This is a genomic window from Pseudomonas sp. RA_105y_Pfl2_P56 (assembly GCF_963970845.1).
GTDB lineage: Bacteria > Pseudomonadota > Gammaproteobacteria > Pseudomonadales > Pseudomonadaceae > Aquipseudomonas > Aquipseudomonas baetica_A.
This window is the reverse complement of record NZ_CAXAPL010000001.1, coordinates 1-115,343: the sequence shown is the minus strand read 5'-3', so window position 1 is coordinate 115,343 and position 115,343 is coordinate 1. Positions and strand designations below refer to the sequence as shown.

The window sequence follows — 115,343 nt, the reverse complement described above, 5'->3', positions numbered from 1 at the left end:
GCCGCCGGTATCGAGGTGCTGTTGACCCGTGAGCCCGGCGGTACTGCGCTGGCCGAACGGATTCGCGACGTGCTGCTGGCGCCGGCCGACGAAGTCATGAATCCGGATGCCGAGCTGTTGCTGGTTTTCGCCGCGCGTGCCCAGCATCTGGCTGAAGTGATCCGTCCGGCTCTGGCCCGTGGTGCAGTGGTGTTGTGTGACCGGTTCACTGATTCGACATATGCCTATCAGGGCGCTGGTCGCGGTTTGTCGCTGGAACGTATCGCGACGCTGGAAACCTTCGTACAGGGTGATCTGCGCCCGGATCTGACGCTGATTTTCGATCTGCCGGTGGAAATCGGCCTGGCCCGTGCCAGTGCGCGGGGGCGTCTGGATCGTTTCGAGCTTGAAGGACGGGCATTTTTCGAAGCGGTGCGCGGCGCGTTTCTCAAGCGTGCTGAAGCCGATCCTTCGCGTTACGTGCGGATCGATGCCGGTCAGCCGTTGGCACAAGTCCAGCAATCGCTGGATACATTGCTGCCGCGTTTGCTGGAGCTGAGCCGTGGCTGAGGCCTATCCGTGGCAAGACAGCCTCTGGCAGCATCTGGCCGGACGTAGCCAGCACGCCCACGCCTATCTGCTACATGGCCCGGCCGGTATCGGTAAGCGGGCCTTGGCGGAGCGGCTAATGGCCAGCCTGTTGTGCCAGCGTCCGACGCCTGAAGCCTGCGGTGAGTGCAAATCCTGCTTGCTGCTCAAGGCTGGCAGCCACCCGGACAATTACATCCTCGAACCGGAAGAAGCCGACAAGGCAATCAAGGTCGATCAGGTGCGTGATCTGGTCAGCTTCGTGGTGCAGACCGCGCAACTGGGCGGACGCAAGGTGGTGTTGGTCGAGCCGGTGGAGTCGATGAACATCAACGCCGCAAACGCCTTGCTCAAAAGTCTTGAAGAGCCTTCCGGCGACACGGTATTGCTGTTGGTCAGTCACCAGCCGAGCCGTTTGTTGCCAACGATCAAGAGTCGCTGCGTGCAGCAGGCCTGTCCGTTGCCGAGTGAGGCGATGAGCCTGCAATGGCTGGCTCAGGCGCTGCCGGAATGTTCCGCAGAGGAGCGTGTCGAGCTGTTGACGTTGGCGGCGGGCTCGCCATTGGCGGCGGTCAGCCTTCAGTCTCAAGGTGTGCGCGATCAGCGCGCGCAAGTGGTCGAAGGTGTGAAGAAGCTGCTCAAGCAGCAGCAATCGCCGACGCAACTGGCCGAAGAATGGAAAAGCATTCCAATGCTGCGTCTGTTCGATTGGTTTTGCGATTGGTCGAGCCTGATCTTGCGTTATCAACTGACGCAGGACGAAGCCGGTCTTGGCCTGACCGATATGCGTAAGGTTGTGCAGTACCTCGCGCAGAAAAGTGCGCAGGGCAAAGTCCTCGATATTCAGGACTGGATTCTCGCCCAGCGGCAGAAAGTCCTGAGCAAGGCCAACCTCAACCCGACACTGTTGCTGGAGGCGTTGTTGGTGCAATGGGCGGGATTGCCTGGCCAAAGATAAGAATGTGTACCTAGACTCTGAGCATCAGCAGTGGAGGTCAACATGAACGAACCTGTCAGCCCCGGGCCGCGCAACGGCATTTTGTCCCTGACCATCAAGGACAAATCCGTGCTTTATGCCGCTTATATGCCGTTCATCAAGAACGGTGGTCTGTTCATCCCGACCAACAAGAGCTACAAGTTGGGCGATGAGGTGTTCATGCTGCTGAACCTGATGGATGAAGCGGAAAAGATTCCGGTCGCCGGCAAGGTCGCCTGGATCACCCCCAAAGGTGCGCAAGGCAACCGCGCCGCCGGTGTCGGCGTTCAGTTCAACGAGGGCGACAACACGGCCCGTAGTCGCATCGAAACCCATCTGGCCGGAGCGCTGAAATCCGACCGTCCCACTCATACGATGTAAGTAGCTGCCTTTTTATGCTCGTAGATTCCCATTGTCACCTTGATCGCCTTGACCTCGCTGCCCATGACGGCTCGCTGGATGCTGCACTGGATGCCGCTCGCGAGCGCGGGGTCGGGCACTTTCTGTGCATCGGCGTGAGTGCCGATAACGCTGCCGACGTCAAAGCCCTTGCTGAGCGTTATGACGACATTGATTGCTCGGTTGGCGTGCATCCGCTGGACGTACAGCCTGGCGCGGCGCCAGCGCTGGACTGGCTGTTGCACGAACTCAATCATCCGAAAGTGGTGGCGATTGGTGAAACCGGTCTGGATTACCACTACGAACCGGAAGCCGCCGAGCTGCAGCAAGAGTCGTTCCGTCTGCACTTGCAGGCCGCGCAGCAGACCGGCAAACCGGTGATCATCCACACCCGCGGTGCCCGCGCCGATACCCTTGCGCTGCTGCGCGAGGCGGCGCTGCCCCAAGCAGGGGTGCTGCATTGCTTTACCGAAGATTGGGACATGGCGAAAGCTGCGTTGGACATGGGTTATTACATTTCCTTGTCCGGCATCGTCACGTTCCGCAATGCTGACGCGTTGCGCGATGTGGCGAGCAAAGTCCCGGCCGATCGCCTGCTGGTCGAAACCGACTCGCCGTACCTGGCGCCTGTCCCTTATCGCGGCAAACCGAACCTGCCGCAGTACGTGCGCGAAGTGGCAGAGTTTCTGGCGATGCTGCGTGGCGAAAACTACGAGCGTTTTGCCGAGCAGACCACCGAAAACTTCAAGCGTCTGTTCCCGCAGGCCCATGTAAAAGCCTGAATCGCAGGCAAAAAAAACCCGGGTTCTGGGGGGTGAATCCGGGTTAAGACCATTAGGAGTAAAACAAAGGCACGCGGTCCTTTGGTACCTTTATCGGCCCGGCACTTGGGGGAGATGCCGCCCGACAGTTCAAGTATTGATCAGTCTGGCGTGCAGTCCAGTTAGCCGGTCGGGGTTTTTAAACAAATTTGGAATACGTTTGCTTCAGTTGAGTTCTCATTACCCCCCAAACGTTCGCAAAATGAACAAGAAACACAGATATGGTCGGATGATCCGTGCATTTTTGTGCAAGTTAGGCATAATACGCGGCTTCGAATTTTGACCCCAACAGACCTTTTCTTATGCACAAAGAACCTCGTAAGGTCCGTGAGTTTCGTCGCCGCGAGCAAGAAATTCTCGATACCGCGCTCAAGCTGTTCCTCGAACAAGGTGAAGACAGTGTCACCGTCGAGATGATTGCTGATGCCGTGGGTATCGGCAAAGGCACGATCTACAAGCATTTCAAGTCCAAGGCCGAGATTTATCTGCGCCTGATGCTCGATTACGAGCGCGATTTGAATGAGCTGCTGCATTCGGCCGACGTCGACAAGGACAAAGAAGCGCTGTCCCGTGCCTACTTCGAATTCCGCATGCGCGACCCGCAGCGCTATCGTCTGTTCGATCGCCTCGAAGAGAAGGTGGTCAAGGGCAATCAGGTGCCGGAGATGGTCGAGGAGCTGCACAAGATCCGTGCCTCGAACTTCGAGCGCCTGACCTTGCTGATCAAGGGGCGTATCAGCGAAGGCAAGCTCGAAGACGTGCCGCCGTACTTCCACTACTGCGCGTCCTGGGCGCTGGTGCATGGCGCAGTCGCGCTGTATCACTCGCCGTTCTGGAGCAATGTGCTGGAAGATCAGGAAGGTTTCTTCCAGTTCCTGATGGACATCGGCGTGCGCATGGGTAACAAGCGCAAGCGCGATCCGGAAATCCCTCCAGGCAGTTGAGCCATTCAGTTGCCTTATTGCGTCATGTTTTCGCTACATGACGCAGTACCGCAGGAATATACTCAGGCATAGGGCTTGCTAAAACTTGATTTGTGAGTCAAGTTTTAGCGGCTCGATTTTCTATTGCCGGAGTGATCATGATCGTTGACCGTCAAGGCAGGCGTTTTCGCAATTTGCGGATCAGTCTGACTTCAGCCTGCAATTACGCTTGTACCTACTGCGTGCCTGACGGCAAGCGGTTGGTGGCTGCGCAGGATGAACTGTCGGCCGAAGCCATGGCGCGCGGCGTGGCGTATCTGATCGAGGCCGCGGGTATCGAGCGGCTGCGCATCACCGGTGGCGAACCGCTGGTCAGCCCCAAACTTGAATCGTTCATGACGGCTGTCGGCAAGATGGGCCTGGACGACATCAGCCTGACGACCAACGGTCAACTCCTCGCGAAAAAACTCCCTTTGTTGGTAGATGCCGGTCTGCGGCGCATCAACGTGTCCCTTGATACCCTCGACGCCAGTGCGTTCCGTAGCATCGCTCGTGGCGGCGATCTCGCTACCGTGCTTGATGGGATGAATCAGGCTGCAGCGGCGGGAATGAAGATCAAGGTCAACATGGTGCCGTTGCGGGGGCAGAACCTCGATCAGGTGATGCCGTTGCTTGATTACTGCCTGGAACGCGGATTTGAGCTGCGTTTTATCGAGCTGATGCGAATGGGCCACCTGGCCAAAGATTCCAATGCCTTCCTGCAACAGTTCGTCAGCCTGCAGCAACTGCTGAGCCTGATTGGCGAGCGCTACGAATACGCGCAAACCGACGCGCCTGTGGATGCCACGGCCGTGCGTTACGCGATTCCCGGGGCGGGCAACTTCGGTGTGATCGCCAACGAAAGCGTACCGTTCTGCCGTACCTGTTCGCGTCTGCGTTTGTCGTCGACTGGCTGGCTGCATGGCTGCCTGTCGTCGAGCAACCGCCACTATGTCGGTGATTTACTCGACAAACCGCGGCACCAGGCATTGCCGGCGTTGCAGCGCTTACTGGTCAAGGCGTTGGGCGACAAGCAGGAAGTCGCGTTTTCTGGCGGCGCGACTGTCATGAAGATTATCGGCGGCTGACATACCGCATTGGCGAGCAAGCCCGCTCCCGCATTTGGAATGCCTTCCACTTGTGGGAGCGGGCTTGCTCGCCAATGCGTTGTATAACTCGATAAAGTTCGTGATCTGGCGCAAAAGCTGCATCCAACGGCCATTCGCCGGTTTTCCGTCACCGGCTTCTGGAGGATGAGGATGCGTAGCCTGGTTTTGCTGCTGGCCGTTTTGGCGCTTGGCGGCTGTATGACTGTCAGCGATATGGCCGAGGGCACTCGCTATCAGATGAGCGACGCGGGGCTGCTGGATCACAGTGACAGTCGCCGTGTGAACAACTTCCGCATTCAGCCGGACTCGTTCATCTACATCGCTCAGGGCGCGTTTGCGCCGCCGGGCGGTTCCTATCCGCGGCCAAACGTGGTGGCTGAAGAAGCCTTCAAGGGCTTTGTCGAATACTTTCCGATGGTACGCCGCGCGCGTGCGCCGGAAGGCCTCGATCAGGCGATGGGCGAAGCCCGCGATGCCGGCGCTCACTACTTGCTGTACACGCGTTTCGCCAAGTCTGATGACCGTATCGGCAACTCTGATGAGTGGCTCGATCAGGAGGCGGTGGATCGCCTCGGCATCGACGGTGGCGTGATTCAGATCATGTTGATCGAGACCAGCACCCAGTATTTGATTGATACTGCACGGATCAAGAGTCGTGGCGGTTTACTGACGTTCCACGACAACAAACCTGAAGACCTGATCGGCCCGCCACTGGCGCAGTATGCGCGCAGCCTGCTGGGGATCGGCGACCAATAAACCAAGGAGTACGCCATGAGTGGCCCGCAAAAAGCCAATGACCTGTTGGGACAGATTCCCAAAACCAAAGGCCTGCCGCCGGTGCATTTGTGGAACCCGGAGTTTTGCGGCGACATCGACATGCGCATCGCCCGGGACGGCACCTGGTACTACCTGGGCACGCCGATCGGGCGAAAGCCAATGGTCAAACTGTTCTCCACGATCATCCGCCGCGATGGCGATGATTACTTCCTGATTACTCCGGTTGAGAAGGTCGGGATCAAGGTCGACGATGCACCGTTCGTGGCGATTGCCGTGGAGGTTGAAGGTGAGGGCGAGGCGCAGGTGCTTCGCTTTATCACCAATGTCGACGAGACCGCCGAGGCGGGGCCGGAACATGCGATCCGCGTCGAGATCGACCCCCTCACGCAAGAACCTGCGCCGTATGTGCATGTACGAACCAACCTTGAGGCGTTGATCCACCGCAATGTGTTTTATCAATTGGTAGAACTGGCGGTCAGCCGCGAAATTGACGGCCAGCGCTGGCTCGGGGTTTGGAGCGGCGGCGAGTTCTTTCGCATTGGTCTTGAGCCTTAACAAAAATCCAAATGTGGGAGCGAGCAAGCCCGCTCCCACACTGGTTTTCGTGTTAGCTGACAAAATCTGATTTGACACCCAATCGTATGATGATTAGCGTAGGCACCCATCGCGAACCGCTTTGAGGTGTCCATGTCCAGCAGCTTTCATGCGTCCACGGTTGACTGGCTGGGCAGTTGGATCGCCGCCGGCCAGGTAAAGCCGGGGCAGTCCATCAAGGTCGAGGCTGATCTCGGCGAGCAACTCGGCGTCAGTCGTACGGTCATCCGCGAAGCCATCAAAACCCTCGTCGCCAAAGGCATGCTCGAAGTCGGGCCAAAGGTCGGCACGCGGGTATTGCCGGTGCGGCGCTGGAACCTGTTCGATCCGCAAGTCGTCGGTTGGCTGTCACGCAACGGGCTGCCGGAAAACTTCGTCGATGACTTGCTCGACCTGCGCCGCACCATTGAGCCCATGGCCGTGCGCTGGGCTTGCGAGCGGGCGACCCTTGATCAGATCCAGGCCGTGCAACTGGCCTATAACGCTCTCGAGCGTGCGGTCGACAGTGGCACGGATTACAACCGCGCCGACCAGTCCTTCCACGAATGCATTCTTGCCGCCAGCCATAACCAGTTCATCGAACAAATGGTGCCGGCCCTCGGCGCATTGCTGGCGGTATCGTTTGAAGTGTCCGCCGCCGACCCCGATGAACTGCGCCGCACCTTGCCGATCCACAAAGACATGGCCGACGCCATCGCCGCTCGCGATTGCGCACGCGGTGTGTGGGCCTGCATGACCCTGATCGATAACGCGGATCTGGCGATCAAGCGCTTTTACCCGCAAGTCATGGCCGACAAAAAAGCCAGCTGAAACCCACACATTCCTCTGTGGGGGCCAGCCCACTCCCACATTGAAAACAAGAATGACCAAAGGAATTGCCATGACGTGGACTGCCGTTACCCAACACCGCGCCCAACTCGGTGAAGGCCCTTTCTGGGATGCCCCGACCCAGGCGCTGTACTGGGTTGATATTGCCGGCAAGCAAGCCCTGCGCCTGATCGGCCAGAATGTGCAGATCTGGCAGATGCCAGAACACATTTCCGCGTTCATCCCGTGCAACAGCGGCGATGCCCTGGTGACCCTCAGCAGTGGCGTCTATCGACTCGATCTCGACTCCCCCGGCCTTGAACCGCGACTGACCCTGTTCTGCATCGCCGACCCGCAACCCGGCAACCGCCCCAACGAAGCGCGCTGTGATGCTCAGGGCTGCTTGTGGCTCGGCACCATGCAGAACAACATCGGCGAACAGGGCGAAGATCTGCCGATTATCCGCCGCTCCGGTGGCCTGTTCCGTATCGATCCGGATAAACGCGTCACGCCGTTGTTGCGCGGATTGGGCATTCCCAACACGTTGCTGTGGAGCGACGACGGCACAACGCTGCTGTTCGGCGACAGCCTCGACAGCACCCTCTATCGCTATTTCATCCACACCGACGGCAACCTCGACACCGCTTACATCTGGTACGGCCCCGATCAACAGGGCGGCCCGGACGGTTCGGCAATGGACGCAGAAGGTTATGTATGGAATGCGCGTTGGGACGGCAGCTGCCTCTTGCGACTGACGCCTGAAGGCAAGGTTGATCGCAAAATCGATCTGCCGGTCAGCCGCCCGACCAGTTGCGTATTCGGTGGTGAAGACCTGAAAACCCTTTACATCACCAGCGCCAAGAGCCCGCGCAACCACCCGCTGGACGGTGCTGTGCTATCGATGCGGGTTGATGTTGCAGGAAAACGCTGTACGCGATTTGCAGGCTAGATCCCAAAATATGGGATGAGAAATTATATATTGAGATTATTTGGCGGTCGGGTTTATAGTCGGCTCCAGCAGTAACACGCACTCACACTTAAAAAGAACAAAACAGGTGAAGTGATGCAGCGAATGTCTATTGCACTCCCATGTGGAGTCCGCGTCTCGCAACGGCCCGATACCGTTGCCCGCGCCTGCCTGTTTTGTTCCAAACGCCTTCCAGACCGGACATCGTCAGATGCCCGGTTTTTTTGCGCTTGCGAACAGGAGTCCTGATCCATGGCTGAACCACTTACCCTGCCGCCGGTGCCCGCGCCGCCGAAGGGCGAGCGTCTGAAAAACAAAGTTGTGCTGCTCACCGGTGCCGCCCAAGGCATTGGCGAAGCCATCGTCGCGACCTTCGCTGCGCAGCAAGCGAAACTGCTGATCAGCGATATTCAGGGTGAGAAGGTCGAGCAGGTTGCAGCCCATTGGCGCCAACAGGGCTACGACGTTCAGGCGATCAGGGCTGATGTGTCGCGCCAGCAGGACCTGCACACCATGGCCAGACGCGCGGTCGAGTTGCACGGCCGCATCGACGTGCTGGTCAATTGCGCCGGGGTCAACGTGTTCCGGGATCCGCTGGAAATGACTGAAGAGGACTGGCGCCGTTGTTTTGCCATCGACCTCGACGGCGCCTGGTATGGCTGCAAAGCGGTACTGCCGCAGATGATCGAGCAGGGCATCGGCAGCATCATCAACATCGCCTCGACCCATTCGAGCCACATCATTCCCGGCTGTTTCCCGTACCCGGTGGCCAAGCACGGCCTGCTCGGGCTGACGCGTGCGCTGGGCATCGAGTACGCGGCGCAGGGTATTCGCGTCAACGCCATTGCGCCGGGCTACATCGAGACTCAATTGAACGTCGATTACTGGAACGGTTTCGCCGATCCGCACGCCGAGCGTCAACGCGCTTTCGATCTGCACCCGCCCAAACGCATCGGTCAGCCGATTGAAGTGGCAATGACGGCGGTGTTTCTGGCAAGCGATGAAGCACCCTTTATCAATGCCTCGTGCATCACCGTCGATGGTGGTCGCTCGGTGATGTACCACGACTGACTGATTGGGTTTTCGCGCGGATAAGTCCGTCTGAAATCCAATCATCATACGATATGACTATTTTCTACAGGCTTTGCAGGAACCCGCTTCAACCGCTTTAACGCTTTTCAAATATTGCTCAAAAAAAATAACAAGGAGTCAGCTTATGAAACGTCGTTTCGGGATTCGTACCCTGTGCAGTGCCGCCCTGGCGGTCACCGCGTTCAGTCTGAGCAGTTCGCTGCTCGCTGCCGATACCGTGAAGATCGGCTTTTTGGTCAAACAGGCCGAAGAGCCGTGGTTCCAGACCGAATGGGCCTTCGCCGAGAAAGCCGCCAAGGACAAAGGGTTTGAACTGATCAAGATTGCCGTGCCGGATGGCGAAAAAACCCTGTCGGCCATCGACAGCCTCGCGGCCAACGGTGCCAAGGGCTTCGTGATCTGCCCGCCGGACGTGTCCCTGGGCCCGGCGATCATGGCCAAAGCCAAAAGGAATGACCTCAAAGTAATTGCCGTGGACGACCGCTTCGTCGACGCCAACGGCAAGTTCATGGAAGACGTGCCGTACCTGGGCATGGCCGCGTTCGAAGTCGGCCAGAAGCAAGGCGCCGCCATGGCCGCCGAAGCCAAGAAACGTAACTGGGACTGGAAAGATACGTACGCGGTGGTCAACACCTACAACGAACTCGACACCGGCAAGAAGCGCACCGACGGCTCGGTCAAATCCCTCGAAGAGGCGGGCATGCCCAAAGACCATATTCTGTTCGCAGCCCTGAAGACCCTCGACGTACCGGGCAGCATGGACGCCACCAACTCGGCGCTGGTGAAACTGCCGAGCGCGGCGAAGAACCTGATCATCGGCGGCATGAACGACAACACCGTGCTCGGCGGCGTACGCGCCACCGAAGCCGCCGGTTTTGCTGCGGCTAACGTGATCGGCATCGGCATCAACGGCACCGACGCGATCGGCGAGCTGAAAAAGCCCAACAGTGGCTTCTACGGTTCGATGCTGCCGAGCCCGCACATCGAAGGCTACAAGACCGCCGAGATGATGTACGAGTGGGTCACCACCGGCAAAGAGCCGCCGAAGTACACCGCCATGGACGACGTCACCCTGATCACCCGCGAGAACTTCAAGCAAGAGCTGGAAAAAATCGGTTTGTGGAACTGACGCAGCAACGGCCCGGGTAGCCGGGCCGTTTGATCGGTGTGATGAGGTGGCTTTATGCACGCGCAAGTACAGACACAAGAACACAGCATGGGCGCCAGCCTGCGCTTCAACGGGATCGGCAAAACCTTTCCCGGCGTCAAAGCGCTGGATGGCATCAGTTTCGTCGCGCATCCGGGGCAGGTTCATGCCTTGATGGGCGAGAACGGCGCCGGCAAATCGACCTTGCTGAAAATCCTCGGTGGCGCTTACATCCCGAGCAGCGGTGAGTTGCAGATCGGCGACCGGACGATGGCTTTCAAATCGACTGCCGACAGTATCGGCAACGGTGTCGCGGTGATTCACCAGGAGCTGCATCTGGTGCCGGAAATGACCGTCGCCGAGAACCTGTTTCTCGGGCATCTGCCGGCCAGTTTCGGTTTGATCAATCGCGGTGCGCTGCGCCAGCAAGCCTTGAGTTGCCTCAAAGGTCTGGCTGACGAAATCGATCCGCAGACCAAGGTCGGTCGCTTGTCACTCGGTCAGCGGCAACTGGTGGAAATCGCCAAGGCGTTGTCGCGCGGCGCCCATGTGATCGCGTTCGACGAACCCACCAGCAGCCTCTCGGCCCGTGAGATCGACCGCTTGATGGCGATCATCGGCCGTCTGCGCGACGAAGGCAAAGTCGTGCTTTACGTTTCCCATCGCATGGAGGAGGTGTTCCGCCTCTGCGATGCGGTAACGGTGTTCAAGGACGGCCGCTACGTGCGCACTTTCGACGACATGAGCCAGTTGACCCACGATCAACTGGTGACCTGCATGGTCGGGCGCGACATTCAGGACATCTACGATTACCGCAATCGTCCACGCGGTGCCGTGGCGCTGAAGGTCGACGGTTTGCTCGGCCCGGGCCTGCGTGAGCCGATCAGTTTCGAGGCGCACAAGGGCGAGATTCTTGGCTTGTTCGGGCTGGTCGGGGCAGGGCGCACCGAGTTATTTCGTTTGCTCAGTGGACTTGAGCGCCACACCGCCGGACGCCTCGAACTGCGCGGCCATGAACTGAAACTGCGCTCACCGCGCGACGCGATTGCCGCCGGGATCCTGTTGTGTCCAGAGGACCGCAAAAAGGAGGGCATCATCCCGCTGGCCAGCGTTGCCGAGAACATCAACATCAGCGCGCGCGGCGCCCATTCGGGTCTCGGTTGCCTGTTGCGCGGGATGTGGGAGAAGGGCAACGCCGACAAGCAGATCAAGGCGTTGAAAGTCAAAACGCCCCACGCCGGCCAGCAGATCAAATTCCTCTCCGGCGGCAATCAGCAGAAGGCCATTCTCGGCCGCTGGTTGTCGATGCCGATGAAGGTTTTGCTGCTCGATGAACCGACTCGCGGCATCGACATCGGTGCCAAAGCGGAGATCTACCAGATCATCCATAACCTTGCCGCCGACGGTATTTCGGTGATCGTGGTGTCCAGCGACCTGATGGAAGTGATGGGGATTTCCGACCGCATTCTGGTGCTCTGCGAAGGCGCCCTGCGCGGCGAAGTCAGCCGCGAACAGGCCAATGAATCCAACCTGCTGCAACTGGCTTTGCCGCGCCACCGCGCTGACGGCGTGGCGAACTGAGAGGTGACTATGATGACAACCCAAAACGAAACCCTGCCCACCGAGCGCAAACCTTTGGACATGCGGCGCTTCCTCGATGACTGGGTCATGTTGCTGGCAGCGGTGGCCATCTTCGTCGCCTGCGCCTTGCTGATCGACAACTTCCTTTCGCCGCTGAATATGCGAGGGCTGGGCCTGGCAATTTCCACGACCGGCATCGCCGCCTGCACCATGCTCTATTGCCTGGCGTCGGGGCATTTCGACTTGTCGGTGGGGTCGGTGATTGCTTGCGCCGGGGTGGTGGCGGCGGTGGTCATGCGGGACACCGACAGCGTGCTCCTCGGGGTCAGTGCGGCGCTGTTGATGGGCCTGATTGTCGGCCTGATCAACGGGATCGTGATTGCCAAGTTGCGGGTCAACGCGTTGATCACCACGCTGGCGACCATGCAGATCGTGCGGGGGCTGGCGTACATTTTTGCCAACGGCAAAGCGGTGGGCGTGTCGCAGGAATCGTTCTTTGTTTTCGGTAACGGCCAGTTGTTCGGCGTGCCTGTGCCGATCGTGATCACCGTCGTTTGTTTTGTGTTTTTCGGCTGGCTGCTCAATTACACCACCTACGGTCGCAACACCATGGCCATCGGTGGCAACCAGGAAGCGGCATTGCTGGCCGGGGTGAACGTTGATCGCACCAAGATCATCATCTTTGCCGTGCACGGTTTGATCGGTGCGTTGGCCGGGGTGATTCTGGCGTCGCGCATGACCTCCGGGCAGCCGATGATTGGTCAGGGTTTCGAGCTGACCGTGATCTCGGCGTGTGTGCTGGGCGGGGTCTCGCTGAGCGGCGGGATCGGCATGATTCGGCATGTGATTGCCGGGGTGTTGATTCTGGCGATCATCGAGAATGCGATGAACCTGAAGAACATCGATACGTTCTACCAGTACGTGATCCGTGGATCGATTCTGCTCTTGGCTGTCGTAATCGACCGCCTCAAGCAACGCTGACCCCCCTCATCCTTGTGGGCGAGAGCCTGCTCGCGAAAGCGCTGAATCAGTCGCCGGAAATATTGACTGACCCGACGTCTTCGCGAGCAGGCTCGCACACAATGGACCGCAGCTTTCCCGCCTTCTGTCCAATCTCCAAAATTCCCCTTGCTTGGTCATGCCCGTTTCGGGTATCAATTTGTACATGATTAGACAGGTACGATTTGACAAGAAACAACGGGTGGTCGACGAACTCGTCCGGCGCATCGAAAGCGGCCTCATGGAGGACGGCGTTCTGTTGCCCGGCGAACATCAGTTGGCTCAAGAATTCAAAGTCAGCCGTGGCACATTGCGCGAAGCGCTCGCCGAACTGAAGCGGCGCAAGTACATCGCCACGCAAAGCGGTGTCGGCTCCATCGTCACATTTGACGGTGTGGCGCTTGACCAGCGCAGCGGCTGGGCGCAGGCACTGGCCGACAGCGGGGCGCTGATCAACACCCAAGTGTTGCGTCTGGAAGCCGTGACCCGGCCCGACTTGCTGGCGCGTTTCGGTACCGACCAGTTCATCACCCTCGACCGCCGTCGTCGCTCCAACGATGGCACGCTGGTGTCCCTCGAACGCTCATTGATGCCGGCCACCGGCGGCCTGGAAAGCCTGCCGCGCGTCGGTCTGATCGACAACTCCCTGACCATCACTCTGGCCGCCTATGGCTATATCGGCGAGCGCGGTGATCAGTGGATCGGTGCCGAACCGTTGAATGCCGAAGATGCCGAGTTGCTTGGCCGCCCGGTGGGCACGGTATTTCTCAAGGCCCTGCGCACCACCTACGACCGGCAGAACCGTTTCATGGAGCAGGTCGAAAGCCTGCTCGATCCGGTGCATTTCCGTCTTCACCTGCAGTTTGGAGAGTCGAAATGACCACGCTCAACCGTGCCCTCGGTGCTTTTTATGGCCTGGCCCTCGGTGATGCGCTGGGCATGCCGACGCAATCGCTGAACCGCGAAACGATCAAGGCCCGCTTCGGCCAGATCACTGATCTGCAGGATGCCGGCCCGCTGCAACCGATTGCCGCGAACATGCCCAAGGGGTCAATCACCGACGACACCGAACAGGCGATTCTGGTCGGCCAGTTGCTGGTCGAAGGCAACGGTCGCATCGAGCCTGGGCTACTGGCGCAACGACTGATCGAGTGGGAAGCCGAGATGCAGGCCAAAGGCTCTCAGGACCTGCTCGGCCCATCGACCAAGCGCGCCATCGAAATGATCCTCGCCGGCCATTCGCCGGAAGAAGCTGGGCGTTACGGCACGACCAATGGCGCGGCGATGCGCATTACCCCGGTGGGGATCGCGGCGAATGTCGCCGACCCTGAGCGCTTTATCGCGGCGGTGGTGCAGGCCTGTCAGGTTACCCACAACACCACGCTGGGCATCTCCAGTGCGGCGGCGGTGGCCGCGGTGGTGTCAGCCGGGATCAATGGCATGGATCTGGGCGAGGCGTTGAACCTCGGCCAGCAGATCGCTCAGCAAGCGCAATCTCACGGTCACTGGGTGGCCGGTGGGCGCATGGCTTCGCGTATCAGTTGGGCGCGCACCATCAGCGTCGACAGCGACAAGGCGCTGCTGGCCGATCTGCTCTACGACGTGATCGGCACTTCGGTGGCCTCGCAAGAGTCGGTGGTGGTGTCGTTTGCGCTGGCGCAGCAAGTGGCCGTCGGCGAGATGAGCGCGTTTGATGCGCTGTGCATGGCGGCCAGTCTGGGCGGCGACACTGACACCATCGCAGCGATGCTCGGGGCGATGCTCGGGGCCTGCCTGGGTCTTGAGAGTTGGCCTGCGCCGATGATTGCAACGGTCAAAGCCGTCAACGATCTGGAGCTTGAGCCTTTGGTGCAAGGGCTGTTGGCCCTGCGCTGATTGAACTGACGCCATCGCGGGCTTGCTCGCGAATGGATCACCGCATTCTTGAATTTTCAACCCGTAATGGATCGCACGGACAGGCCCAGGACGGCCGGGGATGTCTAGTTGTTTCGCGTCATTGCCACAACCACAAAAAAGGCAAACAGGAGCACTTTCATGAGTTCATCAAACGTCGGGCAAAGCGCCGGGCAACTGGAAACACGCGGCATCGAACCGGTCCCGGAAGCCGAGTGCAACGGCCACCCGCTGCAATTGTTCTGGGTCTGGTTCGCGGCCAACATTTCCATTCTCGGCTTGCCGCTGGGCGCGACGCTGGTGGCATTTCGCGGGTTGGCGATCTGGCAGGCGATCATCGTCGCGATCATCGGTGCCGCCGGTTCGTTTGCGGTGGTCGGGATCATCTCCATTGCCGGTCGTCGTGGCCGCGCGCCGAGCCTGACCTTGTCGCGGGCGATCTTCGGTGTGCGCGGCAACATCGGCCCGACCCTGGTCTCGCTGATGTCGCGTCTGGGTTGGGAAACCGTCAACACCACCACCGCCGCATTCGTGCTGCTGTCGCTGTGTTCGATCCTGTTCGGCTCGCCGGTCGAGGCAAAAAGTGCCCCGCTGCTGACGTTGATCTTCATCGCGATTTTCGTGCTGCTGACTCTGTCGGTTTCCGGTCTTGGCCACGCCACCTTGCTGGTCATCCAGAAGTGGGCGACCTACGTGTTCGGCGCGCTGAATATTCTGGTCGGCGGTTTCCTTTGCGCCACCATCGACTGGAGCGCGGTGTTCAACGCCACGCCAGCGCCGATGAGCGCCATGATGATCGGTATCGGTACCATGGCCGCCGGCACCGGGATCGGCTGGGCCAATGCCGGCGCCGACATGTCGCGCTATCAGCATCGCAGCGTCAACGCCGTGCGTCTTGTGGCGTCGGCGGCGTTCGGTGCGGGGATTCCGCTGGTGTTGCTGATCACCCTCGGCGGGCTGTTGTCGGTGGGCAATAACGACCTGGCATCGGCGACTGACCCGATCGTGGCGATCCGCGACATGCTGCCGACCTGGATGGCGGTGCCGTACCTGATCACCGCATTCGGTGGCCTGCTGCTGTCGAACAACCTGTCGGTGTACTCCGCCGGATTGACCACGCTGACCCTGGGCCTGAAGGTCAAACGCGTCTACGCAGTGGTGGTCGACATCGTCGCAATCTTCGCCGGTTCGATTTACTTCATGCTGATCGCTGACAGTTTCTACGGCCCGTTCATCACCTTCATTTCCCTGCTGGCGGTGCCGATCACCGCGTGGGTCGGGATCTTTGTGGTCGACCTGATCCATCGTCATTACTACAGCCCCCAAGACCTGCTCGACGTCAGCCCGAGCAGCGCCTACTGGTATCAAGGTGGGATCGAGTGGCGCGCATTCGGGGCGTGGGCGATGGCCATCGTGCTGGGTTTCAGTTTCACCACCATTGGCACCACCGCCGAAAACGTCTGGTTCAAGGGCTTCCTGTCCGATTCGTGGCTGGGCCACAACGGTCTCGGCTGGATCGTGACGTTCGTGGTGGCCGGTGGCATTTACTTCCTGCTCGGCGGGGCGAAAGATCGCCGCGCCGCGCTAGTCGAGAATGCTCATGCCTAAGATGTTGCACACCGGCCAGGTCATCATCGACCTGGTCATGGCCGTGGAAAAACTGCCGCAAGTCGGCGGTGACGTGCTGGCCCAGTCTGCCGGTTTCGAGGCCGGCGGCGGCTTCAATGTGATGGCGGCGGCTGTGCGTAATGGTCTGCCGGTTGTCTATCTCGGTCGTCACGGCACCGGGCGTTTCGGCGATCTGGCGCGTGATGCGATGAACGCTGAAGGCATTCACATCGGCATCAGCGCACCGGCGCAACGCGACACCGGTTTGTGTGTGGCGCTGACTGATGCTTCGGCCGAGCGCAGTTTCATTTCCTACATCGGTGCTGAGGGTGAGGTGACCGAGGCCGATTTGAACAGCGTGGCGGCCGAGACGGGCGATTACGTCTATCTCAGCGGCTACAGCCTGCTGCACGAAGGCAAGGCCCAAGCCTTGCTCGACTGGACGCTGGCATTGCCGGCGTCGATCAGTGTGGTGTTCGATCCGGGGCCGCTCGTCGAATCGCCGGACTCGCCGCTGATGCAGGCGTTGTTGCCGCGCATCGACGTGTGGACCAGCAACAGCCTCGAAGCGCGGCGCTTTACCGGGGCTGAAGAGATTTCTGTTGCGCTTGATCGCCTCGCAGAATTCCTGCCCAGCGAGGTGCTGATGGTGGTGCGCGACGGGCCGCAAGGGTGCTGGTTTCAGCAGGCTGGCGAGCGTCGTCATGTCCCTGGGTTTGCCGTGAATGCGGTGGACAGCAATGGTGCCGGGGATGCCCATGCCGGGGTCTTTGTGGCCGGGTTGGCGCAGGGGCTTTCGGCATTTGACGCCGCACGGCGGGCGAATGCGGCCGCCGCATTGGCGGTGACTCGTTGGGGGCCGGCAACCGCGCCGCAGAGTGCTGAGGTGGATGCGTTGATCAGCGCAGGCTGATTCGGCCGTCCGCCGCACGTGCGGCGAACGGCCCGGCGACTACTGCAGATCCAGCTTGCGCGCCGCTTCAACCCCGGCGGCACTGAGCTTGATCGGCAGGTGCAACGAATGTTCGCCAGCCTCGTTGCACGTCACATGACCATGGTGAATCAGCCCGCGATCCTGCAAAGCGGCGAGGGCACTGGCCACGACTTTCTCCCCGCGATAATTGTCCAGCACCTCTTTGCCCAAGCCACTTGGGTGGGCGTGCAGCAGGCGAGTGAGGACTTCTTTTTCCAGGTTTTTATCGACGTTCATGGTTACCTCTTCATGGATGTGAATAGGACGCTCGCGTCGGCGAACTACTGGCTGGAACCCTCGGAGCCCGAACCACCGGTGGTGGTTTTCGAACTCGCGCCGGCACCTGAGTTCACAGGTGGCACCGGGTTGCCGGACGTTCCGCCCTGACGTCCAGGATCGTTACCCTGGGTGCGCGGGTCGGTGCCGGTGGCTGGCGGAGCAACGTTGACGCCCGAACCATCGGTGTTCATGCCGGGGGTACTCTGGATGGCGGGGGCTTTGGGGTGTTCTACCGGATCGGTCGGGCCGGTTCCTGTAGCGGTGGCGGCGAATGCCGCGGGGCAGAGCAGGGCGGTGAATACGAGGGCGGTCAACCTTGACGGGATCATAGGGCTTCTCCAGTGATTGAAATCCTTACCTGTCGTTGGTCTGCCCTCGAATCGGATTGGTGCCTGATGAGCGACGAACGGTCGAGCGCGATTGCACTCAGGCGACGCCGATTTCTTCCTTCAATTGCTCCATGAAACCCTTAAGGCGTTGATGACGGATCAGCGCCAGACGCTGACCGGCTGCGGTCTGGAAACCGTCGGCGAGGTGCAGCAATTTGGTCTGGAAATGATCGAGGCAGAAGCGTGTGTCGTCGTAGTTGCGTTCTTTCGCTTCGGGATCTAGCGGGTCGTAAAGCGCCGAGCCCATGCGCCCGGCGACATAGAACGTGCGAGCGACGCCGAGCATGCCCAGCGAATCGAGACGGTCGGCGTCCTGGACGATTTTTGCTTCGAGGGTAAGCGCGGCGATGTTGGCGGAAAAACTGTGCGCCTCAATGGCGTGGGCAACTGCGGCGATTTTTGCTGACGGCCAGTTCAGTTCTGCCAGCACCGTTGACGCTTTTTCCGCCGCCAGACGCGAGGCCTGCGAGCGCTGCGGCGAGTTCTTTTCGATGGCCACGCAATCGTGCAACAGCGCCGCGGCCAGCATTATTTCAAGATCCCCGCCTTCCTCGGCCTGCAACGTACGCACGTTGTGCCAGACCCGCTGCAGGTGCGCGAGGTCGTGAGCACCGTCGTCTGAAGGCTCAAGGGCGTGGGGCAGTAGATCCGTTGCCAACATCGCCAGTGGTACAAAAGCGTTAGGGTTCATTAGCATCCTTTGAGGTGAGCGCTATTGTTGTGGGCGCGGCGCTAAATCATCAGCTGCCCGGCCCTGCCAAGGTCAAGCGTTGAATTGCCATGTGACGAGCGCTCCGTCGCGCCTTAGTATGGCGCTTTCCAATTTCCAACAAGGCCCGTCCATGTCGATCGAAATCCGCCCGGCGACCCCCAGCGATGCACCGCAGATCCTCGCCTTCATCACCGAACTGGCAGATTTCGAAAAGGCCCGCCACGAAGTCATCGCCAGCGTCGTCGACATCGAACGCAGCCTGTTCGGCGAAGGCGCCACCGCCCATGGGCTGATTTGCCTGCGCGACAGCCTGCCCATCGGTTTCGCCGTGTTCTTTTTCAGCTATTCGACCTGGCTGGGCAGCAACTGCCTGTACCTCGAAGACCTCTATATCACCCCGGAACAACGCGGTGGCGGCGCCGGCAAAACCCTGTTGCGCCATCTGGCAAAAATCGCCTGCGACAACGACTGCGGCCGCTTCGAATGGAGCGTGCTCGACTGGAACACCCCGGCCATCGACTTCTACAAATCCCTCGGCGCCCAACCACAGGAAGAATGGGTGAGGTATCGCATGGATGGCAAGGTGCTGCGCGAGTTCGCCGAAGGCTGAACACCGATGGGGACGTGACAGACGAATGGCCAATCGAAAGCAAGCGGGTGTGCTATCACCTAATGCTTATAGTGATGCCCTGATCACCAATGGACAATCAACTGGCTGGGCTCCCGATTCGTCGAGGGACTCGATCAGGTGCCGGGCAGCCTTGCGACCGATCTCGTAGTACGGCAGTTGCACTGTGGTCAGCGGCGGGATGAACAGCTCAGCAATACCGATCATGTTGTCGTAGCCGAGAACGGCGACATCGTCGGGAATTTTCAGGCCACGGCCCAACAGTAACTGATAGGCACAAAAGGCAATGCGGTCGTTGCCACAGATCAGAATGTCGAACTGGGGACGACCCTCAATGATGTGCCGGTCGAGGATGGCGGCGGCTTCACCATAGGCATCATGATCGCAAAGGTCGTATTGCAGGACTGCGTCAGGCGCAAGGCCAAATGCCTGGCAGGCACGCTGCAAGCCTTTTTGTCGCAGGTCCCAGGCCAGACTCTGTTTTGGCAGATTGATACACAGAGGGCGCCGATAGCCTTGGCTCAATGCGTGATGTACAGCGCGATACTGCCCCGTTTCGTCGTCGGGCACATAACTCACCAGGCGACTGTCATCCGCCAGGCAATTGGCAAGTACCAGTGGTTTGCTCTTCAAACGCTCGGGAATGCACACCTGGCGAAAGCCCATGGCGCTGAAGATCAGCCCGTCGGGACGGTGCGACAACATCAGGTCGATGTTTTGGTCGGTGGGTGGGTTGCTCAACAGGTTGAGGATGAACACATTCCAGCCCGCCTGCTGCGCGGTCTGTTCAATGGACAGCAGCAACTCGACGGCAAACGGTGTGGTCGCGGTGTCCAGCGCGAACACACCGATGGTTCGCGACTGGAGGTTGTCGCCGCGCATTTTGCGCGCCGACAAGCTCGGTACGAATTGCAGTTCATCGATGGCGCGACGCACCCGCAGAAGGGTTTCGGGGCTCAGTTTTTCCGGGTTGTTGAGCGCTCGAGAAACCGTCATCAGGGACACGCCGGCCAGCAGTGCAACGTCTTTCACTGAAGTCATGTCAGGCGAAACCGATCAGATTGACGCAGAATCATGACACATCGCCCGCGCTTCTCGCGACTCGAGTGACGCTGCTCATAGCCATCCCGAGGCGAGAGGCCATGCCCTGGTAATCGAGACGCGCCCGCCACTGCCGCTTGCAAGAAGCTTCACGCCAAGACTGTCGGGCTTTGGGTAGAGGCGACTGCTGAGGCTGAAGCGCCCGTTTTCGTCGAACACCTCAATCGATGAGCGATCGAGGAACACCCGTAGTTCCAGTCGCGCTTGTGTCGGGTCTATCGACACGCTGCGTTGACCTGTGACTTGCGTACCCGAGCGGCTACGGTCAAGCACCAGACGCTGCAGTGACGCATCGTAGTAGAGCCGCGTTTCTTCCTGGCCATCGACGCTGCAGCGCAAGGCGATGCCCAGGTGGCCGTCGGTGCAGCCGAGCAAGTCCAGATGCACATGGATTTCGAGCATATCGCCATTCACTTCTGGCACCCACCGGGCTCCCGACTCCTCCCACCAAAGCGTGCCCGGTAATGGCGCTGTGCGCAGAGCGGTGAGCTCCCGTGCCGGAAACACGCAAAGGCGATCGGCGCACAGTTCAAGTTCGCGTGGCAAACCGAGCATGCCGCACCAGTGATGGGCCTGGCTCGGCATCGGGCTTTCCCACATGTCGAGCCATGCCCACACGAGGCGCCGGCCATCGGCGGCCAATAGCGTTTGCGCGGCATAGAAATCGTGGCCGTTATCCAGCTCGATAAAAGGCCCGCCAGTGAAGTGCCAGTCGCTGTCGAGTCGGCCCACTCGGTAACCGGTCTGGTACTTGTTGAGTCGGTCGTAACCTTGGGATGACATGCCTTGGGGGGAGTACAGCAGCACATCGCGTCCGTTCAGTCGAAACAGATCCGGGCACTCCCACATATAGCCATCGCCCTCGCTGCCGCTGGATACATAGTCAAGGAACTCCCAAACGTGCAGATCCGTGGAACGGTACAGCGGGAGCAGCGGCCTATCGCCCAGGCGTGCGCCGGCAATCAGGTACCAATAGTCATCCTCCTTCCATACCTTGGGGTCACGAAAGTGCATGATCGTGTCTTGCGGCGCGGTCTCGATGACGGCGCCATGCTTGACGAACCGGATGCCATCGGTGCTGGTTGCCAGGCACTGCACTTGACGGATCAAGCGCTCGTCACCCACTTCCCCCAGCCAGGTGTGTCCGGTGTAGATCAGTGCCAGGGTATCTGCGCACACCACAGCGCTACCGGAAAAACATCCGTCACGGTCGAAGTCATCGCCCGGTGCCAGCGCTATGGGTAGGTGCTGCCAATGAACGAGATCGGCACTCTTGGCATGACCCCAATACATCGGGCCCCATTTCGCTTCGAAGGGGTTATGTTGATAGAAAACGTGATATTCGCCCCGAAAGTACACGACCCCGTTAGGGTCGTTCATCCAGCCTGCCGGGGGGGCAATATGATAACCGGGTCGATAATCCTGGATGACGCGGGACAGGCCATCACTCAGCGCACGCTGCGCAAGGTCAAGGGTGCAAGGCATTGGATCGCTCAGGGTCTTCAAAGACAAGGTCATAGGGCGCGTGCTCGTACCGGGCGCAGAGGGACGCCGTCGGGCAGGGTTTCAGTGGCTTGAGGATGGCGCTTCAAGGCTGCGCCGTCGGCGTCGAACAGGTGCAGGTTGTCGATGTCCAGTTGCAATTCGACCCGATCGCCCACCTGCCAACCGGCGCTGACCTCACAACGACAGGTCAGCGGCTCGTCCTGACCGGTATCCAGGTGCACATAGGTTTCGCTGCCCAGGTATTCGACCCCGGTCACGACGACGCCGGCGGTTCCATCCGCCGCCTTGAGCGAGACGTGCTCCGGACGAATTCCGAGGCTCAACTGCGTGCCCGCCGCCAGGTTCGAGCTGTCGAAGGGCAGGGCGGTCATACCCAAAACGGCGGTGTCGATCAGGCTGGTTTCGCCCGGCGCATGCAGGCGCGCCGCAAGGAAGTTCATTTTTGGCGAACCGAGAAAACCGGCAACAAAGCGACTGGCCGGGCGCTCATAGAGTTCGCGCGGTGAACCGACCTGTTCTACGCGACCGCCATTGAGCACCACAATTTTGTCAGCCAGGGTCATCGCTTCCACTTGATCGTGGGTGACGTAGATCATGGTCGAGGCCAGTCGATCATGCAGCCGGGCGATTTCGTTGCGCATCTGCACACGCAAGGATGCATCCAGATTCGAAAGCGGCTCATCGAACAACAAAATGTCCGGTTCGCGCGCCATGGCTCTGCCCATGGCCACACGCTGACGCTGCCCACCGGACAGTTCTTTTGGCTTGCGTTGCAGCAGTTTGTCCAATTGCAGGATTTGCGCGGTTTTCAGCACGCGCTCGCGCAGGCTGCTCTTTTCAGTCTTGGCCAGTTTGAGACCAAAGCTGATGTTGTCGTAGACGCTCATGTGCGGGTACAGCGCATAAGACTGAAATACCATGCCGACGCCTCGCTCGCGCGGTTCCAGGTCGTTGACCCGTCGCCCGTCGATCAGCAGGTCGCCGCCGCAGATCGAATCCAGTCCGGCGATCAATCGCAGCAGGGTCGACTTTCCGCAGCCCGAAGGGCCGACGAACACCACGAATTCACCCGCCGCGATCTCCAGGCTGACGTCGCGCAGAATCCGTGCGCCGCCCAGTTGTTTGTTCACATTGTCCAGTTTCAATTTGATCACGATGCTGTTCCTTGTCTTTGTTGGGCATCAACCCTTTAACGCGCCGGCAGTGAGACCGGAAACGATTCGGCGCTGGAAGATCAGCACCAGAATCACCAGTGGGACGGTGACCACCACGGAGGCGGCCATCAACAATCCCCAAGGCAACTCATGGGGGCTGCCGCCGGAAATCAAGGCGATGGCGACTGGCACGGTGCGTTGGGTGTCGGTGAGGGTGAAGGTCAGGGCAAACAGGAACTCGTTCCACGCGGCGATGAAGGCCAACAAACCCGTGGTGACCAGTGCGGGCCATAGCAACGGCAACAGCACTCGGGTCAGTGTGACCCAGGGCGAGGCGCCATCCATGATTGCCGCTTCTTCCAGTTCATGGGGCAGTTGGCCCATGAACGTGGTGAGCACCCAGACGGTGAAGGGCAGGGTGAAAATCGTGTAGCTCAGGATCAACGCCAAAGACGTGTTGTACAGACCCAGGGCGCGGATCACTTCGAACAGCCCCGACAGTACGGCGACTTGGGGAAACATCGACACGCCCAGAACCATCATCAATACCGTGCCACGTCCACGGAATTTCACCCTTCCCAAGGCATAGGCGGCGGTCAGGCTGAGGAACAGCGCCAGTGTCACTACGCACAACGCAACCACCAGCGAATTACCAATCGCCCGCAGGAATGAGGCTTGGTGGAGTACCGTCGTGTAATTGGAGAAGTCGGGAGTTTCGATCCAGTAGCTCACCTCGAACAAGGCGCTGGACGGCTTCAGCGACGTCACGATGGCGTAGTAGAAAGGGAAGACCGCATACAGCAGCAACACCCCGATCAGGCACCAGAACCCGAGACGCAGCAGGGTTTTTTTCAGCAGGCGCGGGCTCATGAGCGGACCTCCAGTTGACGGCGTCCGAGGTACAGGTAAGCCATGGCGATTACCGCTACGACCAGAAACAGCAAGGTCGAAGCGGCGCTGCCGTAACCGACGTCCTGAAACTCCACCAGGTGTTGGCGGGCATAGACCGACATGCTCATGGTGCTTGATGAGTTCGAGGTCAGCACATAGATGACGTCGAATACCCGCAAGGAGTCGAGGATGCGGAAGATGGCCGCCACCAGCAGAGCAGGCATCAACAGTGGCAGCGTGACACGCCAGAACACTTTCAGCGGATGAATGCCATCGACCCTGGCGGCTTCGTAACAATCGCTCGGCAACATCTGCAAGGCCGCGAGCATCAGCAGCGTGACAAAAGGCACGGTCTTCCAGACGTCGACGATGATCACCGCCCACATCGACAGATCTGCATCGGCTGTCCAGGCCAGAGGCGCATCGATCAGGCCGAGGCTCAGCATCAGGTGATTGATGATGCCGAACTGGTCGTTAAGCATCCATGACCAGATCTTCGCCGAGACAATGGTTGGAATCGCCCAGGGAATCAGAATCAACGCACGCACCAGCGAACGGCCGGTGAACTTGATGTTCAACAGCAACGCCACCAGCAGCCCCAGGACGACTTCCAGTCCCACCGACACCACAGTGAAATGCAACGTATTGCGCACCGCATTCCACCATTGCGGATCGACCAGGATGCCCGACCAGCCGGCACTGCTGTGAAACAGATAATTGCTCAAGCCGACAAAGGTTGCATCGCCCGTCTCGGCCAGGCTTGCGTCGGTCAGGCTAAACCAGAATGTGCGCAGCAGCGGCCAGGCCGCCACCAGGGCCAGGCACAGCAACATCGGGCTCAGGAATAGCCACGCGGCGCGAACGCGACGGCGTTGTACCGGCGTTTCCCGAGTGATCAGGTGCTCTTCGTCGCCGGGGGCGAGTGTAGTGGAGGCAGACATGGTGATTTCCTTCCTTGTGGCTTACCAGTTCTGGCGTTTGATACGCGTGAGTTCGCTTTCCAGTTCGGCCAGCGCTTGATCGACAGGCAACTCGCCCGCCAGCACGCCATGCACTCGATCGAAGAACGCATTGGAGACCCGTGGATAGCGATCGGCAGTGATGGAGGCGGGGCGCATCACCCCATCGTTGAGAATGCTGTGCAACTGAGCGTAATAAGGCATGGCCGCGAGCAATTCGGGGTCTTGATAAAGCGACTCGATAACCGGGTTATAGGCGCCAATCAGGGCACGGTGTTTTTGCTCTTGGGCACTGGTCAGATAGTTCACCAGCTCTGCGGCAAGTTTTGGGTTGGCACTGTAGCGCGATACCGCCAGGCCCCAGCCACCGAGGGTGGAGGCATGTGTGCCGGCTTCGCCGCCGCGGGGCAGGGGAGCGACCCCAACCTTGTCTTTTACGGCGCTGTCCTGGCTTTGTACCAAGGCCCAGACATACGGCCAGTTACGCATGAACAGCGCATTTCCCGATTGGAATACGCCACGTCCTTCCTCCTCGGTGTAGTTGAGTACGCCACGCGGGGAGATGTCTCCTACCCAGCTTTTCGCCAGGGTCAAAGCCGTTTTCGAGGCCTGACTGTTGACCACGATGTCGCCTCGTGGATTGACCAGTCCGCCTTGCGGTTGGCTGCTGATCCATTCCAGCGCATTGCACGTCAGGCCCTCGTAGGCGCGCCCCTGAAAAATGTAACCCCACGCATTGGGGTTCCCGGCAGCGCGTTCGGCCTGTTGAATACTTCTGGCGGTCGCGGTCATTTCTTGCCAGGTCTGGGGAACTGGCTGGTGGTACTTTTCGAGCAAGTCTTTGCGGTAATACAGCAGGCCCGAGTCAGTGAACCACGGCATCGTCACCAACCGTCCATTCACCGTGGCGTTATCCACCTGTGCCTGGAAGTAGCCCTGGGTCGCGTTGGCAGGAAGCACCTCGCGCAGATCCAGCAGATGTTTGGCCAGCATCCCCGGCCACACCATATCGATTTGAATGATGTCGATGTCGGCGGACTGCGCGCTGAGGATCTGCTGGTAGAACGACAACCGCTCGGTCGCCGAGTTGGGCGTGGAAACCACCTCGACATTGTTGCCGGTCTGTTTCGACCACGCCTCGACAGCCTCCTTGCAGAGTTGTAACTCCGCACCCACTGCACCGCACGAGATCGTCAAATGGGCTGCGTTCGAGAGGGATGGAAACCCGGCACAGAGGGCGAACAGTGTGGCTGGCAGGAGAGATTTCAGATGTTTCATTGAGCACCCTTTATTTTTGTTTTTAGAAAAGTTAACGTTAACATCGCCAAATGTAGCAGCGTATTTGCGATGGGGCATCCTTTTTTTCGTCGATTGCGACAATTCACAACTGACGAAAAATGGCCGGTCGCGGGAACAAAACAATAAAAACAAAACAGGGAAATCCACATGCAGAAAGCATCAGGCTGGCTACTCGCAGGCGTGCTCGGCACATCGGCGGCCACCTCTCAGGCCGCGACTCTGGAAGAGCGCATGGCCGCGTTTGAAGCCCGTGCCAGCGCAGCGGAACAGCGTGCAGCCGCAGCCGAACAGCAAACCCAGGCGCTCGCCAGGGAACTGCAGCAAATCAAACTCGCCACTCCCGCTTTGCAGCCCGCTGCGTCCACTGCCGCCGCCCATTCGACGCCTGCTTTGGATACCCGGCTGGCAAAACTCGAAGCCCGTCAGGACAGCATGGAGAAAACGGGCAGTACTGGACACCTTACAGACGGGGTCAGCTTCAAAGGCTATGCCCGCTCCGGATTGCTGATTGACGAGGGGCTTGGTGGAGGCCGTGGCGGGCCTTATACAACGCCGGCCGGCTCAGTTGGTGGTGCTGTCGGGCGACTCGGCAACGAAGACGACACCTACATGCGTATAGACCTGTCGAAAGAAACCTATGCGCAGAACGGCACCCGCGCCAAATTCACGGTGTCCATCGCCGATGGTGTGGAGAGCTCCAATGACTGGACGGCCGACGAGAGCAACCTGAACGTGCGTCAGGTCTTTACCGAGCTCGATCATCTTGCCGCCTTCAAGGGCAACTCAGTGTTCGAGAACGCCACCTTGTGGGCAGGCAAACGATTCGACAGGGATAACTTCGATATCCATTGGCTGGACTCCGACGTGGTCTATCTGGCCGGCACCGGAGGTGGTATCTACGATGTGCAGATGAACAAGAACTGGCGCTCCAACTACTCTTTGATCGGGCGTAGCTATGGGGATTTCAGTGAGGGCGGTGTCAATGCCGATGTGCAAAGCTACATCCTGACCTCCAACCAGTTCTTCGATAATGGTCAGTGGCAGTGGATGTTCAATGGCATTGGCTCAAAGAAAAACGACTTCGGCAATCGCAGCAATCAAGCAGGCCTGACGCCTGCGGATTCCGGCTTGCACAGCATGTTGGCCAATCATCAGAAAAACTTCTTCGGCCGGGAAGGCTTCTTCAAAACGGCGCTGCTCTATGGACAAGGTTTGGGGGCAGAGGTCAAGAACATCGGTTCGGATGGCGAACTGATCGACGACGCCCGCGCTCTGCGCCTGGCGCTTTATGGTGAGACACCCATTGCCCCCGGCTGGCGTATCGGCCCCAGCTTGCTGGCCGAACAGAGCAAGGACAGATACGTCAAGGGTGACGACTACCGCTGGATGACCCTGAACGTGCGTTTGGCCAATGCAATCAACAGCAATTTCGAGATGGCCTACGAAATGAGCTGGCAAACCATGGACCTCGACCCCAAGGGCTACAGGCAACGCAATGCGGTCGACGGTAACTTCTGGAAATTCACGGTCGCTCCGACCTTCAAGCCTGACGTTGGAGACCTTCTCACACGTCCCGAATTACGAGTATTCGCCAGTTTCATGAACTGGTCTTCGGATCTGGACAGATACAGTTCCACAGACAACTTCGGCAAGACGGACTTCAACGCCGGAGGTGTTTGGCAATACGGGATACAAATGGAAACCTGGTTTTAATGTTTGAACACGCCGGCCAGCACGCCTTCAGCGCGCCGGCCGGCTGTTGTTGCAAACAGTGATGTCGGCTTCAGACATCTGCTTTGAGATTGGCCATGAAAATTTGGCCAACTTCAACAGGCACTGTGACAGCGAAATGAAGTGACACCGAATATCGTCGTGGAACAGCAGTGGCGTTATTCAATCCTCAGGCTTGTCATAGCGACGCCGTGCCAGGCGTCGATGCATTTAACCGCTTAGAACCAATAATGCAGGCCGAGCATTAATGACTGGGCGCTGTAGTCAGTGCGCACATCGCCTTGGGGCAGGCCCTGAATGTCGCCGAAGTGCGCATCGCGCGTCTTGAGGTATCGATAATCCAGGGACGTGGACCATTGATCGGTGAGCTCGAAACTGACCCCGGCTCCGAGTTGATAGGCCGACACGTTGTCGCGGTGAGTATTGCCGAAGTGGACGCCGCCGGCTTCCAGGCCACTGATTGATACGGTGCTGTAGCCCAGGCCGCCACCCATGTAGGGCGTGAACCGACGGAAGGGCGCCGGGAGGTTCAGGAAGTCATACCAGAGGATCGATAAGACTGCGAAAAGCAATATTTGCCGCACACTCGTATCCCATAATATGGGATTGATATTTATATATTGAGATTTTCCTGCGCCAAGGTTTATAGTCCGTCGCACTCACTGCCAAAAACAAAACAGGTGAAGCGATGCAGGCGCAATTGATCGCGCTCGACTGGGGGACGACCTCATTACGTGCTTACAAACTTGCGGCGGGCGGTGTGGTGCTGGAGCAGCGCTCGCTGTCGTCCGGGATCATGCAACTGCCGAAAACCCCGCGAGTCATCAACGGTCGCGAATGCACCGATGGTTTTGAACTGGCCTTCGACGAGGCGTGTGGCGACTGGCTCGATGCGCAGCCGGATCTGCCGGTGATCGCTTGCGGCATGGTCGGCAGTGCTCAGGGCTGGCGCGAAGCGGCCTACGGCGAGACGCCGGCGAACGTCGCCAATCTCGGAAACTCCCTACAAACAGTTGTCAGTCTTCGCGGTACGCGAGTGCATATCGTGCCGGGCGTGATTCAGCGTTCGCGTCTGCCGAACGTAATGCGCGGCGAAGAAACGCAAGTCCTCGGCGTTCTGCAGAATCTTCCGGTCGAGGCGGGCGATGAGCTGTTGATCGGCCTGCCGGGCAGTCACTCGAAATGGGTGGAGGTGGTCGATGGCTGCATCACGCATTTCGACACCTTCATGACCGGCGAAGTATTCGCCGTGCTCAGTGATCACAGCATCCTCGGCCGTACCCAACAGCAAGGTGCGGCGTTCGATGGTCAGGCGTTTGACCGGGGCGTACAGGTGGCTCTGTCGGCGGACGGTGAACTCGGCGTGCTCTCGACGTTGTTTAGCGCCCGTACCTTGGGGCTGACCGGTGAACTGAGCCCGACGGCCCAAGCGGATTATCTGTCCGGCCTGATGATCGGTCATGAGTTGGCGGCGCTCGCCTCAGTGCAACGGCGTCGCCGCAACAACCCGAATCTTCCTTCGATCATCCTCATCGGCAACGCGCCACTCTGCGCGCGCTATAGCCGCGCGCTCGATGCCTGCGGTTTCGCCAAGGTCACGCTGGCCGAACAGGCCACCGAGCGTGGTTTGTGGCAACTGGCGCTGGCCGCCGGACTGATTGATCCCTCATCCCGTTAACCCTGACTGGAGGCCTGACATGCTCAAGCAAGCATTGGCGCAAAACGGTCTGATCGCGATCCTGCGGGGCCTGTATCCGCAGGAAGCCGCCGCTGTCGGAGAAGTCCTGTATACATCCGGATTTCGCGTCATAGAAGTACCGCTTAATTCCCCATCGCCGTACGAAAGTATCCGCATCCTGCGCAAGACCTTGCCCGCCGATTGCCTGATCGGTGCCGGTACGGTGTTGTCGGCGGAGCAGGTCGACTTGGTGAAAGAGGCGGGCGGCCAGGTGATCGTCATGCCGCACAGCGATGCCAAGGTACTGCGCGCCGCGAAAGCGGCGGGGCTGTACCTGTCGCCGGGTGTGGCCACACCGACCGAAGCGTTTGCGGCGCTGGCGGAGGGCGCAGACATTCTCAAGCTGTTTCCCGCCGAGCAGATGGGCCCGGCGGTCGTCAAAGCCTGGCTGGCGGTGTTGCCGACGGGCACGGTGCTGGCGCCGGTCGGCGGCATTACCCCGGACAACATGCAGGTATTTATCGACGCCGGAGTGAAAGGTTTCGGCCTCGGTTCCGGGCTATTCAAACCGGGCATGACGCCGGAGCAAGTGGCGGTCAATGCCAAGGCCTATGTCACTGCCTGGAAAGTCCTTCGCTAAGAACGCTGGCGCATCCAACAAGAGAGACAACAAGATGAAAATCACCAAACTCACCACCTTCATCGTCCCGCCGCGCTGGTGTTTCCTCAAAGTCGAAACCGACGAAGGCGTGACCGGTTGGGGCGAGCCTGTGGTTGAAGGTCGCGCGCACACCGTGGCGGCCGCCGTAGAAGAATTGTCCGACTACCTGATCGGCAAAGACCCACGCAACATCGAAGACATCTGGACGGTGCTGTATCGCGGCGGCTTTTACCGTGGCGGCGCGATCCACATGAGTGCACTGGCCGGCATCGATCAGGCCCTGTGGGATATCAAGGGCAAGGCCCTCGGTGTGTCGGTCAGCGATCTGCTCGGCGGTCAGGTGCGCGACAAGATCCGTGTGTATTCGTGGATCGGTGGCGACCGTCCGGCCGATACAGCACGCGCCGCGAAAGAGGCCGTCAGTCGTGGTTTTACCGCGGTAAAAATGAACGGCACCGAAGAGCTGCAATTTCTCGACTCCTTCGAAAAAGTCGACCTCGCGTTGGCCAACGTCGCCGCCGTGCGTGATGCGGTCGGGCCGAACGTGGGCATCGGTGTCGACTTCCATGGCCGGGTGCACAAGCCCATGGCCAAGGTGCTGATGAAGGAACTCGATCCGTACAAACTGATGTTTATCGAGGAGCCTGTGCTCAGCGAAAACTATGAAGCGTTGAAAGAGCTGGCGCCGCTGACCAGCACGCCGATTGCCCTCGGTGAGCGACTGTTCTCGCGGTGGGATTTTAAACGGGTGTTGAGCGAAGGTTACGTCGACATCATCCAGCCGGATGCTTCCCACGCGGGCGGCATCACCGAAACCCGCAAGATCGCCAACATGGCCGAAGCCTACGACGTGGCATTGGCGCTGCATTGCCCGTTGGGGCCGATTGCGCTGGCGGCTTGTTTGCAACTGGACGCGGCTTGTTACAACGCGTTTATCCAGGAGCAGAGCCTGGGCATCCATTACAACGAGAGCAACGATTTGCTCGACTACGTGAAAGATCCGCAGGTATTCGATTACGACAAAGGCTTCGTGAAGATCCCGAATGGGCCCGGCTTGGGGATCGAGATCAACGAGGAATACGTGATCGAACGTGCGGCCGTCGGCCACCGCTGGCGCAACCCGATCTGGCGCCATGCCGATGGCAGTTTTGCCGAGTGGTGAGTCACCGACATCACTGATGTCCCCCTGTGGGAGAGGGCTTGTCAGTCGATGTTGCATCAGATGACACATCGCATTCGCGAGCAAGCCCGCTCCCACCATTTAGATCTCCATGGATGGGGTATCTGCATTCAACGACCTCAATAAACATAACAAGAGGCATCCCCATGCAACCGCAACCCCTCACCGGGCAGGCGTCTTTAGTCACGCCTAGCCGTAAGCGTTTTTTCATCATGGTGTTGCTGTTCATCACCGTGGTGATCAACTACCTCGACCGCAGCAACCTGTCGATTGCCGCGCCGGCGCTGACCACTGAGCTGGGCATCGACCCGATTCACGTCGGCCTGATTTTCTCCGCGTTCGGCTGGACCTACGCCGCCATGCAGATCCCCGGCGGCTGGCTGGTGGATCGAGTGCCGCCACGCATCCTGTACAGCGTCGCGCTGCTGCTGTGGTCGGTGGCCACGGTGATGCTTGGCTTCGCCGCCAGTTTCATCGCGCTGTTCGTCCTGCGCATGGCCGTCGGCGCGCTGGAGGCACCGGCCTATCCGATCAATAGCCGCGTGGTCACCACCTGGTTTCCTGAGCGCGAACGCGCCACGGCGATCGGTTTCTATACCTCCGGGCAATTCGTCGGACTGGCCTTTCTCACCCCGGTGCTGGCCTGGCTGCAACACGAATTCGGTTGGCACATGGTGTTCGTTGCGACCGGTGCAGTGGGCATCATCTGGGCGGCGATCTGGTACGCGGTGTATCGCGAGCCGCGAGATTTCAAAGGCGTCAATGAGGCGGAAATCGATCTGATTCGTGAGGGCGGCGGGTTGGTGGATATCCAGGCCGAGTCTGCCAGGGTCAAAGCCAAATTCAGTTGGACAGATCTGGGCATCGTTCTCAGCCAGCGCAAGTTGTGGGGCATTTACCTCGGTCAGTTCTGCCTTAACTCGACGCTGTGGTTCTTCCTGACGTGGTTCCCGACTTATCTGGTGAAATACCGCGGCATGGACTTCATCAAGTCCGGCCTGTTGGCGTCGCTGCCGTTTCTCGCGGCGTTCATTGGCGTGCTGTGTTCGGGGTTCTTTTCCGATTTGCTGATTCGTCGCGGTTACACCGTAGGGTTTGCGCGCAAGTTGCCGATCATCGGCGGGTTGCTGATCTCCACGTCGATCATCGGTGCCAACTTTGTTGAGTCGACGCCGCTGGTGATCGCCTTCCTGGCCCTGGCGTTTTTCGGCAACGGCCTGGCATCGATCACCTGGTCGCTGGTGTCGACCCTCGCGCCGGCGCGGCTGCTCGGCCTGACCGGTGGGGTGTTCAATTTCATCGGCAACCTGTCGGCGATTGCCACGCCGATCGTGATCGGGTTCCTCGCCAGTGGCGATTCATTTGCCCCGGCGATCACCTATATCGCGGTTCTCGCGTTGATCGGCGCTTTGTCCTACGTGCTGCTGGTGGGCAAGGTCGAACGTATCAAGTTGTAGTGGTCAGCATCGGGCGACCATAATGCCGCCCGTTCCCTCGCTCAACGGTAAAGGCTGGATATGCAGGAAGACGCCCCGGAAAAAACCAAGGACGCCGCGCCCACCGGCACGCAAACGCTGCTGCGCGGCTTGGGCGTGGTGCAGGCCGTGGCCAGTGGCGCCCGCGATCTCAAGGAGATCGCACGGCTGATCGGCACGACGCGCAGCACCACTCATCGACTGGCCAGTTGTCTGGTCGACGAGCGTTATCTGCGCGTGGTGCCGCAGGTCGGGTATTTGCTCGGGCCGAAGCTGATTGAGTTGGGGTTTCAGGCGCGCGAAGAGTTGCCGCTGGTGAGTCTGGCCGGGCCGTATCTGGACGAGTTGTCAGCGCTGACCGGAGACACCGTTCACCTGGGGATTCGCGAAGGCGACGAAGTGCTGTATCTGCTGAAGAATCCGGGACGCAATGGCCCCGAAATGCGTTCGCGGGTCGGCCATCGAATGCCGTTGGCGCGCACCGGGATCGGCAAGGCCTTGATGCTCGATGATTCGCCGCAGGATTGGCAGCGCCTGTACGACATCAGCCTGCCGGCGGGTGGGAAAAGTCAGTTCTGGCCGCAGCATCCCCAGCAATCTTGGGAACAGCTTGAGCAGCGAATGGCTGAATACATCGCTGGTGGCTACGCGTTCGATCTGGAAGACAATGAACCGTCGATCCGTTGCGTGGCGGCGCCGATCCGCGATGCAAGCAAACGTATCGTCGCGGCGATCAGCATTGCCAGCACCGTGCCGTACATGCCACTGGAAAAAATGGCCGAGCTGATTCCCCTGATCAAAGGGATCACAGCCCGGCTGTCGGCAGAACTCGGGCTTAAGATTTAAACCTTGAGCGTTGCCATGTCGATCACGAAACGGTATTTCACGTCGCCAGCGATCATCCGGGCGTAGGCTTCGTTGATCTGGCGGATATCGAGCATTTCGATGTCGCAGGTGATGTTGTGCTCGGCGCAGAAATCCAGCACTTCCTGGGTTTCGGCGACGCCGCCGATCAAGGAACCGGCCAGTACGCGACGACCCAATACCAGTTTGGCGGCGTGCACCGGTGGATCAACCGGCTCGATCAGACCGACCAGAATGTGTACGCCATCAAAACGCAGGGTGTCGAGGTACGGGTTCAGGTCGTGTTGCACCGGAATGGTGTCGAGCAGGAAGTCGAAGTAACCGGCGGCGGCTTTCATCTGCTCGGCGTCGGTGGAGACGATCACATGATCGGCGCCCTGACGACGGCCCTCTTCAGCCTTGCTCGCCGAACGGGTGAACAAGGTCACTTCAGCGCCCATGGCTTTGGCGAACTTGATGCCCATGTGGCCCAGGCCGCCCATGCCGAGGATCCCGACCTTGTCGCCAGCCTTGACGCCGTAGTGCTTGAGCGGCGAGTACGTGGTGATGCCGGCGCAGAGGATCGGTGCGGCGCTGGCCAATGCCAGTTTTTCCGGAATGCGGACCACGAAGTGTTCGCTGACGACGATGCTGTCCGAATAACCGCCCATGGTGTTGCTGCCGTCGACCCGATCCGGGGTGGCGTAAGTCATGGTCGGGCCTTCGAGGCAATATTGCTCAAGGTTCGATTGGCAGGCTTCGCAGGTGCGGCAGGAATCGACCATGCAGCCAACGCCGACCAGATCGCCTACTTTATGCTGGGTGACATTCGTACCAATGGCGGTGACTTTTCCGACGATCTCGTGGCCAGGTATCAACGGGTAAACAGCAATGCCCCATTCGTTGCGTGCCTGGTGAATGTCGGAGTGGCAGACGCCGCAGTAGAGGATTTCGATGGCGACATCATCGGCCCGTGGGCTGCGACGTTCGAACTTCATCGGGGCGAGGGGAGTGGTGGCCGATTGGGCCGCATAGCCGATGGCGGTGTACATGTGAAACCTCGCAAAAGCAGTGACAGGTGAGGCGGCGCATTTTGGGCGCCGTGCGCCGGTCCGGCCATGACGATTCCTCCGGGTCTCATGCCTAATCCTCCGGCATGCAGGTTTGATCGGTCGCATAGGCAAAAGGATCTGCGATGATGCTTTCATCCCTTTTTCCATGAATTTTGTGAAGACACTTTCGATGCAATTGACCCGTCACCTTGATGCCAATGCCAGGCTGGTTTCACTGATTGAACCGCTGGCACTGCGCGACGGTTACTCCCGGACCGGACTGCCGGGTGTGCGGGTGTTGCGCGCCAGTTGCGACGTCGCCCGTGGCCCGCACATTTATGAGCCGAGTCTGATGATCATCGCCCAGGGCAGCAAACTGGCGTTCCTTGGGCCTCGGACGATGGAATACGGTGCCGGGCACTATTTGATTCAGGCGCTGCCGGTGCCTTTTGAATGTGAAACCTTCGCCTTGCCGGATGCGCCGTTGCTAGGGGTGTCGGTGGCGATTGATCGGGTGTTGCTGGGCGAGTTGGTGCTGGCGATGGGACTCGCGCCGGGGCGGCATATTCCGGCGCAGACGCCAGAGTCGATGACGTCGGTGGTGCTCGACGATGACATGCGCGGTTGTGTCGAACGGCTGCTGAGCTGTCTGCACGATCCGCTGGAATGCCAGATTCTCGGGCCGGCACGGGTGCGTGAATTGTTGTTCGTCGCATTGCGGGGGCCGCAGGCCGATGTGTTGCGGGCGTTGGTCGAGCAGCAGGGGCAATTTGCGAGGGTGGCGGCGTCGATCAGCCATCTGCATGCGCATTACACCGAGCCATTGAATGTCGAGACGCTGGCCAGTTGCGCGAACATGAGCGTTTCGACGTTTCACGAACACTTCAAACGCAGCACGTTGTTGTCGCCGGTGCAGTATCTCAAGCGCTTGCGGTTGTTGAAGGCGCAGACGTTGTTGGTGGCGGAGGGGTTGGGTGTGGCGCAGGTGGCGCATCGGGTGGGGTATCAGAGTACTTCGCAGTTCAGCCGCGAGTACAAACGTTATTTCGAGCGCAGCCCGGGGGACGAGCGCGTAGCCTGAGTTGCCACAGTGCCTGAGGGAGCGGGTTTCGTGGTGATGCAAATATTGCGGGCAAAAAAAAGGCCCCCATTTCGGGAGCCTCGATGTTCAGCGGTTCGGCTTACATATTCGGGTAAGTCGGGCCGCCAGCGCCTTCCGGCGTGACCCAGGTGATGTTCTGCGCAGGGTCCTTGATGTCACAGGTCTTGCAGTGCACGCAGTTCTGGGCGTTGATCTGGAAGCGTTTCTCGCCGTCCTCCTTGGTGATCACTTCGTAGACGCCGGCCGGGCAGTAGCGCTGCGCCGGTTCGTCGTACAACGGCAGGTTTTTGCTGATCGGGATGCTCGGGTCGGTCAGCTTCAGGTGGCACGGCTGTTCTTCTTCGTGGTTGGTACCGGAGATGAACACCGAACTGAGTTTGTCGAAGCTGAGTTTGCCGTCGGGTTTCGGGTAGTCGATCTTCTTGCAGTCGGCGGCGAGCTTGAGGCAGGCGTAGTCCGGCTTGGTGTCGTGCAGAGTGAACGGCAGTTTGCCGCCGAAGATGTTCTGGTCCAGCCAGTTGAAACCACCGCCGACAATGGCGCCGAACTTGTGAATCGCCGGGCCGAAGTTACGGCTGGCAAACAGTTCGTCGTACAGCCAGCTCTTCTTGAACGCGTCGACGTAAGTGCTCAGCTCTTCGGTGCCATCCTTTTCGGCGAACAGCGCGTCGGCCACCGATTCGGCGGCGAGCATGCCGGACTTCATCGCGGTGTGACTGCCCTTGATCTTGGCGAAGTTCAGGGTGCCGAGGTCGCAACCGATCAGCGCGCCACCCTTGAAGACCATCTTCGGCAGCGAATTCAAGCCGCCCTTGCAAATGGCACGAGCGCCGTAGCTGATGCGCTTGCCGCCTTCCAGGTACTGAGCCAGCACCGGGTGATGCTTGAGGCGCTGGAACTCGTCGAACGGCGACAGGTAGGTGTTGCTGTAGGACAGGTCGACGATCAGACCGACTACAACCTGGTTGTTTTCCAGGTGATAGAGGAACGAGCCGCCGGTGTTCTCGGTGCCCATGATGTCCAGCGGCCAACCAGCGGTGTGTACCACCAGGCCTGGCTGGTGTTTGGCCGGGTCGATTTCCCAGATTTCCTTGAGGCCGATGCCGTAGTGCTGGGCGTCGGCATCGCTGTCGAGGTTGTAGCGTTTGATCAGTTGCTTGCCGATGTGGCCACGGCAACCTTCGGCGAACAGCGTGTATTTGCCACGCAGTTCCATGCCGGGGGTGTACAGGCCTTCTTTCGGGTTGCCTTCGCGGTCAACGCCCAGATCACCGGTGATGATCCCGCGGACCACGCCTTGTTCGTCGATCAGCGCTTCTTGAGCTGCGAAGCCCGGGTAGATTTCCACACCCAGGTTCTCGGCCTGCTGAGCCAGCCAGCGGCACAGGTTGCCGAGGGAAATAATATAGTTGCCTTCGTTGTGCATGGTCTTGGGCACAAAGAAGTCGGGGATTTTTTGCGCGCTTTCGGCGTTTTTCAGCACGAAAATGTCATCGCGGGTCACCGGCGTGTGCAGCGGGGCGCCGAGTTCTTTCCAGTCCGGGAACAATTCGTTCAGAGCGCGGGGTTCGAATACGGCACCGGAAAGGATGTGTGCGCCGACTTCAGAGCCTTTTTCGACCACGCAGACGCTGATTTCCTTACCGGCTTCGGCGGCCTTCTGCTTCAGACGGCAGGCGGCGGACAGGCCAGCGGGGCCGGCACCGACGATGACCACGTCGAATTCCATGTATTCGCGTTCCACAGGCTATCTCCTACTCAAGGCTCAACAGTTTTTTTTCTAATTTGGAGGTTCGATGTCGCATCCGCTATTGCCTTTACGTTAACGTCAAAGGGAATATTGGAAAACCCACCTTTCTCTCTAGGGGGCGCATTATATCTACACCACTCCGAGCGTCCAATACAAACGTTTGTTTGAATTGGCTCCAGCCCAGAGAAATCAAAGAAGCGCGGCTTATGAGTGACCATTTTACCGTATTGACCGGAATAGGCGTTCCGGTCAATATACGGGCGGTTTTGCGCTCGCCGTAGGCAGACTGGCGGTTTCAAGAGCACCTCTAAAGACAGGGCGTAGGCAATACAAGGTGATGCGCAGCGCAGGCCTGGCGCGCAGTTTACACAGCGTGAAGATCAATGACTTATCGGTCACTACTGACGAACGGTCATCGCACTCCACTTCGTGAAATCACCCCGACACAAGCCGGCGTTTTTAGAGGTGCCCTTTTAGCCCGATGAGCATCAACCGCCAGGTTCGCCTAGGCGACTTTCTTTTCACCGGAGAGTAACGAGGAATCCATGAAGGTTCTTGTAGCTGTCAAACGCGTTGTGGATTACAACGTCAAGGTTCGCGTCAAGGCGGACAATTCCGGCGTAGACCTCGCCAACGTCAAGATGTCGATGAACCCGTTCTGCGAAATCGCAGTGGAAGAAGCCGTACGCCTGAAAGAGAAAGGTGTTGCGACTGAAATCGTCGTCGTCTCCATCGGCCCGACCACCGCTCAAGAGCAACTGCGCACTGCGCTGGCTCTGGGTGCCGACCGCGCCATCCTCGTCGAATCCGCTGAAGATCTGACTTCCCTCGCCGTGGCCAAGCTGCTCAAGGCCGTGGTTGACAAGGAACAGCCTCAACTGGTGATCCTGGGCAAACAGGCCATCGACAGCGACAACAACCAGACCGGCCAGATGCTCGCGGCACTGAGCGGCTACGGTCAGGGCACTTTCGCCTCGAAAGTCGAAGTCTCTGGCGACAGCGTTGCCGTGACCCGCGAAATCGACGGCGGCGCGCAGACCGTTTCCCTGAAACTGCCAGCGATCGTCACCACTGACCTGCGTTTGAACGAGCCGCGTTATGCGTCCCTGCCAAACATCATGAAAGCCAAGAAGAAGCCTCTCGAAGTGCTGACTCCGGACGCTTTGGGCGTTTCCACCGCCTCCACCAACAAGACTCTGAAAGTCGAAGCGCCGGCTGCACGCAGCGCGGGCATCAAGGTCAAGTCGGTGGCTGAACTGGTCGAGAAACTGAAAAACGAAGCGAAGGTAATCTGATCATGACTATCTTGGTAATCGCCGAACACGACAACAAAGTGCTGGCCCCGGCCACACTGAACACCGTGGCTGCCGCTGCCAAAATCGGTGGCGACATCCACGTATTGGTCGCAGGCCAAGGCGCTGGCGCCGTGGCTGAAGCCGCTGCGAAAATCGCAGGTGTGAGCAAAGTCCTGAACGCTGACAATGCCGCTTACGCGCATCAGCTGCCGGAAAACGTCGCGCCACTGGTTGCCGAGCTTGGCGCTGGCTACAGCCATATCCTGGCTGCTGCCACCTCCAACGGCAAAAACATCCTGCCGCGCGTTGCCGCGCAGTTGGATGTTGATCAGATCTCCGAAATCATCTCGGTAGAAAGCGCTGACACCTTCAAGCGTCCGATCTACGCCGGTAACGCCATCGCTACCGTACAGTCGACCGCTGCGATCAAAGTGATCACCGTGCGTGCGACCGGTTTCGATCCGGTGGCTGCTGAAGGTGGTTCTGCGGCTGTTGAAGCCGTGGCTGCCGCGCACAACGCCGGTACTTCCAGCTTCGTCAACGAAGAACTGGCCAAGTCCGATCGTCCCGAACTGACCGCTGCCAAGATCGTCGTTTCCGGCGGCCGCGGCATGCAGAACGGCGACAACTTCAAACACCTGTACGCCCTGGCCGACAAGCTGGGCGCTGCCGTCGGTGCTTCGCGCGCTGCGGTCGACGCAGGTTTCGTACCGAACGATATGCAGGTCGGTCAGACCGGCAAGATCGTTGCGCCACAGCTGTACATTGCCGTCGGTATTTCCGGCGCGATCCAGCACCTGGCCGGCATGAAAGATTCCAAAGTGATCGTTGCGATCAACAAGGACGAGGAAGCGCCGATCTTCCAGGTGGCCGATTATGGTCTCGTGGCGGATCTGTTCGAAGCGGTGCCTGAGCTGGAGAAGCTGGTCTAATCCGGCAGCTTCACTTATAAAGAGCCCGACCTTTTGGTCGGGCTTTTTTTTGTCTCGCAATTGAGTGGGAGTGTTTTGCCATGGAACTGCGCCGCAGGTTGCACTGCTCGCTATTGTTGGGACTGGCGCTGTTGCCGGGATTGGTGGCGGCCGCCGGCAAGTGCGAACGTCTCGTCGTCACCGGCAGCCCGGATGCGCCGCCGTACCTGTGGCAAGACCCGCAGAACCCCAAGCAATTGATGGGGGCCAGTGCTGATCTTTTGCAGCAAGTGGCCAAAGAGCTGGGCATCAAAGTCCAATTGCTCTACGCCGGCAAGCGCTCGCAAGCCCTGGATGAAGTGCGCAGCGGTCGTATGGACCTGCTCGCGGATGCTCCGCTGACCTTCAATGAGCTCGAAAACCTCGACTACATCTATCCGCCGCTGCTGGAAAACGACTATCTGGTGTGGACGCGCAAAGGCTCGACCTTGTTTTACAACGCAGCGCAGGACCTGCACGGGCATACCGGTGGCTTGTCGGAAAAGTCTCGAATGAGCGAGGCATTCGTTACTTTCGCCGAGCAGCAATTGACCCTGACCCGGACAGCAAACCTCACCCAGGCCTTTCAGAAATTGCTTCTGGGTGAAGTCGAATATGTACTCGCCGGTCGCTACTCGGGCATGGCAGCCGCACAGGCATTGGGCATGGCCAATGACCTGTTGGCCTTCGAGCAACCGATCGATCGACCGGGGCTGTTCCTCGCGGTTTCCCACAACTCGGCGTGCAACGATCCGTGGTTGCGCGGACAGTTGGCCAAAAAGATGACAGAATTGCCCGCGTCCGGACTGACGGAAGCTGCGCTGCAACGCAATATCGAGCGTTGGAAGGCGCAGCAGCAACAGCCGCAACAACCTGTCAGTACCCCAAAACAGTAGGGATTCTTAGTGAGTATTCGACCTCTTTTCGCGGCTGTGGCCGTTCTGGCCATGGCCGGTTGCGCGACCGATCCGGCACCCAATGAACAAATGCGCCTGACCGAGCAGGCCATCACTCAAGCCAAGGCTGTCGGTGCCACCGGCGATGACGTGCCGGAAATGAAACTGGCCGAAACCAAATACAACCGGGCAAAGGGCAACATGGCTGATGAGTCCTACCGGAACGCGCGCATGCGTGCCGAGCAGGCCGAACTGGATGCTCGCCTGGCGGAAGCCAAAGTGCTGACCCAGAAGAGTGAAGAACAGTTGAATGTGCTCAACACCCGCATCGTCCGTCTGCGCAAGCAACTGGGAGATGCCCAATGAGCCTCAACTCCAGAGTTCTCGGCGGTTTCATTCTTGCCGGTTGCGCCAGTCTTTACGGTTGTGCGGGTCAACATAGCGAATCCGCTCTGCAAGGGGCCAGCGCCGACTTCCAGAAGGTCAAGGAAGATTCCAACGTGCTGCGCATCGCGCCGAAAGACGTGATCCGCGCCGGTGAATCGCTGGCCCGCGCCGATCGCCTGTCGACCTATTGGGGCAGCGGGGCGGATGTGGTCCATTACGCCTATCTCAGCCAGCGCTACAGTGAAATCGCCCGCGAGCACACCAATCAGGTGCTCAACGAGGAGCGTGCGGCCAAGCTCGAACTGGAGCGTCAGCGCCTGCAACTGGCCTTGCGCGAATCCAAACTGCTCAGCGTGCAGCAGCAGGGCAAGTGGCTTGAAGAACAAATAGTCGCGCTGGCGACCACGCAGACCGACCGTGGTCTGGTGATGACGCTCGGTGATGTGCTGTTCGACACTGGGGAAGCCGAGCTGAAAAACTCGGCCAACCGTGTTGTGTTGAAAATTGTCCAGTTCCTGCAACTCAACCCGAAACGCGTGGTGCGCATCGAGGGTTATGCCGACAGCACCGGTGGTAAGCAGGAAAACCTCAAACTGTCCCGCGACCGTGCGCAGTCCGTTGCCGATGTGCTGACGGATCTGGGCATCGACGAAAAACGCATTCAGGTCGAAGGTTACGGCGACGAATACCCTGTAGACGCCAACGCTTCCGAGCGTGGGCGGGCACAGAACCGTCGTGTGGAAATTGTCTTCTCCGACGAAACAGGCCAGCTCGGCGCTGCCCGCTGAGGGCGGCGTCACTGGAAAGCCCGGGCTGTCAGGCAGCACCGGGCTTTTTTACGTCTGTCGAATAGCTCGCAAATCAATACAGTTGAGGCAGACACTGCACTGTATGGTCGACTAGAGTGACAACTGTCCCAGTACACTTCTAAACTGTTCCGGTATTGTTTCACACAAGAATAAAATGCCCGTGAAATCGAGTGCTGCGTCATGACCAATCTCTTGCTCTACCAACGTATTGCTCAGCAACTGGCCGAAGACATCCGCCGTGGGGTCTATCAACCGGGGGAGCGCGTGCCTTCGGTGCGCAAGATGAGTTCGCAACTCAACGTCAGCCATGCGACGGTGTTGCAGGCGTACGCCAACCTTGAAGATCAGGGGCTGATTCGCGCACGGCCCCAGTCCGGATATTACGTGCACCAGACCCCGGCGCTGACGGCCCCGACGCCCGACATCGCCCGCGTCGAACGGCCAGGTCTGGTGACTCGCAGCAGCATCATTCAACAAGTTCTGGTCGAGTCCCGCCGTGAAGGCGTATTCCCGTTGGGTGCCGCGGTGCCCAGTGTCGATTACTTGCCGGTGCGCGCACTTCATCAGCAATTGGCCAAGGTCACCCGGTTTCACAGTCCACGGGCGTTCAGCTACATGTTCAGCCCCGGTTTCGAACCGCTGCGCCGGCAGGTAGCGATCCGCATGCGCGATGCCGGTGTGGTGGTTGATCCCTCTGAAGTGGTGATCACCCATGGTTGTGTCGATGCCCTGCAGATGTCGTTGCGGGTGCTGACCCGACCAGGCGATCTGATCGCCGCCGAGTCGCCGACTTACTACGGCCTGCTGCAGTTGGCTGACCTGCTGGGTCTGAAGGTCATCGAAATTCCCAGCGATCCAGCCACTGGCATGAGCCTGGAGGCCCTGCAGTTGGCGGCCAACCAATGGTCGATCAAGGCGTTGGTGCTGACCACACGTCTGAGCAATCCGTTGGGCGGCACCATGCCTGAAGAGCGGCAGAAACAACTGCTGCGTCTGGCTTCGGATTTCGATATCCAGATCGTCGAAGACGATATTTATGGCGAGTTGATGTTCGAACAGGGTCGCACCAAGGCGCTCAAGGCTTATGACCGATTGGATCGGGTGATTTACTGCTCGAGTTTCTCCAAGACCTTGTCGCCCGGAGTACGCATCGGTTGGATGATCGCTGGCAAGTATCAGCAGGAAATTCAGCGTTTGCAGACCTTCAGCACCCATTCGGCGTGCAGTGTCACGCAGATGGGGATTGCGGCTTATCTGGAGAATGGCGGTTATGACCGGCATTTACGGTACATCCGCCAGGAATACCGAAAAAATCTCAGTGCTTTTCAACTGGCGGTGCAGCAGTACTTCCCCGAAGGTACGCAAATGAGCCGGCCCACGGGCGGTTTCATTCTGTGGGTGAGCCTGCCAGGCAGGGTCAATACTCAGGAGTTGCATGTTCGTGCGCTGCAACAGGGCATCAGCATCGCCCCCGGGCTGATCTTCAGTAATACCGAGCAGTTCAACCACTGCATCCGCCTGAACTGTGGCACCCCGTGGAACCGCGAGGCGGAGAGGGCGTTGATGACGCTGGGACTGCTGGCGACCCAACTGTGTCAGGAAACGGCTGGCGGATTTTGAGCCAGTGGCGGGTCAAACTTGTCTTGTGACGTCCAACAAGCGAGCATATGGCCCTCTGCCGTTAGCGTCGTTGGGTCCATGAAAGCGTTTCTTCCTGCCATGTGGGTTTTGCTGTGTTTGCTGATGATCGGTCATGCACCTGGTGTCTTGGCGGCCGCAGCTTCAGAAAAACCAGCGGCTAGGAGCACAGTGAAAAAGCCGCCAGTAGTGAAAAAGGCAGTGCCTGCCGAGCACTCCCGGCAGAAAACCGTGAAAAAACGCACACCTGTGGCTTCCAGGTCGAAATCCTCCAGTGAGGTGGCTAAAACCAAGCTGCCGCCGGCAACACTGGACTTGAGCTTGCCCAAGGAGATGGTCCAGGAATTGAAGCCGAAGGGAACCGTTTCGCTGCCGAAGCACGAGGGCATCCTGCCGCAGTTTTTTGGCGAGAAAACCAGCGGCTTCCAGCTCAATGGCCGTTTGCTCAGCAACGAAATGCAGTTGCAACTGCGTAACGAAGAGCGCCGGGATATTGATGGCGCGGCGCTGGATTTCGAATTCAAGCAGTAAATACAACCCGTCTGTGACCCGCGAAGCAGACGCTTTGTCGCAGACTGGTCAGTCACATTCACTTATCCGTAAAAACCCCGGTTCAGGGAATTTGAAACAGCCGTTTTAGCGGTTACTCTGTCCGCGTCCCTTTTACACATTGCCCGTCGCGAGGACTTGTTCGTCATGAAATGCCGTGAAGGCTGTGGCGCTTGCTGCATTGCCCCCTCCATCAGTTCGGCGATTCCCGGCATGCCTGATGGCAAACCTGCCGGCGAACGTTGCGTGCAACTCTCGGTCGAAAACCTGTGCAACATTTTCGGCCGTCCAGAGCGCCCGGCGGTCTGTTCCGGTTTCGCCGCCGATATCGAAGTCTGTGGCCGCAGCCAGGAAGAAGCGATCAGGTTGATCGGTTGGTGGGAGCAAATGACGGCGGCTTGATGTGTCAAACGAACGGAACTTCAACAATAAGGAATAAGACTATGGGTTCGCTGCATCGTATCGCTGTGTTGTGTGGTTTGACTGCCGTGCTGGTGACGTCGGTCGCGCAGGCTGAAGACTGGAAGGTCGCCAAGAACGAGGATGGCATCAAGGTTTCCCTGAGCGAAGTGCCGGGTTCGGACTACAAGTCCTATCAGGGCGTTGCTCTGATGAAGACCACCGTTGCCAAACTGCGTGCATTGCAGGAGGACGTTTCCGGCGCCTGCGCCTGGATTCACGAATGCAAGACCCAGAAACTGCTCAAGCACGAAGGTGATCAGAGCTGGACTTACACCCAGTTCAACACGCCTTGGCCGGTCACCCCGCGTGATTCGGTGCTGCACATCACGACCGTTGAAGGCGCCGACGGCAGCCTGACCCGTAACATGGAAGGTGTGCCGAAGTATGTTCCGGAGGAAAAAGGTTTTGTCCGGGTGGCTCAGGTCAAAGGCTTCTGGAAGTTTGTGCCAAAAGGCGATCAGGTCGAAGTGACCTATCAAGTGCACACCGAGCCAGGCGGCAGCGTGCCGGCGATGGTTGCCAACAAGTTTGTCGTTGATGCTCCGTTCAAGACCCTGAAAGCCCTGAAAGAGCTCGCCGAGAAGTAAACGCCCCGGATTCAGCAAAACGCCCCGATTGATTCGGGGCGTTTTGTTTTATGACTTTTTGTGTTTCCAGATAGGCGTTGAACGAAATTTTCACAAAGCGTTCAAGACAATTCGCCCGCGCTGTTTCCACGCTGTCCCTGTCTGCCGCCGCTTTGAATGAAAGTGTCTGGTGGCGGGGCACTAATCAATGGCAATGGTGCCGGTGATCGTGCAACATTTGCGCACCGCGCACGCCCCGGGGTCTGGAATGACCAATAGAGGGCATGGCGCCGCTGTATTTTGCAACTTCAACTTCCAATGGGTCCTAAAACGACATGGCAATCCCGGACGCCCTGAATCAGCAGCGAGCTTCTGCTCGTCTACTGCAACCGACCGTCAAATCGCATCTGGCCTACACGCTGCTTTGTGCGCTGGTCATGATGGTGATGTTTTCCGTGCTGCGCCTCGCGCTGCTGGTCTACAACCGCGAAATGATCCTCGATACCCCGGTTTCGACGTTCCTTGAAGCTTTCGTCAATGGGTTGCGTTTCGACTTGCGCCTGGTGGTCTACGTTTGCGTTCCGCTGGTACTGGCGCTGTTCAGTGCCCGGGCCATGGCTGCGCGCGGATTTTTCCGTCTGTGGCTGACCCTCGCTTCGAGCATCGCCCTGTTCCTCGGTCTGATGGAGATGGACTTCTACCGTGAGTTTCACCAGCGCCTTAACGGTCTGGTGTTCCAATACGTGAAAGAAGACCCGAAAACCGTGATGAGCATGCTCTGGTACGGTTTTCCGGTGGTTCGCTATTTGCTGGCGTGGGGCGTCGGCACCGTGATCCTGACGCTGGCGTTCAAAGGCGCCGACCGAGCCACGCGCCCGCGCGGGCCTTTCAGTGGTGGCAGTGTCAGCACGCGTCAGGTCGCGCCGTGGTATACGCGCCTTGCGGTGTTCGTGGTCTGTCTGCTGATTTGCGTGGTGGCCGCCCGTGGCACTCTGCGTCAGGGCCCGCCGCTGCGTTGGGGTGACGTCTACACCACCAATTCGAACTTCGCCAACCAGCTCGGCCTCAACGGCACGTTGTCGCTGATCGCGGCGGCGAAGGATCGGATGGGCGAGGATCGCAACAACATCTGGAAAGCCACGCTGCCACAAGAGCAAGCGCAGAAAGTCGTGCGTGAGATGCTGGTCATGCCGGACGACAAACTGGTCGATGCCGATATCGCTGCCGTGCGCCGTGACTACATGCCGCCGGCGGACAAGACCCTGCCGATCAAAAACGTTGTCGTGATCCTGATGGAAAGCATGGCCGGTCACTCGGTCGGCGCGTTGGGCGCACCGGGCAACATCACGCCATACCTCGACAAACTGTCGAAGGAAGGTCTGCTGTTCGATCGCTTCTTCTCCAACGGCACGCACACCCATCAGGGCATGTTTGCCACCATGGCCTGCTTCCCGAACCTGCCGGGTTTCGAATACTTGATGCAGACCCCGGAAGGCAGCCACAAACTGTCCGGCCTGCCGCAGTTGCTCAGTGCACGCAAATTTGACGATGTTTACGTCTATAACGGCGACTTCGCCTGGGACAACCAGTCGGGATTCTTCAGCAACCAGGGCATGACCAACTTCGTTGGCCGTAACGACTTCGTCAACCCGGTGTTCTCCGATCCGACGTGGGGCGTGTCCGATCAGGACATGTTTGACCGTGGTCTGCAGGAGCTCAAGGCCCGCGAAAACGGCAAGCCGTTCTACGCATTGCTGCAAACCCTGTCCAACCACACGCCTTACGCCTTGCCGACACCGTTGCCGGTTGAGCGCGTCACCGATCGGGGTTCGCTGAACGAGCATTTGACCGCCATGCGTTACTCCGACTGGGCACTGGGCCAGTTCTTCGAGAAAGCGCGCAAAGAGCCGTACTTCAAGGAAACCCTGTTCGTTATCGTCGGCGACCACGGTTTCGGTAACGAGCGTCAGATTACCGAAATGGACTTGGGCCGCTTCTATGTACCGATGCTGATGATCGCCCCGGGCATCCAGGAGAAGTTTGGTACGCGTGACCACACCGTGGGTACGCAGATTGACATCGTGCCGACCATCATGGGGCGTCTGGGTGGCGAAGTGCGCCATCAGTGCTGGGGCCGTGACTTGCTCAACCTGCCGGAAGGCGACACCGGTTTTGGTGTGATCAAGCCGTCGGGCAGCGAGCAGACCACTGCCATCGTCACGGCTGACCAGGTTCTGGTGCTGCCGAAAGAGAAAGAAATGGCGCCGAAAATCTATCAGTACCATTTGGGCGCCAACCCGGGTGGGGAGATCATTGCGAATGCTCCGCGCACTGCCGAGTTGAAACTCAAACTTGAGGCGTTCCTGCAAACGGCGACCAAGAGCCTGATGGAAAACACCGCCGGTGTGGTCAGCGGCAAACCAGACTGATGCCCGCGCAATAAAACGCCACACAATAAAAAAGAGGCCCTGAAAAGGGCCTCTTTTTTTACGCTTGAATCGTTATATCCGACCGAGTAACAACAGTACCAACAGCACGACCAGCACAACGCCGATAATGCCGGATGGACCGTAACCCCAACTTCTGGAGTGCGGGAAGACCGGCAGGCCACCGATCAGCAACAGGACCAGGATAATGATAAGAATTGTGCCCATGTCAATTTCCTTGTTGATAACGTTCGAGAAGTCTTGGTGTTCTGGTCGACTGGAGACTCAGTAATTCCAGGCGGCTTATAAATTCCGACTGGTGCGAATGAAAGAAGATTCAATGTTTTTTTAATGTATTTGGATCGCTTGCTTATTTCCTTTTCCCCTTGCGAAAGTTCAGAACTTAGTCCCTCCCAACGAATCAAACGCGCCACGGTTTTTCCCTACCATTCAGCAATCTGATGGAGCGAGGCTGGCGGCACATCCTTCGCTACACTGCGCGCATCTTCCCCGGAACAACAAGGCTGTCTGCTATGCAAAATCGCATGATGATCACTGGCGCGGGCTCAGGCTTAGGTCGCGAAATCGCGCTGCGCTGGGCGCGTGAAGGCTGGCAACTGGCCTTGTCCGATGTCAGCGAACCCGGCCTGCAAGAAACCCTGAAACAGGTGCGCGAGGCCGGCGGCGACGGTTTTATTCAGCGCTGCGATGTGCGTGATTACAGCCAGCTCACCGCGTTTGCTCAGGCGTGCGAAGAGAAACTCGGCGGCATCGACATCATCGTCAATAACGCCGGTGTGGCCTCGGGTGGGTTCTTCAGCGAATTGTCGCTGGAGGACTGGGACTGGCAGATCGCAATCAACCTGATGGGCGTGGTCAAGGGCTGCAAGGCGTTTCTGCCGTTGCTTGAGCAAAGCAAGGGCAAAATCATCAACATCGCCTCCATGGCGGCGTTGATGCAAGGCCCGGCCATGAGCAACTACAACGTGGCCAAGGCCGGCGTGGTGGCGTTGTCGGAAAGCCTGTTGATTGAACTGGCGCAACAGGAAGTCGGTGTGCATGTCGTCTGCCCGTCATTCTTCCAGACCAACTTGCTTGATTCCTTCCGTGGGCCGACCCCGGCGATGAAAGCGCAGGTTGGCAAGTTGCTGGAAAGTTCGCCGATCAGCGCAGCGGACATCGCTGACTACATCTATCAACAAGTGGCCGCAGGCGAGTTCATGATCCTGCCTCACGAACAGGGCCGGATGGCCTGGGCGATCAAGCAGAAGAACCCGCAACTGCTCTACAACGAAATGATCACCATGGCCGACAAAATGCGCGCCAAGGCCAAGCAGAACAACGGGTGAAACTTGCCTGAAGGGGGGACGCGTCGTTAGGGTGGCGGCAATGGTCATCCTGTCGAGACGCGTCAATGCTCAATTACTTGTGGTTCTTGCTCGCGGCGCTGTTTGAAATCGCCGGTTGTTTCGCCTTCTTCATGTGGCTGCGTCAAGGCAAAAGCGCTCTGTGGGTGATCCCGGCGCTGCTCAGTCTGACGCTGTTCGCCCTGTTGTTGACCCGTGTCGAAGCGGCCTATGCCGGTCGCGCCTATGCCGCTTATGGCGGGATCTACATTGTGGCTTCGATTGGCTGGCTGGCCGTGGTGGAGCGGGTTCGTCCACTGGGTTCGGACTGGATTGGTGTGGCGTTGTGTGTGATCGGTGCGAGCGTGATTCTATTCGGGCCGCGGTTTTCTGCCGCTTGAACGGATGGTTTTGTGGGAAGTATCTGACAGCCCTGCGCTTGAGGGGGTGTAGGGCAAGACTGATTTGCCGATCATGCATTGTGGGGCGCAGGCAAGCCGCGCATCTTCAGCGTTCGCTAACCCTGAAGGACGAATCTCATGCTTGTACTCAGCCGTGTCGTCGGTGAGTTGATCTCAATCGGTGACGACATTTCCCTGCGCGTTCTGTCCGTGAACGGTTCCAGTGTGCGCTTTGGCGTCGAGGCGCCGCAGAACGTCAATGTGCACCGCGCGGAGGTCTACGAACGGATCCAGCGTCAGCAGGCCAGGCAAAAGGCCCGCTGAGGGTTTCAGTCGAACAGGTGCTTGGGCACGTCGTGCTTGAGCATCAACTGGCACTGCTCGCTTTCCGGATCGAAGACGATCAGCGCCTGGCCTTTGGTCAACGCCTGACGCACACGCAGCACACGGGTTTCCAGCGGCGTGTCGTCGCCATTGTCGGTACCGTCGCGGGTGACGAAATCCTCGATCAGGCGAGTGAGGGTGTCGACTTCAAGAGCGTCGTAGGGGATGAGCATGGGCACCTCGGCTAAATCAATGTCGGGATGCTACGGCGATTGATGTTTGGCTGCCAGTTTTGTGTTGCCTGCGCCGGCCCTTCGTGAGCAAGTCCGCCCCCAGAGTGAAACGTATTCCAACGGTGGGAGCGGTCCGGGCACCATGGATTTAACTGTCCGAACGTTGCCCTACCAGACTGTCCACCGACGGCACGCGCGTATCACTCTCCATTTGCGTTTCATGCTCGATCTGATGACTGAAGCGATCAAGCGACGCATTGGCCGGCGCCGCATCGCTGGCGAACACCGGAGGACTCAGAATGTAAGCCCCCAGCAGCCGACTAAGTGCCGCCAGACTGTCGATGTGCGTGCGCTCATAACCGTGCGTCGCATCGCAGCCAAAGGCGAGCAGGGCGGTCCGGATGTCATGGCCGGCGGTCACCGCCGAATGCGCGTCGCTGAAGTAATAGCGGAACAGGTCACGGCGCACCGGCAACTCGTTTTCGCTGGCCAGACGCAGCAAATGTCGTGACAGGTGATAGTCGTAAGGCCCGCCGGAATCCTGCATCGCCACACTCACTGCGTGCTCGCTGGAGTGCTGCCCCGGCGCGACCGGCGCAATGTCGATGCCGACGAATTCGCTGACGTCCCACGGCAATGCCGCCGCTGCGCCGCTGCCGGTCTCTTCGGTAATGGTGAACAGCGGGTGACAGTCGATCATCAGTTCCTGGCCGCTGTCGACGATGGCTTTGAGTGACGCCAGCAACGCCGCAACCCCCGCTTTGTCATCCAGGTGACGAGCGCTGATATGGCCGCTTTCGGTGAATTCCGGCAGCGGATCGAACGCCACCACGTCGCCGACGCAGATGCCCAGCGATTCGCAGTCAGCCTTGGTCGCGCAATAGGCGTCCAGACGCAACTCCACATGATCCCAACTGATGGGCATCTCATCCACGGCCGTGTTGAACGCGTGCCCGGAGGCCATCAGCGGCAACACGCTGCCGCGAATCACGCCGTTGTCGGTAAACAGACTGACGCGACTGCCTTCGGCGAAACGGCTCGACCAGCAACCGACCGGGGCGAGGGTCAGGCGACCGTTGTCTTTGACGGCGCGCACAGCGGCGCCGATGGTGTCCAGGTGCGCCGAGACCGCGCGGTCAGGGCTGTTTTTCTTGCCCTTGAGCGTCGCGCGGATGGTGCCACGACGGGTCATCTCGAAGGGAATGCCGAGTTCCTCCAGACGTTCGGCGACGTACCGCACGATAGTGTCGGTGAAGCCGGTGGGGCTGGGAATGGCAAGCATTTCCAGCAGGACTTTTTGCAGGTAGTTGAGGTCTGGTTCGGGAATTTGGAGGGTCATGGAAACTCCTGATGGGTTGAGCACATCGATGGTTTCGATGAGGAGAATTTGGGCTGCCTGATCTGGCCTGATCGCTGGCAGGCCAGATCCCACAGGTTGTGAGATGACCACAAAACCTGCGGGAGCGGGCTTGCTCGCGAACGCGTCAGTCGAGGCGCCGTATCATTACGAGTTGGCCGGCTGACTGTGCGGAAACAGCAAATCGACAAACCGCTCGGCTGTCGGTTGCGGCTCATGGTTGGCCAATCCGGCACGCTCGTTGGCTTCGATAAACACGTACTCCGGCTGATCCGCCGCCGGCACCATCAGATCGAGGCCGACCATCGGAATGTCCAGTGCCCGCGCTGCGCGTACCGCTGCATCGACCAGCGTCGGATGCAGAATCGCCGTGACGTCTTCCAGCGTGCCACCGGTGTGCAGATTGGCCGTACGCCGCACAAACAGCGACTCGCTCGCCGCCAGGATGCTGCTGTAGTCATAACCGGCCGCGTGCAAGGTGCGCTGGGTTTCGTGGTCCAGCGGGATTTTGCTTTCGCCGCTGGTGGCCGCCTGCCGGCGCCGACTCTGGGCTTCGATCAGCGCGCCAATCGAGTGATGGCCATCACCGACCACCTCGGCCGGACGACGAATCGCCGCCGCGACGACTTCAAAACCGATCACCACAATCCGCAGATCCAACCCTTCGTGAAAGCTTTCCAGAAGCACCCGGCTATCAAACTGTTTCGCCGCTTCGATGGCCTGCTGCACCTCTTCAATGCTCTGCAAATCCACCGCCACACCTTGGCCCTGTTCACCATCAAGCGGCTTGACCACTACCCGCTGGTGCTCATCGAGAAACGCCAGGTTGTCGTCGGCGTTGCCCGCCAATTGTTGCGAAGGCAGGTTGAGCCCCGCCGCCTTCAACACTTTGTGGGTCAGGCTTTTGTCCTGGCACAGGCTCATGCTGATGGCGCTGGTCAGGTCGCTCAACGATTCGCGACAACGCACGCGGCGCCCGCCGTGACTGAGGGTGAACAGTCCGGCATCGGCGTCGTCCACCTGCACATCGATGCCGCGACGGTGCGCCTCCTCGACAATGATCCGCGCATACGGATTGAACTGCGCTTCAGGCCCAGGTCCCAGGAACAGCGGCTGATTGATGCCGTTCTTGCGCTTGATGGCGAAGGTGGAGAGATTGCGAAAACCGAGTTTGGCGTAGAGGCTTTTCGCCTGACGGTTGTCATGCAGCACCGACAGGTCCAGATAGCTCAGGCCGCGACTCATGAAGTGTTCGATCAAGTGCCGCACCAGCACTTCGCCGACGCCGGGGCGCGAGCATTGCGGATCCACCGCCAGGCACCACAGGCTGCTACCGTTTTCCGGGTCCTTGAACGCTTTGTGATGGTTCAGGCCCATGACGCTGCCGATCACGGCGCCGCTGTCTTCATCCTCGGCCAGCCAGTAAACCGGGCCGCCCTGATGATGCGGGGTTAGCCGTTGGGCATCGATCGGCAACATGCCGCGCGCCTGGTATAGCTGATTGATCGCCTGCCAGTCTGCCTCGCTTTGCGCGCGACGAATGCGGAAACCACGAAACACGCGGGTCGCTTGGCGGTAGTCGCTGAACCACAGGCGCAAGGTGTCGGAAGGGTCGAGAAACAACTGCGTCGGTTCGAGGCCGAGGATCTGTTGCGGTGCGGCAACATACAGCGCGATATCTCGCTCGCCTTGTTGCTCGTTGAGCAGCTCCTGAGCCAGCGTTGCCGAGTCAGGAAAGGTGTGGCCGATCAGCAACCGGCCCCAGCCGCAATGCACCGCAATCGGATCGGCGGCCAGTTCGCTGCCGTCCTCGGCCAGCCGCGCCTGCAAACGTTCATAGGACGGAGTCTGACCGCGCAACAGGCGCTGGCTGTAAGCCGTGGCGTGGGGTTTCATCGATCAGATTCCTTGTTCACTGAGCCACAGGTTCAGGGCCGCCAGTTGCCACAGCTTCGAACCACGCAACGGCGTCAGTTGGCCTTGTGGGTCAGTCAGCAATTTGTCGAGCATGGCCGGGTTGAACAGACCGCGATCCTGACTCGGATCAAGCAACAGTTCACGCACCCAGTTCAACGTGTCGCCTTGCAAATGCTTGAGGCCCGGCACCGGGAAGTAGCCTTTTTTGCGGTCGATCACTTCACTCGGGATGACCCGGCGTGCCGCTTCCTTGAGCACTTGTTTGCCACCGTCAGGCAGCTTGAACTGGCCGGGAACCCGCGCCGACAGTTCGACCAGTCGATAATCGAGAAACGGCGTTCGCGCCTCCAGACCCCAGGCCATGGTCATGTTGTCGACGCGTTTGACCGGGTCGTCCACCAGCATCACCGTGCTGTCCAGACGCAGGGCTTTGTCCACGGCGGCATCGGCACCGGGTTGTGCAAAATGTTCTTTCACGAAGTCACCGGCAGCGTCGTTGGCGGTCAGCCATTTCGGTTGCACGGTGGCGGCGTAGTCGTCATAGCTGCGGTCGAAAAACGCCTCGCGATAGGCCGCGTAAGGATCGGCCGCACCGTCCACTTGCGGGTACCAGTGATAACCGGCGAACAACTCGTCGGCACCCTGGCCGCTCTGCACAACCTTGCAGTGCTTGGCCACTTCACGCGACAGCAGATAGAACGCGATGCAGTCGTGGCTGACCATCGGTTCGCTCATGGCGCGAAACGCCGCAGGCAATTGTTCGATGATCTCTTTTTCGTCGATACGCAACTGATGGTGCTGAGTGCCGTAGTGTCTGGCGATCAGATCCGAATACTGAAACTCATCCCCGCGCTCGCCACCGGCATCCTGAAAACCGATGGAGAAGGTCGACAGGTTCTCCACGCCCACTTCACGCAACAGACCGACGAGCATGCTCGAATCAACGCCGCCGGACAGCAGCACGCCGACATCCACCGCCGCACGTTGGCGGATCGCCACGGCGTCGCGGGTGCTGTCGAGTACGCGATCGGTCCAGTCTTCGAGGGTGAGGTTTTTCTCGTCCTCGTGTGGGCCGTAGGGCAGGGTCCACCAGGTTTTCTGTTCGGTGCTGCCATCGGCTTCAACGCGCATCCAGGTGGCGGGCGGCAGTTTTTCAATGCCGGCCAGCAGGGTACGTGGGGCCGGTACCACGGCGTGGAAATTCAGGTAGTGGTTGAGCGCCACCGGATCGAGGATCGGGTTGATGTCGCCGCCCTTGAGTAGCGCCGGCAAGGCCGAGGCAAAGCGCAGGCGCTGACCGGTGCGCGACAGGTACAACGGCTTTACGCCGAGACGGTCACGGGCGATGAACAAGCGCTGTGCATCGCGCTCCCAAATGGCGAAGGCAAACATGCCGTTGAGTTTGGGCAGCAGCGCTTCTCCCCAGGCGTGATAGCCCTTGAGCAGCACTTCGGTGTCGCCACCGGAATAGAAGGCATAGCCCAGCGCTTCGAGTTCGGTCCGCAGTTCGGGGAAGTTGTAGATTGCGCCGTTGAAGGCCAGAGACAGGCCTAATTGGCTGTCGATCATCGGCTGCGCCGAGCCGTCCGACAGGTCCATGATTTTCAGGCGACGATGGCCCAGGGCAATCGGCCCTTGTGCGTGGAAGCCCCACGCGTCGGGGCCACGAGGGGCCAGGTGATGGGTGATTCGCTCAATGGCTGCAAGGTCTGCAGGTTGATGATCAAAGCGTAACTCGCCAGCTAATCCGCACATAAAGTCCTTACCGGTTTTTCCGTTGGGGAGGGGTCAAGCAGTACTACTCAATAAAACAGGGTACTCGGAAACTGACCCCCCTCGTTAAGTGGAGTTTTAGAACGATAAGTTATAAGGCTGATTTTGACGCTATCGCTGCCGCGTAATAGGCGGGCGTTGATTCTTCGCCGCTTGCGGATAATTGGACGGATTTTCGACAATTTTTTTTGAATAATTGTCAGTCGGCGTCCACCGGCAAGCCGTGTTGTTCGGCATCAGGCGGGGACAATCGCTTTTTCAGATCCAGCAGCCGTGACAGGGCGTTGTACTTCTCGATGGCGGTCCAGCTTCCCAGACCGGCGAACACGGAGGCCAGCAATTCATCCGTGGCGTAAGTGCGCAAGCGCTTGCTGAAATCATGGGTTGGGCTGACGGATAGTCGTCCTTTCTCAGGCAGGGTATGCGCTTTGCGCCTATTGGCGTAGGCGGGTTCGTTGACATTGGCGAGCGGCACCGCAATGTCCCTGGCATCCGCGGACAATTTATCCAGATAGCGATCAAAGAAATGTTTGTACAGCCCTTTCTTTAGCGGGATAAACGTTATGTCGTTGACAAACGAAATGCTATTCAGGTCCATTGCCTCTATTTCATTTTTTTCGGTATTGGTTAGTTGAGAGACGAGGCGTGTCCGGAATTTTTTATTGGTCAGGAAGTTGATGGAGAATCGGTATTTTGTCTGGTCTTCGTTGTCGTCCTGGTAAAAGCCGTCACCCGGGTCGTTGGGTATGTATACGATGTTATGGTCTATTGGTGATTGATCGGTCCGACGGCAGGTGATCAGAACGGCATCTGTGGTGTACTTGCCAAATAACTGTATCGAATGCAGTTTTATTTTACCGTTATTGATGTTGTCGCCAGTGTAAATATCCCTGTTGCCTTTTGTCAGACTCAGCACGGTGAGAAGCCGGTTCAAAGGGAAGTCGGTTTTTTTAAAGTATTTCTCATAGGCGCTGAGTTTCATGTTGAATTTGTGCAGGCGTGTGCCGATCAGCTCAATGTTTGAAACTTTAAACGTTCTGGCGATATGTTTCTGGTATTGGCCTCCCAGATCCAGATTGCGACTTAGAGCCGCAAACTCTTGTGCCGATACCCTGATCGCGTCAGGGTCGTCAACGGTTGACTGGCCAAGGATGTCCAAAATCTCGCTGTCATTCGAGAAGTAACCGGGAGCCGCTTCTTCGTCGGTGAAGTTCAGCATCGCCGCCTGCAGCAGGGTACAGGTATATGACTCACCGTCCGCAGAGTTTGCAGGCGTGAGTCTGATGTTGTCGTTGATGCCGAATCGTGTCCCATGGGTTTGTAGCAGTTCACTGCGAAGTTCGCGTCTGCAGAAACTTTCCGGTGTCTCCAGCTTGCCTGCCAATTCATCAATATAAGTCTGGTAGGGCAGCGCTTCATCGAGCGTTGCGCGCAAGGCGGCCAGCCTCGTGGGATCTTCTTTTGCCATACCGTGGGTAATGAAACGTTGCACGGCAGTTGCCTTGTCCTCAATCTGGACGGCATCGGAAATGTTTGCGCTGGCATCAACGTCCGATACCGTGGTGGGCGAGTTGTTTGTTGGTAAAGTCATGCGGGAAGTCCCTTTCGTAAATGAGATGTCATGTTAGGTGAGTTTGTCGTGATGAAAACAGTTTTATTATTGAATGGTTTTGGGTGTGTTTTCGGTTGGTATTTGAATGTTTGATATACATATGTATTGCACGATTTTGTGTGGTCTGTGTTTGCTGTAATGTGATTAACCTGCGTCGGAGTCTTCTGTTTTAATTCCAAGTGGATGTGGATAAGGTTAACGCTCAAGCCTGCAATAAAGGACTATTGCCGATGACCACCACACAGAATAAATCCGCACCGCGTGCGCCGACTCAGAATGAAGTGCTCAGCGTTTTGCTGGAAGCCACAGGAGACCTGGACAACGCCGAGGCGCTGCACAAGAGCCTGCCCGCAATGCTGCTTAACAGTGCGACCAGCACGCTGGTCGCGCTCGATCAAACCGCGCGAGACCTGCTCACGATCCAACTCAAGGTCGAGAAGGATCTGCTCAAGCTCAAACCTCTGAATGCCTTTTGTATTGCTGAGTTGACCCGCGCGCTGAAAGCCAAGTGGCCGGCGGTCTTCGATGTTGAAAAAGATCTGCTGAGTTTGCCGGGGGTTGAGTGTGGTTGCTCGCCAGCCTCGACCGACCCAGAGGGCATTCAAACCTTTCCACATGCCACGCAGACATTGCTGCAAGCGGCGATGCAGAATTTCACCGAAGACGAGGAAACCGACAACTACCCCGAAGGCAGTCAGGTGCGGGTGAGCAGCGTACCGTCGGGCGTGGCCGGATTGACGCCGGCGTCGTTCGCCAAATTCTGTCGCGAACTGGACCTGGGCAAGCGCTATCAGGCGCATTTTCAGCAGGTGTTCGGCCTGGTGGACGACGCCGGTAAAGTGACGGCCACCCGTCCGATGACCCGCGACATCGCTGCGATGAAGAAACTTCTGCTGCAACTGGACATGTATCTGGCCGCAATCAGCCAGCACATCACACCGGCTGGCCTGCAGATCGTGCAGAGGCTGATCGCCGCTGACGGCGTGGTCTCGGCGAAAACCCTGCACTACAGCAATCGTCCATTAATGATGCACGGCATCGAGGTGCTCGACAGTTGCATCTGGGGGGTTGTGGTGTTTGCAGTCCGGTCGATCGAGTTATACCCAAACGAATGGTGTCTGGTGTACATGGCTAACGAGCCCGAGAGGCCGCTGTATGAGTACTCGAGTTTCACTGCGTTCAAGCAATACCTCACGCAAAAGCTGAGTGACAAGCGCTACCAGGACTACTTCGCCAACAGCATTGATGAAGATGACAAGGCAGACTTCTTCAAGACCTTCGCCGACACCGCCGATTTGGGCCACATCAGGCAGTTGCCCATTGCAGTGCCGCTGTTCGAGTTCATGGTGCAAAGCCATGTCGGCAAGATGCAGATCGACGCCCGCAAACTCGCCGTACCGACGGCCGATATTGATGAGGATGTGCGACGCAAGCGCTTGCTGGGTTTTCTGGAACTGGGTGTGAGCATTGCGACGGTGGCGGGTTTCTTCGTGCCGGTTGTCGGTCAGTTGATGATGGGTGTCGCGGTTGGCCAACTTCTGGCGCAAGTGTATGAGGGGGTCGAGGACTGGCAGCGGGGCGACCAGCAGGAGGCGCTGTCGCATCTGCTCAGCGTGGCGCAAGACATTGCGCTGATGGGCGTGTTCGCGGGTGGACAGAAGGCGGTGGGCACGCTGGGACGCAAGCTGGTTCGGGCCCATCCGGAGTTTTTCGGGCAGTTCACCGCGATTCTGGATTCGGCCGGTAAACCGCGCCTTTGGAAGCCAGATCTCACCCCGTATGAACATCGGCTGCCAGCCGGTATCACGATGGCCGATGACTCCGTCGAGTTGCATCCGCTCAAGGAAAAAACCGTCGGCCGGGTCGACTATGGGATGTTCTCCGGGTCACTCGATCCGGACACGAAGGTCTGGCATCTGGATCATCCCGAGCGCCCGAAAGCCTATGCTCCCGGGCTTGAGCAACACGTCGAGGGCGGCTGGCGTCTGGCGGCTGAGGATGCCGAAACGTGGAATAGCGCTCCCTACACCCTCAAGCGTATCGATCCGCGTCTGAGTGAGTTCCCGGATACGGATCTGGACATGATTCGCCGAATCAGCGAGATCTCCCACGATCAATTGCACCGGGTTTTTAACGATAATCTGGCCTTGCCTGCCCGGTTACGCGACACCGTGGAACGCCTGCGGATCGAGCGCCAGTCAAGCCAACTCATCACTGAGCTTGAGCGTGGGGAAGTTCACGCAGGTCAACCTTCGCAGGAACAACTGCACGGCTTGCCGCAGTTGCCAGGCTGGCCGACAGGCCGGTACATCGAGGTCAGCGATAGCGAAGGAGACGTCACGGCAACCTATCCCGCGACCAACACCCGCGTCCCTGCGCTCAGTGTGCAGGTCACGCAAGAGCAATTGGCCGCAGGGCAGTTGTTGCAGTCGGTGATCGATGGCCTGTCCCTGCGCGAGGTTGAAGCCATGCTGGGGGGCAAGGTCAGTGCCGGCTCGCAAAAGCCAGCGTTGGCGAAGAAACTGGGAGCCTTGTTCAGGGCTGAGCGTCGATCGGTTTTCGATCGTATGTATCAACGCTACGACCAGAGTGAGGCTGACGAGGTCAAGACATTACGCAGCGTGTTCGCCGACATTCCTGCGCGTTATGCTCAGCGCCTGATTGACCAGGCGCCGAGTGTCGAGCGTCTGCATTTGCGCTCAACCGGGCGCGTGCCTTTGCGCCTGGCGCAGAGAGTCCGCAAGGCCTCTGCCGCCGTGCGCCTTGACCGTGCCCTGAGCGGTTTGCTCGTGTCGCAGGTCGCCAATGCCGATAGTGAAAAACTGGCGATCCAGTTACTGCCCCGTTTGAGTGGCTGGGACCCGAATCTGCGCCTGACGTTGCGGGACAAGACGCTGAACGGGCCGGTACTGGAAGCCATCGGTAACGAAGCGGCGACGCCTTTGAAGACCTGCACACTGGTCAAGTCCAGTGGCGGCTACGAAGCCTTCACTGGCGACGGTAAATCCCTGGGGCGTGTGGCGTCGGAGCCAGACAACCTGTATGCCGCGATCCTCAAGGCACTGCCGTCGGCTCAGCGTACAACCGCAGGTTTTGCTGACCCGGTGATCGCCGACAGTGCCCGATTGCGCAGCCAGTTACTGAACATTGCGCTGGACGAACGTGAGGCCAGTGCCCGGGTATTGACCACCGGCAAGTTCGAGCCGCTGGTCTCCGACCCCCCCTGCATTCAGGGCGATCATGCAATGCCTGAATCACCTCATCCACGCGCGTTATTACGTAAGGTGAGAAGGCTCTATCCCGGCTTTACCGAGGCGCAGGCCAGTGAGTTCATTGATCGGTCGGGCAATGATCCGCTGACCCGCGCTACACGGGTGAAAGGTTTGCGCCGTGATCTGGAGCAACTGCGCAAGGTGCTCGAAGTCTGGACGCAGGATCAGGCAGGCATGACGTTGATGGGGGAGGATTTGCGTGAAGTGCGGCACAGCCGCAAGACGGCGGCAGAGATGATCGAGGATGGGTTTCGGCGGCTTTTTCTGGCCACCGATGAAAGCGGAAAATCGATCTGTGTATTGAATCTTGACGGGATGCGGGTGGGGACGTTGCCCACGCTCCCGCCGGGGTTGAACTTCGATCATATCCAGCAGTTGTCGCTCAAGAACATGGAGCAGGGCGACGACCTGGTTTATTTCCTCAAGTCATTCAAGCACGCCGAGTCTGTGGACCTCGACGGCAACGCACTCACGCGCCTGCCTGAGGTGTTGTCGCACATGCCTGATCTGACCCGGGTGAGTCTGGCGGGTAACCGGATCAAACTGACCGAACATACACTGGTGAAGCTTGCCAACCTGCGCACACTGCACTCCCTGAATCTGAACAGTAACCCGCTGGGGGCGACCCCGGAGGTGGGCAAGATGTTTGATTTGCGTTCCCTGTGTCTGCGCGACACCCGCGTCACCGAGTTGCCCAAAGGTCTTGAACGCCTGCCACATCTGGATTGGGTCGATCTGCGTGAAAATCAGATCAAGCAGCTACCGGATTGGTTATTCAAGACCTCGCGACGTTTCAGCGAGGCGCTGGACCTGCGCGGTAATCCCTTGTCGTTAGCCAGCAGGACTCACCTGGCGGACTATCGAAACAATGTGGGTGTCGGTATGGGCTATCTGGAGAACGATAACGCGCGTCTCGATGAACAGAAGGCGCGCTCGCTGTGGTTCGAGGGCGGCGCCGGAGGGGACTGGGCCCAGCGTGACCGGATCTGGACCTTATTCAAGGAGGATCCCCGGGCCGAGGGCCTGTTTCATTTACTGGCGGAGCTGGGCAATACCGCCGACTCCGAAAAAGTCGCCAAAGACACCTGTCGACGTGTCTGGGCGGTGCTTGAAGCCGCCGAAACCGATGCAATCCTGAGTGAGCAAGTGTTCGACCTGGCCGCCAACCCGATCAATTGCACGGACAGCGCAGCCGTCAACTTCAGCCAGCTCGAACTCGCTGTGGAAGTCAACAAGATCACCAGGCTTGCCGGTGGCCGAGTGACCTCTGTACACCCGTTGCTCAAACTTGGTCGAGGCCTGTTTCGGCTGGACAAGCTGGATCAGATTGCCCGTGAGCATGCGCTTAACGATACCAGTGCTGATCCGCTGGAGGTGAACCTGGCTTATCGCATCGGACTGGCCGAAGAGTTCGATCTGCCGGGACAGCCGCGTCATATGCGTTTTGCCATCCTGGGCGGGGTGACCGAAGCCAATCTGGAGACTGCCAGGAACAGGATCAGTGTCGCTGAGCTGTCGTCCGAATGGCTGACGTTCCTGCTGCGTCAGCCGTTCTGGTGCGAGTACTTGAAGCGCACGTATCCCAGGCAATTCGCGAGCCTGGAGGAAACCTTTCCGGCGCGGCTGGACGCGGTGTTCGAACAGGCGAGCAAACTCTCCACGGCCGATTACCTGAACCAGATGGACGTCATCAGGCTCGAACGGGAGCAGGCCGAAGAGGCTGTGCTCAAGCGCCTGACGGGAGAGGCCATTCGCTTGGGGGATCTGGGCCTCTGCGCAATGCCCGATGCTTGAGGTCTATTTGCCGCGAATCAGTTGGCGCAATACGAAACGGTTGGGGTGACAGGCCTCGGCCACGCTTCTTGGCAAGGGCAACGGTTCGTCGTTCAGCCAGGCGGCGAGCAGTTCGCCAGACAGCGGCGCGGTGATCAGACCGCGTGAACCGTGGCCGCTGTTGACGTATAGACCGTCGAGCCACGGGCAGGCGATGTCCGGTACTTGCCGGGCATCCTTGCTCAGCGCCGCGTACGCGTGAATGAACGCCGCGCGGTCGGCGAGCGGGCCGACAATCGGCAGGTAGTCGGGACTGGTGCAGCGCAAGGCGGCGCGGCCTTGAAGGGTTTCGACCGCCTGTTCGCTGATGTGCAGGCGAGAGACCAGATCGCTGGAAATCTCTTCTAGCATCGCCAGATTACCTTGGTGTTCGGCGGTGGTCGGGGTCAGGTCGTCGCTGTTGAAATCGAAGCTGGCACCGAGGGTGTGTTCACCCCGTCGCGCGGGGGCGACGTAGCCTTCGGCACACACCACCGTCGTCAACGCCTGGCTTTGTTCAGTCTGCGCCAGGCGGGTGATCTGCCCGCGAATGCGCTTGAGTGGCAGCTCGGCGCTTTGCGCAAAACGCTTGATCTCGGCAGCACCGGCCAATACCACGACAGGCGCGCTGGCAAGCAAGCGGTCGCCGTCGAAGGCTTGCCACTGATCATCGACCTTGCGCAGTTCCAGCGCCTCACGGTGGCTGAGCAGTTCGATGTTCGGTTGTGTGGCCTGCGCCTGGCACAGCGCGGGCGGATGCACCCAGCCACCCTCGGGGTAGTACAAACCGCCGTGGTCCAGGCCGACACCGGCGCGGGCCTGCGCCTCGGGCTGATCGAGCCACTGCAACAGATCCTCCGGGAACGCCGCGGCCAACTGCGCGTGGCGCTCGGCTTCCTTGGCATTGAACGCCAGTTGCAGCACGCCGCAATCGTCCCAGTCGGTGCCCCGTTGCAGGCTTTCGAGCAGGCGTCGGGTGTAACCGAAGCCGCTGATGATCAGTTGCGATAACGCCGTGCCATGGGCCGACAGTTTCAGATACAGCACGCCTTGCGGATTGCCCGAGGCTTCTTGTGCCACGGCCTCGTGGCGCTCCAGCAAACTCACTTTCCAGCCGCGTGACGCGAGGCTCGCCGCGGTGGCACAACCGGCAAGACCTGCGCCGATCACCAGTGCCCGACGTTCACCGGACGTGGGGGCGGGGCGCGCGAACCAGGGTTTTTCCGGGGCAGGCGGGGCCACCTCCGACGGCCAGCCGAGGAACTCGCCGCGCAGGATTTCCCATTTGTGCCCGATGCCCGGCGTGCGCTTCATTTTGAAGCCGGCGGCGTTGAGCAAACGCCGCACCCAACCGGTGCTGGTGAACGTGCTGATGGTCGAGCCTGGCGCCGCCAGCCGAGCCAGTTCAGCGAACAGTTCGGCGGTCCACATCTGCGGGTTTTTCGCCGGGGCGAATCCGTCGAGAAACCACGCATCGATCTGAGCGTCCAGTTGCGGCAATTGCTCCAGCGCATCGCCGATCAGCAGCGTCAATGTCACTCGGCCATTGGCCAGTGTGATGCGCTGGAAGCCCTGATGGATCGCCACGTAATGGGTCAGCAATTGATCAGCCAGCGGCTTGAGTTCTGGCCACAACGCCAGGGCGCGTTTCAGATCGGCCGGGCTCAACGGGTATTTTTCGACGCTGACAAAATGCAGTCGGGCACCGACAGGGGCGTGTTGCTCGAACAACTGCCAGGCGCAGAGAAAATTCAGCCCGGTGCCGAAGCCCGTTTCACCGATGGCCAGATGTCCATGTGCTGGCAACGCAGTAAAACGTTCGGCCAGACGGTTCTGTTCGAGGAACACATAGCGGGTTTCATCCAGACCTGACTGGTCGGAAAAATACACGTCATCAAACACTCGCGAACGCGGGCGTCCCTGTTCATCCCAGTCGAGTTGGGCGTGGGGCAATACGGCTTTCATGGCAGGCTCGGCAACGACAAGGTCGCCATTCTAGCCGATCGCGCGCAGGGTGCTTGATCCGTGGCAAGGCTTGGCGCCGACGACTCGATGACAATCCGCCGCCCGCGGGAATTTCTGCGCCGTCCTTGTGCCCAATCCGCTAGTCTTGCTCAATCCTGGAAGGAGCTGTCCTATGTTCGAATCCGCTGAAATCGGTCACGCCGTCGACAAAGAAACCTATGAGGCCGCCGTCCCGGCGCTGCGCGAAGCGTTGCTCGATGCCCAGTTCGAGTTGCAGCAGCAAAAGCGTTTCCCGGTGATTGTCTTGATCAACGGCATCGAAGGCGCGGGCAAGGGCGAGACGGTCAAGTTGCTCAACGAATGGATGGATCCACGGCTGATCGAGGTGCGTACGTTCGATCAGCAGACCGATGAAGAGCTGGCCCGACCTCCGGCGTGGCGTTACTGGCGGATGCTGCCGGCCAAGGGGCGGATGGGGATTTTCTTCGGTAACTGGTACAGCCAGATGTTGCAGGGACGGGTGCATGGCCTGTTCAAGAACCCGCGTCTGGATCAGGCGATCGGCGCCGCCGAGCGTCTGGAAAAAATGCTCTGCGATGAAGGCGCGCTGATCTTCAAGTTCTGGTTTCACCTGTCCAAGAAGCAGATGAAGGCGCGGCTCAAAGCCTTGGCCGACGACCCGTTGCACAGTTGGCGGATCAGCCCGCTGGACTGGCAGCAATCGCAAACCTACGACAAGTTCGTCAAATACGGCGAGCGCATATTGCGCCGTACCAGTCGCGACTACGCGCCATGGCATGTCATCGAAGGCATGGACGCCAACTATCGCAGTCTGGCGGTTGGCAATATTCTGCTTGAGGGGCTGCAAAACGCGTTGAAGCGTTCGCAGATTCATGCCCAGGAGGTCAACGCAGCGCCGCTGGGCGCCCCCGTCGATCATAAGGGTTTGCTCGACAGCCTCGATCTTACCCAGCGTCTGGAAAAGGAAGATTACGAGGAGCAACTGATCACCGAACAGGCGCGGCTGTCCGGGCTGATGCGTGACAAGCGTATGCGCCGCCATGCGCTGGTGGCCGTGTTCGAAGGCAACGATGCCGCGGGCAAGGGCGGGGCGATTCGGCGGGTCGCGGCAGCGCTTGATCCACGCCAGTACAACATCGTGCCGATTGCCGCACCGAGCGAAGAGGAGCGGGCGCAACCTTATTTGTGGCGTTTCTGGCGGCATTTGCCGGCGCGCGGCAAGTTCACCGTGTTCGACCGTTCCTGGTACGGCCGGGTGCTGGTGGAGCGCATCGAAGGTTTTTGTACCCCGGCCGACTGGCTGCGTGCTTACGGTGAAATCAATGACTTTGAAGAGCAGATCGCCGATGCCGGGGTGATCGTGGTCAAGTTCTGGCTGGCCATCGACAAGGACACGCAAATGGAGCGCTTCCAGGCGCGGGAAGCGATCCCGTTCAAGCGCTTCAAAATCACCGAAGACGACTGGCGCAACCGCGACAAGTGGGACGAGTACCGCACCGCAGTCGGTGACATGGTTGATCGCACCAGTACCGAGATCTCCCCATGGACGCTGGTCGAGGCCAACGACAAACGTTGGGCGCGGATCAAAGTATTGCGCACCATCAACCGTGCGCTGGAAGAAGCGTTCGAGAAATCCGACAAACACGCGAAAAAGCACAAGGACTGAGCCAATAGATCCGCATACGCGAGGTGAATGATTGTCGCGGTCGTTGATGCGGTGGACTTATGCTCAGGTCCACTCTCAACCGACCACAACAATGAGGTATGCCATGCGTGAAGTGGTGATCGTCGACAGCGTCCGGACTGGCCTGGCCAAATCCTTTCGCGGCAAGTTCAACCAGACCCGCCCCGATGACATGGCGGCCCATTGCGTCAACGCATTGCTGACGCGTAACGACGTCGACCCGGCCAGTGTCGAGGATTGCATCGTCGGTGCCGGCTCCAACGAAGGTGCCCAGGGTTACAACATCGGCCGCAACGTAGCGGTGCTCTCGCGTCTGGGCACTGGCACCGCCGGCATGACCCTCAATCGTTTCTGCTCCTCCGGGTTGCAGGCGATTGCAATGGCTGCCAACCAGATCGCTTCAGGTTGCAGCGACATCATCGTTGCCGGCGGCGTCGAGTCGATCAGCCTGACGATGAAAAGCGTCAACACCGATCACCTGATCAACCCGTTGCTCAAGCAACAAACGCCGGGCATCTATTACACGATGGGTCAGACCGCTGAGGTGGTGGCACGGCGGTATGGTGTCAGCCGTGAAGCGCAGGATCGCTATGCCCTGCAAAGCCAGTTGCGCACCGCGCAGGCTCAGGCGGCCGGGCTGTTCGACGATGAAATCGTACCGATGTCGGTCAAGTATCGCGTCGAAGACAAGAACAGCGGTGATGTGCAGATCCTCGATGGCATCGTGGATCGTGACGATTGCAACCGCCCCGACACCACCTATGAAAGCCTCGCAGGCCTCAAGCCTGTGTTTGCCGAAGACGGTTCGGTGACGGCGGGCAACTCGTCGCAACTGTCCGACGGTGCCTCGATGACGCTGGTGATGAGTCTGGAAAAAGCCCTGCAACTGGGGCTCAAGCCGAAAGCGTTTTTCCGTGGCTTCACCGTGGCCGGTTGCGAGCCCGACGAGATGGGCATTGGCCCGGTGTTCTCGGTGCCCAAACTGCTCAAAGCCAAGGGCTTGCAGGTGGCTGATATCGATTTGTGGGAACTCAACGAGGCGTTTGCGTCGCAATGCCTGTACAGCCGTGACCGGCTGGAAATCGACAACGAGAAATACAACGTCAATGGCGGCTCGATTTCCATTGGTCACCCGTTCGGCATGACCGGGTCGCGGCAGGTCGGCCACCTGGTGCGTGAGTTGCAGCGGCGTGACCTGCGTTACGGCATCGTCACCATGTGCGTGGGCGGCGGGATGGGCGCGACGGGGTTGTTTGAGGCGGTGCGTTAAGACAGTTAGAGGGTGTTCACCACACAACCCTGTGGCAGGCTTGCTCGCGAATGACGTGACTCGGTTTATGTGTCGCAGCTCATAAGCTGCATTCGCGCAATGTAAGCCTGTATTTCTTTGTCTATCTGTTCAGTGCTCTCGAACGGCCCCTCAAGGGTATTTTCCCGAGTGCTGAAGAACAGTTCACCGTTGACCCGACACACCCGGTCGCTGCGAAAGTGTGTGGCAGGGGCGGGGTCTTGCCTACGCATGCCCAACATGACGGGGCTCCTTGAGGGTTCTTGTCGGCCAAGTGATTCAAAAAGCTTATGCCTGAATCACTTGGGCCGCCCGCTCAGCCGATCAACGGGGGCGCGTCAATTTATTACGGCGACCTGCACAGTTTTATTCGCGCCCAGGCCCCAACTGTCCCTGTGTCGCCGTCGGTGGCGCGCCTAGAATGAGGACTCTCGTCAGCAGGCCTTGAGGTTCGCATGCACATTTCATCCGGTCGCTGGGTTTACGGTTTATGCCTGGCGCTGCTGACTGCGTTTCTATGGGGCATCCTGCCGATCAAACTCAAACAGGTGTTGCAGGTGATGGACCCGATCACCGTGACCTGGTTTCGCTTGCTGGTGTCCGGCGGGTATCTGTTCATTTATCTGGCCTCGGTCAAGCGGCTGCCGAGCCGCAAGGTGCTGGGCCCCAAGGGTGGCTGGTTGGTGCTCATGGCGGTACTGGGGCTGGTGGGTAACTACGTGTTGTACCTGACGGGGCTGAATCTGCTCAGTCCCGGCACGGCGCAACTGGTGGTGCAGATGGGGCCGATCATGCTGCTGATCGCCAGTCTGTTTGTGTTCAAGGAACGCTTCAGCATCGGCCAGGGGATGGGGCTGGCGGTGTTGCTGGTCGGTTTTGTGTTGTTCTTCAATCAGCGATTGGCCGAACTGCTGACCTCGCTGTCGGACTACACCGCTGGCGTATTGCTGGTGTTGCTGGCGTCGACCGTCTGGACTTTTTACGCGTTGGGCCAGAAGCAATTGCTGACGGTGTGGAATTCGCTGCAGGTCATGATGGTGATTTATCTGTTCTGCGCGTTGCTGCTCACCCCTTGGGTGCATCCGCTCGAGGCGCTGCAACTGAGCCCGGTGCAGCGCTGGTTATTGCTGGCGTGCTGCATGAACACGCTGATCGCTTATGGCGCGTTCGCTGAAGCGCTGGCGCACTGGGAGGCGTCGCGGGTCAGTGCGACGTTGGCGATTACACCGCTGGTGACGTTCGGGGCGGTCGCGATAGCGGCCGGGTTATGGCCGCAGTATGTGCATGCCGAGCAGATCAATGCCCTGGGCTATGGCGGGGCGGTGCTGGTCGTGCTCGGTTCGGCGCTGGTGGCGTTGGGGCCTTCATTGATTGCCGGGTTCAAGGCACGGCGGATGAAGATGGCAGCCAGCTAAACGGCGTCATCGTTCTTCGCGAGCCAGCCGGATCCCACAAGGAAATGCATTCCAATGTGGGAGTGGGCTGGTTCGCGAAGCTTATTTTTCAAACGCTACAAGGCTTAGCCCTTGGCCCCCGCCTCGATCATGTTTTCCGGCCGCACCCACGCATCGAACTCTTCATCCGTCAGATAACCCAGCGCCAGCGCCGCTTCACGCAGGGTCAGTCCCTCGTTGTAGGCCTTCTTGGCGATTTCCGCCGACTTGTCGTAACCGATGTGCGGGTTCAGCGCGGTCACCAGCATCAGCCCCCGTTCCAGATGTCTGGTCATGACCTCGGCATCCGGCTCGAGCCCGGCAATGCAATGCTGCTGGAAGTTGCTGCAGCCATCGCCCAGCAGGCGGATCGATTGCAGCAGGTTGTGGATGATCACCGGTTTGAACACGTTCAGTTGCAAGTGGCCCTGGCTGGCGGCAATGCCGATCGTCACGTCGTTGCCCAATACCTGACAGGCGAGCATCGACAACGCCTCGCACTGGGTCGGGTTAACTTTGCCGGGCATGATCGAACTGCCCGGTTCGTTGGCAGGCAAGCGCACTTCAGCCAAACCGGCACGCGGCCCTGAGCCCAGCAGACGCAGGTCATTGGCGATTTTCATCAGCGCCACGGCGAGGGTTTTCAGCGCGCCGGAAAGGCTGGTCAGTGGTTCGTGGCCAGCAAGGGCGGCAAACTTGTTTGGCGCGGTGACGAAAGGCAGACCGGACAGCGCCGCCAGTTCTGCCGCAATCGCCTCGCCAAAACCATGGGGTGAGTTGAGCCCGGTACCCACCGCAGTGCCGCCTTGCGCCAGCTCGCACACTGCCGGCAGCGCGGCGCGGATCGCCCGTTCGGCGTAATCCAATTGCGCGATAAAACCGGACAACTCCTGGCCGAAGGTGATCGGCGTGGCATCCATCATGTGCGTGCGGCCGGTTTTCACCAATTTCATGTGCCGCGCCGACAGTTCCGCAAGGCCGCCGGACAGCTCGGCAATCGCCGGCAGCAATTGCTCCTGCACGGCCTTCACCGTGGCGATGCTCATGGCGGTGGGGAAGCAGTCGTTGGAGCTTTGCGAGCGATTGACGTGATCGTTGGGGTGCACCGGCGTTTTGCCGCCGCGCGGGTTGCCAGCCAGTTCGTTGGCGCGACCGGCGATCACCTCGTTGACGTTCATGTTGCTCTGGGTGCCGCTGCCGGTCTGCCAGACCACCAAAGGAAACTGGTCGTCATGCTGGCCGTCGAGCACTTCGTCGGCGGCTTGCTCAATCAAACGGGCGATGTCGGCGGGCAGGTCGCCGTTGCGGTCGTTGACGCGGGCGGCGGCTTTTTTGATCAGGGCCAGGGCATGCAATACCGGCAGTGGCATGCGTTCCTGACCGATGGCGAAGTTGATCAGCGAGCGTTGCGTTTGAGCACCCCAGTAGGCGTCGTCCGGGACTTCGATCTGGCCCAGGCTGTCGGTTTCGATACGGCTCATCGTGCACACTCCTGTTGGTCTGTTTGCGCAGTTTAGGCCGGCTTCGGCCCGGGTGGTTCCCTCTAACCGATTGTTGACCGGTAAAACCCGGTCAATCCAGTGTGGCAAGGGCCGGGGGGTTGAGCCGCAGCGATTGTTAGGCGCAGAATGAGCGCCCTTGGGGTTTTACCTCGCTTAGCTGAAAAGGAAACTCGATGACTCGTCTTTGTGCCATCTGTACCGCGGTAGCACTGGTTTGCGCCAGCGGCCAGGTGCTTGCCGATACCGCCAGCCACAACGCCAGTGCCGAAGCTTTCCTGACCCTGGCGCACGCTGACAAACTGGGCACTCCGGTTTACATGCAGGTTCAGCAGATGTTCGCCCAGCGCTTTGAACAGACCAAGGCCCCGGAATCCAAGAAAGCCACGCTGGAAACCTACCAGGCCAAGGCCAACGCAGCCCTGGATCAAGCCATTGGCTGGAAAAAGCTCAAGCCGGACATGGTCAAGCTCTACACCAGCAACTTCAGCGAATCCGAGCTCAAAGACCTGGTAGCGTTCTATCAGTCGCCGCTGGGCAAAAAAGTCCTGGAAAAAATGCCGCAACTGACCCAGCAATCGGCCCAGATGACTCAGGCCAAACTGGAAAGCGCAGTGCCTGTCGTCAACAAACTGCTGGAAGACATGACCAGCGAGCTGGCACCGAAAGGCGCTGCTCCGGCCAAGAAAAAGCCGTAAGCGGAGTTCGCGATGACCATGCAACAACGCATCGAATCAACGCTGGGCCTGTTACAGCCTGAGCATCTGCAAGTACTGGATGAAAGCCACATGCACAGTCGCGGGTTGCAGACCCACTTCAAGGCTGTGGTGGTCAGTGCGCAGTTCGAAGGCCTGAACCGGGTCAAGCGCCACCAGAAAATCTACGGCACGCTCGGCGAGTTGATGGGCGAGTTCCATGCGTTGGCGCTGCACACCTATACCCCACAGGAATGGGCAGAGATTGGCGCCGCCCCGGCGTCGCCGACCTGTGCTGGAGGAGGGTAGCTATACGCTTCAAGCAGCAAGCTGCAAGTTAACGGCGCCTTGTTCATGGCTGGCCGCTTGAAGCTAGCCGCTCGAAGCTGCTTTTTTGTTAGAATCCACAACGCGCCGCTCACCCGGCGCGTTTTTTTTCGCATCCGGTTCACCCTTTGCGAGGGTAGCCACCTGGAGAAATACCCATGACACAACCGATTGTCGTGGCGGCACTGTATAAGTTCGTCACCCTCGAAGATTACGTCAACCTGCGCGAGCCACTGCTGCAAGCGATGGTCGACAACGGCATCAAAGGCACACTGTTGATCGCCGAAGAAGGCATCAACGGCACGGTTTCCGGTACTCGCGAAGGCATCGACGGCCTGCTCGCCTGGCTCAAGAATGACCCGCGCATGATCGACATCGATCATAAAGAATCGTACTGCGACGAGCAGCCGTTCTACCGTACCAAGGTCAAGCTCAAGAAAGAGATCGTCACCCTCGGTGTCGAAGGCGTCGACCCGAACAAAAAAGTCGGTACTTACGTTGATCCGCAAGACTGGAACGCGTTGATCAGCGACCCTGAAGTGCTGTTGATCGACACGCGCAACGATTACGAAGTGTCGATCGGCACCTTCGAAGGTGCCATCGATCCGAAAACCACCAGTTTTCGCGAATTCCCCGACTACATCAAAGAACACTTCGATCCGGCCGTACACAAGAAGGTCGCGATGTTCTGCACCGGCGGTATCCGCTGCGAGAAAGCCTCGAGCTACATGCTCGGCGAAGGTTTCGAAGAGGTTTACCACCTCAAGGGCGGCATTTTGAAGTACCTCGAAGAGGTGCCGCAGGAAGAAACCAAGTGGCAGGGCGACTGCTTTGTATTCGACAACCGTGTGACCGTGCGTCACGACCTCAGCGAAGGCGACTACGATCAATGTCATGCCTGCCGCACGCCGGTCAGCGTTGAAGATCGCGCCAGCGAGCATTACGTCGCCGGCGTCAGTTGCCCGCATTGCTGGGACACGCTGAGCGAGAAAACCCGCCGCAGCGCCATCGATCGGCAGAAGCAGATCGAACTGGCCAAGGCCCGCAACCAGCCGCACCCGATCGGCTACAACTACAAGCAAGCATCCACCGAGGCTTAACCATGTCTGCGCGCCTGCTCTACGTGATGGATCCGATGTGTTCCTGGTGCTGGGGGTTTGCCCCGGTGGCCAAGGCTCTGGTCGAGCAGGCCCAGGCGGCCGGGGTGGAGTTGCACCTTGTCGTTGGCGGGTTGCGTACCGGCAGCGGTTCGGCGCTGGAGCCGACCACTCGACGCTACATTCTCGAGCATTGGCAGGCAGTGACCGAGGCCACCGGCCAGCCATTCAAGTTTGAAGGCGCGTTGCCCGATGGTTTTGTCTACGACACCGAGCCTGCCTGCCGTGCGATCGTCACCGCACGCAGCCTGGCGCCGGATTGTGCGTGGACATTGGTCGGACTGATTCAGCAGGCGTTTTACACCGAAGGCCGCGACGTCACCCAAGCCAGCGTGCTGGTGGAACTGGCCGAGCAGGCCGGCGTGCCACGGATCGAATTTGCCGCACTGTTTGATCGCGCCGATCAGCACGAAGCCACGGCGGCGGATTTCAATTGGGTGCAGGATCTGGGCATCGCCGGGTTCCCGACGTTGCTGGCCGAACGCAATGGCCAACTGGCGCTGCTGACCAATGGCTATCAACCGCTCAGCGAGCTGTCGCCGTTGCTCGGTCGCTGGCTGGAGCGCGCAGCCTGTGCCTGACCTGGCCGATGACACGCCAGCCGTAAAGCGTGTCGACCGGCTGAGCTGGGCAGAAGTCCGGCGCTTGGCACTGCATCATAAAAAATCCCTGTGGATCGCCAACGGCGTGGCCGTGCTGGCGACGCTGTGCAGCGTGCCGATTCCATTATTGCTGCCCTTGCTGGTGGACGAAGTGCTGCTCGGCCACGGCGACGCCGCGCTGAAAGTCATGAATCAGGTGCTGCCGTCGATGTGGCAGCAAGCGGCGGGCTACATCGGCCTGATGCTGGTGGTCACGCTGACCCTGCGCTGCAGCGCCCTGTGTTTTGGCGTGTTGCAGGCGCGACTCTTCGCGCGTCTGGCCAAAGACATCGTCTACCGCATCCGTGTGCGGCTGATCGAACGCCTCAAACGCATTTCCCTCGGTGAATACGAAAGCCTGGGCAGCGGGACCGTGACCACGCACCTGGTCACCGATCTGGACACCCTCGACAAGTTTGTGGGCGAAACCCTCAGCCGTTTTCTGGTGGCGATGCTGACTCTGGTTGGCACAGCAAGCATTCTGATGTGGATGCACTGGAAACTGGCGCTGCTGATTCTGTTGTTCAACCCGCTGGTGATCTACGCCACGGTGCAGTTGGGCAAGCGGGTCAAACACCTGAAAAAACTCGAGAACGACAGCACCGCGCGCTTCACTCAGGCGCTGAGCGAAACCCTCGATTCGATCCAGGAAGTGCGAGCGGGTAACCGTCAGGGCTATTTCCTCGGGCGGTTGGGTCTGCGGGCACAGGAAGTGCGTAACTACGCGGTCAATTCGCAGTGGAAAACCGACGCGTCCAACCGCGCCAGTGGCTTGCTGTTCCAGTTCGGCATCGACATCTTCCGCGCGGCGGCGATGCTCACCGTGTTGTTTTCCGATCTGTCGATTGGCCAGATGCTCGCGGTGTTCAGTTACCTGTGGTTCATGATTGGCCCGGTCGAACAGTTGTTGAATCTGCAATACGCCTACTACGCGGCGGGCGGTGCGCTGGCGCGGGTCAACGAATTGCTGGCGCGTGCCGATGAGCCACAATATCCGGGGGGTGTCGACCCGTTCAAAGGGCGCGAAACCGTCGGTATTGAAGTGCAGGGCCTGTGTTTCGGTTACGGCGATGAGCTGGTGCTGGATCAGATGAACCTGTCTATCGCGCCCGGCGAAAAAGTCGCGATTGTTGGCGCCAGTGGCGGTGGCAAAAGTACCTTGGTGCAATTGCTGTTGGGGTTGTACACGCCGCTCGCGGGCACCGTCCGTTTCGGTGGGTCGACCCAGCAGGAAATCGGTCTGGAGATCGTTCGGGAAAACGTTGCGGTGGTGTTGCAGCATCCGGCGCTGTTCAACGACACCGTGCGCGCCAACCTGACCATGGGGCGCACACGCAGTGACGAAGCCTGTTGGCAGGCGCTGGAAATCGCCCAGCTCGAACCCGTCATCCGTGCCTTGCCGGACGGCCTCGACAGCATCGTCGGGCGCTCCGGCGTGCGCCTGTCCGGCGGGCAGCGTCAGCGTCTGGCGATTGCGCGGATGATCCTGGCCGAGCCCAAAGTGGTGATCCTCGACGAAGCCACCTCGGCCCTCGATGCCGCCACCGAATACAACCTGCATGAAGCCATGGCGCGGTTCCTCAATGGTCGCACCACACTGATCATTGCCCACCGCTTGTCGGCGGTAAAACAGGCGGATCGGGTGGTGGTGTTCGATGGCGGACAAGTGGCCGAAGACGGCGATCATCAGCAGTTAATTGCCGATGGCGGGCTGTATGCCAAACTGTATGGCCACTTGCAGCAGATATAGTGCTCTTGAGTTTTTTGCGCGTTTGTGTGCTTAGTGTTTGAATTGCTTAAAATAAAAAACACCGAAACGCGTTGACAGGCAGCAGGTTGCGCAATCGGCAGTGAAGACGGCCGAGCAGTCGCTTCGACATGCCGAAAATTAGCCTAGGCTGAGCTGTCAGGAGCGGTATTTCCCGGTGTATATCTGGCAGTGCTTGCGCAAGGGACCTCATGAATCAGAAGCGGACTCTCGGAACGCCACGGTTGTTGGGCATCGTCTGGCCATTCATTGCTGTCGTGTTGTTTCAGGCTTTATTGGGAGGGATGAGTCTTTACGTGCTGTCGGCCGTTCGCGGTTATGTCGCGGGTGAGAGCCTCTGGTCCAAGGGGCAGAAAGACGCCATTTACTACCTCAATCTGTACGCCGACAGTCGTGACGAAACGATTTTTCTCAAGTACAAAAAGGCGATTGCCGTGCCTCAGGGCGGCCATGAGCTGCGCCTGGCACTGGATCACCAACCGCCGGACCTGACCGCTGCACGCGAAGGCATTCTCAAGGGCGGCAACCACCCGGACGACGTCCCCAGCCTGATCTGGCTGTACCTCAACTTCCGCCATTTCAGTTATCTGGAAACCGCAATCGACCGCTGGACGGTGGGTGACGCTTATCTGGTCGAACTCAATGACGTGGCGCGCGAAATGCACCAGAGCATCTTGCAGAACGCTGCCAGCAGTGCCGATATCCGGCGCTGGAAGACGCGGATTCTGGCGATCAACGATGGCGTGACCCCGGCGGCGAAAGCGTTCAGTGATGCCCTGGGTGAAGGCTCGCGGATGATCTTGCGCCTGCTCTTGTTCACCAACCTGGCCACGGCGCTGGGGCTTATCGTGCTGGCTTTATGGCGCACGCACAAACTGCTCAAACAACGCCATGCTTTTGCCCAGGCCCTTCAGTTGGAGAAGGATCGGGCGCATGTCACGCTGCAGTCGATTGGCGATGGCGTCATCACCACCGACGTTTCCGGCGCCATCGATTACATGAACCCCGCCGCCGAAGCCATGACCCACTGGAAGGCCGAGCAGGCAGCCGGTCTGCCGCTGGCGGCGCTGTTCAACTTGCTTGACGACAATGCCCAGGCCGAAGGCCTGACCCTGATCGAACATATTCTTAGTGGCCATCTCAGTGGCGGCAGTGAACACTCCAAACTGATTCAGCGCCTGGATGGCAGCACGCTGTCGGTGACGCTGGTCGGTGCGCCGATTCGCAATGCCGGGAACGTCAGCGGTACCGTGCTGGTGCTGCACGACATGACCCAGGAACGGCAATACATCGCCAATCTTTCGTGGCAGGCCACCCATGATGCGCTGACCGGGCTGGCGAACCGCCGTGAGTTCGAATATCGCTTGGAGCAAGCGCTGCATAACCTTTCGCGCCAGTCCGGGCGGCATGCGCTGATGTTCCTCGATCTGGATCAGTTCAAGTTGGTCAACGACACCTGCGGCCATGCCGCGGGTGATGAACTGTTGCGGCACATTTGCACCTTGCTGCAATCGGGGCTGCGTGAGGGCGACACCCTGGCGCGGCTCGGAGGTGACGAGTTCGGCATTCTGTTGGAAAACTGCGCGCCGCAAGCGGCGGAGAAAATTGCCGAGGCGCTGCGCCAGACCGTGCAGAACCTGCATTTTGTCTGGAAAGGGCGGCCATTCCTGACCACGGTGAGTATCGGCCTGGTGCATGTCGTGCAAACCCCGGCGACGCTGGAAGCTTCGCTGCGTGCTGCTGATATGGCCTGTTACATGGCCAAGGAAAAGGGCCGCAACCGTGTGCAGGTCTACCACGCTGACGATTCCGAACTGTCGCTGCGCTTTGGTGAAATGGCCTGGGTCCAGCGTCTGCACATGGCGCTGGAAGAGAACCGTTTTTGTCTTTACGCCCAGGAAATCTCACCGCTGAAGCCGAGTGACGGCAAGGGTGGGCACATTGAAATCCTGCTGCGTCTGCATGACGAGGCCGGACGGATGATTCTGCCGGACAGTTTCATTCCCGCCGCCGAACGTTATGGCTTGATGAGCCAGTTGGATCGCTGGGTCGTGCAAAACGTATTTAAGGTAATTGCTCAATGTATTGCACAAGAGCATAAAGGCCCATTAGCGATGTGTGCGATTAATCTGTCAGGTATTACTATAGGAGATGATGCGTTTTTGCACTTTCTGCGCGAACAGTTTGTTAACTATTCGATACCGCCTGAAATGATTTGTTTTGAAATTACTGAAACCAGTGCAATTTCAAACTTGGGCAGTGCAATTAGATTTATTAATGAACTCAAAGGCTTGGGTTGTTATTTCTCGTTGGACGACTTTTGTGCCGGAATGTCTTCATTCGCTTATCTGAAACATTTGCCTGTAGACTTCCTGAAGATCGACGGGAGTTTCGTAAAAGATATGCTGGACGACCCGATTAACCGAGCAATGGTCGAAGTGATCAATCACATCGGGCATGTCATGGGTAAGCAGACAATTGCCGAGTTTGTTGAAACAACCCAGATCGAGCAGGCATTGCTTGAAATTGGAGTGGATTACGCTCAGGGTTATGTCATCGAACGACCGCAATTGTTTACCTGTGACAGTTTGCAAAGTCGGCCCGCCAGACCGCAGCCGTTGTTGTTCAAAGCGCCTGGCACGTTCCGTTGAAGTCTCTCGCCGATCCTTACAATCACAAATCAAAAGGAGCCGAACAGTGATCGACACATTCAACCGAGCCGGACCGCTCATGGAAGCTGCAAGTTATCCAGGCTGGGCACAACAGCTGATTGAGGATTGCAGCGAGAGCAAGCGCCGGGTTGTCGAACATGAGTTGTACCTGCGCATGCGTGATAACAAGCTCAGCGCCAAAACCATGCGCCAGTACCTGATCGGGGGTTGGCCGGTGGTTGAGCAATTCGCTCTTTACATGGCGCAGAACCTGACCAAGACCAAATTCGCCCGTCACCCCGGTGAAGACATGGCGCGGCGCTGGCTGATGCGCAATATCCGCGTCGAGCTGAATCACGCCGATTACTGGGTGCACTGGAGTCGTGCGCACGGTGTGAGCCTGGAAGATCTGCAGGCCCAGCATGTGCCGCCCGAGCTGCACGCCTTGAGTCATTGGTGCTGGCACACCAGTTCGGCGGACTCGCTGATCGTGGCTATCGCGGCCACCAACTATGCAATCGAGGGCGCGACCGGGGAGTGGTCGGCACTGGTTTGTTCTACTGGCGTGTATGCCGCTGCATTCCCGGAGGAAGATCGAAAGCGGGCGATGAAGTGGTTGAAGATGCACGCGCAGTATGACGATGCCCACCCTTGGGAGGCGCTGGAAATCATTTGCACCCTGGCCGGCATGAATCCGAGCAAGGCCCTGCAGGTCGAGTTGCGTCAGGCGATCTGCAAGAGCTACGACTACATGTATCTGTTTTTGGAGCGTTGCATGCAGCTCGAAACATCCGAGCGTTTGTTGGTGCGCGAACGCAGGGCAGTAGTCGAAAGCTGATGTAACTGTGGGCGCGGGCTTGCTCGCGAAAGCGGTGTCGCAGTCTAGCAACTGCTGACTGACACACCCTGTTCGCGAGCAAGCCCGCTCCCACACTGTTTGGTCGTTCGGTAGAACTAACCCGCCATTGCCAATCGATTCCGGCCTTCACGCTTGGCCACATACAACGCACTGTCAGCGCGACGCAGCAGGCTTTCTGCCGATTCACCCGGCAGCAGGGTCGAGCAACCCAGGCTCACCGTCAGCTCGATCAACTGGCCGTCAGCGTAATATTCATTAGCCTGTGCGGCGTAGCGCAAACGCTCACCGACCAGAGCAGCCGCTTCCCGGCTGGTGTTGGACAGCAGGATCAGGAACTCTTCCCCGCCATAACGAAACACCATGTCGACGTTGCGCAATTGACCTTTGATTGAGGCGGCAACGGCTTTGAGTACGTCATCGCCAGCGCTATGCCCGTGACTGTCGTTGACCCGCTTGAAATGGTCGATATCCAGCATCAATACCGACAATGGTTGCAGATGGCGACGTGACATCTCGATTTCGCGTTGCAGGGTCTGGTCCATCGCAATACGGTTGCCGGCACCGGTGAGGGAGTCGCGCAGTGCGCTCTGGGTCGCCGCGCGGTATAACAGGGCGTTGCGCATCGGATACAGCAGCGACGACAGCAGCGATTCAAGATGCCCCTGCTCCTGATCGTTGAAGCGCTGATTACGGCGGAATACCAGTTCACCCATGTGCTCGCCTTCGTGGCTGAGGCTGTAGCTGACCGAGTGATGGCCTCGGGCGCCGAACTCCAGGCGCAGGTCACTGCCTTGATGCGTGTAGCTCAAGGCATCCAGTGGTACAAGGCGCTGAGCCTCGCGAAAAAACAGACCGAGAATGCGTTGCGGTTCAAGACTGGTTTGCAGTTGCAGGCTCAGTTGCTGGCGCAATTGCGCAAGACTGGCGGGCCGCTCCAGAAGAGGCGGCTGCTGACCGAAACCCAGGCGCTGCAATTTGGCACTGTCGAAGTCAATTGCATTGGTCTGGGAAGGTGATTTCATATGGCGTGAGCCCCTAAGCAGTAAGTCTGTCTTACAGGCTGGGTGAGAGCGGCTATGGGCTGCGTGTCGTACTGATCCATCAGTCCCGTAGGACATTTGGTGTAAGTCTAGTCTGCCTGATGACGATTAGTGAGCTATCGAATCAGGTCTTGCCCCATTGCCTTCACACGGCATGCTTTGAGGAAAATTAGAGCGAAAGTCGTGCCATTCAGTTCTGTTTTATTTAAAGCTATACGAATCAATAGCTTGGCTTTTCGGAAGACTAAGGTGTGCTGGATATTTGACTGTATTTTGACGGCCAATAACGGTTAATGCATGCCGTGACGGAAATCCGCCACGGCTACAAATGCGACGTATGGCATTACTGCGCGTTGAATGCCTGACCGTTGATGCCGGTGCTGTCTGGGCCCATCAGGTACAGGTAGACCGGCATGATTTCCTCGGGCGTCGGATTGTTCAGCGGATTTTCCCCCGGATAGGCTTGCGCGCGCATGCTGGTGCGAGTGCCGCCCGGGTTGATGCTGTTGGAGCGCACTGGCGCCACGCCGTCGACTTCATCGGCCAGGGTTTGCATCAGGCCTTCGGTGGCGAATTTCGAAACGCCATAGGCCCCCCAATAAGCACGGCCCTTGCGTCCGACGCTGCTCGAAGTGAACACCACCGAAGCATCCTGCGACAGCTTGAGCAGCGGCAGCAATGTGCAGGTCAACATGAACATGGCGTTGACGTTGACCTGCATGACACGCATGAAGTTTTCGCCGGACAACTGCTCGATGGGCGTGCGCGGGCCGATGATCGAGGCGTTATGCAGCAGGCCGTCGAGGTGGCCGAATTCAGCCTCGATCATTGCGGCCAGTTCATCGTACTGATGCGGCAGGGCGGTCTCGAGATTGAACGGAATCACCGCCGGCTGGGGGTGCCCGGCGGCTTCGATTTCGTCGTAGACCTGTGTCAGATGGGCTTCAGTCTTGCCCAGCAGCAAAACGGTTGCGCCATGGGCAGCGTAGGTTTTCGCGGCAGCCGCGCCGATGCCACGACCGGCACCGGTGACCAAAATGACCCGGTCCTTGAGCAATTCGGGACGAGCTGTGTAATCAAACATAAAAAACCTCATCAAGAGTCAGATCATTCCCACGCTCCGCATGGGAAAGCAGCCAATGACGCTCTGCGTCAAGTCTCAGCAACTGCAGAGCGCGCTATCGAGCACCTTGCGCAACTCCAGAGGATGATCCACCACCACATCCGCGCCCCAATGCCGCGGGTTGTCGTCGGGATGGATGTAGCCAAACGTCACCGCACAAGTCTTGGTGCCAGCGTCGCGCCCGGATTCGATATCGCGCAGATCATCGCCCACAAACAAAACCGTCGACGGATCCAGATCAAGCATCTTGCACGCCAGGATCAGCGGCTCCGGATCCGGCTTGCTGTTTTTGACATGATCCGGGCAGATCAGCAGCGCCGAACGCTCGGCCAGTCCCAACTGCTGCATGATCGGCTCGGCGAAGCGCAGCGGCTTGTTGGTCACCACGCCCCAGATCAAGTTAGCCTTTTCGATATCAGCCAGCAGTTCGCCCATGCCGTCGAACAGCTTGCTGTGCACCGCGCAGCCGACGAGGTAGCGCTCGAGGAATTCCAGGCGCAACTCTTCAAACCCCGGCGATTCCGGGTCCATCGAAAACGTCACCGCAACCATGGCTTTGGCGCCGCCGGAGATCTCGTCGCGGATGTGCTTGTCGTTGATTGGCGGCAAACCACGATCTGCGCGCATCGCCTGGCAGATGGCGATGAAGTCCGGTGCGGTGTCGAGCAGGGTGCCGTCCATGTCGAAAAGGACTGCTCTGATGGCCATCGGCTTATTCCTCGCGCAGGGTCTGGATCATGTAGTTGACGTCAACGTCGTTGGCCAGCTTGTAGTGCTTGGTCAGCGGGTTGTAAGTCAGGCCGATGATGTCCTTGACGGTCAGGCCGGCCATGCGGCTCCAGGCGCCAAGCTCGGACGGGCGGATGAATTTCTTGAAGTCGTGGGTGCCACGCGGCAGCAACTTCATGATGTATTCGGCGCCGATGATGGCGAACAGGTAGGCCTTCGGGTTGCGGTTGATGGTCGAGAAGAACACCTGGCCGCCGGGTTTGACCATGCGGAAGCAGGCGCGAATGACCGACGAAGGATCCGGCACATGTTCGAGCATTTCGAGGCAGGTGACCACGTCGAATTGCTCGGGCATTTCTTCAGCCAGGTCTTCGGCGGTGATCTGGCGGTATTCGACGCTGACGCCGGATTCCAGTTGATGCAATTGCGCGACCGCCAGCGGCGCTTCGCCCATGTCGATGCCCATTACGGTGGCACCGCGTTGGGCCATGGCTTCGCTGAGGATGCCGCCGCCGCAACCAACGTCGAGCACTTTCTTGCCGGCCAGGTTGACCCGTTCGTCAATCCAGTTGACCCGCAGCGGGTTGATGTCGTGCAGTGGTTTGAATTCGCTTTCACGGTCCCACCAGCGATGGGCCAGGGCTTCGAATTTGGCGATTTCGGCGTGGTCGACGTTGCTCATGTTCCATTCCTCTAAAACTTGAAAAAGGTTGTAGCTGCGCAGGTTATGCGCAGTGTTTACGATTCGGTGTGGCCGCTGATGCGTTGGCCCCAGGCACGGGCGGTGGCGCCCAGTTGTGCCTCATCCAGGCGTGTCAGGCGCCGGTCGTCGAGCAGTTGCTTGCCGTCAACCCACAGGTGTTTCACGCAGTCGCGGCCGGTGGCATATATAAGCTGCGAAACCGGGTCATAGACTGGTTGCTGCGCCAGGCCCGACAGGTCGAAGGCGACGATGTCGGCGGCTTTGCCGATTTCCAGCGAGCCGACTTGCGCTTCGATCCCCAGCGCTCGGGCACCATTGAGCGTGGCCATGCGCAGGGCGCGGTGGGCGTCCAGCGCGGTGGCAGAGCCGGCGACGGCCTTGGCCAGCAGCGCGGCAGTGCGGGTTTCACCCAGCAGGTCGAGATCATTGTTGCTCGCCGCACCGTCAGTGCCGACAGCCACATTCACACCCGCCTGCCACAATCGCTCGATCGGGCAAAAACCGCTGGCCAGTTTGAGGTTCGATTCGGGGCAGTGGATCACGCTGGTGTTGCTTTCTACCAGTAACGCCAGATCGTCATCGCTGATCTGGGTCATGTGTACGGCCTGGAAGCGCGGGCCAAGCAGGCCCAGGCGGCCGAGGCGGGCCAGTGGCCGCTCGCCGCGTTGTTCTACCGCTTGCTGCACTTCGAAGGCGGTTTCGTGGACGTGCATGTGGATCGATGCATCCAGTTCCTCGGCAATCACGCGGATCTTCTCGAGGTTCTCATCGCTGACGGTATAGGGTGCATGGGGGCCGAAGGTGATCTTGATCCGTTCGTGGTGCTTCAGATCACCGAACAACTCGACGCCCTGACGAATGGCTTCATCAGCGTTGCTGGCGCCGGGTATCGGGAAGTCGAGGACAGGAATCGCGATCTGCGCGCGAATGCCGCTGTTGTGCACGCACTCGCTGGCAACTTTCGGGAAGAAATACATGTCCGAGAAACAGGTGATGCCGCCCTTGATCTGTTCGGCGATGGCCAGATCAGTACCGTCTCGGACAAAATCTTCATCGACCCATTTGGCTTCGGCTGGCCAGATGTGATTTTCCAGCCAGGTCATCAGCGGCAAGTCATCGGCCAGACCGCGGAACAGTGTCATTGCGGCGTGGCCGTGAGCATTGATCAGACCGGGGCTGAGCAGCATGTCCGGCAATTCGCGGATTTGTGTGGCGTTACACTTCAATGCTTCGGCGCGCGGGCCGATAAACACGATGCGACCGTCGCGGATGCCCAGACCGTGCTCCTTGAGCACAACGCCTGCAGGTTCGACGGGTACCAGCCAGGTCGGCAGCAATAGTAAGTCGAGCGCAATGGCAGGTTTCGGCATCGAGGGTCGGTTCCAGTGCTTTTGTAAAGGATGGCGAAGTATACCCGAGCGTCTTCGCGGGGGGATCGCTATAATCGGCGGCTTTTGTTCATGAGTGCGGGGTTAGGGATGCGCGATCGACTGTTGGCTGCGGAGAAAGTGAAGGCCATCGATTGGCGAGACGGCGCGCTCCACCTGCTGGATCAGCGTATTTTACCGTTCGAGGAAACCTGGATCGCCTGCACCAGCGCCGCCGGCGTGTCCGAGGCGATTCGCTCAATGGTGGTGCGTGGCGCGCCAGCCATCGGCATCAGTGCCGCCTATGGCATCGTGCTCGCGGCTCGTGCGCGGATTGTCGAGGGTGGCGATTGGCGTGCGGTGCTGGAAGAGGACTTCGCGCTGTTGGCCGGCTCTCGTCCGACCGCGGTCAACCTGTTCTGGGCGCTGGGCCGCATGCGTGATCGGCTTGAGCGCCTGAAAGACAATGCCGATCCGCTGGCGGCACTGGAAGCCGAGGCGATCTCAATTCATGAAAGTGACCGCGAAGCCAACCTGACCATGGCGCAACTGGGTGTCGACCTGATTCGCAAGCATCAGGGCAATGCTCAGGCGATTCTCACCCACTGCAACACTGGCGCGCTGGCGACGGGCGGATTCGGTACAGCGCTGGGTGTCATTCGTGCGGCGTTCCTTGAAGGTATGGTTGAGCGCGTTTACGCCGACGAAACCCGCCCGTGGCTGCAAGGCTCGCGCCTGACGGCCTGGGAGTTGGTCAATGAAGGTGTCCCGGTGACCCTTAATGCCGACTCTGCCGCCGCACACATCATGAAAACCAAAGGTGTGACCTGGGTAATCGTCGGTGCTGACCGGATCACCGCCAACGGCGACGTGGCGAACAAGATCGGCACCTATCAACTGGCGGTCAATGCGATGCACCACGGCGTACGTTTCATGGTCGTGGCGCCGAGTTCGACCATCGACATGAACCTGGCCAGTGGTGATGACATCCCGATTGAGGAGCGTGACGGCGCCGAGTTGCTGGAGGTGGGCGGCAAGCGTGTCGGCGCAGATGTCGAGGCGTTCAATCCGGTGTTTGACGTGACGCCGGCGGATCTGATCGACGCGATCGTTACCGAGAAGGGCATCGTCGAGCGTCCGGATACCGCGAAAATGGCCCAGTTGATGTGTCGCAAACGCCTGCATTAACGGGCTGTTGTGCCTCAAAGGTCCCCATCGCTGGCTTGTCAGCGATGGGGCCTTAAAAGTCAATAAACATACGTAAACAAGCCTCCGATTCTGCATTCGAAGAGGCTCTAAGCGTCTCTCGTCCCCCTTTCAGGCGATTACCGGCCAACTAACTATGCTCCATGCGCTTGTGGGGGATAGGTGCGTGGCGGCGATTGTGGTAGCATCCGGCGTTTTCCGAGGCAGTCCCACGGGGTTGTCTTCACTGCGCAAATCCAGGGTCCAACTTGTTGATTTGTCGTAAGTCGGCGCATGGCACTCAGCCTGCATCGACGAGCTTCGTGATCCCTATGGATATGACGAGGTTTCACCAGAAAAAGGAATCAGGCTTCTCATGGGCGAACTGGCCAAAGAAATCCTCCCGGTCAATATCGAAGACGAGCTGAAACAGTCCTACCTCGATTACGCGATGAGCGTGATCGTCGGCCGTGCACTGCCGGATGCGCGCGATGGCTTGAAGCCCGTGCACCGTCGCGTGCTGTTCGCGATGAGCGAGCTGGGCAACGACTTCAACAAGCCGTACAAGAAATCTGCCCGTGTTGTCGGTGACGTGATCGGTAAGTATCACCCGCACGGTGATACAGCGGTCTACGACACCATCGTCCGTATGGCGCAGCCATTCTCGCTGCGTTATCTGCTGGTCGACGGTCAGGGCAACTTCGGTTCGGTGGACGGCGACAACGCCGCGGCCATGCGATACACCGAAGTGCGCATGACCAAGCTGGCGCACGAGCTGCTGGCTGACCTGCACAAGGAAACCGTCGACTGGGTGCCGAACTACGACGGCACCGAAATGATCCCGGCGGTCATGCCGACCCGTATTCCCAACCTGCTGGTCAACGGTTCCAGCGGTATTGCCGTGGGCATGGCGACCAACATCCCGCCGCACAACCTCGGTGAAGTCATCGACGGTTGCCTGGCACTCATCGACAATCCCGAGCTGACTGTCGACGAGCTGATGCAATACATTCCCGGTCCGGACTTCCCGACCGCCGCGATCATCAACGGTCGCGCCGGTATCATCGAAGCCTACCGCACCGGTCGCGGGCGCATTTACATGCGTGCGCGTTCGATCGTTGAAGACATCGACAAGGTCGGTGGCCGTCAGCAGATCGTCATCACCGAACTCCCTTACCAGTTGAACAAGGCGCGTCTGATCGAGAAGATCGCCGAGCTGGTAAAAGAGAAGAAACTCGAAGGCATCACCGAACTGCGCGACGAGTCCGACAAGGACGGTATGCGCGTCGTGATCGAACTGCGTCGCGGCGAAGTGCCAGAGGTGATCCTCAACAACCTCTACGCCCAGACCCAACTGCAATCGGTGTTCGGCATCAACATCGTTGCGCTGATCGACGGCCGTCCGCGGATCCTCAACCTCAAGGATCTGCTGGAAGCCTTCGTTCGTCACCGTCGCGAAGTCGTCACCCGTCGCACCGTGTTCGAACTGCGTAAAGCCCGCGAGCGTGGTCACATCCTTGAAGGTCAGGCCGTTGCCCTGTCGAACATCGACCCGGTGATCGCCCTGATCAAGGCGTCGCCAACGCCGTCGGAAGCCAAGGAAGCGCTGATCAGCACGCCTTGGGAATCCTCGGCGGTGGTGGCGATGGTTGAGCGTGCCGGTGCCGATTCGTGCCGTCCGGAAAACCTTGATCCGCAATACGGTCTGCGCGAGGGCAAGTACTTCCTGTCGCCAGAACAGGCGCAAGCCATTCTGGAACTGCGTCTGCACCGCCTGACCGGCCTGGAACACGAAAAGCTGCTGGCCGAGTATCAAGAGATCCTCAACCAGATCGGCGAGCTGATCCGCATCCTCAACAGTGCCGTGCGCCTGATGGAAGTGATCCGCGAAGAGCTGGAAGTGATCCGTGCCGAATACGGCGATCAGCGTCGCACCGAGATTCTCGATGCACGCCTCGACCTGACTCTGGGCGACATGATCCCGGAAGAAGAGCGCGTTGTGACCATTTCCCACGGTGGCTACGCCAAGACCCAGCCGCTGGCTGCGTACCAGGCTCAGCGTCGTGGCGGTAAAGGCAAATCGGCGACTGGCGTCAAGGATGAGGACTACATTGCTCACCTGCTGGTTGCCAACAGTCACTCCACGCTCTTGCTGTTCTCCAGCAAAGGCAAGGTGTACTGGCTGAAGACTTACGAAATTCCTGAGGCATCGCGTGCCGCGCGGGGTCGTCCGCTGGTCAATCTGCTGCCGCTGGAAGCCGATGAAACCATCACCACGATGCTGCAGATCGACCTCGAAGCCCTGCAAAAACGCGCCGGTGCTGACGATGAAGATGATGCCGACGATGTGATCATCGAAGGCGAAGTGGTTGAAGCTGAAGAAGCTGCCGAACTGGAAGAAATCGACGGCGAAACGGCCGAACTGGTCGCTGAGCCGACTGGCGAATTCATCTTCATGGCCACGGCTTCCGGTACCGTCAAGAAGACGCCGCTGGCACGCTTCGCCCGTCCGCGCTCCAATGGCTTGATCGCCCTGAAGCTGAAGGAAGGTGACACGTTGATCGCGGCTGCCATCACCGATGGCGCGAAAGAAATCATGCTGTTCTCCGACGCTGGCAAGGTGATTCGTTTCGCTGAAGCCGCCGTGCGTGAAATGGGTCGTGGCGCTCGCGGTATCCGCGGCATGCGGATCCTCAAGGATCAGAAGCTGATCTCCATGCTGATTCCTGAGTCGGGCGCGCAGATTCTGACCGCTTCCGAGCGTGGTTTCGGCAAGCGCACCGCGCTGAGCAAATTCCCTCGCCGTGGTCGCGGTGGTCAGGGTGTGATTGCAATGGTCACCAAAGAGCGCAACGGCAAGCTCGTCGGTGCAATCCAGGTTCAGGAAGGCGAGGAAATCATGCTGATTTCCGATCAGGGCACGCTGGTGCGGACCCGCGTTGATGAAGTCTCCAGTCTGGGGCGCAACACCCAAGGGGTGACCCTGATCAAGCTGGCCACCGATGAAACGCTGGTCGGTCTGGAGCGGGTTCAGGAGCCGTCGGAAGTCGAGGGCGAGGAGCTTGAAGGTGAAGAAGGGCTGGTGTCCGGCGCGGAGGTCGTGATCGACGACGCTGTTGAAGATCAGCAACTCGACGCCGCAGCTGACGAAGAACCGCAGGAATAAGCGGACAAGCGAGGGGGCGGATGAGAATTCGCCCCCTTGTTATTTGTCCGGTATGAAAGTTTCAGAATGATCGAATTATTGTGTATCACCAAGTCAGAGCGAGATTGGATGTGAGCAAGCGAGCCTATAACTTCTGCGCCGGCCCTGCGGCGCTTCCTGAAGCTGTCCTGAAACGCGCTCAAGGTGAGCTCCTTGACTGGCACGGCAAGGGGCTGTCGGTCATGGAAATGAGCCATCGCAGCGATGAGTTCGTGTCCATTGCCAATCAGGCCGAGCAGGATCTGCGTGACCTGCTGAATATCCCTTCGAACTACAAAGTGCTGTTTCTGCAAGGTGGCGCGAGCCAGCAGTTTGCGCAGATTCCCCTGAACCTGCTGCCGGAAAATGGCTCGGCCGACTATATCGATACCGGTATCTGGTCGCAGAAAGCCATCGAAGAAGCCTCGCGCTACGGTCACGTCAACGTCGCCGCTACCGCCAAACCTTACGATTATTTCGCCATTCCGGGCCAGAACGAGTGGAATCTGTCCAAGGACGCCGCTTACGTTCACTACGCGCCGAACGAAACCATTGGCGGTCTGGAATTCCAGTGGATCCCGGAAACCGGCGACGTGCCGTTGGTGGCCGACATGTCTTCGGACATCCTTTCGCGTCCGGTCGATATTTCGCGTTTCGGCATGATCTACGCCGGTGCGCAGAAGAACATCGGTCCGAGCGGCATCGTGGTCAACATCATCCGCGAAGACTTGCTGGGCAAGGCGCGCTCGCTGTGCCCGACCATGCTCAACTACAAAGTCGCGGCCGATAACGGCTCGATGTACAACACCCCGCCGACTCTGGCCTGGTACTTGTCTGGTCTGGTATTCCAGTGGCTGAAAGAGCAGGGCGGCGTTGAAGCCATCGCCAGGCTGAACGATGTCAAGCAGCGCACGCTGTACGACTTCATCGACGCCAGCGGCCTCTACAGCAACCCGATCAACAAATCGGATCGCTCGTGGATGAACGTGCCATTCCGTCTCGCTGATGACCGTCTGGACAAGCCGTTCCTGGCTGGCGCTGATGAGCGCGGCTTGCTCAACCTCAAGGGTCACCGCTCTGTGGGCGGTATGCGCGCCTCCATCTACAACGCCGTCGACATCACCGCCGTCAATGCGCTGGTGGCCTACATGGCTGAATTCGAGAAGGAACACGGCTGATGTCCGAGCAAGAACTCAAGGCACTGCGCGTTCGCATTGACGCTCTGGACACCAAAGTCCTCGAGCTGATCAGTGAGCGTGCGCGTTGCGCCCAGGAAGTCGCGCGAGTAAAGATGGCCTCGCTGGCCGAAGGCGAAGTGCCGGTGTTCTATCGTCCTGAGCGCGAAGCTCAGGTGCTCAAGCGTGTGATGGAGCGCAATCAAGGGCCGTTGGGCAACGAAGAGATGGCGCGGTTGTTCCGCGAAATCATGTCCTCGTGCCTGGCATTGGAGCAGCCACTGAAAGTGGCCTACCTCGGCCCTGAAGGCACCTTCACCCAAGCGGCGGCCATGAAGCACTTCGGTCACGCGGTGATCAGCAAGCCGATGGCGGCGATTGACGAAGTGTTTCGCGAAGTGGCCGCCGGTGCGGTGAACTTTGGCGTGGTGCCGGTGGAAAACTCCACCGAAGGCGCGGTCAATCACACGCTGGACAGCTTCCTCGAGCACGACATGGTGATCTGTGGCGAAGTCGAGCTGCGCATTCACCATCATCTGCTGGTCGGTGAAAACACCAAGACCGACAGCATCAGCCGCATCTATTCCCACGCGCAGTCGCTGGCCCAGTGCCGCAAGTGGCTGGACGCGCACTACCCGAATGTCGAGCGCGTGGCGGTGTCCAGCAACGCCGAAGCGGCCAAACGGGTTAAAGGTGAATGGAACTCGGCGGCGATTGCCGGTGATATGGCGGCTGGGCTCTATGGTCTGACCCGTCTGGCCGAGAAAATCGAGGATCGCCCGGACAACTCCACGCGCTTCCTGATGATCGGTAACCAGGAAGTGCCGCCGACCGGTGACGACAAGACGTCGATCATAGTGTCCATGAGCAACAAGCCTGGCGCGCTGCACGAGCTGCTGGTGCCGTTCCATGACAACGGCATTGACCTGACGCGCATCGAAACCCGTCCATCGCGCAGCGGCAAATGGACCTATGTGTTCTTTATCGACTTCGTCGGCCACCACCGTGATCCGTTGGTCAAAGGTGTACTGGAAAAGATCAGTCAGGAAGCGGTAGCACTCAAGGTGCTGGGTTCCTACCCGAAAGCAGTTCTCTAAGGGCGGTAGCAAATGAGTGGCAACTTCCTCGCTCTGGCACAGCCGGGCGTGCAACAACTCTCGCCGTACGTTCCGGGCAAGCCTGTGGACGAACTGGCGCGCGAGCTGGGTCTGGATCCGGCGAAAATCGTCAAACTGGCCAGCAACGAAAACCCGCTGGGCGCCAGTCCGAAAGCCTTGGCGGCCATCCGCGAAGAGCTGGCTGAGCTGACGCGTTACCCGGACGGCAACGGTTTTGCGTTGAAGTCCCTGCTGGCCGAGCAGTGTCGTGTCGAGCTGAACCAGGTCACTCTGGGCAACGGCTCCAACGATATTCTCGAATTGGTCGCGCGCGCGTACCTGGCGCCGGGCCTTAACGCCGTGTTCAGCGAGCATGCTTTCGCGGTGTACCCGATTGCGACTCAGGCTGTTGGCGCTCAGGCCAAAGTAGTCCCGGCCAAGGATTGGGGGCATGACCTGCCGGCCATGCTCGCGGCCATTGATGCCAATACCCGCGTGGTGTTTATCGCCAACCCGAACAACCCGACCGGTACCTGGTTCGGCGCAGAGGCGCTGGACGAGTTCCTGCAGGACGTTCCGGAGCATGTGCTGGTGGTGCTCGATGAGGCTTATATCGAATACGCCGAAGGCAGCGACTTGCCCGATGGTCTGGATTTCCTGGCGGCGTATCCGAATCTGCTGGTTTCGCGCACCTTCTCCAAGGCATACGGTCTGGCGGCATTGCGCGTGGGTTATGGTCTGTCCACGGCGGTGGTGGCGGACGTGCTGAACCGCGTGCGCCAGCCCTTCAACGTCAACAGCCTGGCCTTGGCTGCGGCCTGTGCAGCGCTGAAGGATGAGGAGTATCTGGCGCAAAGCCGTCAGCTCAATGAGGCCGGCATGCAACAACTGCAAGCAGGTTTTCGTGAGTTGGGTTTGCGCTGGATCGAATCCAAAGGCAACTTCGTTTGCGTCGACCTCGGCCAAGTGGCGGCCCCGGTGTTTCAAGGCTTGCTGGCTGAGGGCGTGATCGTGCGTCCGGTGGCTAACTACGGTATGCCGAATCACCTGCGGGTGACCATCGGTCTGCCGGCGGAAAACAGCCGCTTGCTCGAAGCGCTGCGCAAGGTTCTGGCTCGTGGGTGATGTCACTGCGTTGCAATCTGCTGCACCTATGATCGGTCGCCTGGTGGTGGTCGGACTGGGGTTGATCGGTGGTTCATTTGCCAAAGGCTTGCGTGAAAGCGGTATCTGCCGCGAGGTGGTCGGGGTCGATCTCGACCCGCAATCGCGCAAGCTCGCGGTCGAGTTGGGTGTGGTTGATCGCTGCGAAGATGACTTGGTAGCGGCGTGCCGTGGCGCTGACGTGATTCAATTGGCAGTGCCGATTCTGGCCATGGAGAAAGTGCTCGCGCGTCTGGCGAGTATTGATCTGGGGGCGGCGATTCTGACTGATGTTGGCAGCGCCAAAGGCAATGTGGTGCGCGCGGCGACCGAGGCGTTTGGCGGCATGCCGGCGCGTTTCGTGCCGGGCCATCCGATTGCCGGCTCCGAGCAGAGCGGGGTGGAAGCCTCCAATGCCGAACTGTTCCGTCGCCACAAAGTGATCCTCACGCCGCTTGAGCAAACCGACCCGGCCGCATTGGCTGTGGTCGATCGTCTGTGGCGCGAATTGGGCGCCGACGTCGAGCACATGCAAGTCGAGCGCCACGACGAAGTATTGGCCGCAACCAGTCATTTGCCGCACTTGCTGGCCTTCGGTTTGGTCGATTCGTTGGCCAAGCGCAATGAAAACCTTGAGATCTTCCGTTACGCTGCGGGCGGTTTCCGCGATTTCACAAGAATCGCCGGAAGCGACCCGGTGATGTGGCACGACATCTTCCTCGCCAATCGCGAGGCTGTCCTGCGCACACTCGATACATTTCGCAGCGACCTCGACGCCTTGCGCGACGCGGTCGATGCAGGGGATGGGCACCAATTGTTGGGCGTTTTCACACGCGCCCGGGTTGCCCGCGAGCATTTCAGTAAAATCCTGGCCCGCAGGGCCTATGTGGACGCTATGAATTCCAACGATCTGATCTTCCTGGCTCAACCTGGTGGCCGCCTGTCCGGTCGGATTCGCGTACCGGGCGACAAATCGATTTCCCACCGTTCGATCATGCTCGGTTCGCTGGCCGAAGGCGTCACCGAAGTCGAAGGCTTCCTTGAGGGCGAAGACGCCCTGGCGACCTTGCAGGCATTTCGCGATATGGGCGTGGTCATTGAGGGGCCGCACCACGGCCGCGTGACCATTCACGGTGTCGGCCTGCACGGCCTGAAGCCTGCGCCGGGCCCGATCTATCTGGGTAACTCCGGCACATCGATGCGTCTGCTGTCCGGCCTGCTGGCCGCGCAGAACTTCGACAGCACCCTGACGGGCGATGCTTCGCTGTCCAGGCGTCCAATGAATCGCGTGGCCAATCCGCTGCGTGAAATGGGCGCGGTGATCGAAACCGCGGCTGAAGGTCGTCCGCCGATGACCATTCGTGGCGGGCACAAGCTCAAAGGCCTGACCTACACCATGCCGATGGCCAGCGCTCAGGTGAAGTCCTGCCTGCTGCTGGCGGGTCTGTACGCTGAAGGCAAGACCACCGTCACCGAGCCTGCTCCGACCCGTGACCATACCGAGCGTATGTTGCGCGGTTTCGGTTACTCGGTGTCCGTGGATGGCGCTACGGCTTCGGTCGAGTCCGGCGGCAAACTCACCGCGACTCACATTGAAGTGCCGGGCGACATTTCGTCGTCGGCGTTCTTCCTGGTCGCGGCATCGATCGCTGAAGGTTCGGAGCTGGTGCTCGAACACGTCGGTATCAACCCGACCCGCACCGGCGTCATCGACATCCTGCGCCTGATGGGTGCGGACATCACCCTGGAAAACCAGCGTGAAGTCGGCGGAGAGCCAGTGGCTGACCTGCGCGTGCGAGCAGCTAAACTCAAAGGTATCGAGATTCCTGAAGAGCTGGTTCCGCTGGCCATCGACGAATTCCCGGTGCTGTTCGTGGCGGCGGCGTGTGCCGAAGGCCGTACCGTGCTGACCGGTGCCGAAGAGCTGCGCGTCAAGGAGTCGGATCGCATTCAAGTGATGGCGGACGGCTTGCTGGCACTGGGCGTCAAGTGCCAGCCAACACCGGACGGCATCATCATCGACGGTGGCCAGATTGGCGGCGGCGAAGTGCATGGTCACGGCGATCACCGTATCGCCATGGCTTTCAGTGTGGCCTCCCTGCGCGCCACTGCACCGATCCGCATCCATGATTGCGCCAACGTCGCGACGTCGTTCCCGAACTTCCTTGCGCTGTGCGGGCAGGTCGGTATTCGTGTGGCACAAGAGGCTCAGTCGTGAAAAACATTGCACCGGTCATCACCATCGATGGGCCAAGCGGCTCGGGCAAGGGCACGGTCGCCGGGATTCTGGCCAAGCGTCTGGGCTGGAACCTGCTGGATTCCGGTGCGCTGTATCGCCTGCTGGCGTTCGCGGCACACAACCATGGTGTAGACCTGACCAATGAGGAGCTGCTGAAGAAGCTCGCCGCTCATCTGGATGTGCAATTCATCGCAGCGACCGACGGTCAGTTGCAGCGCATCATTCTGGAAGGTGACGAAGTCAGCGATGTCATCCGCACTGAAAGCGTCGGTTCCGGCGCCTCTCAGGTGGCGGCATTGCCGGCTGTGCGCGAGGCGCTGCTGCAGCGCCAGCGTGCTTTTCAGGAGGCGCCGGGGCTGGTGGCCGATGGTCGCGACATGGGCACGGTCGTTTTTCCAAGTGCGCCGCTGAAGGTTTTCCTGACCGCCAGTGCCGAGGAGCGGGCGCGCCGCCGATATTTGCAGTTGAAGGGCAAAGTCGAGGGTGTTAGTCTGTCGAGTCTGCTAGATGAGATCCGTGCACGCGACGAGCGTGACACCCAGCGAGCGGTAGCCCCGCTAAAACCGGCGGCTGACGCAATACAGCTGGATTCCACGGAGTTGTCCATCGATCAGGTGCTTGAACGCATCATGAGCGAGATCGCCATTCGCGATATCGCCGGGTGACCAAGAAGGTTGCAGGGGGCCAGTCATAGTCCTGCGGCGCTTCTTCTATATGAAACTAACCCACACCGTCTGGGGTGTGGAGATGGGCGTATCCTTCGCCCTCATTTACAGGAATTAAAATGAGCGAAAGCTTTGCGGAACTCTTTGAAGAAAGCCTAAAAACCCTGAACCTTCAGGCAGGCTCCATCATCACCGGTGTTATCGTTGATATCGATTACCAGGCTCGCTGGGTAACCGTTCACGCTGGCCTGAAGTCTGAAGCACTCATCCCGCTTGAGCAGTTCTACAACGACGCTGGCGATCTGACTATCAATGTCGGTGACGAAGTTCACGTTGCGCTGGACTCGGTTGAAGACGGTTTCGGTGAAACCAAGCTGTCCCGTGAAAAAGCCAAGCGCGCTGAATGCTGGATCGTTCTGGAAGCAGCCTTCGCAGCTGAGGAAGTGGTCAAGGGCGTTATCAACGGTAAGGTTAAAGGCGGCTTCACTGTCGACGTTAACGGCATCCGTGCGTTCCTGCCAGGTTCCCTGGTTGACGTCCGTCCAGTGCGCGACACCACGCACCTGGAAGGCAAAGAGCTGGAATTCAAGGTCATCAAGCTGGACCAGAAGCGCAACAACGTTGTCGTTTCCCGTCGCAGCGTCCTGGAAGCCGAGAACTCCGCCGAGCGTGAAGCTCTGCTGGAATCCCTGCAGGAAGGCCAGCAAGTCAAAGGTATCGTCAAAAACCTCACCGATTACGGCGCATTCGTCGATCTGGGTGGCGTGGACGGCCTGCTGCACATCACCGACATGGCCTGGAAGCGCATCAAGCATCCTTCCGAGATCGTCAACGTTGGTGACGAAATCGACGTTAAGGTTCTGAAATACGATCGCGAACGCAACCGTGTTTCCCTGGGCCTGAAGCAACTGGGCGAAGATCCATGGGTTGCTATCAAAGCCCGTTACCCAGAAAGCACTCGCGTTACCGCTCGTGTAACCAACCTGACCGACTACGGCTGCTTCGCTGAGCTGGAAGAAGGCGTTGAAGGTCTGGTACACGTTTCGGAAATGGACTGGACCAACAAAAACATCCACCCTTCGAAAGTCGTACAAGTCGGCGACGAAGTGGAAGTTATGGTTCTGGACATCGACGAAGAGCGTCGTCGTATCTCCCTGGGCATCAAGCAGTGCAAATCTAACCCATGGGAAGATTTCTCTGGCCAGTTCAACAAGGGCGATAAAATCTCCGGCACCATCAAGTCGATCACCGATTTCGGTATCTTCATTGGTCTGGACGGCGGCATCGACGGTCTGGTTCATCTGTCCGACATCTCCTGGAACGAAGTGGGCGAAGAAGCCGTACGTCGTTTCAAGAAGGGCGACGAACTGGACACCGTTATCCTGTCGGTTGACCCAGAGCGCGAGCGTATCTCCCTGGGTATCAAGCAACTGGAAAGCGATCCGTTCTCCGAGTACGTCTCGGTTAACGACAAAGGCGCAATCGTTACTGGCACCGTGAAAGAAGTTGACGCCAAAGGCGCCATCATCGTTCTGGCTGACGACATCGAAGCGACCCTGAAAGCCTCCGAAATCAGCCGTGACCGCGTTGAAGACGCGCGCAACGTGCTGAAAGAAGGCCAGGAAGTTGAAGCCAAGATCATCAGCGTTGACCGCAAGAGCCGCGTAATCCAGCTCTCGATCAAGTCGAAAGACGACGCTGAAGAGAAAGAAGCAATCCAGAGCCTGAAAGAGACTCCGGAAGCTGCTACCGGCGAAACCACCATGGCGGCACTGCTGCGCCAGGCAATGGCCAAACAGAACTAAGTTCTGCTTGATCATTAAAAAGGGCGACTTCGGTCGCCCTTTTTTGTGCCTGCGATTTGATGAGTCCTGGTTTTCTTCTGCGCGAATCAGTGCTGCCTGTGAAACCAATCCAATCGCCTGATTGTCTGTTTCTTTAATGGGATCAATCGCCTATTCGCGACTAAGCTTGGTCTTAAGCGTGTAGTAGTCGGGCGTTGCCTGGCATAAGGAAGTGGATGAACAAGTTTATTGTCCTCATAGCGGTACTGGTTTTTGCAGGCTGTACTACAAATGCCAAGACCCATGCGGTGCGTGGTGTCAGCGGCATTGAAGTTGATTGCTCTGGGCTGGGCTCTGGCTGGGAGAGGTGTCAAAAGCGAGCGGCGAAGGAGTGTAAGGGGGCGGGTTACAAGGTGATCACTCGATCTGATGATGCCAAAGACGAAGATGAGTTTCCGTTTGGTTTCAATCCTGCTGGGTACGTGACCCGGACCATGCTGGTGATATGCCGTTGAGCGTGGGGTGATCCTGGCGAGTGAGTTTATGCCCTGAAAGCGGGCGTTTCAGCGCTGAAGAAGATATGTCAATCCCTGGGCTGTTCAAAATCTTCCGGGCATGCTAAAACCTTTCAAGCGCTGATCTAGCTGCTTGAAAAAGAAGGGAAAAATATGACGAAGTCGGAGTTGATCGAACGAATTGTCACCCATCAAGGGCTGCTCTCATCCAAGGATGTGGAGTTGGCCATCAAGACCATGCTTGAACAAATGTCCCAATGTCTGGCCACTGGTGATCGCATCGAGATCCGTGGGTTCGGCAGCTTCTCCCTGCACTACCGTGCGCCGCGCGTTGGTCGCAATCCAAAGACCGGCCAGTCTGTAAGTCTGGATGGAAAATTCGTTCCGCATTTCAAGCCGGGTAAAGAATTGCGTGATCGAGTGAACGAGGAAGAGGAGGAGGGGGTTTGACAGTCGCTATCTCTCAAGGAGTTACTCATGCGTAACCTCAAGCGCATACTTCTTGGCGTTTTTATTCTTTTGCTGGTGTTGGTGATTCTGGCGTTTGTTCTCGAAAATCAGCAATCGGTGTCGTTATTGTTTCTAGGCTTTTCCGGGCCTCAATTGCCGGTCTCGCTGGTAGTGGTTTTGGCATTGCTCGTCGGTATGTTGATTGGCCCGATACTAGGCTGGTTTCTGGGGCGTTCGTCCAAGGCGGCACGCAAACGAATTGTCTGAAAACGACAGGTGCATGGCATCTGTCGAAATTGCGCCTCAGCCTGTCTATATCCATTAGTAAAACGTTCATTAAGCTGTAAAATGCAGCCCTTGTTCGATAGTGGCACATTCCCACATCGATTCAGACTGACTCTGACAGAAGCCACAGGTTTTGATGGCTTCTGCATTCATGGATTAGGCGGTGATCGTTGGTGTCACTGTCCGCAGCTCAAGGGTATGGTTTCGCGTGAAAATTCTAGTTACCGGCGGCGCCGGGTTCATTGGCTCGGCAGTGATTCGCCATATTATCTCCAATACCGCCGATTCTGTCGTTAACGTCGACAAACTGACTTACGCCGGTAACCTCGAGTCCTTGGCTGAAGTCAGTCAGGATTCGCGTTATGCGTTTGAGCGAGTTGATATCTGTGATCGTGATCAGGTCGACCGTGTTCTGCGTGAGCACCAACCAGATGCAATCATGCATCTGGCCGCAGAGTCCCATGTTGATCGTTCGATCTCTGGTCCGTCCGAGTTCATTCAGACCAATATCATAGGCACTTACACTCTGCTCGAAGCGGCGCGTCATTACTGGGCGGCGCTTGATGACAGCCGTAAGGCCAAATTCCGGTTTCACCACATTTCGACTGACGAAGTGTATGGCGATCTGGAAGGTCCGGAAGACCTGTTTACCGAAACCACACCGTATCAGCCAAGCTCGCCTTACTCGGCCAGTAAAGCCAGTTCCGATCATCTGGTTCGTGCCTGGGCTCGTACCTACGGTCTGCCGACGCTGGTCACCAACTGCTCGAACAACTACGGCCCTTGCCACTTCCCCGAGAAGTTGATCCCGCTGATCATCCTCAATGCTCTGGAAGGCAAGCCGCTGCCGGTCTATGGCAAAGGCAATCAGGTTCGCGACTGGCTGTTTGTCGAAGACCACGCCCGCGCACTGTATAAAGTCGTGACCGAGGGTGTTATCGGCGAGACCTACAACATCGGTGGGCACAACGAGAAACAAAACATCGAAGTGGTGAATACCCTCTGCGCACTTCTGGATGAGCTGCGTCCTGACTCCGCCCATCGTCCGCATGCAAGCCTGATCACCTATGTACAGGATCGCCCGGGCCATGATCAGCGCTACGCGATCGATGCCAGCAAGATCCAGCGCGAGTTGGGCTGGACCCCAGAGGAAACCTTCGAGACGGGTATTCGCAAGACTGTCGAGTGGTACCTCAGCAACTCTGAATGGGTTGCTCATGTGAAGAGCGGCAGTTACCAGCAGTGGATCGACCAAAACTACACCGGTCGTTCGGATAAGGCATGAAGATTCTCCTGCTGGGAAAAAACGGCCAGGTCGGCTGGGAGCTGCAGCGCTCCCTTGCACCGCTAGGGGAATTGGTTGCCCTCGATCGGCACCTAGTCGATGGTTTGAGTGGTGATCTGTCTGACCTCGATGCACTGCGCGCCACGATCCGCAAAGTAAGGCCCGACGTTATCGTCAACGCTGCGGCCTACACGGCGGTCGATAAAGCCGAGTCCGAAACCGAACTGGCTGACCGTGTAAACAGTGAGGCCAGTCGAGTCATGGCGCAGGAGGCCGCATCCCTGGATGCCTGGCTGATTCACTATTCGACCGATTACGTATTCAGCGGCGAAGGCTCGACGCCTTGGCAAGAGTCGGATGCTGTCGCTCCGGTGAACCATTACGGCGCCAGCAAGCTGGCAGGTGAGCAGGCAATTGCAGCCTCGGGCTGTAAGCATCTGATCTTTCGTACCAGTTGGGTCTATGGCGCTCGTGGCAACAACTTTGCCAAAACCATGTTACGCCTGGCCAAGGATCGTGAATCACTGGGCGTCATTGCCGATCAGGTAGGTGCCCCGACGGGTGCGGATCTCATTGCTGATGTTACTGCTCTGGCGATCCAGCAGGTCGTGCATCGCCCGGCACTTTCGGGCATCTACCATCTGGCGGCTGCCGGCGAAGTGTCATGGCACGGATACGCGAGCCTGGTGATCAGTTTTGCCAAAGCCCATGGTGAACAGCTTGCTGTCACGGCAGTCAATCCGATTGATACCACTGCCTATCCAACTCCGGCGCGCCGCCCGTTGAATTCACGTTTGAAAACACAGAAGCTGCGCGACAATTTTTCTCTACACTTGCCGGATTGGCAAAGTGGTGTAACCCGAATGCTTAGGGAAGTTCTGAATAAATGACCACGACAAATCGTAAAGGCATCATTCTCGCCGGTGGCTCGGGCACGCGCCTGCACCCGTTGACCCTTGGCGTCTCGAAGCAGATGTTGCCGATCTACGACAAGCCGATGATCTTTTATCCGCTGTCGGTTTTGATGCTGGCAGGCATGCGCGAAATTCTGATCATCTCCACGCCGGAGGATCTACCCTGCTTCCGTAAGCTGTTGGGCGACGGCAGTTTGTACGGCATCAAGCTGACTTACGCCGAGCAACCGAGTCCTGATGGTCTGGCGCAGGCTTTTATCATTGGTGAAAAGTTCATCGGTAATGATCCTTGCTGTTTGATCCTGGGAGACAATATTTTCTATGGTCAGCATTTCTCCGATAACTTGCGCTCTGCCAGTGCCCGTCAGCAGGGTGCAACCGTTTTTGGATACCATGTTTCCGATCCAGAGAGGTTTGGTGTTGTAGAGTTTGATGTTGCCGGTCGTGCGCTGAGCATCGAAGAGAAGCCGGTCAAGCCGAAGTCGAGCTACGCGGTGACCGGTCTCTACTTTTACGACAATCAAGTCGTCGACATTGCCAAAAAGATCAAGCCTTCCGAGCGCGGCGAGTTGGAAATCACCGATGTGAATCGCGCTTACCTTGAGCAGCTAACCCTCAACGTTGAGATGCTGGGGCGTGGTTTTGCATGGTTGGATACGGGCACGCATGACTCTCTGCTTGAAGCCAGCCACTTCGTTCACACCATTGAGCAGCGTCAGGGCTTAAAGGTGGCGTGCCTGGAAGAAATTGCTTACCACAATGGCTGGATCACTGCCGAGCAGTTGGCGGTACAAGCCGAAGCTTTGAAGAAGACCGGTTACGGTCAATACTTGCAAAATTTGCTGGACTCGCCTTCTCACTGATTCGAAGAAGTACATCGTGTCAAGTGGGAGCGTTCAACAAGTCCGAGCAGGAGAGCTATGCCAGTAAAACATCCCAAGGTTGCGGTTTTGCTGGCAGCCTTCAATGGAATGCAATGGATCGAAGAACAACTGGACTCGATTCTTGGGCAGTCTGGTGTCGATGTAACCGTTCATATCAGCGTTGACTCGTCAACGGATGGAACCGAGTCGTGGTGTCATGCCTATGCGGCTCGGCATTCCGCTGTTTTTGTGCTGCCATCCGTTGGTGCGTTCGGGGGGGCTTCACGAAATTTCTTCAGGTTAATTCGCGATGTATCGCTCGAAGACTACGAGTACGTCGCCTTCGCCGATCAGGATGATGTTTGGCATCCGGGAAAGCTTGAGCGAGCAGTTCGTTTGATCTGCGATCGGCAAGTAGGCGCGTACTCAAGCAACGTCATTGCATTCTGGCCAGATGGCCGGACACATTTACTCGATAAGGCTCAGCCTCAGACTGCTTGGGATTTTCTGTTCGAGGCGGCTGGGCCGGGGTGCACGTACGTTTTCAGTAGCCAGCTATCGAGTCCGCTCAAGGCCTGCATGTTGGCCAACTGGAGCGAGTTGCAGGGTGTTAGCCTCCATGACTGGTATTGCTACGCCTTTGCGCGTAGTCGAGGTTTCAAGTGGTTCATTGATGAACAGTCTTCGATGGACTATCGCCAGCATGAGCGAAATCAGGTGGGCGCCAATACCGGTATCAACTCGCTGGTTGCTCGCTATAAGACCATCCATGACGGATGGTGGTTTTCACAAGTTAAAACGATCACTCGTTTGGTTGGACTTGAGCAAGATGCCTTCGTCAGGCAGTGGTTTTCGCTGTCGAGGTGGCAACTGTTGAGGCTTTCAATGAGTGCCTGGAAATGTCGACGCCGAGTGCGCGATAAATTGTTCTTCTTTTGTATCTGCTGGGCGACGGCGGTAGTTGGAAAAAAAGCCAAATGAGCGGTCCACGAGTTCTGGTAACAGGCGCAACCGGTTTTGTGGGTGAGGCGCTGATCTTTCGTTTATTGCTAGACAAGGTGTTCACACCTGTCGCTGCTGTTCGTGGTGAGGCGAGGCTGAGTGGACTCTGTCCGGTCGTTTCATTCGATTTGGAGGGGGCGCGCCCCTTGCCGGGCCTTGAGCGTGTCGAGGTGGTCATTCACTGCGCGGCACGTGTGCATGTGATGAACGATGTGGCGGCCGATCCGCTGCAGGAGTTTCGCAGGATAAACGTCGAGGGCTCTGTGCGCCTTGCCCGGCATGCCGCGAGCGCGGGCGTCAGGCGGTTCATCTTTATCAGTTCGATCAAGGTCAATGGCGAGATGACCCGGCCCGGGCAACCATTTTGTGCTGATGATCGACCCGCCCCCGTTGATCCGTATGGCGTATCCAAATGGGAGGCCGAAGAGCAACTGATGCAGGTCGGCAAAGATACGGGAATGGAGGTTGTCATCATTCGCCCGCCACTGATCTATGGGCCAGGTGTCAAAGCCAACTTTTTCAATATGATGCGTTGGCTCGAACGGAGGGTGCCACTTCCGCTCGGCGCGATAAATAATCAGCGCAGTCTGGTTGCGATCGGAAACCTGGTCGATTTGATTGCGGTCTGCATTCGTCATCCGGCTGCTGCCGGACAGGTATTCCTGGTCAGCGATGGGGAGGATCTTTCTACCTCGAAACTGCTCCGCCGTATGGCCGTTGCGCTGAGCGTGAAATCATATTTACTGCCAGTGCCCTCATGGCTGCTGAGTAGTGCTGCGTCGCTGCTCGGGCAGCGTGCTTTGGCTCAACGCCTGTGTGGTTCGCTGCAGGTCGATATCGGTAAAACCCGCTCCGTTCTCGGTTGGTCGCCTGTCATCACGGTGGAACAGGCGCTGCGTCAAACGGCCGGGCATCATGATTCCAGGCTCCAGCGCTGAGGTCGCATTGCCCGATTGTTCCCAGCGGGAGGCCGTTTGTTTTCGGGCGTTGGCAAACTGCTACCCTTTTTTGCTCGCGGTGCGCTTGGTACCCTATGCCCCCGGCGCGGTGGCGCATTGTCGATGTTCGAGCGCCAGGCTCAGGGTTACTAATGTTCAGTTTCTCATGTCAGCACCGGGCTGTGGAAAACGATAATGTCACTGGGCTATCAAATGGCAAGGCTTCGTCGTTATAATTGCAAGTTTTGCGCGCCTTGGTGCGGTGCGTGAGCCCTCGTGCGGCTCGATCGGCCAAGGGGTCGCTCGCCCTCTACAGACGAGCTGTCGCAGGCAAAATTTTATCAATTCAGCAACGGAGTGCTCGGTGGTAGCCCCCCTTTCCCCGGTTGTCCAAAACGACAATTCGGATTATCACGATGCGGATCATGGTCGGCTGGGTTTCGCCGGGACTAAGGTGCGGATTGCGATTCTATTGTGCACCTTCAATGGTGAGCGGTTTCTGGTTCAGCAGTTGGAGTCCATCGCGCGACAGACTTGCCCTGATTGGTTTGTCGTGGTCTCGGATGATGGTTCCACCGACTCAACCCTGGAATTGCTGCGTGAATACTCCGAACGCTGGGGAGACGGCAAGCTCTCTGTCCGTCAAGGGCCGAGGTCCGGTTACGCCGCCAATTTCCTCTCGTTGACGTGTGACAAAACGATTGAAGCCGACCACTACGCTTGGGCAGATCAAGACGATATCTGGAAGGCAAACAAGCTGGAATGCGCCCTGCAAAAACTTCAGGAAACGCCTTCGCAAAGTCCGGCGCTGTACTGTGGCAGAACTGAGTTGATTGACGAGCAGGGAGGGCGTATCGGCTTTTCACCCTTGTTCGAGCGTCCGGTCGGATTTGCCAATGCTCTGGTGCAAAGTGTAGGTGGTGGAAACACAATGGTGTTCAACCAGGCGGCCCGCCAGCTGTTTCAACAGGCAGGCGAGGATCTGGATGTGGTATCTCATGACTGGTGGGCCTATCTCCTCGTTGCCGGTGCGGGCGGCCGTGTCATTTACGATACCAGCCCGACGATTCTCTACAGGCAACATGATGCGAATGTCATCGGTGCTGCGTCGGGCGTGATGGTGCAGTTGATGCGGGTTCGCATGCAGTTTCGCGGTCGTTTTCGTGGTTGGAATCAAAAGAATATTGCAGCACTGGAATCGATCCGGTTCCAGTTGAATGAAGAAAGTCGGATGAGGCTGGATCGGTTTCAGCGAGCGCGCAGCTCTCGAGGATTGGCCCGGGTCATCTGGTTACGACGATCCGGGGTCTACCGGCAATCCTTATGGGGCAACCTTGGGCTGGTTTTGGCGACGTTGTTCAATGGAATCTGACACGCAGCCGGGCTTGGCTCCTTTCAGGAAGAGTTCTGTGGTAATTCAAGTAATGGTTGGACGAGAGAGTTTGCTGGGGAATTTAAACTCCCTCGGATTTATTGAGGTTTTGAAAAAATGCTGAACTTTTCGACTTCGCCCAAAGAGATGCTCAATGGAATCTGGCGCAATAAAGGTCTCATTCGAGCGCTGGTGCAGCGGGAAATTGTCGGACGCTATCGCGGCTCGATCATGGGCATGCTGTGGTCATTGTTCAACCCGATTGTGATGCTGGTAATCTACACCTTTGTATTCAGCGTCGTGTTCAAAGCCCGATGGAGCGTGGATAGCAGCTCGAAGACCGAGTTCGCGCTCATGCTGTTTGCCGGCCTGATCGTCTTCAATCTGTTCGCCGAGTGTATTAACCGGGCTCCCGGTCTGATTGTCGGCAACGTCAACTATGTAAAGAAAGTGGTGTTCCCGCTGGAAATTCTTCCTTGGGTAACGCTGGGCGCCGCCATGTTTCATTTCCTTGTCAGTCTTAGCGTTTGGTTGATTGCTTACCTGATTTTCTTCGGAAAGCTGCAGTACACGGTTTTGCTGTTGCCGGTATTTCTCGCGCCCCTGATTATTTTCGTTGTGGGCCTGGTCTGGTTTCTCGCCTCGATTGGGGTTTACCTCAGGGATGTGAGTCAGATTATTGGTGTCTGCACTTCCGTTCTGATGTTTCTGTCGCCGATTTTCTATCCGATCACGGCATTGCCCGAACAGTACCGGCACCTGTTGTTCCTGAATCCGCTGACACCCGCAATAGAAAATACGCGGGCGCTGCTTTTCCGGGGTGAGCTACCGAGTTTTCTGCACTTGGGTTTCTACTATATCGCTGCAGCCCTTGTCTTTTGGCTAGGATTTGCGTGGTTCCAAAAAACGCGTAAAGGGTTCGCTGATGTCCTCTAATACAGCAATTGCCGTTAATAATCTGAGCAAGTGCTTTCATATCTACGACAAGCCGAGAGATCGGCTGATGCAGATGTTCGCTCGCGGCCGCAAACAGTACTTCCGTGAGTTCTGGGCTCTGCAGGATGTTTCGTTCACCATCAATCGGGGCGAAACGGTCGGTATTCTGGGGCGTAACGGCAGTGGTAAATCCACGCTGCTGCAGATGATTTGCGGCACACTCAACCAGACTCATGGCGATATTCAGACCCATGGACGTGTGGCTGCATTGCTGGAACTGGGATCCGGGTTCAATCCGGAGTTCAGCGGCCGCGAAAACGTGTACATGAATGCTGCGGTGCTCGGTCTTACGCGAGAGGAAACCAACGCACGCTTTGCTGAAATCGAAGCATTTGCGGAAATTGGCGAATTCATCGATCAGCCGGTCAAGACCTATTCCAGTGGCATGATGGTTCGCCTGGCTTTTGCCGTCGCCATTAACGTCGATCCACAAATACTGATCGTCGATGAGGCGTTGTCCGTTGGCGACGAACTGTTTCAGCGCAAGTGCTTTGCGCGCATCGAGGCGATCAAAGCCAGTGGCGCCACGATCCTGTTTGTATCGCACTCTGGTAGTGCGGTCATAGAACTGTGTACCCGTGCGATTCTTCTGGACAAGGGCGAGAAGCTCGCCGAGGGTGTGCCGAAGGTCATCGTCGGTCAATACCAGAAGCTGCTGTATGCACCCGCCGACAAGGTTCTCGACATCCGCGAATCGATCAAGTCAGGCGCACTCGAGCGACTTGAACTGGAGCGAGAAGCGCAACGTTCGGCAGTAGCAGTCGAGGCTTCGCAGGCCACGGAAAACGGTCTGGAGGAATACTTCGATCCTCATATCGTCTCCAAAAGCGTGATGTCCTACGAATCTCACGGGGTTCTCATCAGCGATCCACGCATCCTCAATGCTGCCGGCAAACAGGTCAACTGCCTTAAGCGTGGTGACAGCTATCGTTATACCTACCGCGTATCGTTTTCGACAGGCGCGGTGGCTGTCCGCTTTGGCATGATGATCAAAACGCTGGCAGGTATCGAGATCGGTGGTGCGGCCAGTGCAGCCAACGCGCAGGACTCCATTACTTACGTTGCAGCCGACGCGCAAATGGACGTGGAGTTCAAGTTTGAGTGCAACCTGAACCCGGGCACCTATTTTCTCAACTCGGGGGTGGTGGGTGTCGTCGGGGAGGGAGAAACCTACCTGCACCGCCTGATCGACGCATGCCTGTTTCGTGTTCTGCCGGAAACCGCAATCACCGCGACCGGAACGGTGGATTTCAAATGTATTGCAGCCTTTACCACTTCAAGTGTTGAGCATGATTAATCTTATGGATGATAAACAAATAGTCGTAGTTCTGGGCATGCACCGAAGCGGTACCAGTGCCATTACGCGTGGTTTAAAAGTCCTTGGTGTCGACCTGGGCGATAACCTGTTGCCCGCCGAGTCTGGCAATAATGAAAAAGGCTTCTTCGAAGACGCGACCATCACGGCGTACAACGAAGAGTTGCTGGCCGACTTGGGCCACGCCTGGGATAGTCTGGTGCCCATCAGCCCTGAAGAGCTGAATTCGCCGATCACTCAAAGCCATAAAGTTCGTGCCATTGAGCATCTTCGCGAGAAAGTCGCGGATATCAAATGTTTCGGTGTAAAAGACCCACGCATGTCGAGACTGCTACCGTTTTGGCAGGAAATCTTTGCCGAGCTGGGTTTGAAAGTCAGCTACGTCGTCGCTTTCCGTAATCCGAAAAATGTTGCCCATTCGCTGGTCAAGCGGAACGACTTCGAAGTGGAGAAGGGCTACTTCCTCTGGCTGGAGCACATGCTGTTCAGCTTGAAGTACAGCCAGGGTGCTTCACGGGTATTTGTAAACTACGAGCTGATGCTTGAAGAGCCTGAGAAGCAGCTGTGCCGCATCTCCAAGTCCCTGGGATTGCCTTTCGATCCTCAGGGGCCGGAGTTTCAAGAGTATCAGCACGAGTTTCTCCAGCATTCGTTGCAGCACAACAGCTTTACCCTGGATGGGCTCGCCAAGGACGACAAGGTCCCCGCTGATGTCTTGAATCTCAGTCTCCTGCTTTTGCAACTTTCGCGCGATGAGCATGCAGATGACCAGGCTGTGGTCGCTACCGTTAGCGAGCTCTATCAAGCGATGCTCGCGCGTTTGCCGGCGTATCGGCTCATGCGGCATTTCGATGACAACAACGCTGATCTGAGCGCGCAACTGAGTGTGAAGGGCAAGAGCCTTGAGGCTCTCGACACTGATCACGGCAAGCTTGAAACGAGCCATGCCGAGTTAAAAGCTGATTATTCAAAACTGAGCGAATACCGTCACTGGCTTGAGGGCCAATACGATTCTTTTCAAGCGACTCTTTCCGAGTCGCAGAGCTCGGTTCATAGCCTCGAAACTGACTTGTATCGCTACACCTCCGGACGGTTTTTGCTCAAGTCGCTGGTCTTGCATATTGCCGAGCGAATCGGCTTGCGCTATCGAGGCGATAACCCCGCTGAAAGCGAGCTGTTCGATGCTGATTACTACCTGAGTACTTACGAAGACGTTCGTGCCGCAGGTATCAATCCGTTGCAGCACTATCTCGAGCAAGGCTGGCGCGAAGGCCGTGATCCATCGGCTGGTTTTTCCACTAAGGCGTACCTGGAGCATTATTCAGACGTGCGGCTACGGCGTATCAACCCGCTAATACATTACTTGCGCTATGGATATTATGAAGGACGGCCGATTTTCGACAACAAGGGGCGCAACTATCAGCTTTCTCGTAAGGTAAGCCGTCACCGAGTTGTCGTGCAACTGCTGAATCTGGTTTCGCAGCAGCCGCAATTGCTCGGTCGTTTTGTGCGTGAAGCTCGGCGTGGAGGGCTGCGTCACGCGTTGGCAATTGCTGCTCGCAAACTCAAGCGTAGTCAGAAGCGATTTGCCCTGAGCCAGATATCCAAGCCGCTCGGCGATGCGGCATTGACCGAGTACGAAGTACTGAAGGTCGTGCCTTATTATCTGGATCCGTATCTTTGCGAGGTTCCAAAAACAGCCGCACAGATGGTTGCTGTTCATCTTCATTTGAGCAGTGAGCAACTGTCCGGGGACTGGCTCGGATACCTCAAGAACGTCCCTGTCGAGTTCGACCTGTACATTTCTCGCATGGGTGGGTGTGGGTCGAAATTTGACGACAAACCGCTGCGTGCTGCGGTACCTCTGCTGCGCCAGTTGGTTGTTAATTCCGTACCTGAGCAGGCCGGGGCAATTGCATCTCTGATTGTCCAGTTCGGCGACCGTCTCAAGGAATACGACGTTGTAGCGCACTTGCACGACGAAGCTGGTGCTGCCGGCGATGCTGATAATTCCGGCGTCAAAGAGCGTCTCGATCTCCTCTGCGGTTCGCCTGCCAATGTCGGACAGATTCTGCAACTGCTCGGTGGGGATGCGAAGGTGGTGTATCCCGCCGACACCCGAGCTGAACCCGCCGCCTACCATCAGGCCGGTTGGAGTGATGCCGCAAATGTGATCGGTACGGCTCTGGAAAAATACCGTGAGGTTGATGCGAAAGTTTTCCCGAGCGCGCAATTCCCGCGCGCCGCTCTGTTCTGGGCGCGGGTTGGCACCATCAACGAGCTGCTGCAACTTCCGGTGCAGTATGAGCACTTCGCAAATGCTGCCAATGATGTTGCGCCGGATATGTTGAGCCGTTCGCTGGAACGTCTGGTTCTGGTTAATACCACGACCAGTAAAGGGCGCAATTATCAGTTGGAAGCGCCGCAGATCTCCCACGAACCTCGGGACTACTACGAGCCACAGGGTGATTACTCCGCCAGTATCAAGCACGACACTGTCAAGGTGCTGGCGTACTACCTGCCCCAGTTTCACCCCACGCCTGAAAATGATGAATGGCACGGGACCGGGTTTACCGAATGGCACAAAGTTCGTTCGGCCAATCCGCTGTTCCTCGGGCATTACCAACAACATGTTCCGCATGAAGACATCGGCTACTACCACCTGGATGGCCCGGCGCAATTGCAGCAGCAGGCCGAAATGATGCAGAAGTCAGGGGTTCATGGCCTGATTTTCTATCATTACTGGTTTACTGGTCGCATGATCCTTGAGAAGCCGGCCCAGATGCTGATGGCCAATCCCGAGATAAACATGCCTTTTGCCTTCTGCTGGGCAAATGAAAACTGGACTCGTCGATGGGATGGCAACGAACAGGAAATTCTACTGGGCCAGGTCTATTCGAAAGAAGATGCGCGTGGCTTCATTCGGTATCTGATCCCGTTCTTCAAAGACGAGCGCTACATCAAAGTAGATGGGCGTCCGATGTTGCATGTGTATCGTCCGTCTTCGATCGAACATATTGAGGAGTACCTGGAAGTCTGGCGTGAGGAGTGCGAAAGCGCGGGTCTCAAGGCACCTTATATGGTGGCGACATTGACGCGCGGTGCCACGCAGCCAAGCGACCACGGGATGGATGCTGCAGTCGAGCGAGTATTGCACGACTGGACCGCTGATGCCGTACAAGACACCCGCAGCCAGTTGCGTCCGTACTGGCCACTGGAAGGTAACGTTCTTAACTACGGTGAGGTTGCCGACCATTACATGGCGCAGGATCTGGGCCAGGATTTCACATTGTTCCGGTCCTTGGTTCCGACCTGGGACAACACTGCTCGTTACGGCACAAGAGCCTATGTGTTGAACAACTTCACTACGGAAAAATTCCAGACCTGGATGGAGTTTTTGGTGGACTATTCCGAGCAAAACCTACCGGAAGATCGTCGATACGTTGTCGTCAACGCTTGGAATGAATGGGCAGAGGGCGCGCATCTTGAACCCGATACCCGGTTCGGCTACGGCTACCTCAATTCCATCGGGCGCGCGCTATCCGGTCAGCCGTTTGCAGCGACCGGCCATTGTGCTCCTGCCGCGGATTTTAAGCTCAACATAACTTTGACCTCCGACGCTTTGGCTCGTCTGGAGGCCGAGCCGGAATCGCGTCGCAAGTTCCTGGCGTGCCTGTCCAGTTCGAACGTGCTGCAGACTTGCTTGATCGCTGCGGACAATGTCCAGCTCCAGCAGGCATTAATAGCGCAGGGTCTGAACGTCGGCAGCCACCAGCCCTCGGATGCTGATTTTACTTTAGTGTTCAGTGATCTTTGCCTGTTTCCCGCATTGGCCATCGAGTCATTGCTGAAAATGGCGAACCGACACAAGGGTTATGCAGTATCAGCCAGTGTGCGAAATGATCCGCTGTTTGTGCAGAGTGAAGGTACTGTCAACTTCGGTATCGATGCGGATCAGGTTGCGTTCATGGCGTTGCAACCAGCGGCTCCGACGACCGGTTACAAAATATGCTGTGAAGCCACATGTTTCCGTTTGCTGTCTGAGAGTCGCACTCAGTCCGCCGCACTTGATACTGTGTCGACTATTGTGCGCTACCACCGCCGTGGTGACCGGGCGTCGCTGATCAATGCGCTGCTTTCTTTGATTGCCCAGTCCGGTTGCCGGGTGTTGCCTGTGCTGGCTATCCAGGACATGGATGACGAAGAAATAGCGATACTCCAGGCGCAGCTCGATCAACTGCCGTGGAGTGAGCATTGCGCACCGGTTATTCGCCGTTACTTCTCGACAGAACAAGCACCGGATCTACGCTCGCTGATGTTGAACGATGCGTTAAAAGCTGTCGGCAGTGGCTATGCGGCATTTCTTGATTATGACGACATGCTGTTTCCGTGGGCCTACAGTTCACAACTTGAGCAACTCAAGTCCAGCGGCAAGAACGCAACCTTCGCGCGTGTTTACTCCACCATGGTGGATTCGGCGACCGGGTGCATTATCAAGCGTGACAAAATTTATGATTATGGTGAAACCTATCGCGATTTCATCGAGCATAACCATGCGCCGCTGCACAGTTTCCTGCTGGATCTGAACCAGTGCGATCTGCAAGCCATTACTTACTTCGATGATATGAAGTACATGGAAGACTACTATCTGACGATGCAGTTATTTACTCGCGACGGCACGGATTGGGCGTCATTGCGCACCTGCGATTTTATCGGTGACTACATTCACCGAATTGGCTGTGACACCCACACGCTTGCGCTGACTGATGAGCAGCAGCGTGCCGACTTGCTCAATAGCGAGTCTTATCGCATCTGTGAGGCTCGCATCAAAGGCTTGCGTGATCGTCTACTGCCCCAGGCGTAGCGCTCCGGAGGCCCGCCAGTCCGCTGGCGGGCCTTGATCGTCTGATTTGAATAAGGTTAATCGAATGAGTAAGGATCTGGTTTTTCACGCCACGGCCATCAGCGCCTCGGCCCGAGCCCACGTGAAAGGGCAAAAACCCGCAGTGATCTGGCTCACGGGGTTGAGTGGGGCGGGTAAGTCGACGATCGCCAATGCCCTGGAGCAAGCCTTGGTGGCCAAGGCACGGCACACCTTTTTGCTGGATGGCGACAACTTGCGCATGGGCTTGTGCAAGGATCTTGGTTTTACCGATGCTGATCGAGTTGAGAACATTCGCCGTGTCGCGGAGGTTTCGAAGTTGCTCATCGACGCCGGATTGATCGTGATTACAGCGTTTATCTCTCCATTTCACCGTGATCGTGCGATGGCATGCGAGGTGATCGGGGATGACGCTTTTGTCGAAGTATTCATCGACACTTCCCTGGAGGAGTGTGAGCGCCGAGACCCGAAGGGCCTGTACTGCAAGGCCAGAGCTGGACAGATAAAGAACTTCACCGGAATCGACTCTGCCTATGAGGCTCCAACTGATCCGCACATTCGAATCAATACCGTTACCGAGGAGTTGTCCGAATCCATCGCGCGAGTGCTGGAGTATCTGGATAAAAGGTTTGGTCAATGAAAACCCTCGTTATCATTGGGGCCGGTTTTAGTGGTGCGGTGACGGCAGCGCAGTTCTTGCGTCACAGCCCAGCCGATGTGCGAGTCGTATTGATAAACCGGTCCGGAGCCATGGCGCGAGGGTTGGCATACGGCACTAACAGTTCGCTGCACTTGCTCAATGTGCCCACCGGCAATATGAGCGCGGATGTCGATGATCCAGAGCATTTTCTGCGGTTCTGTCGAGTCAGGGATGCTGCTTGCACAGCGTCTTCATTTGTTCCACGCAAGATCTATGGCGAATATCTGACCTCTGTTTTGGATGGTGCGGAGAAGCATTGTGCACGCGGAGTAACGCTCGAACGTATCGTCGCTGAAGTCCGCAGTCTGCAACCCCGAGAGACTGGCGCCGTTGTCGAACTGACTAACGGGCAATGCATCGAAGCTGACCAAGTGGTTCTGGCGTTCGGAAACTTTTCACCGCTCGATCCGCCGGGATTTTGCGCGTCGATGGGTGCTGAGCGGTACCAGCCTGATCCGTGGGCAGGCGCGTCGGCACCCTCTGCGGACCCGAATCGTGCGATTTTACTGGTGGGCGCAGGGCTCACTGCACTTGATGTCTCCCTCGGTTTGTTACAAAGCGGGCACAAAGGACCTATCTACATGGTTTCCCGCCGAGGGCTTCGTCCATTGCCTCATCGGCCCAAGCGCACGACTGATGAAGTTCCGGCCGATTTTGCCGAGCGGCTGCTGCAGGTTACGCCCTCGGTGCGTGCCTACCTGCAATTGATTCGGCGTGAGATCAAAGCTGCACGCAACCATCGTTTGGACTGGCGTGACCTGGTAGCAGCCCTGAGGCCGATTACTCCAGATCTGTGGATTCGGTTACCAATGGCCGAACGTCGACGCTTCTTGCGCCATCTTCAGCCTTATTGGGATGTTCACCGTCATCGGGTCGCACCAGCGGCTTACCAGCGTTTCGAAGAGGCTTTAGAGACCGGTCAAGTCCGTTGCCTTGCAGGCCGTATAAAAAGCGTTGAGACGGGCTCTGATTATTTGCGTATCGGTATTCAACGGCGTAATCAACAAGCGCTCGAAGAGATAAACGTAGCGCAGGTTATTAATTGTACGGGCCCTACTACCGACTTGCGTCGTGTCAAAGATCCACTGATTCAGCAGCTTTGTGCTGACGGTGTCATACAGGTCGATACGCTCGGTTTGGGTGTGTGCGTCAATGAGCGGTTGGCCGTTAAGAGTTCTTCAGGTATTTGCTCCTCTTGGTTGTATTACGTCGGCCCTATGTTAAAGGCTGATTATTGGGAAGCAACGGCCGTTCCGGAATTGCGGCAATATTCTAAAAAACTCGCGGTCGATCTGGTCGCAATTATAAACAAGTGATGGGGGCGGAGCAGACCCTCAGCGGTCAGTTTCGAACAGTTGCATGATCTTTATAAAGCTGTCTTTCGAGCTTTCGGTGCGAGGTCGGCTTGAATTAAAATAAATGCTGGGCAGAGGAATTATGAAATTTTTAACTCTAAAGTGCCTTACAAGGGCGTTTGTATTTTATTGTGCTTCGTTGCTTTTTTCTTTGATGCTGGTTTTTGGGCTTGGGAAGGTTCATAAGGATACTATTGTTTTTTATGCGGAATCCAATAAGCCTGAATTCATGCAGCTCTACTTTCCCGTCTTCAAGGACTCTTCGATTTATCCAACCTATTTGGCTGAGAATAGTGAGCGGGTAGCGTACGAAGGAACCGCCGGTCTAGGTATAGGGTTAACGCTGCCAGATGGGGCAATGAAGTCACTCAGGGTTGATCCTTCCGATCATCTCGTCAATATGGCGATAAGAAGTGTTCAGCTAAACTATCTTTTTTCGACTGTTGTATTGACGCCTGAAGAGTTGTTGGGGCGAATAATTCCATTGCAAGGTATCAATAAAATAGAGGTGGTGGAAGGGCGCCTTCTAATAAGTACCTCAGACGAAGATCCGCAGTTCGAGTTAACGATATTCAAACCTGATACAAGTATCAATGAAAGAAGATTGATGCTGATCAGCTTGGCGTGTTCGTTGTTTTTTGTTTTGTTATTTGCTGTGTTGGCGAGAGGTAATCTTAAAACCATGGCCAGAGTCTTTCCTGGGCTCGCCATTCCTGCGATCGCGTCATTATCGATAGTGTGGATTTTTTATCCGGGTTTCATGACGTTCGATACATTTCATGCTCTTGATAGTGCAAGATACGGTGTTGTCGATTCTACGTGGCCTCCTGTCGTAAGCTATATATGGCGAGTTGTTAACGTTTTTTCAAATAGCCCCGTTGCGATGTTCTTTACGCAACTGCTTTTGTTGCAGGGGGCTGTCTATTATGTGATGTACTATTTCCTCAGGAGGAATAGTATTACATCGCTGTTTATGCTGTTTTATCTGATTATGCCTGCTGTAATTGGAACTGCTGCGGCGATTTGGAAAGATGTGCTAATGGCGTCTTTTTTTGTTGCGGCTCTGGCAGTCATGCTTGCGATGAAAGAATCGAGAGGTCGCTTCAGTTTTTACACTCTGTTTGTACTCTCGTTGTTTCTTGTATTTTTGGGTATATGTTCTCGGCACAATGCAATAACGGCGGCTGTACCTTTACTCTTCTATTCGGTATGGATATTGAGTAAGCGCCTTTCTTTTAGTAGACCAGTTGTGGCTTTTGTTACGGTAATAGGTCTGGTCCTGATCGGAGTTTTATACACAGCAAAGTTGCAGTTGGATAAGTATTCGATTCCAGAGTTTCGAGAAATTAAGGGGGCTACTGCTTTGATTCGGGTTACTCGGGTGATGGATATTGCCGGTGCCAGTATTTGCAGTGGTGAAAATTTATTCGAGAATATTGCTCCGGCGCTCACATTTTCTGATATTCAGAATAATTATGATCCAAGGCACTCCAACTTGTCGTTGGGGCTTTTTTCGAAGCTGCCTTTTAATAAAAGCCTTGACGATCTTTGGTTTGCAGTTCTGAAGGAGCGGCCAGTCTGCTTTGGGTATAATAAACTGTTGCTTTCCAAGTATCTCGTAGGTGCTAATGCAGGTCAACAGTTTCTGGTTGTATCTCCACAGGTCGATGCGAATAAGTATGGGTATACGCTTCCTAGATCTATCATGCGCGACAAAGTTGTACAGTATATTGTAGATGCCTCAGAGCTTTTCGTATTTAAACCTTGGCTCCTGTATTTGGTCTCGATGCTGCTGTTTTTATTGCTGCTGATTCAGAAAAGATTAAATGTTGAAATTATTGTGGTTTATTTCTCGGCGGGGTTTTATTTCTTCGGATTAGCCTTGTTTGGAAATGCCGCGGATGCTCGATTGCTATTTTATACAAACACAATGAGTGTTCTAGGTATTGTCCTGCTCCTTAGTGAATTGATAGGTGTTCGATCCGTTAGTGCGAGATCACTAAACGCTGAAAGATAGGCGAGTTGCGGGCGCTGTCGATAGGCAGCGCTATGCTTGAGAGGTATATTCAGTTAGCTGTCTACTTTCAAGAAGTTTGTTGATTTTACCTCTTCTGGCCACCCCGTCACACACCTGAATAATACGCAAATAAAAATTAGGTTGACAATGTCACCTGCGAATAGAGCCCTGGATCCTGATTCGTAAGTGGTAGGTGAAAGTCCTACTAAGGTGGTAATGCCAGCATGCAATAGTAGTAAAAGTATCCCGAAATAAAATGCGGAGCTATCCTTGATTGTTCTTTTCATAATATAAGTTATGCTGATCAGCGAAGCTATCGATAGTGTGTAGGAGAAAAAGTATTCCAGTCCCACTCCGGAGCTAAGGAAGTAGATGGAGTAATGTTCGATGCTGTTGTTTGTGAATAAATGGGAGAAAAGACTTCCTTGTAATATGCCGCCGATTGCCAATATCAGTGCTGTACGCTTGAGTTCAAATCTTTTCCCTGTCGATAGCAGAAGGATGAGTGCGGCAATTGCTTTAGGGTAAAGGTTTGCTGGGTCAATATAGTGTGCATTGAACACATCGAAATCATTAAGGGTTTTTCTTAAGAAAGAGTAGTCACTAAATTCTGGCATGTATATTTTTTCTGACTCCAGACGTACATAGTTTCCCGGTGCGGTGAGAAGGAGTACAAAACCTGTTATGACGATCAGAAATAAAAGTGACCTATAATATTTTGCGTCTTTAAATTCCCATATTAGCGATGTCGCGAGTATTGTTGTTATAGAAATACCAACTTGTTCTGACTGCGATGCGATGAGCGCCATTGGAATGGCGAGCATTTTTTCTGAAGGCGTAAAATTAAGCGGTCGTATAAAAACTGCCGATACAAAGAGTCCGCATGAAGCGGGTAATAGATAATTATAAAAGCCAGTTACGTAAAAGACAGAGGCGTCGAGAATCGAGTGGTCTATAGCCAATATAAAAATAGGCAGAGTGGAATGCCTAGGGTGTAGTTAAGTCGGTCTGAAAAAAAAGACTTCCATATGGAATAGGCGGCTATAAGTAAGCATGTAGGAATCGCTAATTTCCAGAACATGGAGGTAGCAATGGTTGTAAACATTATGCCTTCGATTGCTATTCTACCTGTCCAGGTTGCATAACGTTCCGATAAATAGTGAAGCGGAGAAACTCCAGATGTTGCAGCGGCTAGGAACGCAGTATCGTCGGATGAGGGTAAGCGGCCAGCGAACACACCTTCAGAAATCCGGAATTAAGGGCGATGGTGTCCGCCTATTTTTAAGCGGACGCGATCACCCTTATCGCCAGGATTTCCATGCGCCAACGAAGCTCCTATCCCAAA

The 115,343-nt window shown here is 58.0% G+C and carries 100 protein-coding genes (1 of these 100 running past the window's edge); 73 read left to right on the top strand and 27 right to left on the bottom strand.

Annotated elements, in window-relative coordinates; all coding sequences use genetic code 11:
* From tmk to AACY11_RS00420, 18 genes are all read left to right on the top strand, one after another.
* Positions 1–549, top strand: the 3' portion of a protein-coding gene (gene tmk, locus AACY11_RS00505) for a dTMP kinase (RefSeq protein ID WP_339431073.1). It extends 84 nt beyond the left edge of the window; 549 of the gene's 633 nt are visible here — the last part of the coding sequence; the start codon falls outside the window, past its left edge; it ends in the stop codon at positions 547–549.
* On the top strand, positions 542–1,525 hold the full coding sequence (locus tag AACY11_RS00500) for a DNA polymerase III subunit delta' (protein ID WP_339431074.1): 984 nt from the start codon (positions 542–544) through the stop codon (positions 1,523–1,525). The genes tmk and AACY11_RS00500 overlap by 8 nt, the downstream gene beginning before the upstream one ends.
* A 42-nt stretch (positions 1,526–1,567) precedes the next feature.
* Positions 1,568–1,924: a PilZ domain-containing protein gene (locus AACY11_RS00495; protein ID WP_150651119.1), complete on the top strand. Its 357-nt coding sequence runs from the start codon at positions 1,568–1,570 to the stop codon at positions 1,922–1,924.
* Positions 1,925–1,938: 14 nt separating this feature from the next.
* The gene (locus tag AACY11_RS00490) at positions 1,939–2,724 is read left to right on the top strand and encodes a TatD family hydrolase (protein ID WP_339431075.1); all 786 of its coding nucleotides are present in this window, start codon (positions 1,939–1,941) and stop codon (positions 2,722–2,724) included.
* Positions 2,725–3,065: 341 nt separating this feature from the next.
* Complete coding sequence (locus tag AACY11_RS00485) at positions 3,066–3,707, top strand: TetR/AcrR family transcriptional regulator (protein ID WP_221729339.1); 642 nt, start codon at positions 3,066–3,068, stop codon at positions 3,705–3,707.
* 137 nt (positions 3,708–3,844) lie between these two features.
* The gene (locus tag AACY11_RS00480; RefSeq protein WP_339493605.1) at positions 3,845–4,813 is read left to right on the top strand and encodes a GTP 3',8-cyclase MoaA; all 969 of its coding nucleotides are present in this window, start codon (positions 3,845–3,847) and stop codon (positions 4,811–4,813) included.
* A gap of 171 nt (positions 4,814–4,984) precedes the next feature.
* Entirely contained in the window at positions 4,985–5,590 is a 606-nt protein-coding gene (locus AACY11_RS00475) for a DUF4823 domain-containing protein (RefSeq protein WP_339431077.1), read from the top strand.
* A 15-nt stretch (positions 5,591–5,605) separates the two neighbouring features.
* The gene (locus AACY11_RS00470; protein ID WP_339431078.1) at positions 5,606–6,166 is read left to right on the top strand and encodes a DUF1285 domain-containing protein; all 561 of its coding nucleotides are present in this window, start codon (positions 5,606–5,608) and stop codon (positions 6,164–6,166) included.
* Positions 6,167–6,298: 132 nt separating this feature from the next.
* A complete protein-coding gene (locus tag AACY11_RS00465) occupies positions 6,299–7,015 on the top strand; it encodes a FadR/GntR family transcriptional regulator (RefSeq protein ID WP_339431079.1) in 717 nt (238 codons plus the stop codon).
* 70 nt (positions 7,016–7,085) lie between these two features.
* A complete protein-coding gene (locus AACY11_RS00460; protein ID WP_339431080.1) occupies positions 7,086–7,961 on the top strand; it encodes an SMP-30/gluconolactonase/LRE family protein in 876 nt (291 codons plus the stop codon).
* A 270-nt stretch (positions 7,962–8,231) separates the two neighbouring features.
* On the top strand, positions 8,232–9,050 hold the full coding sequence (locus AACY11_RS00455) for an SDR family oxidoreductase (RefSeq protein ID WP_339464896.1): 819 nt from the start codon (positions 8,232–8,234) through the stop codon (positions 9,048–9,050).
* Between the two features lie 145 nt (positions 9,051–9,195).
* Positions 9,196–10,200: a substrate-binding domain-containing protein gene (locus AACY11_RS00450; RefSeq protein ID WP_339431082.1), complete on the top strand. Its 1,005-nt coding sequence runs from the start codon at positions 9,196–9,198 to the stop codon at positions 10,198–10,200.
* 54 nt (positions 10,201–10,254) lie between these two features.
* Positions 10,255–11,799, top strand: coding sequence for an L-arabinose ABC transporter ATP-binding protein AraG (araG, locus tag AACY11_RS00445; RefSeq protein WP_339431083.1), 1,545 nt, complete (start codon positions 10,255–10,257; stop codon positions 11,797–11,799).
* Positions 11,800–11,811: 12 nt separating this feature from the next.
* Positions 11,812–12,780, top strand: coding sequence for an L-arabinose ABC transporter permease AraH (gene araH, locus AACY11_RS00440; RefSeq protein WP_339493603.1), 969 nt, complete (start codon positions 11,812–11,814; stop codon positions 12,778–12,780).
* A 184-nt stretch (positions 12,781–12,964) separates the two neighbouring features.
* Positions 12,965–13,678, top strand: a complete 714-nt coding sequence (locus AACY11_RS00435) for a GntR family transcriptional regulator (RefSeq protein WP_339431085.1) — start codon at positions 12,965–12,967, stop codon at positions 13,676–13,678.
* Positions 13,675–14,673 (top strand): ADP-ribosylglycohydrolase family protein, encoded by a 999-nt coding sequence (locus AACY11_RS00430; protein ID WP_339493601.1) that lies wholly within the window; start codon positions 13,675–13,677, stop codon positions 14,671–14,673. The genes AACY11_RS00435 and AACY11_RS00430 overlap by 4 nt, the downstream gene beginning before the upstream one ends.
* Positions 14,674–14,832: 159 nt before the next feature.
* Positions 14,833–16,299 carry a purine-cytosine permease family protein gene (locus tag AACY11_RS00425; RefSeq protein ID WP_339431087.1) on the top strand — a complete coding sequence of 489 codons (1,467 nt, stop codon included), beginning with the start codon at positions 14,833–14,835 and terminating at the stop codon, positions 16,297–16,299.
* Entirely contained in the window at positions 16,292–17,212 is a 921-nt protein-coding gene (locus tag AACY11_RS00420; RefSeq protein ID WP_339493600.1) for a PfkB family carbohydrate kinase, read from the top strand. Before AACY11_RS00425 ends, AACY11_RS00420 begins: the two co-directional genes overlap by 8 nt.
* 39 nt (positions 17,213–17,251) lie before the next feature.
* On the opposite strand, the gene AACY11_RS00415 is transcribed toward AACY11_RS00420, so the two are convergent.
* The 3 genes from AACY11_RS00415 to AACY11_RS00405 all read right to left on the bottom strand — a co-directional run bounded on the left by AACY11_RS00415 (position 17,252) and on the right by AACY11_RS00405 (position 18,631).
* Positions 17,252–17,509, bottom strand: coding sequence for a hypothetical protein (locus tag AACY11_RS00415; RefSeq protein WP_221729325.1), 258 nt, complete (start codon positions 17,507–17,509; stop codon positions 17,252–17,254).
* 44 nt (positions 17,510–17,553) lie between these two features.
* A complete protein-coding gene (locus AACY11_RS00410; protein WP_339431089.1) occupies positions 17,554–17,880 on the bottom strand; it encodes a hypothetical protein in 327 nt (108 codons plus the stop codon).
* Between the two features lie 97 nt (positions 17,881–17,977).
* Entirely contained in the window at positions 17,978–18,631 is a 654-nt protein-coding gene (locus tag AACY11_RS00405; RefSeq protein ID WP_339493598.1) for an HD domain-containing protein, read from the bottom strand.
* Between the two features lie 151 nt (positions 18,632–18,782).
* On the opposite strand from AACY11_RS00405, the gene AACY11_RS00400 reads away from it, so the two are divergent.
* Positions 18,783–19,262, top strand: coding sequence for a GNAT family N-acetyltransferase (locus AACY11_RS00400; protein WP_339431091.1), 480 nt, complete (start codon positions 18,783–18,785; stop codon positions 19,260–19,262).
* 66 nt (positions 19,263–19,328) lie between these two features.
* Here AACY11_RS00400 and AACY11_RS00395 read toward each other — a convergent pair whose 3' ends face one another.
* From AACY11_RS00395 to AACY11_RS00370, 6 genes are all read right to left on the bottom strand, one after another.
* Positions 19,329–20,321, bottom strand: a complete 993-nt coding sequence (locus tag AACY11_RS00395) for a LacI family DNA-binding transcriptional regulator (RefSeq protein WP_339431092.1) — start codon at positions 20,319–20,321, stop codon at positions 19,329–19,331.
* Between the two features lie 75 nt (positions 20,322–20,396).
* Entirely contained in the window at positions 20,397–21,866 is a 1,470-nt protein-coding gene (locus AACY11_RS00390; protein WP_445261471.1) for a glycoside hydrolase family 32 protein, read from the bottom strand.
* A gap of 29 nt (positions 21,867–21,895) precedes the next feature.
* A complete protein-coding gene (locus tag AACY11_RS00385) occupies positions 21,896–23,041 on the bottom strand; it encodes an ABC transporter ATP-binding protein (protein WP_339493597.1) in 1,146 nt (381 codons plus the stop codon).
* Between the two features lie 27 nt (positions 23,042–23,068).
* A complete protein-coding gene (locus tag AACY11_RS00380; protein WP_339431095.1) occupies positions 23,069–23,911 on the bottom strand; it encodes a carbohydrate ABC transporter permease in 843 nt (280 codons plus the stop codon).
* Positions 23,908–24,873 (bottom strand): carbohydrate ABC transporter permease, encoded by a 966-nt coding sequence (locus AACY11_RS00375; protein WP_339493595.1) that lies wholly within the window; start codon positions 24,871–24,873, stop codon positions 23,908–23,910. The genes AACY11_RS00380 and AACY11_RS00375 overlap by 4 nt, the downstream gene beginning before the upstream one ends.
* Positions 24,874–24,894: 21 nt before the next feature.
* Positions 24,895–26,169 carry an ABC transporter substrate-binding protein gene (locus tag AACY11_RS00370; protein ID WP_339464900.1) on the bottom strand — a complete coding sequence of 425 codons (1,275 nt, stop codon included), beginning with the start codon at positions 26,167–26,169 and terminating at the stop codon, positions 24,895–24,897.
* Between the two features lie 168 nt (positions 26,170–26,337).
* Here AACY11_RS00370 and AACY11_RS00365 point away from each other — a divergent pair, with 168 nt between their 5' ends.
* Complete coding sequence (locus AACY11_RS00365; protein ID WP_339493594.1) at positions 26,338–27,903, top strand: carbohydrate porin; 1,566 nt, start codon at positions 26,338–26,340, stop codon at positions 27,901–27,903.
* 236 nt (positions 27,904–28,139) lie between these two features.
* Here the strand turns inward: AACY11_RS00365 and AACY11_RS00355 are convergent, their stop codons facing one another.
* Positions 28,140–28,493, bottom strand: coding sequence for an outer membrane protein (locus AACY11_RS00355; protein ID WP_445261469.1), 354 nt, complete (start codon positions 28,491–28,493; stop codon positions 28,140–28,142).
* Positions 28,494–28,609: 116 nt separating this feature from the next.
* Here AACY11_RS00355 and AACY11_RS00350 point away from each other — a divergent pair, with 116 nt between their 5' ends.
* The 5 genes from AACY11_RS00350 to AACY11_RS00330 all read left to right on the top strand — a co-directional run bounded on the left by AACY11_RS00350 (position 28,610) and on the right by AACY11_RS00330 (position 33,761).
* Entirely contained in the window at positions 28,610–29,599 is a 990-nt protein-coding gene (locus AACY11_RS00350) for a 2-dehydro-3-deoxygalactonokinase (RefSeq protein WP_339493593.1), read from the top strand.
* A gap of 19 nt (positions 29,600–29,618) precedes the next feature.
* Entirely contained in the window at positions 29,619–30,239 is a 621-nt protein-coding gene (locus AACY11_RS00345; RefSeq protein ID WP_339493591.1) for a 2-dehydro-3-deoxy-6-phosphogalactonate aldolase, read from the top strand.
* 34 nt (positions 30,240–30,273) lie between these two features.
* Positions 30,274–31,422: a galactonate dehydratase gene (dgoD, locus tag AACY11_RS00340; protein WP_339431110.1), complete on the top strand. Its 1,149-nt coding sequence runs from the start codon at positions 30,274–30,276 to the stop codon at positions 31,420–31,422.
* A gap of 164 nt (positions 31,423–31,586) precedes the next feature.
* Entirely contained in the window at positions 31,587–32,897 is a 1,311-nt protein-coding gene (locus AACY11_RS00335; RefSeq protein WP_339431111.1) for an MFS transporter, read from the top strand.
* A 60-nt stretch (positions 32,898–32,957) separates the two neighbouring features.
* Positions 32,958–33,761, top strand: a complete 804-nt coding sequence (locus tag AACY11_RS00330; RefSeq protein ID WP_339464907.1) for an IclR family transcriptional regulator — start codon at positions 32,958–32,960, stop codon at positions 33,759–33,761.
* Here the strand turns inward: AACY11_RS00330 and AACY11_RS00325 are convergent.
* On the bottom strand, positions 33,758–34,810 hold the full coding sequence (locus tag AACY11_RS00325) for an NAD(P)-dependent alcohol dehydrogenase (protein ID WP_339493590.1): 1,053 nt from the start codon (positions 34,808–34,810) through the stop codon (positions 33,758–33,760). The genes AACY11_RS00330 and AACY11_RS00325 overlap by 4 nt on opposite strands.
* Before the next feature lie 190 nt (positions 34,811–35,000).
* Here AACY11_RS00325 and AACY11_RS00320 point away from each other — a divergent pair, with 190 nt between their 5' ends.
* Entirely contained in the window at positions 35,001–35,891 is an 891-nt protein-coding gene (locus AACY11_RS00320; RefSeq protein WP_339464909.1) for an AraC family transcriptional regulator, read from the top strand.
* A gap of 100 nt (positions 35,892–35,991) precedes the next feature.
* Here AACY11_RS00320 and AACY11_RS00315 read toward each other — a convergent pair whose 3' ends face one another.
* Entirely contained in the window at positions 35,992–37,656 is a 1,665-nt protein-coding gene (locus AACY11_RS00315) for an electron transfer flavoprotein-ubiquinone oxidoreductase (RefSeq protein ID WP_339464910.1), read from the bottom strand.
* A 551-nt stretch (positions 37,657–38,207) separates the two neighbouring features.
* Between AACY11_RS00315 and AACY11_RS00310 the strand changes: the two genes are divergently transcribed.
* The 10 genes from AACY11_RS00310 (at position 38,208) to AACY11_RS00265 (ending at position 47,643) form a co-directional block, all read left to right on the top strand.
* Complete coding sequence (locus tag AACY11_RS00310; RefSeq protein WP_007908338.1) at positions 38,208–38,957, top strand: electron transfer flavoprotein subunit beta/FixA family protein; 750 nt, start codon at positions 38,208–38,210, stop codon at positions 38,955–38,957.
* Positions 38,958–38,959: 2 nt separating this feature from the next.
* Positions 38,960–39,889 carry an electron transfer flavoprotein subunit alpha/FixB family protein gene (locus AACY11_RS00305; protein ID WP_311997938.1) on the top strand — a complete coding sequence of 310 codons (930 nt, stop codon included), beginning with the start codon at positions 38,960–38,962 and terminating at the stop codon, positions 39,887–39,889.
* A gap of 80 nt (positions 39,890–39,969) precedes the next feature.
* Positions 39,970–40,803 carry a substrate-binding periplasmic protein gene (locus AACY11_RS00300; protein WP_339431116.1) on the top strand — a complete coding sequence of 278 codons (834 nt, stop codon included), beginning with the start codon at positions 39,970–39,972 and terminating at the stop codon, positions 40,801–40,803.
* A gap of 9 nt (positions 40,804–40,812) precedes the next feature.
* Complete coding sequence (locus AACY11_RS00295; protein ID WP_339431117.1) at positions 40,813–41,169, top strand: DUF4398 domain-containing protein; 357 nt, start codon at positions 40,813–40,815, stop codon at positions 41,167–41,169.
* Positions 41,166–41,978, top strand: a complete 813-nt coding sequence (locus AACY11_RS00290) for an OmpA family protein (protein ID WP_339464914.1) — start codon at positions 41,166–41,168, stop codon at positions 41,976–41,978. Before AACY11_RS00295 ends, AACY11_RS00290 begins: the two co-directional genes overlap by 4 nt.
* Positions 41,979–42,179: 201 nt before the next feature.
* A complete protein-coding gene (locus tag AACY11_RS00285) occupies positions 42,180–43,619 on the top strand; it encodes an aminotransferase-like domain-containing protein (protein WP_221729294.1) in 1,440 nt (479 codons plus the stop codon).
* A 78-nt stretch (positions 43,620–43,697) separates the two neighbouring features.
* Positions 43,698–44,168 (top strand): translation initiation factor 2, encoded by a 471-nt coding sequence (locus AACY11_RS00280; protein WP_339493722.1) that lies wholly within the window; start codon positions 43,698–43,700, stop codon positions 44,166–44,168.
* A gap of 165 nt (positions 44,169–44,333) precedes the next feature.
* The gene (locus AACY11_RS00275) at positions 44,334–44,588 is read left to right on the top strand and encodes a YkgJ family cysteine cluster protein (RefSeq protein ID WP_339431120.1); all 255 of its coding nucleotides are present in this window, start codon (positions 44,334–44,336) and stop codon (positions 44,586–44,588) included.
* Between the two features lie 41 nt (positions 44,589–44,629).
* Positions 44,630–45,235 carry an START domain-containing protein gene (locus AACY11_RS00270; RefSeq protein WP_221729291.1) on the top strand — a complete coding sequence of 202 codons (606 nt, stop codon included), beginning with the start codon at positions 44,630–44,632 and terminating at the stop codon, positions 45,233–45,235.
* A gap of 314 nt (positions 45,236–45,549) precedes the next feature.
* Positions 45,550–47,643, top strand: coding sequence for an LTA synthase family protein (locus tag AACY11_RS00265; RefSeq protein ID WP_339431121.1), 2,094 nt, complete (start codon positions 45,550–45,552; stop codon positions 47,641–47,643).
* Between the two features lie 72 nt (positions 47,644–47,715).
* Here the strand turns inward: AACY11_RS00265 and AACY11_RS00260 are convergent, their stop codons facing one another.
* Complete coding sequence (locus tag AACY11_RS00260; protein ID WP_339431268.1) at positions 47,716–47,874, bottom strand: DUF3309 family protein; 159 nt, start codon at positions 47,872–47,874, stop codon at positions 47,716–47,718.
* Positions 47,875–48,173: 299 nt separating this feature from the next.
* Between AACY11_RS00260 and AACY11_RS00255 the strand changes: the two genes are divergently transcribed.
* The 3 genes from AACY11_RS00255 (at position 48,174) to csrA (ending at position 49,711) form a co-directional block, all read left to right on the top strand.
* A complete protein-coding gene (locus tag AACY11_RS00255) occupies positions 48,174–48,989 on the top strand; it encodes an SDR family oxidoreductase (protein WP_339431122.1) in 816 nt (271 codons plus the stop codon).
* A gap of 65 nt (positions 48,990–49,054) precedes the next feature.
* On the top strand, positions 49,055–49,387 hold the full coding sequence (locus AACY11_RS00250; protein WP_339431123.1) for a YnfA family protein: 333 nt from the start codon (positions 49,055–49,057) through the stop codon (positions 49,385–49,387).
* A 138-nt stretch (positions 49,388–49,525) separates the two neighbouring features.
* Positions 49,526–49,711, top strand: coding sequence for a carbon storage regulator CsrA (csrA, locus tag AACY11_RS00245; RefSeq protein ID WP_221729287.1), 186 nt, complete (start codon positions 49,526–49,528; stop codon positions 49,709–49,711).
* A 5-nt stretch (positions 49,712–49,716) separates the two neighbouring features.
* Here csrA and AACY11_RS00240 read toward each other — a convergent pair whose 3' ends face one another.
* The 5 genes from AACY11_RS00240 to AACY11_RS00220 all read right to left on the bottom strand — a co-directional run bounded on the left by AACY11_RS00240 (position 49,717) and on the right by AACY11_RS00220 (position 56,582).
* A complete protein-coding gene (locus AACY11_RS00240) occupies positions 49,717–49,944 on the bottom strand; it encodes a YheU family protein (RefSeq protein ID WP_003192759.1) in 228 nt (75 codons plus the stop codon).
* Positions 49,945–50,092: 148 nt separating this feature from the next.
* On the bottom strand, positions 50,093–51,283 hold the full coding sequence (locus tag AACY11_RS00235; protein ID WP_339431124.1) for an osmoprotectant NAGGN system M42 family peptidase: 1,191 nt from the start codon (positions 51,281–51,283) through the stop codon (positions 50,093–50,095).
* Between the two features lie 165 nt (positions 51,284–51,448).
* Positions 51,449–53,197: an N-acetylglutaminylglutamine synthetase gene (ngg, locus tag AACY11_RS00230; RefSeq protein WP_339464835.1), complete on the bottom strand. Its 1,749-nt coding sequence runs from the start codon at positions 53,195–53,197 to the stop codon at positions 51,449–51,451.
* Between the two features lie 3 nt (positions 53,198–53,200).
* A complete protein-coding gene (locus AACY11_RS00225; protein WP_339493589.1) occupies positions 53,201–54,973 on the bottom strand; it encodes an N-acetylglutaminylglutamine amidotransferase in 1,773 nt (590 codons plus the stop codon).
* A gap of 217 nt (positions 54,974–55,190) precedes the next feature.
* Positions 55,191–56,582, bottom strand: a complete 1,392-nt coding sequence (locus AACY11_RS00220; protein ID WP_339493587.1) for a dermonecrotic toxin domain-containing protein — start codon at positions 56,580–56,582, stop codon at positions 55,191–55,193.
* A gap of 251 nt (positions 56,583–56,833) precedes the next feature.
* Between AACY11_RS00220 and AACY11_RS00215 the strand changes: the two genes are divergently transcribed.
* Positions 56,834–61,669 (top strand): NEL-type E3 ubiquitin ligase domain-containing protein, encoded by a 4,836-nt coding sequence (locus AACY11_RS00215; protein WP_339493585.1) that lies wholly within the window; start codon positions 56,834–56,836, stop codon positions 61,667–61,669.
* Positions 61,670–61,672: 3 nt separating this feature from the next.
* Here the strand turns inward: AACY11_RS00215 and mnmC are convergent, their stop codons facing one another.
* Positions 61,673–63,652, bottom strand: coding sequence for a bifunctional tRNA (5-methylaminomethyl-2-thiouridine)(34)-methyltransferase MnmD/FAD-dependent 5-carboxymethylaminomethyl-2-thiouridine(34) oxidoreductase MnmC (mnmC, locus tag AACY11_RS00210; protein WP_339493584.1), 1,980 nt, complete (start codon positions 63,650–63,652; stop codon positions 61,673–61,675).
* A gap of 172 nt (positions 63,653–63,824) precedes the next feature.
* Here mnmC and pap point away from each other — a divergent pair, with 172 nt between their 5' ends.
* Together pap and AACY11_RS00200 are read left to right on the top strand one after the other, a co-directional pair.
* Positions 63,825–65,339 (top strand): polyphosphate:AMP phosphotransferase, encoded by a 1,515-nt coding sequence (pap, locus tag AACY11_RS00205; protein ID WP_339431130.1) that lies wholly within the window; start codon positions 63,825–63,827, stop codon positions 65,337–65,339.
* 103 nt (positions 65,340–65,442) lie between these two features.
* Positions 65,443–66,627 carry a thiolase family protein gene (locus AACY11_RS00200; RefSeq protein ID WP_339431131.1) on the top strand — a complete coding sequence of 395 codons (1,185 nt, stop codon included), beginning with the start codon at positions 65,443–65,445 and terminating at the stop codon, positions 66,625–66,627.
* Between the two features lie 65 nt (positions 66,628–66,692).
* Here the strand turns inward: AACY11_RS00200 and AACY11_RS00195 are convergent, their stop codons facing one another.
* Positions 66,693–66,887, bottom strand: a complete 195-nt coding sequence (locus tag AACY11_RS00195) for a DUF6316 family protein (protein ID WP_339464831.1) — start codon at positions 66,885–66,887, stop codon at positions 66,693–66,695.
* A gap of 213 nt (positions 66,888–67,100) precedes the next feature.
* Between AACY11_RS00195 and AACY11_RS00190 the strand changes: the two genes are divergently transcribed.
* Positions 67,101–68,060, top strand: a complete 960-nt coding sequence (locus tag AACY11_RS00190; protein WP_339493582.1) for a DMT family transporter — start codon at positions 67,101–67,103, stop codon at positions 68,058–68,060.
* 104 nt (positions 68,061–68,164) lie between these two features.
* On the opposite strand, the gene AACY11_RS00185 is transcribed toward AACY11_RS00190, so the two are convergent.
* Positions 68,165–69,559 carry a class II fumarate hydratase gene (locus tag AACY11_RS00185; RefSeq protein ID WP_339493581.1) on the bottom strand — a complete coding sequence of 465 codons (1,395 nt, stop codon included), beginning with the start codon at positions 69,557–69,559 and terminating at the stop codon, positions 68,165–68,167.
* 194 nt (positions 69,560–69,753) lie between these two features.
* Here AACY11_RS00185 and AACY11_RS00180 point away from each other — a divergent pair, with 194 nt between their 5' ends.
* The 7 genes from AACY11_RS00180 (at position 69,754) to AACY11_RS00150 (ending at position 77,654) form a co-directional block, all read left to right on the top strand.
* Entirely contained in the window at positions 69,754–70,275 is a 522-nt protein-coding gene (locus AACY11_RS00180; RefSeq protein ID WP_339493580.1) for a DUF2059 domain-containing protein, read from the top strand.
* A 12-nt stretch (positions 70,276–70,287) separates the two neighbouring features.
* On the top strand, positions 70,288–70,581 hold the full coding sequence (locus AACY11_RS00175) for a BolA family protein (protein ID WP_339431136.1): 294 nt from the start codon (positions 70,288–70,290) through the stop codon (positions 70,579–70,581).
* A gap of 176 nt (positions 70,582–70,757) precedes the next feature.
* A complete protein-coding gene (gene trhO / locus AACY11_RS00170; protein WP_339464827.1) occupies positions 70,758–71,699 on the top strand; it encodes an oxygen-dependent tRNA uridine(34) hydroxylase TrhO in 942 nt (313 codons plus the stop codon).
* A gap of 35 nt (positions 71,700–71,734) precedes the next feature.
* Positions 71,735–72,337 carry a DsbA family protein gene (locus AACY11_RS00165; RefSeq protein ID WP_339431269.1) on the top strand — a complete coding sequence of 201 codons (603 nt, stop codon included), beginning with the start codon at positions 71,735–71,737 and terminating at the stop codon, positions 72,335–72,337.
* Complete coding sequence (locus tag AACY11_RS00160) at positions 72,330–74,147, top strand: ABC transporter ATP-binding protein (protein WP_339493579.1); 1,818 nt, start codon at positions 72,330–72,332, stop codon at positions 74,145–74,147. Before AACY11_RS00165 ends, AACY11_RS00160 begins: the two co-directional genes overlap by 8 nt.
* Before the next feature lie 209 nt (positions 74,148–74,356).
* Positions 74,357–76,816, top strand: a complete 2,460-nt coding sequence (locus AACY11_RS00155; RefSeq protein WP_339493577.1) for an EAL domain-containing protein — start codon at positions 74,357–74,359, stop codon at positions 76,814–76,816.
* A 79-nt stretch (positions 76,817–76,895) separates the two neighbouring features.
* Positions 76,896–77,654 carry a TenA family transcriptional regulator gene (locus tag AACY11_RS00150; protein WP_260455454.1) on the top strand — a complete coding sequence of 253 codons (759 nt, stop codon included), beginning with the start codon at positions 76,896–76,898 and terminating at the stop codon, positions 77,652–77,654.
* Between the two features lie 116 nt (positions 77,655–77,770).
* Here the strand turns inward: AACY11_RS00150 and AACY11_RS00145 are convergent, their stop codons facing one another.
* From AACY11_RS00145 to AACY11_RS00125, 5 genes are all read right to left on the bottom strand, one after another.
* Positions 77,771–78,697: a GGDEF domain-containing protein gene (locus tag AACY11_RS00145; protein ID WP_339431140.1), complete on the bottom strand. Its 927-nt coding sequence runs from the start codon at positions 78,695–78,697 to the stop codon at positions 77,771–77,773.
* A 361-nt stretch (positions 78,698–79,058) separates the two neighbouring features.
* Complete coding sequence (locus tag AACY11_RS00140; RefSeq protein ID WP_339493576.1) at positions 79,059–79,799, bottom strand: YciK family oxidoreductase; 741 nt, start codon at positions 79,797–79,799, stop codon at positions 79,059–79,061.
* A gap of 75 nt (positions 79,800–79,874) precedes the next feature.
* Positions 79,875–80,546, bottom strand: a complete 672-nt coding sequence (gene mupP / locus AACY11_RS00135) for an N-acetylmuramic acid 6-phosphate phosphatase MupP (protein WP_221729267.1) — start codon at positions 80,544–80,546, stop codon at positions 79,875–79,877.
* Positions 80,547–80,550: 4 nt separating this feature from the next.
* Positions 80,551–81,249, bottom strand: a complete 699-nt coding sequence (gene ubiG / locus AACY11_RS00130; protein WP_221729266.1) for a bifunctional 2-polyprenyl-6-hydroxyphenol methylase/3-demethylubiquinol 3-O-methyltransferase UbiG — start codon at positions 81,247–81,249, stop codon at positions 80,551–80,553.
* 56 nt (positions 81,250–81,305) lie between these two features.
* A complete protein-coding gene (locus AACY11_RS00125; protein ID WP_339431144.1) occupies positions 81,306–82,640 on the bottom strand; it encodes a TRZ/ATZ family hydrolase in 1,335 nt (444 codons plus the stop codon).
* Between the two features lie 108 nt (positions 82,641–82,748).
* Here AACY11_RS00125 and mtnA point away from each other — a divergent pair, with 108 nt between their 5' ends.
* The 23 genes from mtnA to AACY11_RS00010 all read left to right on the top strand — a co-directional run bounded on the left by mtnA (position 82,749) and on the right by AACY11_RS00010 (position 113,998).
* Positions 82,749–83,825 (top strand): S-methyl-5-thioribose-1-phosphate isomerase, encoded by a 1,077-nt coding sequence (gene mtnA, locus AACY11_RS00120; protein WP_339493721.1) that lies wholly within the window; start codon positions 82,749–82,751, stop codon positions 83,823–83,825.
* Positions 83,826–84,198: 373 nt separating this feature from the next.
* Positions 84,199–86,988 (top strand): DNA gyrase subunit A, encoded by a 2,790-nt coding sequence (gene gyrA, locus AACY11_RS00115; protein WP_221729263.1) that lies wholly within the window; start codon positions 84,199–84,201, stop codon positions 86,986–86,988.
* Between the two features lie 110 nt (positions 86,989–87,098).
* A complete protein-coding gene (gene serC, locus AACY11_RS00110) occupies positions 87,099–88,184 on the top strand; it encodes a 3-phosphoserine/phosphohydroxythreonine transaminase (protein WP_339431146.1) in 1,086 nt (361 codons plus the stop codon).
* On the top strand, positions 88,184–89,278 hold the full coding sequence (gene pheA / locus AACY11_RS00105) for a prephenate dehydratase (RefSeq protein ID WP_027620100.1): 1,095 nt from the start codon (positions 88,184–88,186) through the stop codon (positions 89,276–89,278). Before serC ends, pheA begins: the two co-directional genes overlap by 1 nt.
* 12 nt (positions 89,279–89,290) lie before the next feature.
* A complete protein-coding gene (gene hisC / locus AACY11_RS00100; RefSeq protein ID WP_339493574.1) occupies positions 89,291–90,403 on the top strand; it encodes a histidinol-phosphate transaminase in 1,113 nt (370 codons plus the stop codon).
* Between the two features lie 28 nt (positions 90,404–90,431).
* Positions 90,432–92,639 (top strand): bifunctional prephenate dehydrogenase/3-phosphoshikimate 1-carboxyvinyltransferase, encoded by a 2,208-nt coding sequence (locus tag AACY11_RS00095; protein ID WP_339493719.1) that lies wholly within the window; start codon positions 90,432–90,434, stop codon positions 92,637–92,639.
* Entirely contained in the window at positions 92,636–93,325 is a 690-nt protein-coding gene (gene cmk / locus AACY11_RS00090) for a (d)CMP kinase (protein ID WP_339493573.1), read from the top strand. The genes AACY11_RS00095 and cmk overlap by 4 nt, the downstream gene beginning before the upstream one ends.
* 119 nt (positions 93,326–93,444) lie before the next feature.
* Positions 93,445–95,130, top strand: coding sequence for a 30S ribosomal protein S1 (rpsA, locus tag AACY11_RS00085; protein WP_221729258.1), 1,686 nt, complete (start codon positions 93,445–93,447; stop codon positions 95,128–95,130).
* Positions 95,131–95,345: 215 nt separating this feature from the next.
* Positions 95,346–95,624, top strand: a complete 279-nt coding sequence (locus tag AACY11_RS00080; protein WP_339431149.1) for a hypothetical protein — start codon at positions 95,346–95,348, stop codon at positions 95,622–95,624.
* Between the two features lie 153 nt (positions 95,625–95,777).
* Positions 95,778–96,074: an integration host factor subunit beta gene (gene ihfB / locus AACY11_RS00075; protein ID WP_003189779.1), complete on the top strand. Its 297-nt coding sequence runs from the start codon at positions 95,778–95,780 to the stop codon at positions 96,072–96,074.
* Between the two features lie 27 nt (positions 96,075–96,101).
* The gene (locus AACY11_RS00070; protein WP_339493572.1) at positions 96,102–96,341 is read left to right on the top strand and encodes a lipopolysaccharide assembly protein LapA domain-containing protein; all 240 of its coding nucleotides are present in this window, start codon (positions 96,102–96,104) and stop codon (positions 96,339–96,341) included.
* Positions 96,342–96,567: 226 nt separating this feature from the next.
* Complete coding sequence (rfbB, locus tag AACY11_RS00065; RefSeq protein WP_339431151.1) at positions 96,568–97,644, top strand: dTDP-glucose 4,6-dehydratase; 1,077 nt, start codon at positions 96,568–96,570, stop codon at positions 97,642–97,644.
* Complete coding sequence (rfbD, locus tag AACY11_RS00060) at positions 97,641–98,534, top strand: dTDP-4-dehydrorhamnose reductase (RefSeq protein WP_339431152.1); 894 nt, start codon at positions 97,641–97,643, stop codon at positions 98,532–98,534. The genes rfbB and rfbD overlap by 4 nt, the downstream gene beginning before the upstream one ends.
* Positions 98,531–99,421: a glucose-1-phosphate thymidylyltransferase RfbA gene (gene rfbA / locus AACY11_RS00055; RefSeq protein WP_339493571.1), complete on the top strand. Its 891-nt coding sequence runs from the start codon at positions 98,531–98,533 to the stop codon at positions 99,419–99,421. Before rfbD ends, rfbA begins: the two co-directional genes overlap by 4 nt.
* 57 nt (positions 99,422–99,478) lie before the next feature.
* Positions 99,479–100,402, top strand: coding sequence for a glycosyltransferase (locus tag AACY11_RS00050; protein ID WP_339493570.1), 924 nt, complete (start codon positions 99,479–99,481; stop codon positions 100,400–100,402).
* Positions 100,399–101,361: a UDP-glucose 4-epimerase family protein gene (locus AACY11_RS00045; protein WP_339493569.1), complete on the top strand. Its 963-nt coding sequence runs from the start codon at positions 100,399–100,401 to the stop codon at positions 101,359–101,361. The genes AACY11_RS00050 and AACY11_RS00045 overlap by 4 nt, the downstream gene beginning before the upstream one ends.
* Positions 101,362–101,725: 364 nt before the next feature.
* Entirely contained in the window at positions 101,726–102,733 is a 1,008-nt protein-coding gene (locus tag AACY11_RS00040; RefSeq protein ID WP_339493568.1) for a glycosyltransferase family 2 protein, read from the top strand.
* A gap of 117 nt (positions 102,734–102,850) precedes the next feature.
* Positions 102,851–103,669, top strand: a complete 819-nt coding sequence (locus AACY11_RS00035; RefSeq protein WP_339493566.1) for an ABC transporter permease — start codon at positions 102,851–102,853, stop codon at positions 103,667–103,669.
* Positions 103,659–105,026 carry an ABC transporter ATP-binding protein gene (locus AACY11_RS00030; protein ID WP_339493564.1) on the top strand — a complete coding sequence of 456 codons (1,368 nt, stop codon included), beginning with the start codon at positions 103,659–103,661 and terminating at the stop codon, positions 105,024–105,026. Before AACY11_RS00035 ends, AACY11_RS00030 begins: the two co-directional genes overlap by 11 nt.
* A gap of 4 nt (positions 105,027–105,030) precedes the next feature.
* Positions 105,031–109,908, top strand: coding sequence for a glycoside hydrolase family 99-like domain-containing protein (locus AACY11_RS00025; protein ID WP_339493563.1), 4,878 nt, complete (start codon positions 105,031–105,033; stop codon positions 109,906–109,908).
* A 64-nt stretch (positions 109,909–109,972) separates the two neighbouring features.
* The gene (gene cysC / locus AACY11_RS00020) at positions 109,973–110,566 is read left to right on the top strand and encodes an adenylyl-sulfate kinase (protein WP_339493562.1); all 594 of its coding nucleotides are present in this window, start codon (positions 109,973–109,975) and stop codon (positions 110,564–110,566) included.
* Positions 110,563–111,942 carry an FAD/NAD(P)-binding protein gene (locus AACY11_RS00015; RefSeq protein ID WP_339493560.1) on the top strand — a complete coding sequence of 460 codons (1,380 nt, stop codon included), beginning with the start codon at positions 110,563–110,565 and terminating at the stop codon, positions 111,940–111,942. The genes cysC and AACY11_RS00015 overlap by 4 nt, the downstream gene beginning before the upstream one ends.
* A gap of 121 nt (positions 111,943–112,063) precedes the next feature.
* Positions 112,064–113,998, top strand: a complete 1,935-nt coding sequence (locus AACY11_RS00010; RefSeq protein WP_339493559.1) for a hypothetical protein — start codon at positions 112,064–112,066, stop codon at positions 113,996–113,998.
* Positions 113,999–114,051: 53 nt separating this feature from the next.
* On the opposite strand, the gene AACY11_RS00005 is transcribed toward AACY11_RS00010, so the two are convergent.
* Entirely contained in the window at positions 114,052–114,822 is a 771-nt protein-coding gene (locus AACY11_RS00005; protein ID WP_339493557.1) for a hypothetical protein, read from the bottom strand.
* Between the last annotated feature and the right edge of the window lie 521 nt (positions 114,823–115,343).

Coding starts and splice junctions, on each gene's coding strand:
- AACY11_RS00495 (WP_150651119.1), top strand. CDS start 1,568: ATGAACGAACCTGTCAGCCCCGGGCCGCGCAACGGCATTTTGTCCCTG.
- AACY11_RS00490 (WP_339431075.1), top strand. CDS start 1,939: ATGCTCGTAGATTCCCATTGTCACCTTGATCGCCTTGACCTCGCTGCC.
- AACY11_RS00485 (WP_221729339.1), top strand. CDS start 3,066: ATGCACAAAGAACCTCGTAAGGTCCGTGAGTTTCGTCGCCGCGAGCAA.
- AACY11_RS00480 (WP_339493605.1), top strand. CDS start 3,845: ATGATCGTTGACCGTCAAGGCAGGCGTTTTCGCAATTTGCGGATCAGT.
- AACY11_RS00475 (WP_339431077.1), top strand. CDS start 4,985: ATGCGTAGCCTGGTTTTGCTGCTGGCCGTTTTGGCGCTTGGCGGCTGT.
- AACY11_RS00470 (WP_339431078.1), top strand. CDS start 5,606: ATGAGTGGCCCGCAAAAAGCCAATGACCTGTTGGGACAGATTCCCAAA.
- AACY11_RS00465 (WP_339431079.1), top strand. CDS start 6,299: ATGTCCAGCAGCTTTCATGCGTCCACGGTTGACTGGCTGGGCAGTTGG.
- AACY11_RS00460 (WP_339431080.1), top strand. CDS start 7,086: ATGACGTGGACTGCCGTTACCCAACACCGCGCCCAACTCGGTGAAGGC.
- AACY11_RS00455 (WP_339464896.1), top strand. CDS start 8,232: ATGGCTGAACCACTTACCCTGCCGCCGGTGCCCGCGCCGCCGAAGGGC.
- AACY11_RS00450 (WP_339431082.1), top strand. CDS start 9,196: ATGAAACGTCGTTTCGGGATTCGTACCCTGTGCAGTGCCGCCCTGGCG.
- araG (WP_339431083.1), top strand. CDS start 10,255: ATGCACGCGCAAGTACAGACACAAGAACACAGCATGGGCGCCAGCCTG.
- araH (WP_339493603.1), top strand. CDS start 11,812: ATGACAACCCAAAACGAAACCCTGCCCACCGAGCGCAAACCTTTGGAC.
- AACY11_RS00435 (WP_339431085.1), top strand. CDS start 12,965: ATGATTAGACAGGTACGATTTGACAAGAAACAACGGGTGGTCGACGAA.
- AACY11_RS00430 (WP_339493601.1), top strand. CDS start 13,675: ATGACCACGCTCAACCGTGCCCTCGGTGCTTTTTATGGCCTGGCCCTC.
- AACY11_RS00425 (WP_339431087.1), top strand. CDS start 14,833: ATGAGTTCATCAAACGTCGGGCAAAGCGCCGGGCAACTGGAAACACGC.
- AACY11_RS00420 (WP_339493600.1), top strand. CDS start 16,292: ATGCCTAAGATGTTGCACACCGGCCAGGTCATCATCGACCTGGTCATG.
- AACY11_RS00415 (WP_221729325.1), bottom strand. CDS start 17,509: ATGAACGTCGATAAAAACCTGGAAAAAGAAGTCCTCACTCGCCTGCTG.
- AACY11_RS00410 (WP_339431089.1), bottom strand. CDS start 17,880: ATGATCCCGTCAAGGTTGACCGCCCTCGTATTCACCGCCCTGCTCTGC.
- AACY11_RS00405 (WP_339493598.1), bottom strand. CDS start 18,631: ATGAACCCTAACGCTTTTGTACCACTGGCGATGTTGGCAACGGATCTA.
- AACY11_RS00400 (WP_339431091.1), top strand. CDS start 18,783: ATGTCGATCGAAATCCGCCCGGCGACCCCCAGCGATGCACCGCAGATC.
- AACY11_RS00395 (WP_339431092.1), bottom strand. CDS start 20,321: ATGACTTCAGTGAAAGACGTTGCACTGCTGGCCGGCGTGTCCCTGATG.
- AACY11_RS00390 (WP_445261471.1), bottom strand. CDS start 21,866: ATGCCTTGCACCCTTGACCTTGCGCAGCGTGCGCTGAGTGATGGCCTG.
- AACY11_RS00380 (WP_339431095.1), bottom strand. CDS start 23,911: ATGAGCCCGCGCCTGCTGAAAAAAACCCTGCTGCGTCTCGGGTTCTGG.
- AACY11_RS00375 (WP_339493595.1), bottom strand. CDS start 24,873: ATGTCTGCCTCCACTACACTCGCCCCCGGCGACGAAGAGCACCTGATC.
- AACY11_RS00370 (WP_339464900.1), bottom strand. CDS start 26,169: ATGAAACATCTGAAATCTCTCCTGCCAGCCACACTGTTCGCCCTCTGT.
- AACY11_RS00365 (WP_339493594.1), top strand. CDS start 26,338: ATGCAGAAAGCATCAGGCTGGCTACTCGCAGGCGTGCTCGGCACATCG.
- AACY11_RS00350 (WP_339493593.1), top strand. CDS start 28,610: ATGCAGGCGCAATTGATCGCGCTCGACTGGGGGACGACCTCATTACGT.
- AACY11_RS00345 (WP_339493591.1), top strand. CDS start 29,619: ATGCTCAAGCAAGCATTGGCGCAAAACGGTCTGATCGCGATCCTGCGG.
- dgoD (WP_339431110.1), top strand. CDS start 30,274: ATGAAAATCACCAAACTCACCACCTTCATCGTCCCGCCGCGCTGGTGT.
- AACY11_RS00335 (WP_339431111.1), top strand. CDS start 31,587: ATGCAACCGCAACCCCTCACCGGGCAGGCGTCTTTAGTCACGCCTAGC.
- AACY11_RS00330 (WP_339464907.1), top strand. CDS start 32,958: ATGCAGGAAGACGCCCCGGAAAAAACCAAGGACGCCGCGCCCACCGGC.
- AACY11_RS00325 (WP_339493590.1), bottom strand. CDS start 34,810: ATGTACACCGCCATCGGCTATGCGGCCCAATCGGCCACCACTCCCCTC.
- AACY11_RS00320 (WP_339464909.1), top strand. CDS start 35,001: ATGCAATTGACCCGTCACCTTGATGCCAATGCCAGGCTGGTTTCACTG.
- AACY11_RS00310 (WP_007908338.1), top strand. CDS start 38,208: ATGAAGGTTCTTGTAGCTGTCAAACGCGTTGTGGATTACAACGTCAAG.
- AACY11_RS00305 (WP_311997938.1), top strand. CDS start 38,960: ATGACTATCTTGGTAATCGCCGAACACGACAACAAAGTGCTGGCCCCG.
- AACY11_RS00300 (WP_339431116.1), top strand. CDS start 39,970: ATGGAACTGCGCCGCAGGTTGCACTGCTCGCTATTGTTGGGACTGGCG.
- AACY11_RS00290 (WP_339464914.1), top strand. CDS start 41,166: ATGAGCCTCAACTCCAGAGTTCTCGGCGGTTTCATTCTTGCCGGTTGC.
- AACY11_RS00285 (WP_221729294.1), top strand. CDS start 42,180: ATGACCAATCTCTTGCTCTACCAACGTATTGCTCAGCAACTGGCCGAA.
- AACY11_RS00280 (WP_339493722.1), top strand. CDS start 43,698: ATGAAAGCGTTTCTTCCTGCCATGTGGGTTTTGCTGTGTTTGCTGATG.
- AACY11_RS00275 (WP_339431120.1), top strand. CDS start 44,334: ATGAAATGCCGTGAAGGCTGTGGCGCTTGCTGCATTGCCCCCTCCATC.
- AACY11_RS00270 (WP_221729291.1), top strand. CDS start 44,630: ATGGGTTCGCTGCATCGTATCGCTGTGTTGTGTGGTTTGACTGCCGTG.
- AACY11_RS00265 (WP_339431121.1), top strand. CDS start 45,550: ATGGCAATCCCGGACGCCCTGAATCAGCAGCGAGCTTCTGCTCGTCTA.
- AACY11_RS00255 (WP_339431122.1), top strand. CDS start 48,174: ATGCAAAATCGCATGATGATCACTGGCGCGGGCTCAGGCTTAGGTCGC.
- AACY11_RS00250 (WP_339431123.1), top strand. CDS start 49,055: ATGCTCAATTACTTGTGGTTCTTGCTCGCGGCGCTGTTTGAAATCGCC.
- csrA (WP_221729287.1), top strand. CDS start 49,526: ATGCTTGTACTCAGCCGTGTCGTCGGTGAGTTGATCTCAATCGGTGAC.
- AACY11_RS00240 (WP_003192759.1), bottom strand. CDS start 49,944: ATGCTCATCCCCTACGACGCTCTTGAAGTCGACACCCTCACTCGCCTG.
- AACY11_RS00235 (WP_339431124.1), bottom strand. CDS start 51,283: ATGACCCTCCAAATTCCCGAACCAGACCTCAACTACCTGCAAAAAGTC.
- ngg (WP_339464835.1), bottom strand. CDS start 53,197: ATGAAACCCCACGCCACGGCTTACAGCCAGCGCCTGTTGCGCGGTCAG.
- AACY11_RS00225 (WP_339493589.1), bottom strand. CDS start 54,973: ATGTGCGGATTAGCTGGCGAGTTACGCTTTGATCATCAACCTGCAGAC.
- AACY11_RS00220 (WP_339493587.1), bottom strand. CDS start 56,582: ATGACTTTACCAACAAACAACTCGCCCACCACGGTATCGGACGTTGAT.
- AACY11_RS00215 (WP_339493585.1), top strand. CDS start 56,834: ATGACCACCACACAGAATAAATCCGCACCGCGTGCGCCGACTCAGAAT.
- mnmC (WP_339493584.1), bottom strand. CDS start 63,652: ATGAAAGCCGTATTGCCCCACGCCCAACTCGACTGGGATGAACAGGGA.
- pap (WP_339431130.1), top strand. CDS start 63,825: ATGTTCGAATCCGCTGAAATCGGTCACGCCGTCGACAAAGAAACCTAT.
- AACY11_RS00200 (WP_339431131.1), top strand. CDS start 65,443: ATGCGTGAAGTGGTGATCGTCGACAGCGTCCGGACTGGCCTGGCCAAA.
- AACY11_RS00195 (WP_339464831.1), bottom strand. CDS start 66,887: ATGTTGGGCATGCGTAGGCAAGACCCCGCCCCTGCCACACACTTTCGC.
- AACY11_RS00190 (WP_339493582.1), top strand. CDS start 67,101: ATGCACATTTCATCCGGTCGCTGGGTTTACGGTTTATGCCTGGCGCTG.
- AACY11_RS00185 (WP_339493581.1), bottom strand. CDS start 69,559: ATGAGCCGTATCGAAACCGACAGCCTGGGCCAGATCGAAGTCCCGGAC.
- AACY11_RS00180 (WP_339493580.1), top strand. CDS start 69,754: ATGACTCGTCTTTGTGCCATCTGTACCGCGGTAGCACTGGTTTGCGCC.
- AACY11_RS00175 (WP_339431136.1), top strand. CDS start 70,288: ATGACCATGCAACAACGCATCGAATCAACGCTGGGCCTGTTACAGCCT.
- trhO (WP_339464827.1), top strand. CDS start 70,758: ATGACACAACCGATTGTCGTGGCGGCACTGTATAAGTTCGTCACCCTC.
- AACY11_RS00165 (WP_339431269.1), top strand. CDS start 71,735: ATGTGTTCCTGGTGCTGGGGGTTTGCCCCGGTGGCCAAGGCTCTGGTC.
- AACY11_RS00155 (WP_339493577.1), top strand. CDS start 74,357: ATGAATCAGAAGCGGACTCTCGGAACGCCACGGTTGTTGGGCATCGTC.
- AACY11_RS00150 (WP_260455454.1), top strand. CDS start 76,896: ATGGAAGCTGCAAGTTATCCAGGCTGGGCACAACAGCTGATTGAGGAT.
- AACY11_RS00145 (WP_339431140.1), bottom strand. CDS start 78,697: ATGAAATCACCTTCCCAGACCAATGCAATTGACTTCGACAGTGCCAAA.
- AACY11_RS00140 (WP_339493576.1), bottom strand. CDS start 79,799: ATGTTTGATTACACAGCTCGTCCCGAATTGCTCAAGGACCGGGTCATT.
- mupP (WP_221729267.1), bottom strand. CDS start 80,546: ATGGCCATCAGAGCAGTCCTTTTCGACATGGACGGCACCCTGCTCGAC.
- ubiG (WP_221729266.1), bottom strand. CDS start 81,249: ATGAGCAACGTCGACCACGCCGAAATCGCCAAATTCGAAGCCCTGGCC.
- AACY11_RS00125 (WP_339431144.1), bottom strand. CDS start 82,640: ATGCCGAAACCTGCCATTGCGCTCGACTTACTATTGCTGCCGACCTGG.
- mtnA (WP_339493721.1), top strand. CDS start 82,749: ATGCGCGATCGACTGTTGGCTGCGGAGAAAGTGAAGGCCATCGATTGG.
- gyrA (WP_221729263.1), top strand. CDS start 84,199: ATGGGCGAACTGGCCAAAGAAATCCTCCCGGTCAATATCGAAGACGAG.
- pheA (WP_027620100.1), top strand. CDS start 88,184: ATGTCCGAGCAAGAACTCAAGGCACTGCGCGTTCGCATTGACGCTCTG.
- hisC (WP_339493574.1), top strand. CDS start 89,291: ATGAGTGGCAACTTCCTCGCTCTGGCACAGCCGGGCGTGCAACAACTC.
- AACY11_RS00095 (WP_339493719.1), top strand. CDS start 90,432: ATGATCGGTCGCCTGGTGGTGGTCGGACTGGGGTTGATCGGTGGTTCA.
- rpsA (WP_221729258.1), top strand. CDS start 93,445: ATGAGCGAAAGCTTTGCGGAACTCTTTGAAGAAAGCCTAAAAACCCTG.
- AACY11_RS00080 (WP_339431149.1), top strand. CDS start 95,346: ATGAACAAGTTTATTGTCCTCATAGCGGTACTGGTTTTTGCAGGCTGT.
- ihfB (WP_003189779.1), top strand. CDS start 95,778: ATGACGAAGTCGGAGTTGATCGAACGAATTGTCACCCATCAAGGGCTG.
- AACY11_RS00070 (WP_339493572.1), top strand. CDS start 96,102: ATGCGTAACCTCAAGCGCATACTTCTTGGCGTTTTTATTCTTTTGCTG.
- rfbD (WP_339431152.1), top strand. CDS start 97,641: ATGAAGATTCTCCTGCTGGGAAAAAACGGCCAGGTCGGCTGGGAGCTG.
- rfbA (WP_339493571.1), top strand. CDS start 98,531: ATGACCACGACAAATCGTAAAGGCATCATTCTCGCCGGTGGCTCGGGC.
- AACY11_RS00050 (WP_339493570.1), top strand. CDS start 99,479: ATGCCAGTAAAACATCCCAAGGTTGCGGTTTTGCTGGCAGCCTTCAAT.
- AACY11_RS00045 (WP_339493569.1), top strand. CDS start 100,399: ATGAGCGGTCCACGAGTTCTGGTAACAGGCGCAACCGGTTTTGTGGGT.
- AACY11_RS00035 (WP_339493566.1), top strand. CDS start 102,851: ATGCTGAACTTTTCGACTTCGCCCAAAGAGATGCTCAATGGAATCTGG.
- AACY11_RS00030 (WP_339493564.1), top strand. CDS start 103,659: ATGTCCTCTAATACAGCAATTGCCGTTAATAATCTGAGCAAGTGCTTT.
- AACY11_RS00025 (WP_339493563.1), top strand. CDS start 105,031: ATGGATGATAAACAAATAGTCGTAGTTCTGGGCATGCACCGAAGCGGT.
- cysC (WP_339493562.1), top strand. CDS start 109,973: ATGAGTAAGGATCTGGTTTTTCACGCCACGGCCATCAGCGCCTCGGCC.
- AACY11_RS00015 (WP_339493560.1), top strand. CDS start 110,563: ATGAAAACCCTCGTTATCATTGGGGCCGGTTTTAGTGGTGCGGTGACG.
- AACY11_RS00010 (WP_339493559.1), top strand. CDS start 112,064: ATGAAATTTTTAACTCTAAAGTGCCTTACAAGGGCGTTTGTATTTTAT.
- AACY11_RS00005 (WP_339493557.1), bottom strand. CDS start 114,822: ATGCTCGCCATTCCAATGGCGCTCATCGCATCGCAGTCAGAACAAGTT.